Source organism: Chengkuizengella axinellae, assembly GCF_030730905.1.
Classification (GTDB): domain Bacteria; phylum Bacillota; class Bacilli; order Paenibacillales; family KCTC-33759; genus Chengkuizengella; species Chengkuizengella axinellae.
Genome location: NZ_JAVAMP010000002.1, coordinates 692,057 through 793,481, shown reverse-complemented (window position 1 = coordinate 793,481; position 101,425 = coordinate 692,057). Strand labels below are relative to the sequence as shown.

The 101,425-nt window shown below is 33.6% G+C and carries 106 protein-coding genes (1 of these 106 only partly in view); 25 read left to right on the top strand and 81 right to left on the bottom strand.

From position 1 onward, the window contains the following. Nucleotides 1–122: 122 nt before the first annotated feature. The 5 genes from Q5Y73_RS09425 to Q5Y73_RS09405 form a co-directional block, all read right to left on the bottom strand. Nucleotides 123–749, bottom strand: coding sequence for a histidine phosphatase family protein (locus tag Q5Y73_RS09425; RefSeq protein ID WP_305991611.1), 627 nt, complete (start codon nucleotides 747–749; stop codon nucleotides 123–125). A gap of 57 nt (nucleotides 750–806) precedes the next feature. Then, on the bottom strand, nucleotides 807–1,415 hold the full coding sequence (locus Q5Y73_RS09420) for a transglutaminase-like domain-containing protein (protein WP_305991610.1): 609 nt from the start codon (nucleotides 1,413–1,415) through the stop codon (nucleotides 807–809). A gap of 148 nt (nucleotides 1,416–1,563) precedes the next feature. Continuing rightward, nucleotides 1,564–2,820 carry a DUF4309 domain-containing protein gene (locus Q5Y73_RS09415; RefSeq protein ID WP_305991609.1) on the bottom strand — a complete coding sequence of 419 codons (1,257 nt, stop codon included), beginning with the start codon at nucleotides 2,818–2,820 and terminating at the stop codon, nucleotides 1,564–1,566. Between the two features lie 562 nt (nucleotides 2,821–3,382). After that, nucleotides 3,383–4,939, bottom strand: a complete 1,557-nt coding sequence (locus tag Q5Y73_RS09410) for a copper amine oxidase N-terminal domain-containing protein (protein WP_305991608.1) — start codon at nucleotides 4,937–4,939, stop codon at nucleotides 3,383–3,385. 131 nt (nucleotides 4,940–5,070) lie between these two features. Beyond that, a complete protein-coding gene (locus Q5Y73_RS09405; RefSeq protein WP_305991607.1) occupies nucleotides 5,071–6,108 on the bottom strand; it encodes a M42 family metallopeptidase in 1,038 nt (345 codons plus the stop codon). 427 nt (nucleotides 6,109–6,535) lie between these two features. On the opposite strand from Q5Y73_RS09405, the gene Q5Y73_RS09400 reads away from it, so the two are divergent. Further along, a complete protein-coding gene (locus tag Q5Y73_RS09400) occupies nucleotides 6,536–7,258 on the top strand; it encodes an EcsC family protein (RefSeq protein WP_305991606.1) in 723 nt (240 codons plus the stop codon). Nucleotides 7,259–7,521: 263 nt separating this feature from the next. Here the strand turns inward: Q5Y73_RS09400 and ytxJ are convergent, their stop codons facing one another. The 4 genes from ytxJ to Q5Y73_RS09380 form a co-directional block, all read right to left on the bottom strand. Then, complete coding sequence (gene ytxJ, locus Q5Y73_RS09395; RefSeq protein ID WP_305991605.1) at nucleotides 7,522–7,863, bottom strand: bacillithiol system redox-active protein YtxJ; 342 nt, start codon at nucleotides 7,861–7,863, stop codon at nucleotides 7,522–7,524. A 121-nt stretch (nucleotides 7,864–7,984) separates the two neighbouring features. Next, nucleotides 7,985–8,770 (bottom strand): ABC transporter permease, encoded by a 786-nt coding sequence (locus Q5Y73_RS09390; RefSeq protein WP_305991604.1) that lies wholly within the window; start codon nucleotides 8,768–8,770, stop codon nucleotides 7,985–7,987. After that, the gene (locus Q5Y73_RS09385; RefSeq protein WP_305991603.1) at nucleotides 8,767–9,747 is read right to left on the bottom strand and encodes an ATP-binding cassette domain-containing protein; all 981 of its coding nucleotides are present in this window, start codon (nucleotides 9,745–9,747) and stop codon (nucleotides 8,767–8,769) included. The genes Q5Y73_RS09390 and Q5Y73_RS09385 overlap by 4 nt, the downstream gene beginning before the upstream one ends. A gap of 181 nt (nucleotides 9,748–9,928) precedes the next feature. Next, complete coding sequence (locus Q5Y73_RS09380; protein WP_305991602.1) at nucleotides 9,929–10,495, bottom strand: ferritin family protein; 567 nt, start codon at nucleotides 10,493–10,495, stop codon at nucleotides 9,929–9,931. A 164-nt stretch (nucleotides 10,496–10,659) separates the two neighbouring features. On the opposite strand from Q5Y73_RS09380, the gene Q5Y73_RS09375 reads away from it, so the two are divergent. Next, on the top strand, nucleotides 10,660–12,522 hold the full coding sequence (locus Q5Y73_RS09375) for a copper amine oxidase N-terminal domain-containing protein (RefSeq protein WP_305991601.1): 1,863 nt from the start codon (nucleotides 10,660–10,662) through the stop codon (nucleotides 12,520–12,522). 85 nt (nucleotides 12,523–12,607) lie between these two features. Here the strand turns inward: Q5Y73_RS09375 and Q5Y73_RS09370 are convergent, their stop codons facing one another. From Q5Y73_RS09370 to Q5Y73_RS09275, 20 genes are all read right to left on the bottom strand, one after another. Beyond that, complete coding sequence (locus Q5Y73_RS09370; protein WP_305991600.1) at nucleotides 12,608–15,088, bottom strand: MMPL family transporter; 2,481 nt, start codon at nucleotides 15,086–15,088, stop codon at nucleotides 12,608–12,610. A gap of 3 nt (nucleotides 15,089–15,091) precedes the next feature. Next, the gene (locus Q5Y73_RS09365; protein WP_305991599.1) at nucleotides 15,092–15,541 is read right to left on the bottom strand and encodes a MarR family winged helix-turn-helix transcriptional regulator; all 450 of its coding nucleotides are present in this window, start codon (nucleotides 15,539–15,541) and stop codon (nucleotides 15,092–15,094) included. A gap of 211 nt (nucleotides 15,542–15,752) precedes the next feature. Next, the gene (locus Q5Y73_RS09360; protein WP_305991598.1) at nucleotides 15,753–18,863 is read right to left on the bottom strand and encodes an MMPL family transporter; all 3,111 of its coding nucleotides are present in this window, start codon (nucleotides 18,861–18,863) and stop codon (nucleotides 15,753–15,755) included. Between the two features lie 217 nt (nucleotides 18,864–19,080). Next, nucleotides 19,081–19,272, bottom strand: a complete 192-nt coding sequence (locus tag Q5Y73_RS09355; RefSeq protein WP_305991597.1) for a CDGSH iron-sulfur domain-containing protein — start codon at nucleotides 19,270–19,272, stop codon at nucleotides 19,081–19,083. 356 nt (nucleotides 19,273–19,628) lie between these two features. Then, the gene (locus Q5Y73_RS09350; protein WP_305991596.1) at nucleotides 19,629–20,201 is read right to left on the bottom strand and encodes a TetR/AcrR family transcriptional regulator; all 573 of its coding nucleotides are present in this window, start codon (nucleotides 20,199–20,201) and stop codon (nucleotides 19,629–19,631) included. A 125-nt stretch (nucleotides 20,202–20,326) separates the two neighbouring features. Continuing rightward, a complete protein-coding gene (locus Q5Y73_RS09345) occupies nucleotides 20,327–20,860 on the bottom strand; it encodes a chromate transporter (protein WP_305991595.1) in 534 nt (177 codons plus the stop codon). Nucleotides 20,861–20,862: 2 nt separating this feature from the next. Beyond that, nucleotides 20,863–21,504 (bottom strand): chromate transporter, encoded by a 642-nt coding sequence (locus Q5Y73_RS09340; protein WP_305991594.1) that lies wholly within the window; start codon nucleotides 21,502–21,504, stop codon nucleotides 20,863–20,865. A gap of 284 nt (nucleotides 21,505–21,788) precedes the next feature. Then, nucleotides 21,789–22,829, bottom strand: a complete 1,041-nt coding sequence (locus tag Q5Y73_RS09335) for a glycoside hydrolase family 15 protein (RefSeq protein ID WP_305991593.1) — start codon at nucleotides 22,827–22,829, stop codon at nucleotides 21,789–21,791. 97 nt (nucleotides 22,830–22,926) lie between these two features. Beyond that, nucleotides 22,927–24,141: a chromate efflux transporter gene (gene chrA, locus Q5Y73_RS09330; RefSeq protein WP_371320178.1), complete on the bottom strand. Its 1,215-nt coding sequence runs from the start codon at nucleotides 24,139–24,141 to the stop codon at nucleotides 22,927–22,929. Between the two features lie 111 nt (nucleotides 24,142–24,252). Next, nucleotides 24,253–24,768 (bottom strand): dihydrofolate reductase, encoded by a 516-nt coding sequence (locus tag Q5Y73_RS09325; RefSeq protein WP_305991591.1) that lies wholly within the window; start codon nucleotides 24,766–24,768, stop codon nucleotides 24,253–24,255. A 25-nt stretch (nucleotides 24,769–24,793) separates the two neighbouring features. Continuing rightward, on the bottom strand, nucleotides 24,794–25,258 hold the full coding sequence (locus tag Q5Y73_RS09320; RefSeq protein WP_305991590.1) for a 2-thiouracil desulfurase family protein: 465 nt from the start codon (nucleotides 25,256–25,258) through the stop codon (nucleotides 24,794–24,796). Nucleotides 25,259–25,313: 55 nt separating this feature from the next. Further along, the gene (gene thyA, locus Q5Y73_RS09315) at nucleotides 25,314–26,108 is read right to left on the bottom strand and encodes a thymidylate synthase (protein ID WP_305991589.1); all 795 of its coding nucleotides are present in this window, start codon (nucleotides 26,106–26,108) and stop codon (nucleotides 25,314–25,316) included. Nucleotides 26,109–26,604: 496 nt separating this feature from the next. After that, nucleotides 26,605–27,399, bottom strand: a complete 795-nt coding sequence (locus Q5Y73_RS09310) for a hypothetical protein (protein ID WP_305991588.1) — start codon at nucleotides 27,397–27,399, stop codon at nucleotides 26,605–26,607. A 6-nt stretch (nucleotides 27,400–27,405) separates the two neighbouring features. Next, nucleotides 27,406–27,978: a PilN domain-containing protein gene (locus tag Q5Y73_RS09305; RefSeq protein ID WP_305991587.1), complete on the bottom strand. Its 573-nt coding sequence runs from the start codon at nucleotides 27,976–27,978 to the stop codon at nucleotides 27,406–27,408. Beyond that, nucleotides 27,975–28,907, bottom strand: a complete 933-nt coding sequence (gene pilM, locus Q5Y73_RS09300; protein WP_305991586.1) for a type IV pilus biogenesis protein PilM — start codon at nucleotides 28,905–28,907, stop codon at nucleotides 27,975–27,977. Before pilM ends, Q5Y73_RS09305 begins: the two co-directional genes overlap by 4 nt. Further along, on the bottom strand, nucleotides 28,877–29,638 hold the full coding sequence (locus Q5Y73_RS09295; RefSeq protein WP_305991585.1) for a prepilin peptidase: 762 nt from the start codon (nucleotides 29,636–29,638) through the stop codon (nucleotides 28,877–28,879). The genes pilM and Q5Y73_RS09295 overlap by 31 nt, the downstream gene beginning before the upstream one ends. A 20-nt stretch (nucleotides 29,639–29,658) precedes the next feature. Further along, on the bottom strand, nucleotides 29,659–30,099 hold the full coding sequence (locus tag Q5Y73_RS09290; RefSeq protein WP_305991584.1) for a pilus assembly FimT family protein: 441 nt from the start codon (nucleotides 30,097–30,099) through the stop codon (nucleotides 29,659–29,661). A 34-nt stretch (nucleotides 30,100–30,133) separates the two neighbouring features. Next, complete coding sequence (locus Q5Y73_RS09285) at nucleotides 30,134–31,342, bottom strand: type II secretion system F family protein (RefSeq protein ID WP_305991583.1); 1,209 nt, start codon at nucleotides 31,340–31,342, stop codon at nucleotides 30,134–30,136. Continuing rightward, nucleotides 31,323–32,384 carry a type IV pilus twitching motility protein PilT gene (locus tag Q5Y73_RS09280; RefSeq protein ID WP_305991642.1) on the bottom strand — a complete coding sequence of 354 codons (1,062 nt, stop codon included), beginning with the start codon at nucleotides 32,382–32,384 and terminating at the stop codon, nucleotides 31,323–31,325. Before Q5Y73_RS09280 ends, Q5Y73_RS09285 begins: the two co-directional genes overlap by 20 nt. Before the next feature lie 42 nt (nucleotides 32,385–32,426). Further along, nucleotides 32,427–34,094, bottom strand: coding sequence for a GspE/PulE family protein (locus Q5Y73_RS09275; RefSeq protein WP_305991582.1), 1,668 nt, complete (start codon nucleotides 34,092–34,094; stop codon nucleotides 32,427–32,429). Nucleotides 34,095–34,413: 319 nt separating this feature from the next. Here Q5Y73_RS09275 and Q5Y73_RS09270 point away from each other — a divergent pair, with 319 nt between their 5' ends. Continuing rightward, a complete protein-coding gene (locus Q5Y73_RS09270) occupies nucleotides 34,414–34,833 on the top strand; it encodes a hypothetical protein (RefSeq protein ID WP_305991581.1) in 420 nt (139 codons plus the stop codon). Nucleotides 34,834–34,839: 6 nt separating this feature from the next. Next, nucleotides 34,840–35,349 (top strand): type II secretion system protein, encoded by a 510-nt coding sequence (locus tag Q5Y73_RS09265; RefSeq protein WP_305991580.1) that lies wholly within the window; start codon nucleotides 34,840–34,842, stop codon nucleotides 35,347–35,349. Between the two features lie 33 nt (nucleotides 35,350–35,382). Here the strand turns inward: Q5Y73_RS09265 and Q5Y73_RS09260 are convergent, their stop codons facing one another. Beyond that, on the bottom strand, nucleotides 35,383–36,945 hold the full coding sequence (locus Q5Y73_RS09260) for a hypothetical protein (RefSeq protein ID WP_305991579.1): 1,563 nt from the start codon (nucleotides 36,943–36,945) through the stop codon (nucleotides 35,383–35,385). A 397-nt stretch (nucleotides 36,946–37,342) separates the two neighbouring features. Here Q5Y73_RS09260 and Q5Y73_RS09255 point away from each other — a divergent pair, with 397 nt between their 5' ends. The 3 genes from Q5Y73_RS09255 to Q5Y73_RS09245 all read left to right on the top strand — a co-directional run bounded on the left by Q5Y73_RS09255 (nucleotide 37,343) and on the right by Q5Y73_RS09245 (nucleotide 39,778). Continuing rightward, nucleotides 37,343–38,182: an SDR family oxidoreductase gene (locus Q5Y73_RS09255; protein ID WP_305991578.1), complete on the top strand. Its 840-nt coding sequence runs from the start codon at nucleotides 37,343–37,345 to the stop codon at nucleotides 38,180–38,182. A gap of 109 nt (nucleotides 38,183–38,291) precedes the next feature. Further along, nucleotides 38,292–39,059, top strand: a complete 768-nt coding sequence (locus Q5Y73_RS09250; RefSeq protein ID WP_305991577.1) for a class I SAM-dependent methyltransferase — start codon at nucleotides 38,292–38,294, stop codon at nucleotides 39,057–39,059. A gap of 116 nt (nucleotides 39,060–39,175) precedes the next feature. Beyond that, nucleotides 39,176–39,778 carry a hypothetical protein gene (locus Q5Y73_RS09245; RefSeq protein ID WP_305991576.1) on the top strand — a complete coding sequence of 201 codons (603 nt, stop codon included), beginning with the start codon at nucleotides 39,176–39,178 and terminating at the stop codon, nucleotides 39,776–39,778. A 323-nt stretch (nucleotides 39,779–40,101) separates the two neighbouring features. Here Q5Y73_RS09245 and Q5Y73_RS09240 read toward each other — a convergent pair whose 3' ends face one another. Continuing rightward, the gene (locus tag Q5Y73_RS09240; RefSeq protein WP_305991575.1) at nucleotides 40,102–40,668 is read right to left on the bottom strand and encodes a histidine phosphatase family protein; all 567 of its coding nucleotides are present in this window, start codon (nucleotides 40,666–40,668) and stop codon (nucleotides 40,102–40,104) included. Between the two features lie 23 nt (nucleotides 40,669–40,691). Next, nucleotides 40,692–41,255: an O-methyltransferase gene (locus Q5Y73_RS09235; RefSeq protein WP_305991574.1), complete on the bottom strand. Its 564-nt coding sequence runs from the start codon at nucleotides 41,253–41,255 to the stop codon at nucleotides 40,692–40,694. A 435-nt stretch (nucleotides 41,256–41,690) separates the two neighbouring features. On the opposite strand from Q5Y73_RS09235, the gene Q5Y73_RS09230 reads away from it, so the two are divergent. Next, nucleotides 41,691–43,799, top strand: a complete 2,109-nt coding sequence (locus Q5Y73_RS09230; RefSeq protein WP_305991573.1) for a neutral/alkaline ceramidase — start codon at nucleotides 41,691–41,693, stop codon at nucleotides 43,797–43,799. Nucleotides 43,800–43,863: 64 nt separating this feature from the next. Here the strand turns inward: Q5Y73_RS09230 and Q5Y73_RS09225 are convergent, their stop codons facing one another. The 8 genes from Q5Y73_RS09225 to Q5Y73_RS24820 form a co-directional block, all read right to left on the bottom strand. After that, complete coding sequence (locus Q5Y73_RS09225; protein WP_305991572.1) at nucleotides 43,864–44,676, bottom strand: AAC(3) family N-acetyltransferase; 813 nt, start codon at nucleotides 44,674–44,676, stop codon at nucleotides 43,864–43,866. A 39-nt stretch (nucleotides 44,677–44,715) separates the two neighbouring features. After that, a complete protein-coding gene (locus Q5Y73_RS09220; protein ID WP_305991571.1) occupies nucleotides 44,716–44,991 on the bottom strand; it encodes a hypothetical protein in 276 nt (91 codons plus the stop codon). A gap of 11 nt (nucleotides 44,992–45,002) precedes the next feature. After that, nucleotides 45,003–45,698 carry a LiaF transmembrane domain-containing protein gene (locus Q5Y73_RS09215; RefSeq protein ID WP_305991570.1) on the bottom strand — a complete coding sequence of 232 codons (696 nt, stop codon included), beginning with the start codon at nucleotides 45,696–45,698 and terminating at the stop codon, nucleotides 45,003–45,005. Between the two features lie 161 nt (nucleotides 45,699–45,859). Continuing rightward, entirely contained in the window at nucleotides 45,860–46,057 is a 198-nt protein-coding gene (locus Q5Y73_RS09210) for a YxzE family protein (protein ID WP_305991569.1), read from the bottom strand. Between the two features lie 51 nt (nucleotides 46,058–46,108). Then, entirely contained in the window at nucleotides 46,109–46,891 is a 783-nt protein-coding gene (locus Q5Y73_RS09205) for an SDR family oxidoreductase (RefSeq protein WP_305991568.1), read from the bottom strand. Between the two features lie 82 nt (nucleotides 46,892–46,973). Next, entirely contained in the window at nucleotides 46,974–48,146 is a 1,173-nt protein-coding gene (locus tag Q5Y73_RS09200) for an aminotransferase class I/II-fold pyridoxal phosphate-dependent enzyme (protein ID WP_305991567.1), read from the bottom strand. 17 nt (nucleotides 48,147–48,163) lie between these two features. Then, on the bottom strand, nucleotides 48,164–48,811 hold the full coding sequence (locus Q5Y73_RS09195; RefSeq protein ID WP_305991566.1) for a type 2 periplasmic-binding domain-containing protein: 648 nt from the start codon (nucleotides 48,809–48,811) through the stop codon (nucleotides 48,164–48,166). Between the two features lie 520 nt (nucleotides 48,812–49,331). Continuing rightward, on the bottom strand, nucleotides 49,332–49,415 hold the full coding sequence (locus Q5Y73_RS24820) for a putative holin-like toxin (protein WP_371320182.1): 84 nt from the start codon (nucleotides 49,413–49,415) through the stop codon (nucleotides 49,332–49,334). A gap of 332 nt (nucleotides 49,416–49,747) precedes the next feature. On the opposite strand from Q5Y73_RS24820, the gene Q5Y73_RS09190 reads away from it, so the two are divergent. The 3 genes from Q5Y73_RS09190 (at nucleotide 49,748) to putP (ending at nucleotide 54,214) form a co-directional block, all read left to right on the top strand. Then, nucleotides 49,748–50,665: a proline dehydrogenase family protein gene (locus Q5Y73_RS09190; protein ID WP_305991565.1), complete on the top strand. Its 918-nt coding sequence runs from the start codon at nucleotides 49,748–49,750 to the stop codon at nucleotides 50,663–50,665. A 75-nt stretch (nucleotides 50,666–50,740) separates the two neighbouring features. Continuing rightward, nucleotides 50,741–52,288 carry an L-glutamate gamma-semialdehyde dehydrogenase gene (gene pruA / locus Q5Y73_RS09185; RefSeq protein ID WP_305991641.1) on the top strand — a complete coding sequence of 516 codons (1,548 nt, stop codon included), beginning with the start codon at nucleotides 50,741–50,743 and terminating at the stop codon, nucleotides 52,286–52,288. Nucleotides 52,289–52,702: 414 nt separating this feature from the next. Then, nucleotides 52,703–54,214, top strand: coding sequence for a sodium/proline symporter PutP (putP, locus tag Q5Y73_RS09180; RefSeq protein ID WP_371320177.1), 1,512 nt, complete (start codon nucleotides 52,703–52,705; stop codon nucleotides 54,212–54,214). A 71-nt stretch (nucleotides 54,215–54,285) separates the two neighbouring features. Here putP and Q5Y73_RS09175 read toward each other — a convergent pair whose 3' ends face one another. Then, on the bottom strand, nucleotides 54,286–54,471 hold the full coding sequence (locus tag Q5Y73_RS09175) for an immune inhibitor A domain-containing protein (protein WP_305991564.1): 186 nt from the start codon (nucleotides 54,469–54,471) through the stop codon (nucleotides 54,286–54,288). A gap of 184 nt (nucleotides 54,472–54,655) precedes the next feature. Here Q5Y73_RS09175 and Q5Y73_RS09170 point away from each other — a divergent pair, with 184 nt between their 5' ends. Beyond that, nucleotides 54,656–55,906 (top strand): PucR family transcriptional regulator, encoded by a 1,251-nt coding sequence (locus Q5Y73_RS09170; RefSeq protein ID WP_305991563.1) that lies wholly within the window; start codon nucleotides 54,656–54,658, stop codon nucleotides 55,904–55,906. Between the two features lie 305 nt (nucleotides 55,907–56,211). Then, nucleotides 56,212–56,388: a hypothetical protein gene (locus Q5Y73_RS09165; RefSeq protein WP_305991562.1), complete on the top strand. Its 177-nt coding sequence runs from the start codon at nucleotides 56,212–56,214 to the stop codon at nucleotides 56,386–56,388. A gap of 192 nt (nucleotides 56,389–56,580) precedes the next feature. On the opposite strand, the gene Q5Y73_RS24815 is transcribed toward Q5Y73_RS09165, so the two are convergent. From Q5Y73_RS24815 to Q5Y73_RS09095, 15 genes are all read right to left on the bottom strand, one after another. Next, nucleotides 56,581–56,820, bottom strand: coding sequence for a transporter suffix domain-containing protein (locus tag Q5Y73_RS24815; protein ID WP_371320176.1), 240 nt, complete (start codon nucleotides 56,818–56,820; stop codon nucleotides 56,581–56,583). Beyond that, nucleotides 56,807–57,682 carry an aminoglycoside phosphotransferase family protein gene (locus Q5Y73_RS09160; RefSeq protein WP_305991561.1) on the bottom strand — a complete coding sequence of 292 codons (876 nt, stop codon included), beginning with the start codon at nucleotides 57,680–57,682 and terminating at the stop codon, nucleotides 56,807–56,809. Before Q5Y73_RS09160 ends, Q5Y73_RS24815 begins: the two co-directional genes overlap by 14 nt. Before the next feature lie 6 nt (nucleotides 57,683–57,688). After that, complete coding sequence (locus Q5Y73_RS09155; protein WP_305991560.1) at nucleotides 57,689–58,684, bottom strand: phosphotransferase enzyme family protein; 996 nt, start codon at nucleotides 58,682–58,684, stop codon at nucleotides 57,689–57,691. 58 nt (nucleotides 58,685–58,742) lie between these two features. Beyond that, nucleotides 58,743–59,291: a GNAT family N-acetyltransferase gene (locus tag Q5Y73_RS09150; protein WP_305991559.1), complete on the bottom strand. Its 549-nt coding sequence runs from the start codon at nucleotides 59,289–59,291 to the stop codon at nucleotides 58,743–58,745. 38 nt (nucleotides 59,292–59,329) lie between these two features. Beyond that, a complete protein-coding gene (locus Q5Y73_RS09145; RefSeq protein WP_305991558.1) occupies nucleotides 59,330–59,878 on the bottom strand; it encodes a hypothetical protein in 549 nt (182 codons plus the stop codon). A gap of 21 nt (nucleotides 59,879–59,899) precedes the next feature. Beyond that, nucleotides 59,900–60,103: a hypothetical protein gene (locus tag Q5Y73_RS09140; RefSeq protein WP_305991557.1), complete on the bottom strand. Its 204-nt coding sequence runs from the start codon at nucleotides 60,101–60,103 to the stop codon at nucleotides 59,900–59,902. Continuing rightward, a complete protein-coding gene (locus Q5Y73_RS09135) occupies nucleotides 60,082–60,504 on the bottom strand; it encodes a hypothetical protein (RefSeq protein ID WP_305991556.1) in 423 nt (140 codons plus the stop codon). Before Q5Y73_RS09135 ends, Q5Y73_RS09140 begins: the two co-directional genes overlap by 22 nt. Before the next feature lie 29 nt (nucleotides 60,505–60,533). Next, nucleotides 60,534–60,989 (bottom strand): GNAT family N-acetyltransferase, encoded by a 456-nt coding sequence (locus tag Q5Y73_RS09130; protein WP_305991555.1) that lies wholly within the window; start codon nucleotides 60,987–60,989, stop codon nucleotides 60,534–60,536. 55 nt (nucleotides 60,990–61,044) lie between these two features. Then, nucleotides 61,045–61,383, bottom strand: coding sequence for a DUF4181 domain-containing protein (locus tag Q5Y73_RS09125; RefSeq protein ID WP_305991554.1), 339 nt, complete (start codon nucleotides 61,381–61,383; stop codon nucleotides 61,045–61,047). Between the two features lie 85 nt (nucleotides 61,384–61,468). After that, the gene (locus Q5Y73_RS09120) at nucleotides 61,469–62,323 is read right to left on the bottom strand and encodes a YybI family spore inner coat protein (RefSeq protein ID WP_305991553.1); all 855 of its coding nucleotides are present in this window, start codon (nucleotides 62,321–62,323) and stop codon (nucleotides 61,469–61,471) included. Nucleotides 62,324–62,373: 50 nt separating this feature from the next. Continuing rightward, nucleotides 62,374–63,093: an AAA family ATPase gene (locus Q5Y73_RS09115; RefSeq protein WP_305991552.1), complete on the bottom strand. Its 720-nt coding sequence runs from the start codon at nucleotides 63,091–63,093 to the stop codon at nucleotides 62,374–62,376. 77 nt (nucleotides 63,094–63,170) lie between these two features. Further along, on the bottom strand, nucleotides 63,171–63,623 hold the full coding sequence (locus tag Q5Y73_RS09110; RefSeq protein ID WP_305991551.1) for a hypothetical protein: 453 nt from the start codon (nucleotides 63,621–63,623) through the stop codon (nucleotides 63,171–63,173). Nucleotides 63,624–63,648: 25 nt separating this feature from the next. Then, nucleotides 63,649–64,275 (bottom strand): class I SAM-dependent methyltransferase, encoded by a 627-nt coding sequence (locus Q5Y73_RS09105; RefSeq protein ID WP_305991550.1) that lies wholly within the window; start codon nucleotides 64,273–64,275, stop codon nucleotides 63,649–63,651. A gap of 407 nt (nucleotides 64,276–64,682) precedes the next feature. Then, nucleotides 64,683–65,810: a C45 family autoproteolytic acyltransferase/hydrolase gene (locus tag Q5Y73_RS09100; protein WP_305991549.1), complete on the bottom strand. Its 1,128-nt coding sequence runs from the start codon at nucleotides 65,808–65,810 to the stop codon at nucleotides 64,683–64,685. Nucleotides 65,811–66,061: 251 nt separating this feature from the next. Further along, the gene (locus Q5Y73_RS09095; protein ID WP_305991548.1) at nucleotides 66,062–66,577 is read right to left on the bottom strand and encodes a hypothetical protein; all 516 of its coding nucleotides are present in this window, start codon (nucleotides 66,575–66,577) and stop codon (nucleotides 66,062–66,064) included. Nucleotides 66,578–66,876: 299 nt separating this feature from the next. Between Q5Y73_RS09095 and Q5Y73_RS09090 the strand changes: the two genes are divergently transcribed. Both Q5Y73_RS09090 and Q5Y73_RS09085 read left to right on the top strand, forming a co-directional pair. Continuing rightward, the gene (locus Q5Y73_RS09090; RefSeq protein WP_305991547.1) at nucleotides 66,877–67,812 is read left to right on the top strand and encodes a helix-turn-helix transcriptional regulator; all 936 of its coding nucleotides are present in this window, start codon (nucleotides 66,877–66,879) and stop codon (nucleotides 67,810–67,812) included. 24 nt (nucleotides 67,813–67,836) lie between these two features. Continuing rightward, the gene (locus Q5Y73_RS09085; RefSeq protein ID WP_305991546.1) at nucleotides 67,837–68,256 is read left to right on the top strand and encodes a VOC family protein; all 420 of its coding nucleotides are present in this window, start codon (nucleotides 67,837–67,839) and stop codon (nucleotides 68,254–68,256) included. A 165-nt stretch (nucleotides 68,257–68,421) separates the two neighbouring features. On the opposite strand, the gene Q5Y73_RS09080 is transcribed toward Q5Y73_RS09085, so the two are convergent. The 3 genes from Q5Y73_RS09080 to Q5Y73_RS09070 all read right to left on the bottom strand — a co-directional run bounded on the left by Q5Y73_RS09080 (nucleotide 68,422) and on the right by Q5Y73_RS09070 (nucleotide 71,637). Next, nucleotides 68,422–69,159: a hypothetical protein gene (locus Q5Y73_RS09080; protein ID WP_305991545.1), complete on the bottom strand. Its 738-nt coding sequence runs from the start codon at nucleotides 69,157–69,159 to the stop codon at nucleotides 68,422–68,424. A 168-nt stretch (nucleotides 69,160–69,327) separates the two neighbouring features. Continuing rightward, nucleotides 69,328–70,293, bottom strand: a complete 966-nt coding sequence (locus tag Q5Y73_RS09075) for a serine hydrolase domain-containing protein (RefSeq protein ID WP_305991544.1) — start codon at nucleotides 70,291–70,293, stop codon at nucleotides 69,328–69,330. 30 nt (nucleotides 70,294–70,323) lie between these two features. Next, nucleotides 70,324–71,637 carry a hypothetical protein gene (locus tag Q5Y73_RS09070; RefSeq protein WP_305991543.1) on the bottom strand — a complete coding sequence of 438 codons (1,314 nt, stop codon included), beginning with the start codon at nucleotides 71,635–71,637 and terminating at the stop codon, nucleotides 70,324–70,326. Between the two features lie 246 nt (nucleotides 71,638–71,883). Here Q5Y73_RS09070 and Q5Y73_RS09065 point away from each other — a divergent pair, with 246 nt between their 5' ends. From Q5Y73_RS09065 to Q5Y73_RS09055, 3 genes are all read left to right on the top strand, one after another. Further along, nucleotides 71,884–72,261, top strand: a complete 378-nt coding sequence (locus Q5Y73_RS09065; protein WP_305991542.1) for a nuclear transport factor 2 family protein — start codon at nucleotides 71,884–71,886, stop codon at nucleotides 72,259–72,261. Nucleotides 72,262–72,496: 235 nt separating this feature from the next. Then, complete coding sequence (locus Q5Y73_RS09060; RefSeq protein WP_305991541.1) at nucleotides 72,497–72,751, top strand: DUF2533 family protein; 255 nt, start codon at nucleotides 72,497–72,499, stop codon at nucleotides 72,749–72,751. Nucleotides 72,752–72,903: 152 nt separating this feature from the next. Further along, the gene (locus tag Q5Y73_RS09055; RefSeq protein WP_305991540.1) at nucleotides 72,904–73,854 is read left to right on the top strand and encodes an AraC family transcriptional regulator; all 951 of its coding nucleotides are present in this window, start codon (nucleotides 72,904–72,906) and stop codon (nucleotides 73,852–73,854) included. 93 nt (nucleotides 73,855–73,947) lie between these two features. Here the strand turns inward: Q5Y73_RS09055 and Q5Y73_RS09050 are convergent, their stop codons facing one another. Next, on the bottom strand, nucleotides 73,948–75,309 hold the full coding sequence (locus Q5Y73_RS09050) for an aspartate aminotransferase family protein (protein WP_371320175.1): 1,362 nt from the start codon (nucleotides 75,307–75,309) through the stop codon (nucleotides 73,948–73,950). A 20-nt stretch (nucleotides 75,310–75,329) separates the two neighbouring features. Further along, nucleotides 75,330–76,796, bottom strand: coding sequence for a CoA-acylating methylmalonate-semialdehyde dehydrogenase (locus Q5Y73_RS09045; RefSeq protein ID WP_305991538.1), 1,467 nt, complete (start codon nucleotides 76,794–76,796; stop codon nucleotides 75,330–75,332). A 214-nt stretch (nucleotides 76,797–77,010) separates the two neighbouring features. Here Q5Y73_RS09045 and Q5Y73_RS09040 point away from each other — a divergent pair, with 214 nt between their 5' ends. Further along, nucleotides 77,011–77,745, top strand: a complete 735-nt coding sequence (locus tag Q5Y73_RS09040) for a GNAT family N-acetyltransferase (RefSeq protein ID WP_305991537.1) — start codon at nucleotides 77,011–77,013, stop codon at nucleotides 77,743–77,745. A gap of 14 nt (nucleotides 77,746–77,759) precedes the next feature. Here Q5Y73_RS09040 and Q5Y73_RS09035 read toward each other — a convergent pair whose 3' ends face one another. Further along, nucleotides 77,760–78,989 (bottom strand): PucR family transcriptional regulator, encoded by a 1,230-nt coding sequence (locus tag Q5Y73_RS09035; protein WP_305991536.1) that lies wholly within the window; start codon nucleotides 78,987–78,989, stop codon nucleotides 77,760–77,762. A gap of 116 nt (nucleotides 78,990–79,105) precedes the next feature. On the opposite strand from Q5Y73_RS09035, the gene Q5Y73_RS09030 reads away from it, so the two are divergent. The 4 genes from Q5Y73_RS09030 (at nucleotide 79,106) to Q5Y73_RS09015 (ending at nucleotide 83,029) form a co-directional block, all read left to right on the top strand. Continuing rightward, on the top strand, nucleotides 79,106–80,014 hold the full coding sequence (locus Q5Y73_RS09030) for a DoxX-like family protein (protein WP_305991535.1): 909 nt from the start codon (nucleotides 79,106–79,108) through the stop codon (nucleotides 80,012–80,014). Nucleotides 80,015–80,016: 2 nt separating this feature from the next. Next, on the top strand, nucleotides 80,017–80,628 hold the full coding sequence (locus Q5Y73_RS09025; protein ID WP_305991534.1) for a DUF4166 domain-containing protein: 612 nt from the start codon (nucleotides 80,017–80,019) through the stop codon (nucleotides 80,626–80,628). After that, nucleotides 80,594–82,168: a YndJ family protein gene (locus tag Q5Y73_RS09020; RefSeq protein WP_305991533.1), complete on the top strand. Its 1,575-nt coding sequence runs from the start codon at nucleotides 80,594–80,596 to the stop codon at nucleotides 82,166–82,168. The genes Q5Y73_RS09025 and Q5Y73_RS09020 overlap by 35 nt, the downstream gene beginning before the upstream one ends. A 174-nt stretch (nucleotides 82,169–82,342) precedes the next feature. Then, nucleotides 82,343–83,029, top strand: a complete 687-nt coding sequence (locus Q5Y73_RS09015) for a DUF4309 domain-containing protein (protein ID WP_305991532.1) — start codon at nucleotides 82,343–82,345, stop codon at nucleotides 83,027–83,029. Nucleotides 83,030–83,471: 442 nt separating this feature from the next. On the opposite strand, the gene Q5Y73_RS09010 is transcribed toward Q5Y73_RS09015, so the two are convergent. The 10 genes from Q5Y73_RS09010 to Q5Y73_RS08965 all read right to left on the bottom strand — a co-directional run bounded on the left by Q5Y73_RS09010 (nucleotide 83,472) and on the right by Q5Y73_RS08965 (nucleotide 93,274). Beyond that, the gene (locus Q5Y73_RS09010) at nucleotides 83,472–83,969 is read right to left on the bottom strand and encodes an S-layer homology domain-containing protein (protein ID WP_305991531.1); all 498 of its coding nucleotides are present in this window, start codon (nucleotides 83,967–83,969) and stop codon (nucleotides 83,472–83,474) included. 33 nt (nucleotides 83,970–84,002) lie between these two features. Further along, nucleotides 84,003–84,290 carry a GNAT family N-acetyltransferase gene (locus Q5Y73_RS09005; protein ID WP_305991530.1) on the bottom strand — a complete coding sequence of 96 codons (288 nt, stop codon included), beginning with the start codon at nucleotides 84,288–84,290 and terminating at the stop codon, nucleotides 84,003–84,005. Beyond that, on the bottom strand, nucleotides 84,287–85,138 hold the full coding sequence (locus Q5Y73_RS09000) for a phosphotransferase (RefSeq protein ID WP_305991529.1): 852 nt from the start codon (nucleotides 85,136–85,138) through the stop codon (nucleotides 84,287–84,289). Before Q5Y73_RS09000 ends, Q5Y73_RS09005 begins: the two co-directional genes overlap by 4 nt. A 44-nt stretch (nucleotides 85,139–85,182) precedes the next feature. Then, a complete protein-coding gene (locus Q5Y73_RS08995) occupies nucleotides 85,183–86,055 on the bottom strand; it encodes an aminoglycoside phosphotransferase family protein (RefSeq protein WP_305991528.1) in 873 nt (290 codons plus the stop codon). Between the two features lie 316 nt (nucleotides 86,056–86,371). Then, the gene (locus Q5Y73_RS08990; RefSeq protein WP_305991527.1) at nucleotides 86,372–86,611 is read right to left on the bottom strand and encodes a hypothetical protein; all 240 of its coding nucleotides are present in this window, start codon (nucleotides 86,609–86,611) and stop codon (nucleotides 86,372–86,374) included. 50 nt (nucleotides 86,612–86,661) lie between these two features. Further along, nucleotides 86,662–88,158 carry an NCS1 family transporter gene (locus Q5Y73_RS08985; RefSeq protein WP_305991526.1) on the bottom strand — a complete coding sequence of 499 codons (1,497 nt, stop codon included), beginning with the start codon at nucleotides 88,156–88,158 and terminating at the stop codon, nucleotides 86,662–86,664. A 56-nt stretch (nucleotides 88,159–88,214) separates the two neighbouring features. Then, nucleotides 88,215–89,630 carry a dihydropyrimidinase gene (gene hydA / locus Q5Y73_RS08980; protein WP_305991525.1) on the bottom strand — a complete coding sequence of 472 codons (1,416 nt, stop codon included), beginning with the start codon at nucleotides 89,628–89,630 and terminating at the stop codon, nucleotides 88,215–88,217. A gap of 56 nt (nucleotides 89,631–89,686) precedes the next feature. Then, complete coding sequence (preA, locus tag Q5Y73_RS08975) at nucleotides 89,687–90,952, bottom strand: NAD-dependent dihydropyrimidine dehydrogenase subunit PreA (protein ID WP_305991524.1); 1,266 nt, start codon at nucleotides 90,950–90,952, stop codon at nucleotides 89,687–89,689. After that, nucleotides 90,945–92,318, bottom strand: coding sequence for an NAD(P)-dependent oxidoreductase (locus Q5Y73_RS08970; RefSeq protein ID WP_305991523.1), 1,374 nt, complete (start codon nucleotides 92,316–92,318; stop codon nucleotides 90,945–90,947). Before Q5Y73_RS08970 ends, preA begins: the two co-directional genes overlap by 8 nt. A gap of 65 nt (nucleotides 92,319–92,383) precedes the next feature. After that, complete coding sequence (locus tag Q5Y73_RS08965; protein ID WP_305991522.1) at nucleotides 92,384–93,274, bottom strand: nitrilase-related carbon-nitrogen hydrolase; 891 nt, start codon at nucleotides 93,272–93,274, stop codon at nucleotides 92,384–92,386. 524 nt (nucleotides 93,275–93,798) lie between these two features. On the opposite strand from Q5Y73_RS08965, the gene Q5Y73_RS08960 reads away from it, so the two are divergent. After that, a complete protein-coding gene (locus Q5Y73_RS08960; protein ID WP_305991521.1) occupies nucleotides 93,799–94,599 on the top strand; it encodes a class I SAM-dependent methyltransferase in 801 nt (266 codons plus the stop codon). 218 nt (nucleotides 94,600–94,817) lie between these two features. Here the strand turns inward: Q5Y73_RS08960 and Q5Y73_RS08955 are convergent, their stop codons facing one another. Continuing rightward, nucleotides 94,818–94,943: a hypothetical protein gene (locus Q5Y73_RS08955; RefSeq protein ID WP_305991520.1), complete on the bottom strand. Its 126-nt coding sequence runs from the start codon at nucleotides 94,941–94,943 to the stop codon at nucleotides 94,818–94,820. A 200-nt stretch (nucleotides 94,944–95,143) separates the two neighbouring features. Between Q5Y73_RS08955 and Q5Y73_RS08950 the strand changes: the two genes are divergently transcribed. Continuing rightward, complete coding sequence (locus tag Q5Y73_RS08950; protein WP_305991519.1) at nucleotides 95,144–95,854, top strand: metallophosphoesterase family protein; 711 nt, start codon at nucleotides 95,144–95,146, stop codon at nucleotides 95,852–95,854. Nucleotides 95,855–95,980: 126 nt separating this feature from the next. Here Q5Y73_RS08950 and Q5Y73_RS08945 read toward each other — a convergent pair whose 3' ends face one another. The 8 genes from Q5Y73_RS08945 to Q5Y73_RS08910 all read right to left on the bottom strand — a co-directional run. Continuing rightward, complete coding sequence (locus Q5Y73_RS08945; RefSeq protein WP_305991518.1) at nucleotides 95,981–97,825, bottom strand: glycoside hydrolase family 3 protein; 1,845 nt, start codon at nucleotides 97,823–97,825, stop codon at nucleotides 95,981–95,983. 129 nt (nucleotides 97,826–97,954) lie between these two features. Continuing rightward, the gene (locus Q5Y73_RS08940; RefSeq protein ID WP_305991517.1) at nucleotides 97,955–98,128 is read right to left on the bottom strand and encodes a hypothetical protein; all 174 of its coding nucleotides are present in this window, start codon (nucleotides 98,126–98,128) and stop codon (nucleotides 97,955–97,957) included. A 27-nt stretch (nucleotides 98,129–98,155) separates the two neighbouring features. Next, nucleotides 98,156–98,404: a hypothetical protein gene (locus Q5Y73_RS08935; RefSeq protein WP_305991516.1), complete on the bottom strand. Its 249-nt coding sequence runs from the start codon at nucleotides 98,402–98,404 to the stop codon at nucleotides 98,156–98,158. A gap of 30 nt (nucleotides 98,405–98,434) precedes the next feature. Next, entirely contained in the window at nucleotides 98,435–99,115 is a 681-nt protein-coding gene (locus tag Q5Y73_RS08930; protein ID WP_305991515.1) for a hypothetical protein, read from the bottom strand. A gap of 116 nt (nucleotides 99,116–99,231) precedes the next feature. Then, nucleotides 99,232–99,816, bottom strand: a complete 585-nt coding sequence (locus Q5Y73_RS08925; protein ID WP_305991514.1) for a GNAT family N-acetyltransferase — start codon at nucleotides 99,814–99,816, stop codon at nucleotides 99,232–99,234. A 60-nt stretch (nucleotides 99,817–99,876) separates the two neighbouring features. Then, the gene (locus Q5Y73_RS08920) at nucleotides 99,877–100,515 is read right to left on the bottom strand and encodes a uridine kinase family protein (protein WP_305991513.1); all 639 of its coding nucleotides are present in this window, start codon (nucleotides 100,513–100,515) and stop codon (nucleotides 99,877–99,879) included. Then, complete coding sequence (locus Q5Y73_RS08915; RefSeq protein ID WP_305991512.1) at nucleotides 100,512–101,276, bottom strand: hypothetical protein; 765 nt, start codon at nucleotides 101,274–101,276, stop codon at nucleotides 100,512–100,514. Before Q5Y73_RS08915 ends, Q5Y73_RS08920 begins: the two co-directional genes overlap by 4 nt. Before the next feature lie 91 nt (nucleotides 101,277–101,367). Then, a protein-coding gene (locus Q5Y73_RS08910; RefSeq protein WP_305991511.1) for an NUDIX domain-containing protein crosses the window boundary here: on the bottom strand, nucleotides 101,368–101,425 show its end. The gene runs 371 nt beyond the window's last position; 58 of the gene's 429 nt are visible here — the last part of the coding sequence; the start codon falls outside the window, past its right edge — the gene reads right to left on this strand; its stop codon occupies nucleotides 101,368–101,370.

Below are 101,425 nucleotides of genomic sequence, written 5' to 3'. Positions count from 1 at the left end.
GTCATTTGATCATTCATATTATATTCATAAGAGTAGTCTACATTTCTAACTATATTAGTATGGATAAGGATATTCCATTCAAGAAATCACTAATTTGCTATTAGCAAATCAACAAATTATTATCAATCTAGCTCCTTATAATGAGAAGTATCTGCATACAAACGAATAGAAGCCTCGTCTTGCTCATCAAGTTCAACTAAACTTAGACTAGTCTGATAAATATGTGGTGAATCCCAAAAATCTGCCAACTTCCTCTTTTCAAAGTAAGACATAATCGTTTTTAATGTAAGACCATGCGTTACGATTAAAATAGTTTGCCCTCTATGCTTAGAAAGAATATCTTTTAAATAAGGGATTACTCTATCATGCAAATCATGAAAAGACTCTCCTTCAAAAGATTCATATAAATGAGGAGTTTTCCAAAAAGCATTATGTTGTTCTGGATATTTTTGTTCCAAATCGCTAATGATCTGACCTTCCCATAATCCCATGTTGATTTCTCTTAATATATCTGATGGGATGATTTCAATGTCTCTTTTATTTTTTACAAGTTCAGCCGTTTTTCTCGTTCTACCACTTGAACTAGCATAAATGACATCAATATCTGTATCGCTTAATGATTGGCCTAACCATTGTGCTTGTTGAATACCTAATGGAGTTAAGGGTGAATCCTTATGTCCCTGCATTCTTTTCTCTAAATTCCACTCTGTTTGACCGTGTCTAGTGATATATAATGTTGTGGTTGTCAAATGATTTCCTCCTAATTGCAGCACTTCTTTGTGTGAGATTGATATAAATCTATCATATCACAATTCGTTGGGAAGGTTATGAAGATACATGTTTATACAATTTGTATTTTCTTTTAATGTTTTAATCGTTTTTTCATTCGGTTTAGAAAAAATAACAGGATAATCAATTTCTCCATAATATTCTCTTACTGGGAATGCCAGTTTTTCTTCATTCAATGAAAATTGAGCATTAACTCCTTCCTTATTTCCCCTCGCATCCAAACGAATCCATCTATCAATAGATCGGATATACACTGCATTCAAACCGTGAATACAGTATCCTGTATCAGGTGTTGATCCAATCGTTAATTTCTGATAACAAAATCCAGTTGGAATTCCTTTACTTCTAAGTAATGCAGCTAACAAGTTTGATTTTGCGTAACAGATTCCTTCTCTATGTTCCAAAACCTCAGTTGCTTTATTTGTTATCCGAGTACTATGAATATCCCAAGAATGAGAAATTACATCACGAACAAATTCAAATGCTATATGAATAATTTCAATTTTATTTGATTTATTGGCAAATAATTCTTGTGCTTTATCTTGAATTAGAGGATGGTTGTAATCTACTTCCTCTAGCTCTAATAAATATTCTTCTACAACATTAGTTTCGCAGATTAATTTCATCTAATCCCTCCACAAAATGAATTAATAGAAAGATTATAAAACGTTTTGTATATTTATACAATAAATATGTGTTTTTAAGAAGCATGGTCATTTCATTGTTTATGCTTTTGTATGATATTGAAATAGTATATGTTCTCTACAACCAGCCTCAAATCTCGTTATAAAACATAAACCATACATTACCAGATTCTTTTTCATAAATAAAAGATACTTCATAATCCCCTAAAATATAGCTCGCTCTTTGAGCGTTATCATAATCATCGAAGTAATCCTTTTTAGGTTCTCCTAACAATTTTTTTATTTCAGCCATATTTGTAGATACATTGTTCACAGAAACGGCCCATACATCTCCAGTTTCTGAGTTATAGTGAAAAGCACATTTCGCTATCGACGAATATGATATAAATGGTCCTTCCCTATAAGTTAATGTTATGGCTGGTTCTCCCCACTTATTTACAATATCTTTCTTTGCAGATCCGATTCCAAATTCAAACCCTGGTAATAAACCATATGAAGCAAATACCTTAAAATCACTTGTTATTTCATATTTATTACTTAGTTGTTGCGGATGGATATAATCTTGTGGAATGGAAAAAGCAGGGTTTTTAATCCACATATTAAAGTATGTTCTTCCAACATCCCAATCCTTGCCCCCTATAATAAACATATTCGTGTTCACTAAAATCTCTTTTTCAGCATCAAGCTCCCAGGTAAGAAACCCCCATTCTATAGTCGCATTTGAATACTCAACAGTTTGAAATTTAGACGGTGCTAAGTTTTTAATACTATTTCCAAATAAGACAAAATCATTTTCAAGATTGATATTTTTGATTTGTTTTAATTCATTATTTTTCAAGAAATAATAATGAGCTGATTGAATGACTGACCCTTCACATTGGGAAATAACTAGTAAATTTGGTTTCCCATCTACAATATATATATCATCCCTACTCATATTTAACGTCATTTCTCCTAAATCTAGAACTCTCCCTTCTTTTTCACTTACTTTTGCCCAAGCTAACTCATAATTACCAGCATATACTTCATCATTTTCTTGAGCACATGCCCAAGTCTCTCTTTGTTGAATTTTCTTTTCAGATGTTGGGTATAAAAGAACTTGATATTCCTCTGAGTTATCCTCAATTATAAAATTGTATTTAGATATCTCTCTAAATTCATCCATGTCAACAGTTTCAAATTGAGTTTTAATTTGGTCGTTATTTTCATCTAATTTTACTAAATCTTGTTCATTATTTATCTCATTGTTAAATAATTCAAACCCTCCTAATGTTTCATAATTTAATTGGAGATCTTCGCAATTACATCCAACATATACCCATTCTTCACTTTCTTTTGTAGAGAGGGAGTCTGCTGAATTACGTTGTGATACTGTGAAAGCATTCATAATTTTTAGCCCTCCATACCTTAATGTTCCTGTTATCTCCCATTGTTTTATGTTTGTATCTGGATTGTCTTTGACAAGCTCGACTTTATCAACGTCGAAACCTTCCCATGCATTTTGTTTAAAGGCATCTTCAATGTCTTCTTTTATTCCTTCAATTGCAACCTTAATCGCTTTTTTTTCTTCTAAGTTTCATATAAATTGAACCAATAATATTGCAACAATAACCACTACAATATAACCAATTAGCGAAATAAAGAAGACAATTTGTTTTGTTTTGTGTTTTACCAATTCTACCATTCCTTATCATTTATTAATTTGTTCATTCTCTTTTTAGTTCCTCTAAACCTTACTTTAACTGTCTTGCAACTACTAATATAACTTCTTCGTTATCTCAATTAATCCTTGCATATACTTCAAATATAAATTGTATGCAGTAAAAAATTAAAAAAATAGCTGCCCTTTAAAAGGACAGCTCTGAGACACTACATTGTTTATATTTTGAGAAAAAATAAATGGGAACTGGCATTAGCCAATTCCCATTTATAATTAAACTCTAATTCTTTTAATATTCTTTTGTAATAACAATACGTTTCATCTCTTCATCAAAATAAATAAGTGCATCTAAATTCTTCACAACAAATCGCAATGGGAAGTGAGCTTCTCCTTCAATAACAACCGGAGTGTTACTCATTTGAACTGTTTCACCATCAACTATTGCTTCATTACTATCCAAAGTAATTAAGATTTCTTTTTCAGTCATAATGTCAACGATTGAAATTTGATTCTCTGCTACCCATTCTGTCGTAACATCTAACTCACTTAATAAATAACCTTCAGAAGCGTAAGTCACTCCATCAACCATAATTGGAAAATCATAGTAAGATACATATTCAATATCTTCATGAGGATACACATAAAAACGATTAGTAGTTAACTCAAAGTGATCTAATAATTCATACAAAGTAGATTCTCTATCCATTTCCTTAAAGAAAATAGCAGGGGAAACATTATCTACATCAGTTAAGTCGATAACTTCAGTTGTATCAATAGTTGCTGCTTTGACATTTCCATCAATGTTCCAAACATCGGATTCACCATATAATTTGAATCCTTGTATAGCTCCCATATCCTCCATATCAGGTTGGATCACTAATTCCATTGTTTGTTTACGGATATTTAAATCTTCATCTACGTATATATCAGTTACTAAATAATTGTTTTCACTAAAGATCTCATTCATAACTGGATCATTGATAAATTCTTCTAACATCACTTCTAAGTCAGCTATATATGGTTTTACATTTGTCATTAAAAATGTGAAAGCATATTCCACTGATAAGTCTTTATTCTCTAGATAAGATAGAATCATTTGTGATGATGGATCCTCTAAAACTTCTTCAGGCATGGATGCAATAATAAGTGGCACATATATATCATATAAGTCACTTATAAATTGTTTTAATTCTTCTTCATCTTCAAACATATTTTGAACTGCTTCAACAAATAAAGGAATTAGTTCACTACCATCAATTTTCACATGGATTTGATTTAATTCCATTTTCTTTCCATTCACTTTTTCTTCAACAGACTCAACTTCAATCGTTGATGGATTAGGTGTATTTTCAATGATAAACTTACTAATTAACTTAACAAGATCGATACCTGCTTGCTCAAATTCTTCTAAATTGATATCTAAATCTTCAGGCATATCTTGGTCCATGTATGAGTTTATATTAATGGGTTTGTTTAATCCTTCTACTAAAATGGTAACGTCTTGTTGACTCACCATCATCTCAAAAGGAATTTTATCTATAAAAGGTAATTGTAATGCACCTTTCATAGATTGAGTATATAAGTCTTCTGATTTGATCTCATCCATAGTAATTGTGGCATTCTGTAAATACTTTAGTAAATCTTTTTCTTCTTTCGTTTGCTCTACTTCTTCATCTACAATAAATTCGATAGAATATTCTGCATCACTTTCATATGTAGTTAGTTCATATTGAGATAAGAGTGCTTTGTTTATGTCTACTCCTCCAACAGATTGGCAACCAGCTAGCACAATGCTCATTAGCAAAATAAATGCTATTGAAGATGAAAAGACCTTATTTCTTTTCACAGTTAATCCTCTCCCTTAAATAATATCTAATAAATCAGTCATAATAGTTAAACGAAAGTTAAATAAAAAAGTTTCATTTTATTTTTTTAAAAATTATGATAGATAGATATGAGTATTGCTTATAATTTTAATTATTTGAAAATATAGGATGCAATTAATGCTCCTGTATTAATGACTGCCTTCATATGAGTGCGCTCCATCGTATGTGAAGCATGAACACCAGGACCAATTAATGCTGCTCGAATATCATTCCCACCCCTTAAAGCAGCTGAGGCATCAGAACCATATTGAGGGTAAATATCTACTACAAAATCTATTTCCTCTTCCTTTGCCAACTCTATTAACCTACTGGTCATATCATAGTCATATGGGCCAGAGGAATCTTTGGCACAAATGGATACATCTAATTCTGAGCAAGATAAATCATCGCCAATAGCACCCATATCAATGGCAATAAATTCATCTATATTTTCTGGGATATATGCTGCTCCATGTCCTACTTCCTCATATGTAGTAATGAAGATTTTTATAGTTTTTGACGGTTTAAGATTTTCTCTACTTATTAACTCCATTAATCCAAACAAAGCAGCTACACTAGCCTTATCATCCAAATGTCTGGATTTTACGAATCCATTTTCAAACAATTTAGGTCTTGCATCAAAAGAGATAAAATCACCAACACTTATACCCAACTCTTCTACATCTGATTTTGAATGTACAATCTCATCAATTCGCACTTCCATATTTTGTTCATCACGTTTCATATCTCTTGCATCTTTGTAAACATGTACGGAAGGATGAATAGTTAGAATCGTTCCTTCATAAATGCGACCGTCTCGAGTGTGGATTTTACAGTATTCACCTTCAATAGCATTCAACATGTATCCACCTACAAGTGTAAGTTTTAGAGTCCCTTTCCCCGTGATTGAACGAACCATTGCTCCTAAAGTATCAACATGGGCAGATAAACCAATTGCTTGTTCTGAAGCACCTTGAATGGTGATTAAACCATTACCTTTATTTGTTTTTTCAAATGAAAATCCAAGTTTAAGCACTTCTTTCTCTACTTCTCTCATAATATCATGACAAAATCCACTCGGACTAGGAGTCGATAATAACTTCATTAATGTTTCTTCAACATATTTTTGATTTAGCTTTGTTTTATACATACAATCACCACTTCTCACCTTATTTAAATTACATTATCTATATTGAAATATGACTTAAAAAAACCGAACTGTCAACTATAATATTCACCCATATATTCGCATGATTATACATCTCACATAATATAAAATTATTACATTTTTAAGAGATTAGTAATTTTATTTTTTTATAATGATAGTAACCTTAATCGGTTTAAAAAGTCTAAATCAACTTAGTGAATACAAAGAGTATGTCATACTGATGGTATATTTTATCTAATCATGTCTGTTGAAAAATGGTTATAGCTGAATCACCTAGCCTCTTAATCAAAGAAAGCTCAATTCTATGTTTTTTATTATTTTAGAAAATAATGGTACAATAACATCGTAATTAGAGGATCAATATCTCCGAATTGAATTTACTTATATCATAAGGTAGGTTAATGCTTAAATGAATTATGAAGATCGAATAAAGGTTGAGATTCAAGAATGGATATTTCAACTTCAAAAGAACCCTGGAATATTAGAAAGAAGTTCAAGAGGTTTATCTAAAAAAATCAATGAAAAAATCCCTAAAAAAGTTCATGACACGATTACAGCTTCAATTAAGGGAATGACTCAATCCATTATTTTTGGTGTTGATATCACTCCTAAAGGAAAAGTACAAGTATCTGAAGTGCCTTTACTAATCAAGGATCAAAAAGCTAAGGAATGGATTGAAAAATATAAAAAAATCGGTGCAGTTGAAGGAGCTGGAACTGGTGCTGGCGGAATCTTATTAGGGCTTGTTGATTTCCCTGCGCTACTATCGATTAAAATGAAGCTATTGTTTGAACTCGCTCATATATATGGATATAACACGAAATATTTTCATGAGAGATTGTATATTTTAAATATTTTCCAGTTGGCATTCTCTGGTTATAACCATCGCCTGAAAATTTTAAACAACTTACGTAACTGGGAATCCACTGCCAAAACCTTAAATGACCCTAACAATATTGATTGGGAAAAATTTCAACAGGAATATCGCGATTCGTTGGACTTTCGAAAAATGCTGCAAATGCTGCCAGGCATAGGTGCAGTAGTTGGGGCTTGGGCTAATTTTAAACTCATTCAAGAGCTTGGTGATACAGCTATGAATAGTTATCGGATGAGAATTTTAAACGGTGGCTAGTGAATTCATCGATTTTTTACAAAATCCCCTTATTTCATTGTAATCATTTCAAAATACAAAAATAGAGGAAAATATGTCCCTTATTCATATGAATTTCTTGAAAATAAGAAAATTTTATAGAAATAAGACTATTATTTTCCTCTATATTAATCTAGAACTCGTAATATTTTAAGATAATCCTATTCTCCTCTCAAATCAGGATGATTTGATGCATTTTGACCTGATCAAGTAAGGACTAATGTCAAAATTGTATTGCTTATTTGTTAATCTAGTACAGCCTTCATATGTTCTTGTGTAATGGACCAGTGCGAAGCATTCCAATAAGGTTCTTTATTTTTCACGTAAATCACTTGTGGCGATTCATGTTTTACATTTAAATCTTCTGCAATTTGATTGGACACAGGTCTTGATTCTATGACCTTCACCATTAAATATTCGACCTCTTGATTGGGTTCAGTTTTTATGTATTTTTCGAACTCATTTAATCCATTGGAACTAACTGGGCACGTTGTACTATGCTTTAAGATGACAAATGGATTCTCTCTTGAACCTTTAAGATGACTTTTCCATTCTTCGATCGTACTGATTTCTTTCCAATTTATCATGATTGCACCTCATTTAAAAATTAATTTTAATAATAGAATTCATGTTATGAACAACACCAAACTTATCATAACATATTCACTTTCAAGTTAAAATCAGGTCACAACCTTGAATCATATTTTCTTAGTCACGATTAACAGCTCTTTTAGCACTTAAAGAGGCAAAAGTAATTGTAATTGAACAAATAATGATGATCACTATTGCTGCATATATCAATGGTTGCGCTTCCCATCCATTTATTAAAACAGAACGCATTCCATCGAAGACGTATGTTGTTGGGTTTATTTTTGATACAAACTTCAACCAATCCGCTTCTATAAGCTCATATGGTACAAATGTTGTACTTAAAAACACTAATGGAAAAAACACAAAGGTTCCAGCTTGAGATGCTTGAGCATCTTTGGTCCGCAATGCAAAACCTACAGAATATCCTGCAAAAGCCAAACCGAACCCCGCTGCTAATAAAATTACAACAACTGCTCCTCCAAAACCAGCAGCAATGTCCAATCCCATCCATAATCCTACTAGTAATATTAAAACAGTTTGGATAAACAGCTGAATCATACCAGCTATTATGGGACCCAACACTATAGCCACTCTAGATGTAGGGGTAAGCAGCAATCTGGAAAAATAGCCATTTTCTAAATCTCGTACTAAAGATTGCCCAGCTCCCCCAGAACCTCCAATAGCACCACTTACAATAGATACAGGTAAAATAAACGCAAGATAACTTGCTCCTTCAAATGCAGGAATGTTAGAAATCCCGCTTAAACCAGCCTGATATACGAGTAAGAAAAATAAACTGATCATAATATTAGGAATGAAGATAAACGGATTTCGAAAAATAGCGATTGTGCTTCGCTTCGTCATTAAATAGGTGTCAATGATAAAATTGGAGCGTTGATTCATGGTGAAACCACTCCTTCCTGCTTAATCACTGCTTTTTCTTCTAAATGTTCGCCAGTTACCTGTAAAAATACATCATCAAGCGTTGGAGGTGCTAAGTTAAGGCTAATTGGCGGGATTCCTTCTTTGTCTAATTTTCTTACCATATCAGGAAGCAAATACGCCCCGTTATCAACATATAACGTTAGTTCTCCATTGGTTAATCTATAATCTTTTGTCCATGATGATAATACTTCCTTGGCCTTTTCAGCATCTTCATTTTGTTGAAAGGATAAATCGATAACATCCATTCCTACTGTTTTTTTCAACTGTTGTGAGGATCCTGAAGCAACGATTTTCCCTTTATTAATGATAGATATTCGATCTGCTAATTGATCTGCTTCTTCTAAATATTGTGTTGTTAAAAAGATCGTTGTTCCGAATTCACGATTCAATGTGCGGATTTCATCCCAAATTGCATTACGGTTATATGGGTCTAATCCAGTTGTAGGCTCATCTAAAAACAATATTTTTGGTCGATGAACGAGACAAAGTGACAAATCCAACCTTCTTCTCATCCCTCCAGAATACTTACCTACTTTTCGATCTCCATCTTCAGCCAAGTGAATTAAATCCAACAATTCTTGTGCTCGGTTCTTTGCATCATGTTTAGAAAAACCAAACAATCTGGCCTGCATTTCCAGCAACTCTCTTCCTGTTAAAGAAGGATCTATTCCTGTTTCTTGTAGAGCTACACCAATTTCTCTACGAATAGAAATCGGATCTTTTCCCACATCAAAACCTGATACAGTGACACTCCCAGATGTCGGATTCAATAATGTTGTTAGCACTTGTATCGTTGTGGATTTCCCAGCCCCATTGGGCCCTAAAAATGCAAAAAATTCCCCATCCTCCACCTCAAAAGAAATGCCTTGAACCGCCTTTACATCCCCTTTGAATGTTTTCACTAAATCTTCAACAACGATTGCTTGATTTGACAAACGTATACCTCCTCAAAGTGATATCTTTTGAAATTTTTCCATTTAATATCATTTTAGAGTAATCTCCCCTTAATTCATACTATCTATTTGTAAATTTATTCATTATTATTCAGATAAAAAAACACTGAATTACATCATTAAGACTAATTCAGTGTTTGAAGAAATTAATTTATGAAGTTCTTTATAACGTTTGAAGCAAAAATCCAAATTTCAATGCATGTTCAATTTCGTCAGTATAACCTAGCAAAAAAGCATCTCTAATGGTTTGATTCTGAGTAAATAGATATGCATCTCGATAATTTTCATATGCTTCTAATTCATCTCTGTACGCCATTTCAAGCCCTTCTTTATAACTTTCGAACTGAACAGGTTCTATTGAATATTGTGGCCTTTGACCTGTAAGTGCAGTAAATAGATTAGTAAATTTCTTTAAATGTTTTTTTTCATCCTCAAGTGCATGCTGAATGTCTGCTTTGTGCCTTCGATCAGGTGCTTCTTGAACTAACCTAGTATAAAAATCAATAGCTGTTGCTTCACCAATAATGGCCTCATATATAGCGGTAGATACTTCCTTCCATAATCCCTCCATAGGAATTTGCACAGTTTCATCAACTCTTGCAAAGGTCTTGTGCGTGTTTATAAATGGATTTGATCTAGCTATCTGATGTACATAGTCTTCTTGTTTGGGATATAGGAAAGGATTATTCTGCGCTCTTCGAAATTGATTTTGTACATTTTTAATATACATCAACATTCCCCCTTCTATTTTATAAGTTGATGTATTTTATTCAACCTAAAATAAATAGTGTTGGATTAAAATTTAAAATTTACTTTTAGTGTAAAAAAGGAAATGAACATTTCATAAAGAATACTTTTTAAATGATTAAATAATGAGGAAGGTGTTAAATTACAGTGTTGAATAAAAGTTTAATTCATTTGTTCCTTATTTCAATTTTAATTATTTCATGTTTTCCCCTATCTATACTAGCCAATAATGAAGATATTAAAGTAATAATCAATGGAGAACTCCAAAGCTATGAACAGCCACCTGTTATGATTCATAATACAACTATGGTGCCATTAAGAGGGATTTTTGAATCATTAGAGGCTGAAGTGAAATGGGATAGTGAGCAAAGAAGTATCACTGCAACAAGAAACAACATAAAAATAATACTCCCAATTGGTTCTATCATTGCTGCTATTAATGATCGTGCTTATGAATTAGAACAGCCTGCTGCAATTATAAACGGAAACACAATGGTACCTATAAGATTTGTGAGTGAAGCGTTAGGTGCTAAGGTCGTTTGGGATCAGGCTACAAAAACAGTAATTATTGAAAACAATTCAAATGAGGAAACAACCCATGTATTAAATCAACAACCAAATCCAGAACTTCAAACTGAAGGAACGGATACTTTAAATGAGTTAAATGAAAATGATCAAGAAATGAAACTAATAAGTATTGGGAAAAGAGATGTATCTAGCAAATATGCCTCTGGAAAGTCAATCAAAAATATAAATTATTTCGAATTAACAATAGGTGAAGGCTCACCCATTCATATATATGTTACTGACGATTATATTAAACAATATGGGGAAGGTTATGCATACAGTGAAGTAGGAGACATGATACTTTCCATTGCAAAACACAAAGAATATAAACCGTATCTAGATCCAACAACTTCATTTCATTTGTTTTTCTACACAAACAATTCTAATACACCACTACCTCAAAGTTATCAAGCAGCTGCAGGCACTTGGGGAGATGACGGATATCTAGAATTGATTATCAATGGCTCTAATATGCCTTATGATTTCAGAACCTCTTTGCAGCATGAATTATATCATTACTTTGATAAGTTATCCGAATTAGACAGTAATAAAAGTAAAAATATATATAAAAATTATTGGGGAAATGATTATCGTTTCTGGTTGTTAGAGGGGGCTGCAGAATACAGTTCTTACTTCTTTTATGATTATCCGAAGAACACCTTTAATGGGCTTTCAAAGGATATTGTAAAAAACACAAAAGAAGCAGTGTTAAACTATGCAAAACAACAAGGTGGAAATCATGAAAAGCTGATGTTTGATTATGAATTAAACTCCTTTGATGATATCAAAAAAGCAAGTAATAACAATTATGGAATTACTTTATCTTTCTTTTGGTATTTAGTCGAACAATACAATTATGAAACGATATATGATTATGTAGGATATATCTCTACCAACTTTAATGCTAACGTACCCATCACTCAATCCGAAAAAGATGAAACCGCTATCCTCTTCTTCGGCTCAACAGAAGAAGAAATTTTAAAAGATTGGTTAGTCTACTTTGACGATTTTGGTGGTTTTAATAAATATGAGGAAACAACGACAGGGACTGCAAACTATATTCTTTATAAAAATGACCCTTTATTAAGTAATGATGTACGTGATATGATGAATAACAATCTTCAAAATGGATTTAATTTTATGGTTAATATTGAAGAATGGATCGACAGCAGAGATCATACACAATCTCAGCCATTTAGAGATCAATCGACAGATACATTTAAACTGTCTGCTGATGGATATGAAGATATATTAGTAGAGAGAACTGGTGCTTTCTATACTCATTATTTAACAAATGGAGAAAAATTGCATGCATTTCAATTTTTTGTACCCGAGCATGAGGCAAGTAAAATGGTGGAAGGTGTTGAATATACTTTGATACCTATTAATAATCATCCTACCTATCAATGGGTCATACCAGAGGATATTAAAATCGTTAAATAAAACATGCCCCCTATTTTCACTAATTCAGTGGTATAGGGGGCATTTCATTTTATCATTTATGAACACATCAACCTATTACGAAGCTCTAATTCATTTTTTTAAATGGCCACCAATTTGCCTTGCCAAATAATTTAACCATTACTGGGACAAAAAATGGCAGAAACAGTACGGCATACAATATTAATCCAGTGACAACCACTGTAGCAATTTGTGTTAAAGAAAGCACACCTGAAGGATACATGGCTGCAAATGTACCTGCTAAAATAATAACGGCTGATATAATCACGGTCCCCATATTTTTCATAGCTAATAATATAGCTTCGGCAGCAGGCTTCTCTTTATACTCATTAAATCGATCCATCAAAAAGATACTATAATCAACACCTAAAGCCATCAACATAACAAATCCAAAAAACGGAATCGCCCAGCTTAAACCTGGATAACCCAACATATCTACAAAAATAACTTCTGTAAACGCCATGGAAGTAAAGTAGCATATGATAAGTGAAACAACTAAATAAATAGGCATTACAATAGAGCGCAGCAAAATAATTAAAATAAGTGATATTCCAATTAACATAATGAACATGGTTCTATTGTAATCTTCATCCGAAATCTCTTTTAAATCTTTATAAATACCAGTTACTCCGCTTACTCCAAAACGATCCTTTTCAAAAGAAGTGCCTTTAATCGTGCTTGATACAATCATTTCTATTTCTTCTATTGAATCTAGTGAATTCACTGAATAAGGATTATCTTTTAAAATAACTTCAATGACTGCAGTAGTTCGGTCATTTTTAAGATAAGTATCTAAAACTTGTTGAAATTCTGTTTGATCTATAACTTCCTGTGGAATGAAAAAACCTGAATCCTCTGTTTTCATATCAGATAACTTAGCTACATATTCCTGAGTCAACGTCATCCCCTCAGAAATCTGGGTTATACCACCTGCACTAGCATTCAATCCCTCTTGCAGTATATTTAACTGTGTCACTATTTGTTCAAATGCTGGATTAACTCCATCTGGACCAACTGCAACTTGTGATAATCCTGCTTCCATTGCAGGAAGTTGTTCAATAATTTGTGTCAATCCAAATTGAATATCGTTTAATCCATCGCTGCTTGCCTCTAATCCTTCATTCACACTTTCTAATTGAGTAGTGATATAAAAGTCTGGAATTAATTCTCCTAATGGTCTAGTTGCACTTCTCACTTTCTCTACATTTTCGTGTTTAGCAACCTCTCGACTTATATTTTCAATCAGAGATAATGATTCACTATTGTCTAATGCCTCATGATGTTCAATGACAATTTTCGAAGGCATCGTTTCCCCTGGACCAAAGCTTTTTGATACAATATTAAAACCTTTAACTGAATCATAACTATCGCCAATCTCATCTAATGAGTTATATGAAAGGTCTTGATCATAAAACGCATATAACGGAACAACCACAACAAGAATTAATAACATCGCAATCATAGGACGACTTAAAGAAAATTTCCCAATCGCCTCCCACAGCTTGCTTTGTTTATGTTCTAGTTTCCCTTTGACTGGCCAAAACAGCTTCTTCCCTAATACTGCCATGAAAAATGGAACAATTGTTAATAAAGCTAAAATTAAAACAACAATCCCTATAGCAACAGCAGAAGCCGACTGATAAAGCTCAAAAGTAGACAAACCAATAGAAGAAAATCCAATCAATACTGCTAATGCACTAAAAAAGACGGTTTTTCCAGCTGTTTTATATGTAGTTATAATAGCACTTGTTACATCTTCACCGTTCTTGGACATTTCTTCTTTAAAACGACTCAACAATAAAATACAATAATCTGTTCCTATTCCAAATAAAATAGCAACTAAAAAGATTTGTGTAAAGTTAGAAAGCGGAAAATCTACTCCATCAACCAAAAATGCAACAATAGATTGAGACACAAGATAAGTAATCCCTACGGTTACTAATGGAATAATTGGAGCCACTAAAGATCTGAACACGAGGAATAATATAATTAATATAAAAGCTACGGTTATGATTTCTGTTTTTCTTAGACCTTCTTGGGAGCTAATAATCACATCTTCATCAATAAATTCTGCCCCTGTTAAATAATGCTCTACCGCAATATGATCTATTTCAGATAATAAATCATCTCTTACATCTGAAACCTCTCTCCCATTTAAATCCACAGCTAGTGAAGAAATGATCGTTTTATTGTCTTTTGAGATAAGTTCTTCTGATAATTCTGGTTGATTCATATGTGAAATGAAATCAGTAATTCCTAATTCACCTTTATTAGCTTCTATACTATCGATCGCTTTTTCTATTTCCTGTTCATCAGTTACTGTGATGCCTTCTGGATTATGAAAGACTAATGCAATAGATAAACTGAAGTCATTATCACTATCGCCTAGAATCTCATCAGCTATGGATGATGAATACCCATCAGGCACTGATATCTGTCCCTTTTCTCGTACAAGCTCTTCCATGTTAGGTGCTGTAAATAGTAAAGATACAATAAGAGCAATCCAAATCAATAAAATAAACCATCTACCTTTAATTATTGTTCTCATTTGTTAATTCCTTTCTTTATGATTTAATACTTTGGCTATCTTTTCATACATTCGAATAAACTCTTCAATTTCTTTTTCCTCAAAATGATGTAAAAATGAACCAATAAATTGATGAACTCTTTCCTGCCCTTTTTGCAGTACGATTTCACCTTGTTCAGTGATTTTAATTAAAATAACCCTACGATCCTTATTACTCGCAATTCTTTCGGCATATCCTTTAGTGACGAGTCGATCGACCATCGCTGTAATTGCGCTTCGATTCACATCGCATAAATCAGCCAATTCTGAAGCTGGACAAGGCCCAAATAATTTTAAAAACCGTAGTGTAGTAAATTGATCCTTTGTTAATTCAATTTCCAACTGATTTTCCATCATCGTGTTGATTTTTTTTGAAGCAATCATATATACTTCTTCATATCTTTCGATTAAGGAGTCCAATTTATTTTTGTCCATTACACCAACCCATTTCCATCTCTCTATTTGATTCATACAGTGAACTATTTATCACATGAACTATATTATAGACTTCCCTTTATTTCCTGTCAATCACTTTTATTTCTTAAATATTCCAATTTAAAATTCCGTTTATGATTGAACAGCAAAAAAAACACCTATTCATGCAGGTGTTCAATCATTTTCAACCTATCCTCGTGGCTTCTCACTTTTATTTTTGAAAAGGCCACCAATTTGCTTTTCCAAACAACTTAACCATAACTGGGACAAAAAATGGGAGAAAAAGAATAGTGTATAACGTTAAACCAGTAACGACAACAGTCGCTATTTGAACAAGAGATAACACTCCAGATGGATACATTGCAGCAAAGGTTCCTATAAGAATAATTGCTGCAGAAATAATGACAGAACCCATATTTTTCATTGCTAATAAAATCGCTTCATTCGGTTCTTGATCTCGATATTCATTAAAACGATCCATCAAAAAGATACTGTAATCAACTCCTAATGCCATCAGCATTACAAATCCGAAAAATGGAATGGCCCAGTTAATTCCAGCATAACCCAACATATTTGCAAATATTAATTCTGCAAATGCCATCGAAGTAAAATAACACAGAATAAGAGACACAACCAAATAGATTGGCATTACGATCGAACGGAGTAAAAGAATTAAGATGATTAAGATTCCAATCAACATAATCATCATTGTCCTCATATAATCTTCGTCTGAAACTTTTTTTAAATCTGCGTTCACAGCTGATACCCCATTAATTCCATATCGGGCTGTTTCTAATTCCGTACCTTGCAAAGAATCAGCAACAATATTACCTATTTCTTCAATTGAGTTCATAGCATTTGCAGAATAGGGATTGTCCTTTAAAATGACTTCAAAAACTGCAGTAGTGCGATCGTTTTTTAAATACGTATCAAATATTTGTTGAAATTCAGGGTCATCTATTACTTCTGGAGGCAAATAAAATCCCGTATTTTCCTTATTGGATTCTGAAGAGAGCTGACTTAAATAATCTTGAGCCAAACCCAATCCTTCAGATATTTCAGTCAAACCATCTACACTGGCAGACATTCCTTCTTCTAAAGTATCCAACTGTTTCAGCATTTGGACAAATCCACTTTTCAATTCACCCTGTCCACTCTCAATTTGTGAAGCTCCTTCCTGTATAGTAGGAATTTGTTGAATGATTTGCTGCTGACCATCTGCGGCTGCTTCAAACCCTACTTGTAAACCTTCAACACCTTCGCCAATTTGTATTAATCCACTATGAAGTGCTTGTTGACCTACATTGATTTCTTCAAAACCACTATTTGCGCTAACGATACCATTTTTCACATTCAGTAATTCTGAATTTAGAGTCTGCAACCCTTGAGCCATCTCTGTTATTCCTTGTTGAACCTGTGAAACAGTTCCTTGAATAGTTAGATAATCAGCATCTGTTGCCAGCTGTGGAAATCTTTGTGTTAAATTCACAAATGGAGTGTTTAAAGCTGATAATGCAGTTTGTATATCATTCAATGAGTTTTCTATCTCCATATATGAATCATACATTTGCCCTAAACCTAATTCTACAGAAGAATAACCAGATATTAGTTCCTCACTAGCTGTTATCAAAGTTTCCAAGTTCTGATTTACACTATCAAATCCGGCTTTTAATTCTTCTGAACTAGCAGACCCCGATCTTAAACCTTCATCAATTTTAGTTAAACCAATACTCAGCTCTCCTATCCCCTGATTCAACTCCTTTGTTCCTAATATTAAATCATCAACCCCTGATGAGGCTTGTTCAAGATCTGGTTTGGAATCAATCAGTCCTTTACTGGCTTCAGAGAGACCATCTCTAATCTCAACAATTCCTTCATTTCCTTCTTGCAGCCCCTCATCAATTGCTTCAACTTGAGAAGCTACATAAAATTCTTCAATCTCCTCACCTAAAGGTCTAGTTGCACTTCTTACTTTATCCACACTGTCCAGCTTAGATATATCGTGGCTTATTTCTTCTATTAAATTCAAATACTTCACCTTGTCAAGCTTCTCGTTATGCTCAATTACCACTTTTGCAGGCATGGATTCACCAGGACCAAAACTATCTGCTATGATGTTGAATCCTTTTACAGAATCATAACCTTCACCGATCTCTTCCAATGAATTAAATGAGAGATCTCCATCATAGGAAAGATATAATGGAACAACTACAATTAAGACAAGACCTATCGCCAAAATCGGCCGTGTTAATGAAAAATTCCCTAACGCCTCCCATAACTTGCTTTCACGATGTTCAATTTCACCTCTTACTGGCCAAAACAGCTTTTTACCTAAGACAGCCATGAAAAATGGAACAACCGTCAATAACGCCAACATTAGAAAAAGAATTCCGATGGCAACGGCTGAAGCTGATTGGTACAATTTAAAAGTAGAAAAGCCAATGGATGAAAAACCGATTAAAACGGCCAAAGCACTAAATACAACAGTCTTTCCTGCTGTCTGATAAGTAATGAAAATTGCATTTTGAACATCATCATTTTTAGATAACTCTTCTTTAAATCGACTTAACAGCAAGATACAATAATCTGTTCCAATCCCAAACAAAATCGCTACTAAAAATATTTGCGTAAAGTTAGAAAAAGGAAAATCAAACCAATCCACCAAAAAACCAACTATTGTCTGACTGACTAAAAATGTCATGCCAACAGTAACAAGGGGGATGATTGGAGCAATAACGGATCTAAATACTAAAAATAAAATAAGCAATATAAAAATGACAGTAATCACTTCTGTTTTTCTTAATCCTTCTTCTGAGCTTATGATGACATCTTCATTTATAAATGATGAACCTGTAAAATAATGATCCACAGTGATAGAACTAGCTGCAGCTAATAACTCTTCTCTGATTTCAGAAATCTCTCTGTTTTTTCGTTCAATTGACATAGAAGTTATCACTGTTTTTTTGTCTTCAGAAATTAACTCATCCGTCAATTCTGGATCGTTCACATGGGAGATAAGATCTATAATTCCTAAAGTAGAACTGTTTTCTTCAAAATAATCTATCACCTCCTCAATTTGTCTCATCTCTTCATCATCTAACCCATTCGGATTATGAAAAACCAGTACACTGGAAATACTGTTTTCGACTTCGTTGTTATTTAATATTTCTTCTGCTATTTTGGATGGATAACCTTCAGGAACATTGATCTGTCCCTTTTCACGTACTAACTCCCCCATGTTGGGTGCATTCATAAGCAATATAATAATTGCAGTAATCCACAACAAGAAAAATAACCATTTACCTTTAATTATTAAATTCATTAGCTGATTCCTTTCAATGTCTAAAGTTAATTCATAAATTTGTTGTTCAACATGGTCAATATTAATAGTTTATTGTGTGTAAATTTTGTCAATTTTATTAAATAAAAACTCTCCTTAGAACACTAAATGAAATTTTACATAAAAAAACTAGGAGGAAATTCCCTCCTAGTCTATGTACATTGGTCCTTATTGAGCTCATGTTGCATTGTATTTATTATTATTTTGCTCTTGGTGCATTTTCGAATTTACCAGCGTGAGCTCCGTTACAAAATGGGGCATTTGCTGTCAAACCGCATCTACAAAGTGCTCCTTTTTGTTGAAACGTATTGCCTTCTGCATCTACAACCTCAATAGTACCCTCTACTAACAATGGTCCATTGTCCAATACTTTCACTTTTACATCAGCCATGTTCATTCCTCCTTTTCACTTTAAATTTACACTATATATAATTATCTTGATGTCGAGATAATTATATAACACTAACTAAATTTCGTCTACTTACTTTTTTAAAATCCAGTCCATTTTTCTTACTTTTTCTATTATTATATGCACCTATGTTTTATTATGAATGGTTTTTAATTTAATATTCATATTGTGGTATAAAGTTTCTCATCTGAGATTGGGTTTTCTTATAGTGGTAACGAAAAAAGGCTGCCCTATAGGAATAAACAACTCCCTCTATAGGACAACCCACTTTTCCAGCGACTTGACCAACCATTCATCTAGTCAATAATCATTGTTTAAACACTCCTCTCGGAGCCCATTTATTTCTTTAAACCTTCTACTAAGTATAGTTGAAATAACTTTGAGATCTCTTCATTTGATAAAGGTTTGTGCCTTTTTTCCCAATCGGATATAAAAGCTACATATAACTTTAAACAAACAAAGGCAGTGATTTCAGGGTCACAAGGTTTTATTTCTCCACGTTCCACAGCAAGCTCTACTTGTTCTTTAATGAAAGCCTGCATCACATTTTCCATTTTTTTCATTGCTTCTTTCGCAGCGGGTGTTCCCATTTCTCTAATTTCAAAAGATAGTTTGATGGTCAACTCATGTGACCTGCGAAAATCTAACATATTATATAAAACTGTATGTAGGTTGTCAAAAAACGAAACATCTTTCTTAATGGATTGTCTAGCAACGATGCTCATTTCATCAATCAATTGTGTTAAGATCTCATTAAATAATTCCTCTTTGTTTGTAAATAAAGTATAAATCGTTCCTTTTGCTACACCAGCAATCTTGGCGATTTGATCCATGGTTGTAGCTTTATATCCAAACACTGAAAAAGATTTGCTTGCAGCGTCTAAAATCTGATTCTTTTTTTCTGTACTCACTCCATCACCGCCTATGAACAAATAAATGACTATTTTTTAATTTCGGTCATTTTTACTTTAGTCAACTTTACTATGATTTTTAATGAAAAGCAAGCATTATATGAAATAAAACTAGGTTTTAAGTATCATCCATAATAGGCCATTCCAACTAATCCTGATAATATAATAATCAATAGTGGATGTTTTTGTTTACGTATTAATAGATAGAGTGCCATCACAAAAATAAATAAGTTTACAACGAAATCTAATGTAAAACTTGAAAAGAAAGTTGTATTCTTCGCCATAATCATAGCGGCAAATAAAATTAAAGCAGTGATCACAGGTCTAAGACCATAAAATACATATTTTACAATCTCATGATGAAATATTTTATATAACAAAGAAGATATCAGAATCATGATCATTAATGAAGGCATTAACATCCCTAATGTTGCAACAATCGCACCTTTTAAATTCGCTACATGATAACCTATATAAGTAGCCGTATTAATCGCAATTGGACCTGGAGACATACCTGCTACTGCAATCGCGTCCATAAACTCAGATTTAGTCATCCACTTGTTCACTGAAACCTCATGTTCGATTACAGGAATCATGGCGTACCCTCCACCAAACGAGACAAATCCTATGATCATAAATGTCCAAAACAATTCCCACATCGTTAAATCCCGTCTCCCATGTAATAATCTGTATACTTATATTTTTCTTTTGATTTCTGATCGATGGTTGCATTTTTCATAAATCCTAATTGATCCTTAACTTTCATAATCACTATACCTGTAAGCCCTCCTCCAATAATGACAAACATCGGATGTATGTTTAAAAACAACAATACAAATAAAGTACCCGTCAACATTAGAAAAGTACTTTTATCATATATAGAGGTTCTCGCCATTTTATATCCTGCATAACAAACTAAAGCAATAATTGCAATTTGAATTCCCTGAAATGCAGCATTCACTTTTTCATTATCATTAAAGCTGGCAAAAAACAAACCTAACAGAAAAATAATTAAAAATGTGGGCAGCGTCATCCCAACTACAGCTGCTAATGCTCCTCTGACTCCATATAATCTATATCCTATAAAAGTTGCAGCATTGATTCCGATTCCGCCAGGAGCAGATCCAGAAATTGATAATACATCGCTCATCTCGGCTTCATCCAACCATTTTCTTTTGCTCACAATTTCTCTTTCAATCGCTGGGATCATAGCATAACCACCACCAAAGGTGATCGGACTTATTTTAAGAAATGATATCAAAATATGGATTAATAGTTTAGCACCTTTCTGATTTTGCTGCATATGCTTGTCCCCTTAAATTCTCATTGACTATCATTATACATTTAAACGTATATAAATGTGAAGGATTATACGGAACAAAAACGCTAACACTGCATTTTGTTAAGAAGTTGATCGGATCAATACTACGTCAAGAACATGTCCATTATCGCATGATTTGAACAAAAACGCTTATCGGAGTTTCTCGAAGATGTCGTCAAATACTTCGTTAACGTGAGTTTTTAATAAACATTGAATTAATAATTTCTTATGTTATAAAAAAAACTGCTCATGATAAACATGAACAGTTATTTCATTAATGCCTCTTTAGCCAAAATATACATTGCGCAGCTCCATCCTAATGGAGTATTCGGATTAGGTTTTCGAGTTCCTGAGTAGAACAATTCTGGAATCACTCCAGGTTCAATCATGATCTCTTCTGTTTTTTCTAAATATTCCATTGCTTTCTCTATATTCCCCAGTTCAAGATGGCATAATGACAACCATGGTAATCCAAAACACCATTCGGCCTCTGTTCCTTTATAAAAGTGTCGTGGTTTTTCACGACCGTGTGTCTCTTCTAGGGTACTATAGTAACTATCTCCTGCATATCTGATGACACCGCTTTCACGCAGCAATGATTTTTCAACTCTAGATACGATCTCCTCACCCATGATCCCATTTAAGATGCGATATGGGTAAATTAAACTTAATTGAGCCAAGTCAACTGATTTATCCTTGCTTTCTCGAGGAAAAAGATCAAACAACGATTTAAAACCATTTTCTAATAGGGTCGACGGTACTTCCACTGTTTTTTCAATCGATTTCAAACCAGCTATACAAGCACCTACAGAAGAAGCATGAACTTCACGCCATTCTTCCCACATCCCATTATCCGGATCATGCCAATACTCTACATTTTCCAAATAATATACTAATTTTTGTAAGATATCCAAGTCTTTTTGATCTCGAATCATCGTTTTATCATGACGTATACCTAAACCTATTCCAAATAAAAAGGCTCCAATCATGTCATGCTGAACGTGTCCCCATGCCTCATCATGAATTTCTTTTACCTCATCAGCACTGTAACGAGCATGAATATACTCCCAAACCCATTTTGGTTTATTTTCTAATAAAATATCTATTTTCCATTCGTACTCTCTAAACAAATCCAACATACGGTAATACGTTTTTTCATACAATTCATTGTTTTTATTTGCGAAAGGGAGTGAGATATACACATTATCGCGAATCCATACATATTTATAAAAATTGGACGGACTCGCGATATACATACCGTGAGGCTTTCGAAGTTGTTCCAATACCTGATAACTTTCTTTCAACATCACGGATTCCTCCTCATTAAAAAGGCTAATACATACTATGCATTCCAAAAGAGAAGGTGCTTGAATCCCATATTTCGAGTCATATGTCACGGTTTCATTAAATCAACCAACCTATGATACTTCCTCCGATTGCAGAAACGACAACAACCATCCAAGGGGGTAGCTTCCATAACATCAATAGACTAAATGTTATGATGACCAATACAAAATCATACATATTATTTACAGAACTAGTCCAGACAGGATCATATAAAGCAGCCAATAAAATCCCTACAACTGCCGCATTAATGCCCATTAAAGCTGATTGAAAATGCTTTTTTTGTCGGATTACATTCCAAAATGGCATTGTTCCTATAACTAATAAAAAGGAGGGCAAAAATATGGCGATCACAGCAACAAGGGCAACAATGACAGCATGAGTGCCTGTATCCATCACTGCACCTAAATAAGCTGAAAAAGTAAATAGTGGACCGGGTACAGCTTGCGTAGCTCCATATCCAGCAATAAATTGGTCATTCGTCACCCAACCTGGGTTCACAACTTCACTCTCCAGTAAAGGTAGTACAACATGCCCACCACCAAATACTAGAGAACCTACACGATAAAAGCTGTCAAACAACGATAATAGAAAGGTTGGATAAACAACAGTTAATATTGGTAGTAGGACTAGTAAAGCTGCAAAAATCACTAGTGAGGTAACCGCTGTAAATCTGCGAATAGGTATTTTTATATTTGTTGTTTGGGTTTGTACAGATTTAGATAAAAAGAACCACCCAAATATACCAGCCAAGATAATGATCATGACTTGAGTAAAAACATAAGAAAACAGTAGAGCAAATATAGTGGCAACAATTGCAATCGTACCTCTTGTTCGATCTGGTGCATGAGCTTTCATCATTCCCCACACCGCTTGGGCTACTATAGCCACTGCGACCAGTTTCAAACCATGCAGCCACCCTTGATTCGCAATATCAAATCCTCCAACAGCATATGCAAACACAATCAACGCAATAACAGACGGCATTGTAAATCCGATCCATGCCGCGATAGAGCCCAAAACACCTGCACGCAGCAAACCGATCCCAATCCCTACCTGACTGCTTGCAGGACCAGGGAGAAACTGACATAATGCAACTAAATCAACGTAGGTTTTTTCATCTAACCATTTAAGACGTTTTACATAAGCCTCACGAAAATACCCTAAATGGGCTATAGGACCTCCAAATGAAGTCAATCCTAGCTTAAAAGCAGTCCAGAACACTTCGAATATGGATCCTTGTTCTTGATTATTCATTTCTTTTACAGACATCATCTTCCTCCAGCTTCTTTTAAAATTTGTTAACTTCTTATTTGAGCTGTTATTTCATCGGTCATCTAACTTTCAGCGGGAGATATAAAACTCCCACTGAAAGCAAGATTCTCTTTATTGTTTCCGCTCGTAAGTTATAAAATAATAGATATATGGATTTTTTTCATCAGTGACTCCCTGCACCTTACTTGTCTGCTTCCATATCGATTCATTAATTTCTGGAAAATAGGTATCTCCTTGTCCAAAATCATGATCGATTTCGGTTACATACAGTTTATTGACATATGGCAGCAGTAGCTTGTATATTTCAGTGCCTCCTATCACAAAATTTTCTTCATCATTACATTCATTAATCGCACCCTCTATGGTGTGAACAACAACACAGTCTTCTGCTTTGAAATCTTTATTTTGAGTAATAATGATATTTTTGCGCTTTGGAAGAGGTTTGCTCCCGAAAGATTCAAAGGTTTTTCGTCCCATAACAATAGGGTGATGCATCGTCGTTTTTTTGAAATAAGCCATGTCGGCTGGTAACCTCCAAGGAAGTTTATTCTCTTTTCCGATTAATCTATTTTGATCCATAGCAAAAATAATGGAAAGATTTTTATGTAAAGTTTGATTCGTTTGCATCATATTAAACTCCCTTCGTTGTAATTTAAAAGTTCAACTTTTGAGCTTTATAGTCTTCTTCAGAGATGACTTTAAAGCCATGTTTTTTTAATAATGCGGTTGTTACACCTAAACCTATTACTTTTGTACCATTAAACTCTCCATTGTATATGTAACAGCTTCCGCAGGATGGACTATTTTCTTTTAAAATCACGTACTCCGCCTTGATGCTTTGGGCCATCTCTAGTGTTTTTTCAGCTCCATTTATATATAAATCAGTAACATCCTTCCCTGATTTATCAATCACTTTCGCTGTACCATTGATCACATCGAGTCCATTCCCACCTACTATCTCTGCTGGCTGACGTGGAGTTGAAAAACCGCCGAGCAATTCAGGACAAGCTAAAGCTGCTTTTCCTTCCTCAGCTAATGTTTGAATAGATGAGTCCAATTTGTGGGTTGCATTATATCGACATTCGTCACCAGCTAAACATGCACTAACTAGAATCATAGGAATCACCGTTTTCTATTAGGATAGGTATACAATTCTTAAAGATATGCTGAAGTTAAATCGCCACTTCTCCTTTAATATGTGGATGTGGATCATAATTGGTAATTTCAAAATCCTCAAACTTATAATCAAAAATGGACGATGGTTTACGTTTTATGATAAGCTGAGGCAATTCTCTAGGTTCACGAGTAAGCTGTAGTTTCGCTTGTTCCAAATGATTTGAGTATAAGTGTACATCTCCACCAGTAAATACTAATTCTCCAACCTCTAGATCACATTGCTGTGCAACCATGTAGGTTAATAAAGCATAACTTGTAATGTTAAAAGGTAAACCTAAAAATGTATCCACGGATCTTTGCTGCCACATGAGAGAGAGCTTTCCATCAGCAACATAAAATTGAAAAGCATAATGACAAGGAGGCAGCTTCATGTTCTCAATCTCACCAACATTCCAAGCATTTACTAATAAACGCCTAGAATCAGGGTTATGTTTAATTTGATCTACGACCTGTTTAATTTGATCTACAAACGTCCCGTCCTTCTTCTCCCAACTTCTCCATTGAGAGCCGTAAACAGGTCCTAAATCTCCGTTTTCATCCGCCCATTCATCCCAAATAGAGACTCCATTTTCCTTTAAGTATTCAATATTCGTTTCTCCTTTTAAAAACCATAACAATTCATGAATAATAGAACGTGTATGCAGTTTTTTGGTTGTTAATAAGGGAAAACCAGCTTGAAGATCGAAACGTAATTGTCTTCCAAATACTGAGATGGTGCCAGTTCCAGTACGATCTTCTTTTCGTACACCATTTTCCAAAATATCTTCTAGTAGATCTAAATATTGACGCATGATATGTACCCTCCGAAATTTATTTTACCTTATTCATTTTCGTTGATATTGGATAAAAAATCAATAGATGGGGAGAAAGCAAGTCACTATTGTTCCTCGACTAAAAACAATCACTTCCATGTGATTAACGTCGACATCAAAACTTCCTGTTTTGTAAAGTCCTTCTCAATAGTGACTTGTTACTTGCTCAAAGTATAAAAAAGATGCATGGGAAGCATGATTGCCCGTATGATGGGGGATGAGGACGGATTCATGTAGGAAAAGGGAGTGGTGAAGTTAAAGTTGATATTAAGCTGAAAAATGTTCGTGAAATGAAAGCTTGGATTGTTCCAACAGGAACTCAGCAATGGAAGAACAGAAAATTAATATATCACGAGCAAGGAGAAAGAGATATATGGCGATTTTCGTGGAGTTATAACGCTAATGATTCAGTACATAATCATATTGTTATTCATTACACTGATACTAAGGGTGCTGAATATAAAGAACTTAAATATTATGAAGAAGATACTTCATCTTGCTTTGGTAAGTAATAAGCTGATAAATTCACAAAAAAGTTTGTATCCCTTTGGTTTGGAGCTATAAATGATTCATAATTATCACCTTGTACTGAATTTAGTGTAGACACAATATCTGCATCCAATTGCCCTAATAATTCATCCACACTTGTGGTTTCTAAATTCAAATCATTTTGCTCAGTGATTACTTTCTCCCCGTTTAATTGATATTCGATAGATCGAACTAAATAAAATCGATCGTCATTTTGTATTTTTTCTAGGAATTCTATAAATTGAAAATAAGTACCGGATAGTTGCAATGAAATATCAATTTCATGTAATTCTGGAATAACATCTTGAATTTCCAATTGCTCTTCTTGCTCTAGTTCATTATCTTGTTTTAATAATAAATCCAAGTAATTTATTTCTTCATCTGTCGAATCATTGAGTTCAAACTTTCCATCATTAAAACTGATGCTCGATATGCTTACACCAGTTAAAGCTTCAAGAGATTCTAATGTTTTTATCATCTGATCTGTTCGATCTACATTTGGTAATTGATCCTCTGGATTTTTAACATCTTCTTGATCTCCTTCAGACAACTCGCTTTTAGAACTCTCTACAGCCATTACGGTTTGTTCTAAAACCCTTTGAACATTTGTTTTCTCTTCGACTTTTTGATCAAGCAATTCCATATTTTTTTGAAAATAGAAAAAATAATACGTTGCAAGGATGACATAAAAAACAGTGATCCCGATGATCCACTTCGTTTTATTTTTATATAGTTTCTTCATCGGTTATCACTCCTCTTTTTTCAATTCAATGACATAACGAATCGAGTAGTATTTATTTTCGATGCCTGATTCTAATTGGTCTTCATCTTTAGAAAAACCTTCTTTATTTATGACTTGTAAATCAGCTTCATGAACAAAAGGTAGTTTTCTTAAATTCACCAAATAATCCGCTGCATCGGATAAGCTTTTCAATTCTGTAATCATAGAAAGCTCTGAAGGTAAACTAAAATAAACACTAGTCACTTTACCATCCACTGGTAATGAAGTATTGATGTTAAGCAATATATTAGGAACATCTAATCGAATATATTCTAACACTTCTAATATATCTTTTATATCAATCTCTTGTTCAGCTATTTTGATTTCGTTTAATTCATTTAGAACATTGTTTAACTGTTTTTGTTCTGATAATATCTTTTCAACATCAATTTCTTCTTGCGCTATTTTTTGCTGTACTATTAAATTTTGATACACCAATAGTGAAATTAATAAAAACCATGCAATGATGAAGAAGATAATCAACAAAGGAATGAGGTTTCTTTCTCTATCTTTTTTGGGTAATAGATTAATATCAATCATTTGCGAACCATCCCTTTTAAAGCCAAACCATACGGAATTGTGAAATCAACTTTATCTAATATTAAACTTTCAGACAAATCAATTTTCCCTATTGAAATCCCATCAAAAAATTCGTTTAAGTACTTGATAAGTTGATCTTTATTAGGGTATGCTCCAAGTAAAAGAATATCTGTAATTTGTTCAGCCCCTTCATGAATATGATTTTCAAAAAACTGAACCATTCGATAAATTTCGGATTGAATTTCCCCCCACTTCCATTCATGATCAGGATCTTCATCTATATTTTTAAATAAATCTAGTATGGAAACCTCTCTAGTAAACTCTGGTACTCCATGGTGAAATAATAAAATTTCTACATTTTCATTTGTTAAATAAACTAGTAGTAAATTCTGTGGAATGTCCTTAATGATATGATTTGTTACACGGTATAGGGATAAGGAGGACAAATCCACCGTCTTTATTTTTAAACCTGCTTTTTGAAATAACATAACATATGATTCTACAAGAGATGATGGAGCAGCTACCACCAATACTTGATTTTGATCTTCTTTTTTCTGATCTAAAATAACATAATCATAAATTGGATTTTCAAATGGCAGTTGAATTGAGGTTTCAATTTCTAACTGTATCATTTGTTTTAACATCTTCCCTTTAGCAGGTGGCATCTCAACGCTACGGATATAGGCTTTAGTAGAAGGAATACATATATGAATTGATTTACCAGTTAATTTCTCTTGTTTAATCCATGGTTTTATTTTTGCTAGCAATATATCAAAATTTTGGATCTCATCGTCAAAAATCAAACCCTCTTCAATCGGTAAGAAACCCGTTTTCACTATTTTTTTCGCTTTTAACTGAACATATCGAATTCCCGTAGAAGTAATGGTTAATCCTATGTTCACAGATGTAATAGGAAGGAACGATACCATTGTAATATTTCATCTCCATATCCATACGTAATGAGTGTGCCTAAAGCTAAATAGGGTCCAAAAGGAATAGGTTGTTTTCTCTGTACTTTTTTAAACAAAATTAAAGATATTCCTACTAAACTACCAATTACACTAGCTATAAATAAAGCAAATAATATTTGTTGATATCCAAGGACAAATCCATAAATTGCAAATAATTTCACATCTCCCATTCCCATTCCACCTCTACTTACAATAGCTAATAGAAGCAATATTCCCCCACCTACAAAAAAACCGACAACATAATGCCATATAGGTAAAGAAGGAAATAAAAATCTAGTTATGATGAAAAAAGGAAGGAAAAATAACAAAACATTATTCGGGATGATCATATATTTTAAATCAGAAACAGTAATAATAACAGACAAACAAACGACTAATAAGCCAATTATAAGTTCTCCTTTATAACCAGTGATAGCAAATACCCAAACAAACAAAACTCCAGTACACAATTCACCAGTCATATATATAGGAGAAACTTTTTCACCACAATACCTGCATTTCCCTCTATTAAATAGATAACTAAATACAGGGATTAAATCCCAAACCCCCAGTCGATGTTGACATTGGGGGCAGTGAGAAGGTGGATTTATAATTGATTGTTTGTTAGGGACTCGTAATCCGACTACATTAAAAAACGAGCCGAATACGAGACCTAGGATAAAAAGATAGATGTAGATAAGGATTGTCATATATTTCTCCAGATTAAATATTAAAGTCCTAACTCAGAAAACTCATATTCGACAGGATCACTTACACCAGTAATTACTAACACTACGCTGTTTCCATCAGTGTTTGTACTAGCATCACGTTCTCCGAAATCAACTTTTGATGTGGCTTCAATTTGTCCACCAGTTACAGGATCAACTAAATCTCCCGCCTCAAAGTATCTTACATCATCAGCTGTAGAAATAAGAGTGGATAATTCAATTTCTTGTTCTGGTAAGTTATGTATAGTACTATGAATTCTAGCTGACTCATAAATCTGAATTGCTATTGCTTCCCTAGCTTGCTCCTTAGTATCATTAATTATGCCATTAATAGATGGTACTGCAATTGCAGCAATAATTCCTAACACTACAATAACTGCTAATAACTCAATTAAAGTTAACCCTTTTTCTTGTTTGAACATGTTTTTCATTTTTTTTATCATTTTTAACACTCCTAAAAAATAATTTTTATATTATTTATCCTAAATTAGAATAAATAGATAACATCGGGATTAATATAGCGGCTATAATTGTGCCTACTACACCGGTTAACATTAAAATTAACAACGGTTCTAATAAAGACTTCAATCTGTCTACTAGATTTTCTACATCTTTTTCATAGAATTCAGCCACTTTTCCTAACATTTCATCTAATGTACCTGTTTCTTCTCCTATTGCAATCATCTGTGTTACTAAGGGTGGGAACACCCAGGATTTTTTTAAGGGCTCTGATAATGGTAAACCTTTTCGTAATGAATCTTTGGATTCATTCAAAACGTTGCCTATCACTTTGTTATCTACCACTCTCTCAACAATAGTAAGGGATTGCAATACAGGAACTGAACTAGCGTACAATGATGATAATGTCCTAGACATTTGTGCAATCATCGATTTCTGATTCAGCATTCCAAACACAGGCATTTTTAACTTTACATAATCCAATATATAACTTCCAAGTTTAGATCTCTTAAATAATTGAAATCCTACCACTATCACAATAATACCTATCAACCAAAAATACCATTGTGCTTGCATACTATCACTAGTAGAAATTACTAGTTTAGTGATCAGAGGTAATTCAGTTCCTAGATCTTCAAATACACCTACAAATCTTGGAACGACAAAATTCATCAGATAAATGATAACAATAACCGAGATCAAACCCACGATCATTGGATACATCATAGCGGACTTCACTTTTTCTTTTGTATAATGTGCTTTTTCAAAATAAGTAGCTAACCGATCTAATGTATCCTCCATATTCCCTGATTCTTCCCCAGCACGAATCATATTAATAAAAATCGGTGGGAAGATTTGTTTATACTCAGATGCTGAATGAGAAAAAGAGTTCCCTTTTAACATAGATGCTGAAACAGATGTTAATGCTTTTTTTAACGGTTTGCTTTCTGTTTGTTCAGCCAAAACTCGAATGGACTCTACAATGGAAACCCCTGCTCGTGTTAGCGCAGAAAGCTGTCTGCAGAATATGATAAAATGTTTATTTTTCACTGGATTTCCAAAGTAAATTTCTGTTGACCATAGTGTTGGGTTATATTCTTTTAAAGAATAAACAATCCATTTTTGTTTTTTCAGCTCTGTCATCGCTGTTGTTTTGTCAGGTGCGTTTATTTGTCCTTTATGTTTTTTGCCCTGTAGATCTTTACATTTATAAGTGTATTGAGGCATCCTGTCCTGTTCCCTCCGAGAGGTATGTTTTAGCTGTTTTTTCATCTATTTGATTTTTTCTAAGTAGTTCCTTCAGACTCATTTCCATCGTATGCATGCCTAACATGGCGTTAGTTTGCATAATACTTTTCAGTTGATGCACTTTTTCATTACGAATCAGGTTTGCAACTGCATGGGTATTCATTAATACCTCCGTTGCACAAATTCTTCCTTGCCCCGATTTATTGGTTAATAGTCGTTGGGACACTACCCCTTCTAACACTAGAGAAAGTTGAATTCGAATTTGTGCTTGCTGAGAGCCAGGGAATGAATCAACAATACGATCTATCGTTTGCATTGCATCGATGGTATGTAAGGTAGCTAAAACAAGATGTCCAGTTTCAGCTGCTGTAATGGCTGTACTAATCGTTTCAGGATCTCTCATTTCACCAACTAAAAGAACATCGGGATCTTGTCTTAGAGCTGCTCGTAATCCAGTTGTAAAATTCATCGTATCCGAACCAATTTCTCGTTGGTCAATAATGCTTTTCCCATGTGAGTGCAGGTATTCAATCGGGTCCTCTAACGTAATGATATGTTTACGTTCGTTCTGATTAATATAATTAATCATTGCCGCTAGAGTGGTTGATTTACCACTACCAGTTGGTCCTGTCACTAACACTAGACCATGATTTTTTTTAGATAGATCTGATAATACTAAAGGTAGATCTAACTCCTCAAGTGACGGAATTGTAGTCGGAACAATTCTTGCTGCAATACTTACTGAATTCCTCTGTCGATATACATTCACTCTAAACCGGGATATTCCAGGTACACTGATAGAAAAATCAACCTCACCATTTTGTTCAAAAGATACGTATAGAGTTTTTGTTAAAATGGATTTGGCAAAAGCTTCTGTTTGTGATGGTTCAAGCAAAGATGTATCCAGCGGTTTTAGCACCCCGTTTACACGCATAATTGGTGGTGATCTAACCGACAAGTGAAGATCAGACGCGCCTGATTCAAAAGCATTTTTTAATAATACTTCAAATTCTCTTTTAATATCCTCACTCATCTTAATACTCCTTTCTTTAATAGAAGTAGGTCAATCCATAGAAACTTCCTTTATGACTTCCTGTAAAGTAGTGAACCCTTGGTTTACTTTTTGCAATCCATCTTCAAAAATAGATACAAACCCATTCTCTGATGCCCAGTTTTCAAATTGTTCAGATGTTGCATTTTCCAAAATTAAGGTTCTCATGCGATGATCAATCCACAAAATTTCGTGAATCCCGATTCTACCTCGATATCCACTTCGATTACATACACCGCAGCCTTTTCCCTTATAAAGAACATTGAGCGCTAAACCATGCTTTGATAAAAAAATGCTTTCCTGTTCACTAGGCTCATATGCAACTTTACAGTGTTGACAAATTTGTCTTACTAGTCGCTGTGAAACGATACCGATTAAAGAAGAAGATATCAAATAAGGTTCTACGCCCATTTCTCTTAAACGAGTAATTGTACTAATCGCACTATTTGTATGTATTGTTGAAAAAACCAAATGTCCAGTAAGTGAAGCACGAATGGAGATATCTATAGTTTCAATGTCTCTAATTTCTCCTACCATCACAATGTTTGGATCTTGTCTTAGAATAGAACGTAACCCTTTGCTAAAGGATAAACCAGTTTGTGAACTCACTTGGACTTGGTTTATTCCTTCTAATTGGTATTCGACTGGATCCTCAATTGTAATGATGTTAGTTTCATCATGATTTAAATGTTGCAATGCTGAGTACAACGTTGTTGTTTTTCCACTTCCAGTAGGACCTGTGACTAAAACCATCCCATGTGGACGATCTAACATTTCTCTAAAAATCTTTAGATTATTTTCATTCAAATTTAAATTATTTATTTCCTTCACACTATGGCTTAAATCTAAAATCCGAAGTACAACTTTTTCACCATGTATAGTTGGTAATGTAGCTACTCTAATATCTATCTTTTTAAAATCCAGATTGATCATTATTCGACCATCTTGAGGATGCCTTCGTTCAGCGATGTTTAAATTCGCCATAATTTTTAATCTTGCTATCAAAATGCCTTGTACACTTTTAGGTAAGATTCTTTCAGTTCGTAATGCACCATCAATTCGATAACGAATCAAAATACGGTTTTCCATGGGATCAACATGGATATCACTAACACGAAGCTGAACGGCCTGCTCTAACATTTCATTTACTAATCTAACAACAGGCGAGTCTTTATCTGTAATTTCACTTTCATCAATCTCTTCCGTATCATTCTTCACGTCGTTGATAACTTGATTCATAGATTCATGTAAACCATATAAACTTGCAATCGCACTTTGTAATTCATCCTTAGTAATTAACGCAGGCTCAATTATAAAACCCGTTAGCAAACTCAGATCCTCAATTGCGAAAAAATCCAACGGATCAACCATGGCTACTAGAAGTTTTTTTCCACTTTTTCGAATTGGAATGACTTGATATTTCTTTGCAATTTGCTCAGATATGATATTTACTAATTTCATGTCAATTTCATATGTAGCTAGAGTAATGTGAGGAATACCTAACTGGAATTCTAATGCTTGGATCAACTGCTGTTCAGTAATAATTCCTTTTTGTATTAATAAATCTCCCAGTTTAAGGTTAGAATTTTTTTGATCACTGAGTGTTTGAGTAAGCTGATCACTCGTGATCAATCCTGAATCTACCAACAAATCTCCAAGCCTTTTTTTAGTAACTGCCATAAACGCTTCTACTCCCTGATCAATGTTAGTGCACACTTTATTATATTAGGTATCCTAAATAAATCAACTAGAAAAATATAACTTGAATGATATTCAATATTATGGGTATTATTTACTAATCTTGACGAAAAATAGGGAATAAAGTCCTATTTGGATTAGTATATCATAAATTAGCAATTTTGTGGCCTTAAGTTACAATAAATGTTACATTTTTTTTATCTAGTTAGATTTTAGATAGATTCTTGCTTGTTTTTCTTATATTATAGTAGTTAGCGATTCGATTACAATAAAGTTAGTTTTAGAGGAATGAGGCTAAATTATGAATTTCAAAATGTGGTTCAAGAAATTTACTAGTAGTCAAAATGGCCTAAGTATAATTGAAATCATTGGGTCTATAGCCATAATCTCCATCGTTCTTGTCACCTTTGCAACCATGTCTCAAATCTACCTTAAAACAGACATCAAGCAGGATCATAAAACAGATGCTCTTCAAGTTGCTGAGAAGATATTAAATGAATTAAGAAATAACAATGATTTTGAAACAAATGGTGAATTTGAAATGAATAAAACTGAGTATTCTTATAAAATTAATATAGACTCTATAGATTTAAGAAACATTGGTGAAGGTTATAAATTAAATTTGACTGGAAGTGATTCCTCAACTGAAGTGACAATGTTTACATTTCTTTACAATAACAGTACCCAGATTGCAACTGTGAATGTTTCTTGGGAGGAATAACAGATTATGAAATGGATCAAAAAAAATGAAGGTTTTACATTAGTTGAATTGCTAGCTGGAATCGTTCTAATTTCTGTCATTGCTACTTTAGGCATCATGTTATTTTACTCTAGTCATTTATTTTGGGAAAATTCCATCGAAAAATATTCCAACGATGCTAATGCTGAACTAACAATGACTACCATTTCTAAATATGTCACTGACTCTATAGATATTTTTACCAAAAACAATAATCTATATACAGAGGAAGTGCGAGTAAAAACAGGTGAAGGCTCAGGGAATTATCATTATAAATCATTTAAATTTGAGAATGGATACCTGATTCTATATGAATTGAATATTTCTGATGAAGCATTTCATTCAGATGATTTGTCAGACACAGTTTATACTTCCGAAATGTTATTAGCTGATAAAGTGGAAGATTTTCAAGTGTCTAAGTCAGGAAACTTAATAGACTTTACAGTTGAATTTGAACATGTAATAAAAAATACTTCTATAAAGTTATTTGAATTTTAATACAAAAGATAAAAAAAGCCCAAGGGGCTTTTTTTAGTTAATTCTTTCAAAAAAGATCGTTTCTCGATTTGATAGATCAGGATCCCAAAATGTATTCCAATAACCTCTTTCGATTCTATTTTCATTAATATTGTCATTATTATTTTTATCAATCACAATATAGTATTGAATTAACGAAATTGGCTGATCTATTGTAACACCATCAACACTAATTGGTGGGAGTGTATATTCCTCTTCAAACCTACTCTTCTCATCATTATAGGTCAAATCCAACGGATCTTGCCTAGGTAAAATGCTCTCAATATACACTCTATTATACTTTGTAAGATTGTTATCATCTGGAACATACCATATTATAGCTTCTTTTTTATCTTCACTAAGCTCAACCCCATGAACAGGAATATCGATTGATTGAGTATTGTAAATTTTATCAATACCAATTCGTTCAAATTTGAATTGATAATCTAATCGATTAATAGGCTCTTCTAAAGGTATAGTAGCATCATATTTACCTGTATTATCATTGTAATCTAAAGTTACTGAGCTATTGTTATCACCGGGTATATCAGAAAGAAATTTAACATATTTAAAATTTGGATCACTTTCATTAATAAATTCATCAGGAGTAAACCAAACATAGATTTCATTACTACTATTAAACGATACACCAAATGGTGTAATCCAGAAAGACTCCTGCTGTTTTCCATCGTGAAATTGTTCTATCGTCTGTGTGACGATCTTATATTGAATAATCCCTAAATTACCTTCGCTAGTAGTAATTGTATGATTTGTATCTACATCACTACATTCTATACTTGTATTTATATAGCAATAAACTGAATTGTTTGTACCTATAGGTGCTTCTTCTGTACGGTTATCATGGTCATCAGTAATATAATGATATTCAACAAATCTATAATTGTCCGTTGCTACATCAAACCAGAATTCTGTTTGCTTTAGAAATTTCGCATTATTGTCTTCACCAAGAATGTATTTCAAACCTATATTCTCATTCTCTTCAACATCATCATTTACATCATCTGGTATATTCGGTTCTTCATTTCCTCCTCCAGTATCCCCGCCATTGTCTCCACCTGTGTCTCCTCCATTATCTCCTCCACTGCTTCCACTACTTATTTTATAAGTAATGGTCTTCTCTTGTTTTGCTGCTCCACTTCCAATACTTGTTGAAACTGAAACTTCATAGTAGGTTTCAAGAGAATCACCTGACCCTGTTTCTACTTTCTCAATATCCATTATATATTTTGCCAATGTACCATCAGACAATAAGATATCTATTCCACCTTGTCCCGTGTATCCATGATATCTAAGGTCTTCTCGTCCACTATTTTCATCAAATTCATATAATTCTTCTACAATAACTAAATCATCTTTGACATCTTCTATATATTCTAAAAAAGACTCCATCCCACTAACTGTTGATAAAGTTATAAGCTTTAAATCCTCATTTTTGTCATCTATGGACTTTGACGATAAGATCATATCAAATAAGATAGGTGTAATAAGCATTAAAAAAGCTGAAATAATTAGAACGTATATAATAACAGCACCTTGTTCATTTTTAAAATCATTCATATCTTATACCACCATCTCAATTCCATTAAAGTAAAAAATACATCATTTCTATTACTTTATACCTAAATATTCTAGTAGAATTGTACCTTAAAAGAACATTGTTTACAATGTTGTAAAAGGCACATTTTTTTGATTAATCTCCGCATGAGTCCAATCCATTCAATGATCTGCTGAATAATATATAATAGATAAAAATAATAATAATACACCCTTTCTTAAACTCAGATCACTGTAAAAAATCAAATTAAGTCTCACTATTGATTGGAGAAATAAATGTCAGAGGATACTAATCTACTCCTTTTAATGCATATAATATAGTGCTGTTGAGCTCCCGTATGATATCCTTAGAATATCAAGGGAGTTTTTTTTGCTTCCTTAGGATGAAGAGGTGAACTTAGTGAATGTTAAACAAGCGATTGTAACAGGTGCTTCCAGTGGATTTGGTTTATTGACTGTATTGGAACTTGCTAAATCAGGTTATCATGTTATTGCCACTATGCGGAATTTAGAAAAAGCAGAGGTTTTACAAAATGAATTAATCAAACATCACTTGCGAGATAAAGTGGATTTTTTACAATTAGATGTGACATCCCAGGAAGATATAGTACAATTTCAAAATAAATTAGAGCACTATCGTCATATCCAGCTCCTTGTTAATAATGCTGGGTTTGCTCAAGGCGGTTTTGCTGAGGATGTAACGATTGAACAATATAGAGCGCAATTTGAAACCAATGTTTTAGGCGTTATCTCTATATCCCAAGCTGTCATTCCTTTCATGAAAAAACAAAAATCAGGACGCATCATTAATCTAAGCAGTGTTTCTGGATTAATAGGGTTCCCTGCATTGTCAGCATATGTGGCATCCAAACATGCCATTGAAGGTTTTTGTGAATCTCTTCGGTTGGAATTAAAACCTTTCGGCATCGATGTGATTTTAATAGAACCCGGATCATATGCTACGAATATTTGGAGCAGCAGCTTAACTGATGCTGAAACTTTATTACACAACTCCTCATACAAACCGTTCATGGAAAAAATACAAACCAGGCTTACAAATGAGGAAAAAAACTTAGGAAATCCAACAGATGTAGCTAAGCTCATCACTTTTGCTGCAAATACTCCACACCCTAAGCTTCGTTATGCTGTTGGAAAAGGTGTGAAATTAAATCATTTTGTAAAAAGTATCCTGCCGTGGCGACTGTGGGAGAAAATCGTTTTAAAAACGTTATATAAATAAACGAATCCATCGTAATAGATTTTACCTATCATCTTTATAGTTTTTATATCTTTCTCTTATCACTCTTTTTCATGTTAAACTAACATAAATTGAAAGGGATGGATTTACAATGCAATCTATAAATGAGTGGGATTCCAATCTATATGACGATAAACATCATTTTGTTTCACAATTTGGCAACGGTGTTCTTAAGCTTTTAAACGCAAAAAAAGAGGAAAAGATTCTTGATTTAGGCTGTGGCACAGGAGATCTTACTTATGAAATTTCAAAGTCCGGAGCAGAAGTCAAAGGAATGGATTTATCAGAATCTATGATTCATAAAGCGAGAGAAAAATATCCAGACCTGAAATTCTCAGTGGACAATGCTGCAACTTTTCAAACCAACGAATGTTATGATGTTGTTTTCTCAAATGCTGCTCTACATTGGATTAAAAATGCTCCGAATGTTGTTAGTGCTATATCTCAGTCCTTAACATCAGGTGGACGTTTTGTAGCAGAATTTGGTGGCAAGGGAAATGTTGGACAGATCATGAAGACGATAAAAACAGTATTGAATCAGAGGTACGGAATAAATGCGGAGAAACTAGACCCTTTTTACTTTCCCAGTATAGGTGAATATACAAGTTTGCTTGAGGCCCATGGTTTTAGAGTTACTTATTGTATTCATTTTGAACGTCCAACCCCTTTAGAAGATGGCGAGCGAGGTTTGGTACATTGGCTGGACATATTTTCAGATGATTTTTTTCAGCACTTTACACCATCAGAAAAACAGGATGCTTACGTTGAAATCGTGGATATATTAAAGCCTAAATTATTTAAAAACCATTCTTGGATTGCAGATTATAAACGGATTCGAGTCATGGCAATTAAAGAATAAACCAGTAATATGACTTCTTGACCTCATTGATGTGCCAAAATTTATCCCCACAAAACAACATTTTCATGTAAAATATACATATATTTACCATACATTCATTAAGGTGGTGGTTTTCAATGAGGTTTAGAACTATAAAGATGATCATATTATTCCTCTTTATAATGGGCATATTTCTTATTCATTCAGATTCCACTCCACTCAAAGAACTTGAAATAGACGAAGAAACAAAAAAATTGCTAGATGTATCGTATGAAAAAAGTATTTTAACAGCTGTGTTTAAGAAACTTGAGAATGCACAACCGTTAGAAACTCAACATCTAGATAACGGAAATGGAACCTTCAGAATTGATATTTATGATAAAGAACTATTCAGGGAATTTGTGAAGGATAACATCTCCATTACAGAATTAAGCAAGTTTAGTTCTGTGAATGAGAATAATGAACCTGCTGTTATATATACAGGCTATGATGCAAATGATACTTTAATTTATGTAAGCCTCTTAGAGTCTGGAGAAGTGGCTAAAGCCTTAACACGTTACGATGAAAACATCATTTATGAAAATTGGGACAATACTAGTTTCTCAGCTTATGAAAGGAATAATACTTCAAAAGTAAACATTGACTTGGGTCCAATAGAAATTATTGCTATCATGGTATTTACTTCATTGGTTGGATTATTAATTCTAGTAAACACCAAGTTTTTCAAGGAACGATTGTAACTTCTTGAAATTCCCATTTTTTAATCTTAAATAAAAGAAATCCAAACAAAGAACAATTCCTACAAACATAAATGGTACACTTAAGACACTTAGCCATGGTAACAATGGTAAATTTCTACTTTTCATATATAACTCTATTAAACTAATAGCGAACATAATAAATCCTGCAAAAAAAGAAAACACTCCAACCCCTAACCTCTTTTGTGGTATTTCTATTTTCTTAGAATCTAATGGATTTCTAGTTTTGTAAAAGCTAGTGATAATCAAAAAAACAAGAAAAACACAATATAATGATGGGTGTAGTAGTATTTTCACTCAGCTTTTCAAATTGTTTTTCTCCTCCAAAGATGGTTAACGTATATCAGCTTCTCACCTTCAAAAGTTAATTTGTATATATCAGGCATATCAAGCTCTTTCCAAAAGTGATAGTCATATTTGCTATCAAAATATTTCATAATTAAAACCATAATATTGCCATGTGTTCCTACCACAATGTTCTTCCCATGATATATATCTAATACCTTTTTAGTTACAGAAACTCCTCTTTCTTGCGCGATGTAATTGGACTCCCCACCTTCCCAAGAAAAGTGTTCATCCTCCCATACTTTTTTGATTGCATTGTTGAAATCATCTACAGGCACTTTTGACAACAAACGTTCCTTGTAATCTTCTTCCATCATAATGGTTTGATCGAAATGTTGAGCTATTCCCTCCACAGTCTGGATGGCTCTCTTATAAGGACTTGAGATAACAACATCAATATTTACACTTTTTAAAGTTTCAGTTACTACTTTAGCATCAAGAAACCCACGTTCTGATAAAGGTCTGTTTAATTCATCCGGAGTATAAGTTGAATGTGCATGCCTTACAAAGTATATGTTCGTTTTCATTGCTGTTTATCACCTGTTCTTCATTATTTTTTCACTGCTATGATCAAACCTGTTGACCAATCAAGCGGGGTTATTTGCAAATCATCTCGTTTACTTAAGTATTCTTTTAGGTGGTCTACTTTAGGTCCATGTTCTTCAGGCCAATTCTCTGCAGGGGTTAAATCATCTATTAGATAAATACCGCCTTTTTTTAACATCCCCAGCGTTTCTTCTAGATCATAAAATTTTCCTGGCCATGAGTCTGCAAAGATCAACTCAAACTTCTTATCTTTATTGTTTTTAATGAAATCACTGCCATCCATCGTAACAAAAGTTACTCTTTCATCTTTTCCTAAGTGTTGTTTAGCAATTTGATGAGCTTCTTTGTCCATTTCAATAGAAATTAAATTTGAATTTGTGTCCATTCCTTCTAGTATCCAGCTTGTAGAAACCCCGACCCCTGTTCCAATTTCTAAAATATTACTTTCTGGTTTAGAAGCTGCAAGTGTCCTTAAAATAGAGCCTGTTTCTAAATCACAAGACATTGAAAAGTGTAACTTTTTTGCTTCATCTAATAATGTTTGAACAATAAGTGGTTGTTTGAACATTTATATCTCTCCTTTGAGTTTTTTCATTTTTATGGAATGATTAAAAATGATTTCATAAAGTCTCGAATAAGAAATCCGCTTCTTGTAATAACATCCTTTGTCTAAAAGCTCACACCCATATCTTCCATCTCCACACCCTAGATCTAGTATTTTAAGATCGTTAACTTCTCTCACTAAATCCTGAAAAATAGGTTTTTCAATCGTATCGTTTGCGTTTTCATACAACCCCTCCAACATATGAATACAATCTTAACTATTTTACAATAATTCTCTAAAAAGTATAGAAAAATTTCATATTTACTTTAATCTACGGAACCACTCATAGAATTTTATTGTAATAATTTACATTTTCGTAAATATTTTATTAGTAGTTGTCTATACATTTAATAATTACATAAAAACTTAAGTGAATATGAAAATTGAAGGAGGATTTAAATGAAAATGTATTATTCTCACAAAAAAGCTACCATTGGTTTACTTGCACTGTTATTTTTATTTTCTTACGTACTTTCACCAAATGATGTAAGCGTTTACGCAGAGGGAGATTTTGATTATTACATTGGCACAGGGATATACGACATAACAGGACCTCCAGCTGAAGTAGTGATGATGGGATATGCCAATTCTTCCATGATGACTGAAGGACTGCATTTCAGATTAAAATCTAGAGCATTCATTATGAAGGAGAAGGATTCTGACAATAGCCTTGTATTTGTCAGTGCTGATACAGGCATGATTTTTCATTCCATCACTCAAGGAGTAATTCAAAAATTAGAAGATAACGGATATGGAGATTTGTATAATTACAATAATGTGATGTTAAGTGCTACACATAATCACAGCGGTCCAGGTGGATATTCGCATGAAGGGTTATATAATGTTAGCAGTTATGGTTTTCACGAAGAAAATTATGAAGTTATTGTAGATGGCATTTATGAATCCATTGTCAGAGCACATGAAAATTTAGAACCAGGTTATATTGAGATCAATCAAGGACAAGTGGATGGAACAAGTTCCAATCGTTCAAAGGAAGCATATAACAATAACCCAGAGGCTGAGCGAAATCAATACGATGATAACGTAGATAAAACAATGACCCTTTTAAATTTTAAAAATAGTGAGGGAGATTTGTTAGGTGTCATCAATTGGTTTGCCGTACATGGTGTTTCTATGGGTCAAGACAATGATCTCATCTCTGGTGAGAACAAAGGATACGCTTCCTATCTATATGAAAAAGAAATGGAAACCGATTATCATGCCGAGAAAACATTTGTTGCTGCTTTTTCTCAGTCAAATCTTGGGGATGTTACCCCAAATATTTTTGGTGATGGGGATGGGTATGGTGATAATGATTTTGAAAGCACTCAGGAATCTGGTAGGATTCAGTTTGAAGCTGCGATTCATTTAAGTGAAACTGCAAATGAAAGATTAAAGGGTCCACTCAGCTCCAAACATCAGTTTAAAGATTTTTCTAATATAGAAATAGATGGACAATATACAGATGGAGAAACTCAAAGAACATACCCTTCTGCACTAGGATATTCATTTGCAGCAGGTACCGAAGATGGTAGACCTGGGTTACCTGTATTTGAAGAAGGAATGACGCAAGCTGAATATTCTTTAGAGGATCATCATAATATTGTAAAATTTGTACAGGATCTCATGGTCATCGTTCCCCAAATCGGAGAAATGAGTGGATCGTTATACCCAGAGTTATGGGAGCAGCACTTTCCTAAACCCGTACTATTTGCCCCATCACAAGTAGAACCCGACCCTTGGACACCACAAATCATTCCACAGCAAATCTTTCAACTTGGTCAGCTTTCTGTTATAGCAGTTCCAGCTGAATTTACAACAATGGCCGGAAGAAGATTAGGAGATTTAGTCATAACGAACATGGCAGACCAATTTAATGATGACAACTATGCGGTCATAGCAGGGTTATCCAACTCTTATTCAAGTTATGTTTCAACACCAGAGGAATATGATATGCAGCATTATGAAGGTGCATCCACACAATTTGGAAGATGGACATTATCTGCTTACTTGCAAGAATTTGATAAACTGTCTAATGCCATCATTCTTGATGAGGAAATAGATCCAGGGCCAACGCCAAAGGATCTTACAGATGAACAAGTCTATTTTTTACCTGGAATTGTATTTGATGCTCCACCAGCCTTTAGAGATTTTGGTGATATAAAGGATGATGTAAATTCCAATTACAAAGCTAGTGATATAGTAAAAGTCACTTTTTGGTCTGGTCATCCTAACAATAACTTTAGAAACGATTCGACCTATTTGGAGGTTCAACAGTTAATAGATGGTGAATGGAAAGTGATTGCAGATGATCATGATTGGGAAACTAAGTTTTACTGGGATCGTGAGTCTACTTTGCTTGGAACTTCATCCTCTACTATTGAATGGGAAGTACCTGAAGATGCAGACAGTGGGACTTATCGAATTGTTCATTATGGGGCTTACCAAAAAATTACGGGCAAAGTCTTTGAATATACAGGGAAATCTTCAGAATTCACTGTAGAATAAATGAATGTCTTTAAATTTTAACATATTGAAGGCTGACGTTTCTTAAAACGTCAGCCTTGCATTTTTATCCCTTTTCATTTCGTTTTGCCAACCACTTCTCAGCAAAATCTACACATTCCTTTTGCTTAAATAATTTTGCGTTGGCTTGCCCAATTTCACCTACATTTACATGATGATCTTTCTCAAAATCTATCCCGATATCATTAAAACAATCTGAATCCATATCAATATGACTGAAGGTTTTCCATCCTCTTTGATCATTTTCTATGATTGGAGCACCTTGAGTTTCTCTTGCTAATATTGGCACTCTGTTTTCTGATAAATGAAAGGAAGTATTATTCTCATAATCAACACCAAGTAATAATACATCCCCGTTCAAGTCGTAAACTCTTGCTAATGGAGACTTTTCACCTAACCCATCATTTAACGAATGTTCTTTTGTAATATTCTCAGCATTTTTCCCCCAAGCAGCAAATGAATACATAGGGTGATAACTGCGTACTACATTCGGAAATGTACGAAAAGCTTCTACGATTTTGCCCATATACCATGTTGGTGTGATCTGTGGATCAAATGCGGGCATGGTATCTCTAATTACAGCCCACCATTCTTTAGGTACAGGAGGGTTTTCCCAATATGATGGATCTGAAAGGTTTGGTGAATGTGTCGGCATAATAATAGTTCCATTTTCTGTTACTACATCCATCAAGGCTTGAACTACTGCAACAGGTCCACCACTAACCCAACCGATAGAACTTAAAGAAGAGTGAACGATGACTGTCATGCCATCTTTCAAACCTAGTTTAATGAAATCTTCCTTTATGGTTAATATTGTATTGATTTGACTTGATTTATTGATTACGTTCAATTCACTCATTGTAATACCTCCAAAACTCATCTTTTACTTTAAATATAATTACAAGTGAAGGCTTGCGATTGCTAATATGATTGCTATGATAAATGGAACTATAATAACAGCAGTACCTACCCAAATAAAACCAACAACATAACGAACAATCGTTATGTTGTTGCCAAATAAAATACAATGAATTAATTGAGAAATAACGGATGCAAACACACCGATGTACAACAAATGTATCGTTTCCCAATCTATCTTAACATAGATCCCAAGAAGAAATACTAATATACTCAATGAAACAACAGTAAGTTCTATGTAAATCGATTTCCTCATAATGAATAACACTAGTTTTTAATATCCAAGCCGCCAAAAACAATAACGCAATTCAGAATTAATGTTGGTGCTTCAGGGTTAGTGGTGGATCTATCCAATGTTCGATTGCTCCAATCACCAAATATAGGTACTCCTTTAAATTCAACGTTCCAGTTTTCTGGTATATATATATCAGCCCCTCCAAATGCAACTACCACATCAATGGTTACTTCTTTTTTACTTGTTATGTTGGCTTCTCTTAAGTTCAGATTTGTATCACCAAAAGCAACCACTATACTCCCACCATTAAAATCTTGAGATACATTCTTCAAGTCAGTTCCTGAGAATGCGGTAACCTTATTAATAGAATCTTTCGTATCCAGATTAGGTGAAGACCAATGCTTCTTATATGATTTATCCCCTTTTGAAAACATAATCCAAAGACCTAAAAGTATTAGTAGTACTGGCCAAAATGAAACATATTCAAATATATTAAACATATCTGATATTTTTAATTGAAGTAAAACACCAACCGAAATCACAATGATCGCTCCAATTTTTGATGAAGACTTATTGATTAAGTTAAATAAACCAGATATAACGATAATCATAGGCCAGTAATTTCGAATTAAATCACCTAGGTTGAACTCTATTATTTCTGTACTATGAAGTAATAAAAATACGCCTACTAGAATAACTACTAATCCAAATAAATGTTTCCCATTCATACTCATTCCCACCTTTTTTGTATATTTTAGCTATTTTATAATGATAATCTAAGATCCATTATCAACCATTTTATGCTAAAAAGAATATGGTGTATACCCATAACATTCCAAAAATATAAAAATAAATTAGAAAACGAGAGAAAATAAAAAAGAAGAAGGAATTAATCTCCTCCTCCACCTCCGCCATCGCTGCCTCCACCATCACTTCCTCCTGAATCACTATCATTGTGACTTCCAAAAAAACCGGTGCTAGAATGATCTGAGCGACGAGACTTCTTATTTGTATTACCTGTCACAATATTAAACAAAATAAATCCAACGATCGCGATCACTACAATCAAAATAAATCCTTCTGCCATATAAATCACCTCTAAAAACATTCATTTATTTATCATATGATGTATGAATGATTATATACTTTTTAATGCTCCCCCATCCACAGATATTTGCTGACCTGTTATATAAGAACCAGATTCAGAAACTAAATGCATTACTAATGAAGCCACTTCTTCTGATGTTCCTACTCTTTTTGAAGGAATTTGTTCCGTAACTATACGCTCCGCTTCCTCCACCCCCATGTTTCCATCAGTCATCAATCGATGGATATAATGATGATATCGATCCGTTTTAATAAAACCCGGATTAACACAATTCACCGTGATTCCTTTAGGTGCCAATTGAATGGATATGTTTTTGCTAGCATTGATAATCGCTGCATTAATCAAGCTATTTGTAAACATATTCTTCCCGGGTTCCTTCCAGAGGTTGCCTACTAAATTAATGATTCTTCCATAATTGTTTTTTTCCATCCATTCATAGGATTGTTTCATGCAATCAATATAAGTAATTGCTTTTTGAGTGAAGGTTTCAATCATTTTGTCATTTTGACTGTTTAAAAACTCATCAGGTGATCCGCCTGGAACATTGTTAATTAGTATGTCTAAACGATCATATTTTTTTACTACTGTTCTAAATACATGATTTCTATTATCTTGATTACTTATATCAACAGGGATACACATATTCAATTTAGAATTGTTTATTTCATTTACTGTCTCTAATACTTGCTCAAGTTTTTCTTTTCTTCTAGCAATTAAAATAAGATGATACCCATTTTCCGCTAAAGCAATTGCAATGGACTTGCCGATCCCTTGGCTAGCTCCTATGACTAACGCTACTCTATCATTTTTCATTCAAAAACAACTCCTATAAAAAAAATGAGTTACCTTCAACAATTAAAAGGTAACTATATTTGTTCAATTCTCAGCACGACCTCTACAGTTCAAATCGCAAATCTAGCTTCTCTAATCTTTCAATGAATTGTTCTAATCTTTTGATATCCGCTACCATGGAAATTCTTATAAATGGATTCCCTTTATCTCCAAATATCGCACCGGGGGTAACAGCTACATGTGCTTTTTCTAATAAGTGGGATGTAAAAGAAATTGAATCATAACCATGAGGAACAGGTGCCCAAACATAAAATGTTCCTTTAGGTTTCTCTATATTCCAGCCTAGTCTTTTTTTGCATTCTTTCACAAAATATGAAGCTCTTGTTTCATACAATTGATTTAAACTTGAGACACAGGTTTGATCTCCTTGTAAAGCAGCTGCAGCTGCTTTTTGAACCCCTCCAAATACGCTTACAAAAACATGATCCTGAAAAGAATGAATAGCTTGAATCATCTGCTCATTGCCAACTGCAAATGCAATCCGCCAACCAGCCATATTATATGTTTTTGATAATGTATATAATTCTATTCCAACCTTTTTTGCATTTTTTGATTGTAGAAAACTTACTGGTTTATGGCCATTAAAACCAAAAGCGGCATATGCAAAATCATGTATAATACCCACATTATTCTTCTCTGCAAAATTGACGGTCTCATTAAAAAATTGAGTGTTAGCCGTTGCTCCTGTTGGATTGTTAGGATAATTTAAAAACATTGCCTTTGCTACTTCTGCGGCATCAAATGAAGAATAGGTAGGTAAATAATTATTTTGCACATCTAAGTTAAAATGATATGGAATTGCATTAGACATTAATATGTCTGGAATATATTCTGGATAGCCAGGATTAGGTGTTAATACAACATCATTCTCATTTAAAAAAGCTTGACATATTACATAAATCGCTGTTTTTCCTCCATTAAAAATCGCAATCTCTTTCTCTGGATCTACTTCTACATCATATTCTTTTTTGTAAAAGTCACAAATCGCTGTTTTTAAAAATGAATACCCTCTAAACGGAGGATATCTATGGAATGTTGAAACACCCACAGCTTGTTTTATTTCCTCAACGATATGAGGTGGTGTTGGCATATCAGGGTTGCCCTGACTTAAATTAATCACATCCAACCCCATATTTTTCATTTGATTTATTTTATCAAAAATAGCCGAGAACTCTTGTTTCGGGAGTATGCGAACCTTTTCAGATGGGGATATCATAACTATTGTACCTCCCCCTATAACTCAACTTTTTTAGATTTTTGGAGAAATAAATTATTTACCACAATTGTATGTAATGTTAGTCCAATCATAATCAAAGTTACGATGCCGATAATAACGGAAGGGGTTATAAAGTTTATCAAAGTAGAACCTATAGAAATACTTAATCCAATAAGCGCTTCTGAAACAGCAAATATCCTACCTTGCATTTCATTGGCTGCGTTTTCTTGTACTTTCACTTTTGCAATTACTTCGCCATATTTAACTAGATTAATAGGAGCAGGATGTGTAACAACCGTTTCATTATCGAGGGAATCATAATGAAAATGATAATCGGGCCTAACTGCTAATCCGTACATAGGGGTATCACATCTAAATAGTTGAAACAAATCAATTTCAGGCCTCATATAAAAATTCTTAATCCCGTCATATGCATGAGGAACAATGACGTAATCTAGCGTTCTATCCACTAGTTTTGTCAAACTTTCTTCAAACGTATCAGAAAGAACAATGTCGCTTTTATAACCTTGATTAGCCAAATAATTGTTTGAGAATGCTATTGCTGCATACTCACTACTAGTTCCTTCTGGTCCGAGAGTACCTACACTGATGACTTTTGTTTTTAAAGTTAACGCCTGAATTGTAATGTTTTTAATAGTTACCAATCCTATCACCATTTTTTATTTTTTTTATTACCAACCTTTTGATACAATTCCTTTCTTTGAATGCATAAATTGGAAAATATTCACCTTTAAAATCATAAATTTTTCCAATGGTTTTGTCAACATAAAGAATATTATACATTTATTAACTCTGTGTTGTTTTTATGTAAAATAATAAAGATTATACCAATGGTAGATTGGAAATATTTAATAAAGTTAAAAAAGAAGGAGATACATAATCTCCTCCCCCTCTAACTCTATATATTTTGTCAGAATAATCGCCACTACTGCTATTAGTCTAATGACATCGTTATGATAAAGTACACCTTTTTCAATAATGATTTCTCATTTCCTCAATGAAAGTTAGATGAATCGTGATAAAATAGTATCAGATGATGAATGTATGAATAAACTAATTAAAGACCGCAGATGTGCCAGCATCCACGGTCCTACAATGATTGCCTCAGGGTGATCGGATACAGTATAAATGGCCTCCCATCTTATAGTCTGGGTATTTGGGAGGTTATTTTTTTTTGAGGTATGTCAATAAAGTTAGAATAAGCATACTGAACATGATCATCAAAACCAATGCATCATTTATTTCCATGGCAACACCTCCTTTCTTAAGGAGATGGCCAATCACCAGTGAGTGCTCTATTCCATTGCTTACATATTATACCACATTTTATTGAGGCGAACGCTTGTTTTATGTGTATTTAACTATGTTTTCTTAAAGAAAACATCATAATCTTTCTTCTTTTATTTCCACTTCATATTTATCTGTTGTGTATAACACACAACAGACATGCGATATTCTTGTATTCCCTACACATTGTTAAGGAAATCAGGCAAATCATATAATAAAGTTATAGTTCCTGATCATTTTTATGAGCAGCATCACAACATCATCTGTACGATTCTTGTAAGGAGGTTAATATTGTGGAAGCGCTATCTAGAAACTTTTTCTTATACTTATCTAAAAATAAATCATTAAACAAAATGGCAAAACGATATGGGTTAAAATTCGGTGCTTCGAAAGTGGTTGGGGGAATAGATTTTGATCGTACAGTTTCAGTTATTAAAAACTTAAATAACAGAGGTCTTTGCACTACTGTAGACCATCTTGGTGAATTTGTTAATTCTGTTGATGAAACACGTGAAAGAACAGCACAGGAAATTCATACAATCCAAACCATAGCTAAAGAAAAATTAGATGCACAGACTTCAGTAAAACTCACATCTCTAGGTCTAGACATCGATCATCATTTGGTTTTTGAGAATATGAGAAACATATTAACAGAAGCTCAAAAGCATGGTGTCTTTGTTACCATTGATATGGAGGATGAGGTGAGATGTCAAGGAACATTAGACATTTTCAAAGGATTAAAGACTGAATTTGATAATGTGGGAACCGTTATCCAATCGTATTTGTATCGATCAAGAGATGATATCAATGATCTAAAAAAACTATTGCCTAACTTACGTCTTGTAAAAGGTGCGTATAAAGAATCTGCTGATGTGGCATATCCAGATAAAAAAGACGTGGATGACAATCTTAAACAAATGATAAAAGACCATCTCACGAATGGAAATTATACAGCGGTAGCAAGTCATGATGATCAAATCATTAACTTTACCAAACAATTTGCTGAAGAAAATAATATCAGCCGTGATTTATTTGAATTTCAAATGTTATACGGTATGAGAACACAAACACAACTAGATCTTGTTAAACAAGGATATAAAATGCGGGTGTATGTGCCTTACGGGAACGATTGGTATGGTTACTTTATGAGAAGACTTGCAGAAAGACCTGCTAACGTAGCATTCGTAGCAAAAGGAATGTTTAGAAGCTAATTCTTGTGATCTAGTTTTCGAAAAGAGTTTAAATGTTTAAACTAAATAAATAATGCCCATAAAAGGAGAAAAATGATTATGAGACCATATAAACATGAACCATTCTTAGATTTTTCTTTAGAAAAAAACAATCAAGAAATGAAAGCTGCATTGCAGCAAGTTGAGGAAGAATTCGGCAATGACTATGAGCTTATCATAAATGGTGAACGAATTAAAACGGAAAGCAAAATTGTTTCCTACAATCCAGCAAATAAAGAAGAAATCATAGGTACAGTTTCTAAAGCAAACAAAGAACTCGCAGGGGAAGCTATTATTGCAGCAGAAGCAGCGTTTAAAACTTGGAAAACGTGGAAACCTGAAGCACGCGCTGATATATTATTCCGTGCTGCTGCGATCATCCGCAGAAGAAAAGCTGAATTCTCTGCACTACTAATTAAAGAATCTGGTAAGCCATGGAATGAAGCTGATGCGGATACAGCAGAAGCGATTGACTTCTTGGAATATTATGCTCGAGAAATGATCAGATTAAAAGATGGAACACCTGTATTAAGCCGTGATGGTGAATACAATAAATACGTTTATACACCTATGGGTGTTACAGTCGTTATTTCTCCTTGGAACTTCCCATTTGCAATTATGGCAGGAACTACTGTTGCTCCTGTCGTAACCGGAAATACAGTTGTACTTAAACCAGCAAGTACTACACCTGTAGTTGCTTATAAATTCATTGAAGTTTTAGAGGAAGCAGGTCTTCCTAAAGGTGTAGTTAATTTCTGTCCAGGTAGTGGTGCGGAAGTTGGAGACTATTTAGTTGACCATCCAAAAACAAGCTTAATTACTTTTACAGGTTCTCGTGAAGTAGGTACTCGCATTTTTGATCGAGCATCAAAATTGAATCCTGGTCAAATTTGGCTAAAAAGAACGATCATTGAAATGGGTGGTAAAGATACTGTAGTAGTAGATAAGAATGCTGACTTGGAAGTGGCTGCAGAATCTATATTCAGATCTGCTTTTGGATTCTCTGGTCAAAAATGCTCTGCTGGCTCTCGTGCAGTAATTCACCAAGATGTATATGATGAAGTATTAAACCGTGTAATTGAAATTGCAAAAGATAAAGTAGTTGGAGATCCAACAGATTATAACACATATATGGGACCGGTTATTGATCAAGCTTCCTTTGATAAAATTATGTCCTATATCCAAATTGGAAAAGAAGAAGGTCGTGTTGTATTTGGCGGTAATGGAGATCCTTCTAAAGGGTACTTTATCGAACCAACGATTATTGCTGATGTTGATCCTGAAGCAAGAATCATGCAAGAGGAAATTTTCGGACCTGTTGTTGCATTTGCTAAAGCAAAAGATTTTGAAGAAGCGATTGATATTGCAAATAATACAGAATATGGTTTAACAGGTGCATTAATTTCAAATGATCGTGAGCACATCGAATATGCTAAACAAAACTTCTATGTAGGAAACTTATACTTTAACCGTACTTGTACTGGTGCTATTGTTGGTTACCAACCATTTGGCGGATTCAATATGTCAGGTACTGATTCCAAAGCAGGTGGACCTGATTATCTAATTCAACATATGCTGCCTAAGACAATCAGCGAAACACTTTAGTAAACCCAAAAAAGTGAAGCTAAAAGTTTCAATGCTTAATCCTATTACTTTTTCGGGACTCGGAACAACAAATACCCCAAAAAGTGAGAACTCCTTTAGAGTCCCAGTTCTTGGATGAACTGGTATCGGAGTGGTCACATGGAAGTGGCTGATTACAATCGACCATTTATATAGATCAATTACTAGCTACCTTGAAGGTTAATATAAAATCCTTCAAGGTAGCTTTTTCATTTTTTGTTCTATCATAAGGGTAGGACTATTTTTCATACAATATATTGAAAGCGACTACACCTTAGGAGGTGAATCTAGTGGACTATGGCTTAACTGCTGCAACATGGTTTTGGCTGCTCGTTCCAATGCCATTGCTTGTAATTCTTAGTGTGATTTCTTATTTGAAAGAAAGGAGACATTAATATGATTAGTAGTGCAACATTAACAACATTTATCATTTACTTAATAGGAATGTTAATTATTGGCTGGTCAGCTTACAAAAAAACAACTGACCTATCTGATTATGTATTAGGTGGAAGAAGGTTAGGCGGAGGTGTTGCTGCTTTAAGTGCCGGTGCCTCAGATATGAGTGGTTGGTTGTTATTAGGATTACCTGGGTATGCCTATGCAGCTGGAATGCAAGCAACTTGGATCTGTGTTGGTTTAGCTATAGGAGCATACTTAAATTGGCAATTTGTTGCAAAAAGACTTCGCGTTTATACAGAAGTAGCCAACGATTCAATTACCATTCCTGATTTTTTTGAAAATCGCTTCAATGATTCCTCAAAACTTCTGCGTATCATTTCTGCTTTTGTGATTTTATTGTTCTTTACTTTCTATACTTCATCTGGTCTTGTTGGAGGGGCTCTATTATTTGAGAACACCTTTGGCTTAGAATATCAACTTGCACTTTGGATTGGAGCCGCAGTAATCATTTCATATACTTTATTGGGCGGTTTTCTTGCCGTCAGTTGGACAGATTTTTTCCAAGGAATTTTAATGTTTTTGGCGCTAGCTGTTGTTCCTGTTGTTATGATATTAGAAATGGGCGGATGGAATGAAACCGTACAAAGAATTGGAGAACTTGATGCAGAGAAGTTAGATGTTTTTAGTGGAATTGGTTTCCTAGGTATAATTTCATTGATGGCCTGGGGATTAGGTTATTTTGGCCAACCACATATTCTAGCAAGATTCATGTCAGTGAAAAATCATAGAGAAATTCCTAAAGCAAGATTCATAGGGATGTCATGGATGGTCGTCTCTTTATTTGGTGCCATTTTTACAGGTTTTGTAGGTATAGCCTATTTTACTGGCACCCCACTTGTAGATTCCGAAACCGTTTTTATTGAAGCAGCAAATGTACTATTTCACCCCGTTGTTTCTGGATTTTTACTTGCCGCAATTTTATCTGCAATAATGAGTACGATCGATTCTCAGTTGCTTGTATCCTCGAGTGCTATTGCTGAGGATTTTTACAAAGTATTAATACGACCTTCCGCTTCCTCCAAAGAACTTATATGGGTCGGTAGAATTTCTGTACTGATCATCGCGCTAATAGCCATATTCCTTGCCTTTGACCCAGAAAGCTCCGTGTTAGACCTTGTTAGTTATGCATGGGCAGGTTTTGGTGCTGCCTTCGGTCCCATCATTATACTCTCACTATTCTGGAAAAGAATGACTCGAAATGGAGCTCTAAGTGGTATGATTGTGGGTGCAGCTACAGTTGTAATATGGAAAATGTTATCAACCCCTAAATTAAATGATGCAGGTGTTGTTATTCAAGAAGCAACTATTCCTTTTGACTTATATGAAATTGTTCCTGGTTTTATATTCGGTTTTTTTGCAATTGTGATCGTTAGTTTAATTGGAAAAGCTCCTGATAGCAGTATTGCGAGCAATTTTAACAAAATGGAAAAGATGCTTCGTTCAAAATAGTGTTTTGCTCTTAGGAAAAAAACAAAAAATCTCTTAAGACAATGTCTCAAGAGATTTTTTTCATTTATTAATTAATCACAATAAATTAAGATTTTAGCCGCCGTACGATCTTCACTCTCACTGATGACTCTTATTTTCAGACCAATTTCTGGTACATTTCGCCCTGCATCAGTCATATCGTCATTTACGTAAGACATATTATCATCAAATTGTGGATTGATTCTCGTGTTGTTATGAACAATCATCAAATTGATCAATTAATCTATCTGGTTCACATAAGTTTCCATCTAAATCCAACACATAACGATCTTATTGATATTTAAATAATAGAACGAAAAATAATAACATTAGCTTGACAATTACTATACTTTTCATGATGATAAATGTATAAATGCTTGAATGAAGTATTTCTGATGAACTATATGAAAAAGGAGCGGAGTTATGGAATTAAATCCATTGAGCGATGCTATGAAAATAAAAGATCTTGATGATATTACAGAATATATTAGTTCAGTTATAAAAAAACCGCTCATCATTGAAAATAAAAATTTTGAATTAATTTCCTACAGTTCTAAATACGCATATCACTTTGATACATCACAGCAAAAAACCATTTTATCAAAAAAATGCCCTCTATTTATAATAGATCGCCTAAAAAAGGATGGGATCTTCAGACAATTAGAAAAATATCCTGATCCTATTCGAATTAATCCAATTGAAGAACTTGGACTATATCAGCGTATTGTGGTAAGCGCAAAACATCAGAATCAAATTCTTGGATACATTTGGGTACAAGAAACAGACATGATTTTAAATGAAGAGGAACTGCTCTTCTTAAAAGATATATCAAACCATGTTGGTGCTTTATTATATAAACGTTTTGAAGATAAAAACTCTAATCAAAACACAAAAGAGAAAATCATGTTTGAAATGTTAAATCAAGATTACAATGAGGAAGAAATATTAAAATTCACTAAAACCTCAGATATATCTTTGCCGACTAGATTTACAGTAGTAGTTTTTTCAGCTCATGACAGAGAAGAATTAGAAGAAATGAAACCTATCCTAAATAAAGAGTTTCTTAAAGCTAAACCTGAAGTCGTTGTATTAAATGAAAACAATCAAATCATTGCTATCATTGGAACTGAAAAAGAACAATCTTATTATACTTATGACAAAGCTAGAATGCTGATACGCAATGTAAGAGATTTATTAAGTGAAGATTATAGAAAAAAGCTATTAATTGGCATGGGAAATGAATATACATACTTAGGACAGTTAAGAAAGAGTTATGTAGAGGCGTTAGAGGTGATTCAATCTACAGAGTTTGTAGATCGAAACGATCATGAAGTACCTATTGAAAATAAGGATTTAGGAATATACCGTTACATTTCTACAATTCATGAGAGAAATATTCAAGAACGGTATGAAAATGATATGATTTCAACGTTACAAAAGTATGATGAGAAAAACAATACAAGTCTAATACGAACTTTAGAAATTTATTTGAAAAATAACTGCAAATTAAAAAAGACAGCTGAAGCACTTTTTATTCACCCTAATACGATGAACTATAGATTAAAACAGATTATTGAATTAACATCCATTGATTTTGATAATTTTTATATAAAATGTCAGTTGTACATTGATCTATTACTACTTAAGAAGAATAAACCCAAGATCAATTCGTGAAACTTCTCAAGCTAATAACTCGGAATATTCAAAATTATATACAAAAGTCAATTCAGAATGTCTATGATTTAATACAAATTGTAATCTGTACTCATCGAGTTTCCTGAATATAGTTAAACAGAGATATATTTAAATAATAAGGAGATTTAAGGGTCTTATTTGAATCAACTATTGAAAATATAATAAAATAGGCTACAACTTCAATACAAATTTCGAAATAAGACCCTTGTATTCCTCTATTTTCATTAAACATTGGAAAAGTAATAAGGAACAAAATCTTTGATAAATCAATCTGGATTATAAAGATGTCTTTCCGTTTGATCTGTGAGATCACATATTTTCAAAAACAGCTATACCATCTGTATTCTCTTTTTCCCATACTGTCTCAACAGCCTTTAGTGCAGCCTCTTGCTGTTCAAATTGGAATGGCAGTGCTGGGATTCTTTTTCGTTCAGCCTGGTGACGAGCTGCTAGTAGTCTAGCTGCATCTAATAAAAATCCATTTTAAAATTGAATGAATTCCAATTCAAGTCTCTCCTTTATAGATACACGAATCAAGTAACTGTGTTATTTTAATTATATACGCAACTGAATTATCATTCTATGTATGCATTGTTTATTAAAGGAAATTTACATAGTATTATTTTCAATCCTTAACCTTCACATATTTCACTCTAAGCATCTGTATTAAAAAATGACCTATACTTCTTTACTACTTCACTACCCAATATCAATCCCCCAACCCAAAATGACACTTCACCAACAATGATGAGGCCACCTGTTACTGCTGCTTTAAACCCTGTGGTTATATTTACAAAAGGAACGATAAAAATCAGCCCGTAAAAAAAAATGAAAGAAAAATCAGAATAAAACCTATTTTTTTCAATATCATCCCTTTGATTATTTCTGTTCAAAGTAAGATGGTTTTGACATCCAATCAGTATAATCAATGGGACCTTTTACTTGCAATAATCTATAAAAATAGCGATATACTTCTCGATATGGAGATAGATCAGGAAAACTTAATACAGATTCATAACCCTTTTTAAAAGCAGCTGCCGCATTTAAATCAAAGCTGCATTCTAAAGAAATCAGATCCAGTTCTCTAGGGGCAATTACATATGCCTCAGTATCTACAATAGCTGTAATTTGCTGACCATTTGACAATAACTGCCTTGAATCCATATCAACCATGATATATGATGCATATTTAGGTGACGGTAGTTGTTTTAAGATTTCAAGCATTGTTTTAAATTCTAGTTTAATTTGTTTCTCATTTTTGTAGTGTTTCTCAACTATAACTTGTATTATTTCAATTAAACGTTTATGGAATTGGTCAACAGGATATCTGAAAGTCCCTATAACATTCCCACATTCTTTAAACTTTTTACTGTGTATTTTTGCTAAGGATTCCCCAAATCTCTCTAACATTAATGAAGGCTGGTTTGGAAATTGAAAGGAACTCCCATTCATTCTCTCTACAACAACCACTTGAAAACCATCTACCATTCCTTTACGTAATACCTGTGGTATTGGTATCGAACTTAAACTTTCAATTTCTTTGTTTATAAACTCTAAATCGAATGTATTGTTAATATAAGTTCCATATAATTGTCTGCAAGCATCTAGAAAAGGGACTTCAATCTCATCGTTCACTCCTGAAGCTCTTACAACCACTTCTTCATCCAAGGTTTTAACTAACCAAACATGACTGGCATGACCTCCTAAGTCAACCTGAGATAAAATAGGTTTATTAAATAATGAATCCAGATGCAAGTCACTTCAATTCCTTTCCATTACTAATTTTTGAAAGTCTATATCAAGATGTGGAATATTATCTTCGATCAAAGATTTTCTGTTTTTCATAAATTCCTTCTCCCAACCATACAAATCGTCTTCCTCTATCTCTTTGAGTAAAGTATAAAATTCAATTTCTTTATATTTCAAGAAAAGGTTGAGGTTTTTAAACCAGAATAGATCCAAGTGATTTTCTTGTTCATATCCATATAAAAAATGTTCCAAAAACTCTTTGGCAATAGATTCTTTATCTTTTTCAATCCAAGGCAGCCATACTGAATAAAAAAGGATAATTGCAATATCATAAATGAACCATTTATATACACTATCGTCAAAATCGAAAACCTTTATTTCATTTTTGTTTATAAAGAAATTGCCATAATGAAGATCTGCATGTATTAATCCAAATGAATCTTTGTCTCGGGGAAGTTCTTTTAACTGATCGAGTACTTCTTTAAAATTAAGCAATACTTCTTCAGATTCTTGCAGGGTCTCTATTGTTTCTTGAATATATTCACTATCATACCATTGTGGTCTTTGAACTTGCTGAGTGGGTTGATAATGTTTTGATAAATAATGCATCTTCCCTAGCGTTTGACCTAATTTCTGAACAACATCAAAATTCCACTCTTTTTCTGTAAGATGTCCTCCCTCTGCTTTCTCAAATGTGGTGACATACAAGATTTTATCTGCATTTTTTATTATTTCTACTAATTTTCCATTTGTAAAAGCTACTGACCTTGCTATTGATACACCATGATTGTGTAGATAGTTGATCCAATCTAACTCTGCACATATCATTTCCATAGAACGATGTGAAGAATCTGTTAATCTGATGATAAAATCCCTCTTTTTATCATTTAATTCATAGACAGTATTCTCAAACCCTCCTATTTTTTTAATGTTTGTGATTGGAATATGATATAACATTGACAACTTGTCCAATATTATATCTTTATTTGAATCTTTCATCTTATTCATTCCCATTTTGTCTTCCCGCCTATCGTTATGTTAGTTCACAAAAAACACACCTTATTTGTCATTTCTTTTGATTATGTATCCATTCTTTTTTACTTAAAAGCATTTGAATTTGATCCCACCACTCACCAGTACTAGACTTGTACAATTTTGGATTTACATCTATTTGTTGGAAACCTACTTTCTCATAACACTTTATTGCACCCTTATTGATATGAAAAACATTAAGTTTCAATCTATTTAATTCAAATTGTTCAAATCCAAGTCTAACTAGATGTTTAAGTGCTGCTTGTCCTATACCTTTGCCTCTGAATTTATTATCAATGATAAATCTACCAATGACAGCTTCTTTCTTTGCTTCATCAAATCTTGCCAATTGAATTGAACCTATAAAACGTCCTAACTCAGTATCTTTAATTTTATATACATAAGCATTACCTTCTTTAGTGTTTATTCCTCGGTTATAATGCTCTTCCATTTGCTCAACAGATAATGGATATTTATAAGTCAATCCTGCCCATTGAACCAAAAAATCAGAATCATATTCGTTTACAATATCAACTATTTTTGAAAAATCTAATTCATTAATCAATTCTAAAGTGATTTTCATGATATTTCCTCCAAATGCTTGGTTTTGACTATATCATTTTAATTTAATATATTATTTTCATATTTTGTTAGAGGTTTATGATCCCATATTTGTACCTCAATGTATCTTTCAGGTCCTTTTGCACCATCCTCATTCCATTCTTGTGGCAATCCATATATTTCAATGATTTCTTCAATTTCTTCTAATGTATAAATCATCTTACGATAAGACTTATCATCATCAAATCTCATAGTTGGAAACAAGTCACCGTAAGTAAAGCTAATTGTTTTTGGTTCAAATTCATTTACATTTATTTTTATTTCTTCTCCACTTACATACCAAGTTTTAATCCAAGGACATGCTCCCAATGTCATATAATGTGGGGATTTATTAACAGGTTTACCCCCTTTTTTTATAAATAGTCTTCTTGCTAATGCTTCTAATTCAAAACGAATTTGTATGTAATTTTCAGATCTATTACTCGCAAAAAGTGTACCTTCTTTTCTAATAAGATTTTGTATTTGTTCAGCTTCTTGCATGTTCAGATCAGACAAGCTTTTAAATGGTCCTTGAGATTTTTCATAATAATGATATAAATACATTTCCATATCAAGACCTCTCTCAAATTTTCAATTTATGCTTTTTATCAATTCATATTTATATTCATGCAATTCCATTTCAATATTGATGTCAAAATATATTTTCCTATACATGATTGTTCCATCTTCCTTTTCTTCCAAAGGCATGAAATAGTAGTCGGGTGTTCCCTGCTTAATCATGATTTCATGATCTTTTTCAACATCATATAAAATCAAATCAATTGTGGTGACCAAATAAATTCTGCTATTAGATCGTTTACACCTTCTATTATTTTATGGACATTCTCTTCATTGTTCCATAAGTACATTTGCCCATTCTCATTATTTCCTTTTACAAAAGCAAGATTTAGTTTGTCAGGGGACCAAGTCATTTTAAAAATATCTACTTTTATAGAATCAAGTTGATCTAAAGAATCAAAATCTTCTTTTTTAATCCATTGTAATTCATGTTGTAATTTAGAAATTTTCTTATCTGATTCTTCAAGGTCAAGTTTCAATTGTTCATTTTCTTCAATAAGACGATTATTCATTTGAGTCAATTCATTCATTTCTTTAGAATAATCTACTTCTTTAATACAACCTGTAAGAAAAGCAATCACCATAAGCATGATCATAATCTTTAATTTTAACTTCATTAACCTTCCTACCTTTATAAATATAGAGATTAAATATTCTCTAATCTTTTTGACATCATAATCATCTTAGGACTTACATAATAACCATTTTTCTTGTAAAACGCCTCCGCCTGTCCAACTCTAGCTGTCAACAGATATATACGATTTATATTATTTTTATTACAATGAATTTCTAATGAGGCTAATAATTTTGCACCAATTCCTTTACCTTGCAGTGGTTGTTTCACGCACATTTCATTCAAATAAAAATGATATTGATCTAACCATTTTTGAGTGTATCCCAAAATAAAACCAACTATATTATTTTCTCTATCATATATTCCAATACCCCAAAAACGTTGATGAAAAAACAGATCAGATAAACGTTCCCTCGCATCTTCCTCTTTCCATCCATCATTCCATGGTTCACCATTAAACACATTAATATATAATTTTGTGCTTTCATTAAGATTTTTCTCAGACAATCGTTTCAATTTATGTTCCATAACTTTTTCTCCTGTCTAGCAAATGTCATTTATTTTATTTAGATGCTATCTTTTGTCATATCCAAGCAAAAAGAGAACCCAGACCTACTAGCAGAAAACCAAGAGAACAGACATACTCTTTGGAGTTTTTTAAATATTTCCATTCCATAAATGTCTGATATCCCAACACTATCCCATACATAATGAAGATAGACCATTTATATACTAGTTCATGAGATGGAATCATAATCAAAACAATAAGAGCAACAAAAACAATAAAAGAAATGACTACTCTTCCTAGAAGATAGTCGTCCTGAACATTTGGTATTTCAGTTAATTTTTCTCTGTCTGTATCAAAAAGCAACCATTTCAACAAGTGATAAAACAACATATAAAACAGTAATAGGAATTCCATTAAACCCCACCTCATTAAATACTCCAATAGGTCATATCCAAATTCTATTCTCCGAGCTAATTTATTATTAATCTCTATTTACATGTTATTCATCCACCAAATGAGTTGTATACGTTGCTCGAACGACTACCCACTCAGAATCCTCATATTTCCATACTGATTCCAATGTTGAAAGTAGTTCAGCAGGAATACCACCAATGAACTGTGAAGTTTTTAAATCCATCACTCCATCAAACTCAAAATCGTACACTTGAACATCAAAAAAACCATAGGTTTCAGCTGTCGCATTACTGTATAATAGTTTTCCAGCTGAGTTATACCAACCTTTTTCTATATATTCCTCTTTTCTTGCACTTAAATCTAGTGTTATCGTTTTATTTAATTTTGATGAAATCAAGTTCGCTTTAAAACCATCGATATACTCACCCTCAAAATCAATTCCCCTATTTTCTTCCATACCAAAAATAACAACAGGTTTCCTTTCTTTAAAACTTGAAATAAAAGCACGGGGTCCAGACTTAGTGCCGCCCGTTCCTACAATTAACAACACTTCTTTTACTTGATCTCCTGTAAAATCATATAAATCTATTTTAGAAATATAACCTGAAAAGCCATTTGGATAATATTCATCAGTAGAAGTGATGGTTAAATAAGAATCTGTCTGTCCATCTTTTACAAAAATATTAACGTCATAAGAATAAAGAGAATCAGGAGTATCTTTACTACCTGCAAGAATAACATCATCGAGAATCCCATCACCAGTAACATCATCATAAACATAATCCATAATCATTGTAGATTCATTTGTATTTAGCCCATCAACATGAAACGGTTCTCCCATCATGAATTTAGAATCAAACTCATCAGAATTTAAGGAAATTATAAATCCGAATATGAATACTGGTATTAGGGATCCAAACACAACTGATTTCTTTTTCAACATTTAAACCTCCGTCATATTTCTTTCTTTTCAAATTCCATTCTCTTTCCTTAATCTATCAGCTCTCTAAGAATTTTCTTTCGGTTTTCCAAAAACCTTCTAGAAATTTGATAATGACTTGTATCTTCATACTTGATTTGTTTAATAGGAAATTCATCAAAATTGAAGATTTCTGCATTTGGATAACCCATTAAAATGGGTGAGTGTGTTGCGATAATTAACTGAGCATGTTTCTGTAATTCATGGATGATACTTAAAAATGCTAGCTGTCTTGCTGGGGACAGAGCTGCTTCTGGTTCATCTAAAAGATATATGCCCGATTGTCCAAATCTATTTTTGAATAAAGATAAAAACGATTCGCCATGTGATTGTTCGTGAAGGGACTTTCCTCCGTATGCATGATATATGCCTGGGTCTTCCTTAGCTAATTCATCAATGTGGGAAGCAAAATGATAAAATGATTCAGCACGAAGGAAAAAACCTCTGTTCATTTTGGGCATCCATGACAGTCGAATATAATCCCCTAACTTTGCTTCTGAAGAATCTAATTCATACGCATTATTTCTACTGCCACCTGCGGTATTAAATTCACATTGATACGCAATGGCTTCAAGCAATGTAGATTTCCCAGAACCATTTTCCCCTACAAAAAAAGTGACGTTTTTCGTTAAATGTAGTGTATCTAGTGCTTTTATAGTTGAAATGTTAAATGGATATTGGTTCTGATGTTTTATTTTTTCATTTAATTTTATAATTTCTTTTAAATACATTGAAATGTCCTTTCTAAGTTAGTGTTTTATCAAGAAAGAGAATCTTGATATCATCAGGCGTTTTGGATTCAATTTTATTATAATAATGGGTAAAAACCTACTGCATATCTAGATTTAGGATCAATTACTACTGTATAAGAACCCAACCATGAATCAAACTTCGTAGTTAATGTCACTTTTACAGCACTTTTTCCTTCAGATTTCATTTTCATTAACTTCTTTTCAGCTATTTGATCCACTTGAATGTCCACCTTATTACCTATTTTAATTTTTTTATATTTGGGGTGTATTAATGAACTTTGATCTAATTGAATCAATTCCACCTCTGCCTCATGAGGTTCTATTATTACATATTCTTTTTCACTAGCATCAAGAGTAGACCATGCTATTTGTCTAAACTCATTCATCATTTGATCTGTTAGTATTATATCTTCATACTGATCATTTTGGACATAAAAATACACTCTTATTAAACCAAAAATTAGAATAATTAAACTGATTGAAAAAATATATTTTCTTCTTAATTCCATAAGACCTAACCTTCTCTTTTAAATTCTATTTCTTTACAAAAATATACCTTAAATAATACTTTCGTATATCCCCGCTACTATAATATAATGTATCTTCCACTATACCTGTCTCTATTATATGACCCTCTTTAAAATGATGTTTTAAATCTTCTTCTGTAAAATAATGAACTATTTTTCCTGGTTTACTTTCAAAAGTATTCTCTTCTACTTGATTCCCTTTTCCAAAGTCATCTTCTAATTCGGAAAAGCAAGTGAAAAAGAGATAACCATTTTCCTTGAGTTGATTAAAACATTTATCAATTAGAAGCTTTCTTTCTTCTGCTAAAAACAAATGAATGACATCATAACAATATATGGCGTCATACAATTCAAATGAAAATGGCATTTCAAATACTGAACCGTGATAGAAATGCGTTTTCTTATCCCACTCCTTAGCAATATGAATCGCTTCTTCTGAAATTTCTATTGCGTCTACTTCAAAATCAGAGGCAGAGAAGAGTTTAGTATTTCTCCCATAACCTCCGCCTGGAACTAATATTTTTCTCGCTTCATATTGTTCAAACAATTGTTTGGCTATTTCAGCTGTTTTACTAGGCTGATCTCCCCAAATCATACCTTCATTTTTAAATCTTTTAGTCCAATAAGCCTTCAATTGAATTCTCCTATCCTTTATACACATTTATAGAACTAGTTATTTAATAGTAAATTCCCCATAAAGGTTCTAAGGAATTTAAACTATTTAAGATTCATTTTGATTATTGAAATTCTTTCTAGTAATCTTCTAACCAGATTTTTTCAATCCATGCCTTGTCACCATTCTTCTTAATTTCTTTCATCGCTCTTTCAGGAGTAAACTGACTCATCCATAAAACTCAATAGTTTACTACATTGTTTGAAATCGTTGACAGTTCATCTTCAAGCTCTCTAGAATCAAATAAATTAACTTCCCCATAATCTATGTAATGATAATCATGTCTTCCTCTATTTTCAGGTTTATAATGAAATTTATGAATTGATTTTTTGTTTAAATTTGATGGAAGAATTCTAAATGGTCATATATTACATTTCTCTCCAAAATTGTTCTGGACTATCGATAATGACATCTTCATACGAACAAACAATTTCCTTCATTCCTACCGGCTCATCAAAATCAACAGCATACCATGGATTCATATCTGGCGGGCCAAGACTTACCTTCAATTTCTTTTCCGTAATATCAAATATCATACTTCTAAGCGTACCCATTCCACTAGAATAAAAGTGGCAGCATGGACCAAAAGGATATTTTGTTGTAAGTAAGTGTTTAATCTTATCATGATCAAGGTTTGGTGATTCCCGTAACAGTGTATTCCAGACGGCAGAATAACGAATTTCAGAATTCCATAAATGATATTCATCGAATTCTTTCATTTCGTGACTTACATAATGGTTGGTTGAGACGATTAGGTCTCCAACTGGTTTCCGCACATTTATTTTTTTCTTCTGTTCGGAAAAGCTGGCAATTTCGAAGATGGCAACATGATTAGAGGTATCTGCTACCAAAATATTCGCATTCGTGCATAATGGTATTTCTTCAAGCAGACATTGAGCCTCATATACATTTTTGCAGCGGTCTAAAATGGCTCGAATGGCAATCCAAAACTCACAACCGAATCCCTCCAGAGGTTTTAAATACGCGGTACTTGACATAGAAACTACGAGTCCATATTCATTCATACCATCCATTCGACCTGCATTTTGTAACGAGAACCCCATATGTTTGGGTTTTCCTTTTACACGAGTTATACACAAACTTCTCTCGTCCCTTACAAAATACTCATAACTCCTACCCACATAAAAATGTCCATTACTTGTATTTGAAGGAAGGACAGCAAATTGACAGCAATTCGGTGAGTCATGGAACGAGTTTACGTAGCATAAGATTTTTTCTGCTTCTATATTTACTTCATCAGCAAACCCCTGTATTTCATCTGTAAAACCAGGGCATATTCTATCAATCATCATCATCCTTTTATGAGCCTCTGCAGCAGGAAGATAATCCCTCCCTTCCATTGGAGTGGTATAGTAGGAAATATCCTCTGAATAATATTCCTTAAATGTAATCGCCCGTTGCTTACCTACCTCATAGTGAGTTCCTTCTGTGACATGAATATCAAAAATCATCGGTTCTTTTTGAATATTATCCAATAAAATCCACCTCACTTTCTGATAATAGTTCAAATTATGTATATCTCATCATTATAACTATCTCTTAGGTTGTTTTCTTCATATGTCATCATTTTGTTATTGTTTTCTATTTACTTCCATCTACTCTTAAATTCTATTACGTGATAATGGAGAGAAAGTTGCGATAATTTGAAGTGATTAACGCCAAAAAAGGAGCCATCCCAAGGCTCCTTTCTAATATTCAAATTGGATTTTACAATGCTTAGTTAATACTACTTTAATGATTCAATTACTTTAGGAACAGAGCCACCTAACAATATTACCTCTGAGCTACCTTCCTCAAAAAGTACCATATAATAATTTTCTTTGGTGGTGGATAAGATCTCTTTTATTTTCATACCTCTTGTTTTATAAAACCCCGTAATCTCTTCTGCGTCAGAAGGCCATACCATTGAATTTGTAACTTCATAGACGTTATTTGTGTTAACTGATCTACTTTGCAACTCTGATTCAGAAAGTAGTTTACTTTCACTTTCCTGCGAAGTAGAATCTAATGGAGCATTGCCTAATTTAATCTCTCCCTGATTATAGATTCCTTGTAGAAGTTTAATCACTTCTGAAAATGCTAAAAATAACACACCAGAAACACCAAAACCCAACATCACATCTATTCCTATCAATATTCCAAACTCAATTGTTATAGCAATCCAAAGAATAAATCCGAAACTAAAACATAAATAACCTATGATTTTCAAAATATCAGCAATAAAATTTTTTTGACTAGTCAACTTCATTCACCTTTCTGTTTAGCAATTATCTTCCGCTGTTTATATTGATGAGTTCCTCGAACATGCATTTTGAAACATGTTTAATCACACACAAATTATGGTAAACTCTAATAAGTCCCATTATAACACTTTATATTATAAGAATTGATAGTATTTTGTTGTATTTATAAACAAGAAGAAATCAGTCCAATATACTAGAATACATTTTTCAAAAAAAATTAACTATTAATTATAATTAGTGACAAACATAATGTCACCAATACAATGTTATTATGTTTACAGAATTAGGAGGTGAGACGTTGAAAAGGACCGATAGAATTATGGCAATTCTCATCGCACTTCAGCAAAGACCAGAAACTGCACAGTCATTAGCAGACAAATTTGAAGTTTCGAAAAGAACAATTTTACGTGATGTGCAATCCCTTTCTGAGATGGGTATTCCAATATACTCGATGACAGGTCCAAATGGAGGATTTCGTTTAATGGAGGGTTATCAATTATCCCCTCTTCAGTTTGACTCCAAAGAAGCTTTAACCATACTGTTCGCTTTACAAGCCATGACAAGAATACCTGACACCCCTTTTAACCAAGAGAGATGGACAGTCATTGATAAGATCAAAGCTATACTGCCTGATGAGACTTTACAACAAGTTGACCCATTACTTAACCATGTAGAGGTAGAAATTCCGAGCCGAAACTATACGACCCCATATTTAACGTCATTATTAGAATACACAACAGAATCTAGATGGTTAAACATTTTATACCGTTCAAAAAACCATACTCGGTGGCTGCAGATCTTTCCTAGACGTGTTTATACCGCACATGGTTTTTGGTATTGTGAAGCCTATTCTGAAATACATCAAGAAGACAGAACCTTTAGAGTTGATCGTTTTGGTGAAATTGAAGTCATTCAATCAACTAGTCTTAACCCACCTGATTTAGTAGATGATTTAAAAAGAACAAAAAATACTGAACCACCTACACGAGTTATCGTAAAACTAAATTATAAAGGTGCATTAATGACTGAACAAGACCCTCATATTGGACATCTTGTTAAAAATATTACTGAAGATGAATGGGAAGTTGATTATATGTGCCCTGCTTCAGAATGGGACTATTCTGTTCATTTTTTTTACTCACTTGGTTTAAATGCAGAGGTTGTGGAACCTCCAAAAATGAAACAAGAAATTTTTCAGCTTGCAAGTAAAATGTGTGATCGATATCAAAAATAAATGAATCCAAGGAGTTAATTCAATATGAAATTAAAAAAATTTACAACAAATTTTATTGTAGAAGATGTAAGTAATTCCATCGTGTACTATAGAGATATCTTAGGGTTTCAACTTGAAATGGTAGTAGATGACAAGCAAAAAACTACAAATGAAATAAATACGGATCAAAAATACGTTTTTGCGATCATGAGTAGAGATGGCATACAAATCATGTTACAAACACCCGATAGTATCGCTGAGGATGTACCTGCTTTTAAAGAAAGTTCGGCTGGAGTGTCAGCATGTTTTTATTTAGAAGTAGAAGGAGTGTCAGCGTATTATGAAGAGGTACGTGAGAAAGTAGAAATCGTAAGAGAATTATATACGACTTGGTACGGCATGCAGGAATTTCACATTAGAGATTGTAATGGAAACTTTATAGGTTTTGGTGAAAGAACGGAGTAAGTAATCTCCTTTAATACAAGACAAGCTTAAACATCGAGAAGCCATATGGGGACTGCCCAAGCTGACTTAGAAATATATCACGTATAGAGGAAAGAATCCAATGAAAAAGGTGAAACCTATTTAGGTCTCACCTTTGTTCTAATCTATATTTAACGGATCCCAATCTTACTGATTCACTGGGCTACTTCCATATATTTCAATCCACCATTTTTCTTCTTCAATTAACCAATTTGGATCATAAGGTAGATCTCTTGATTCCTCTTTAAGTTTTAAGGTCGCATTAATAGCTAGAACCTCATCCTTTATTTCATCCGGTGTTTTATTTTCTGATTCTAGACCATAGTATTCAGCATAGTACAAATATTTGCTTTCATCGGGTGATTCCAGTTTTTTCAAATCACTTTTATCATACAATTGCCCAAAAGTTTTACCTTCAGTATCAATATTTTTACTTTCTATTTCATTATACATCATTACCCATGGATCTGTTCGGATGATTGAAGCTTCTTTTCTTTTAAGCTCTTGTATCTCTTCATTTGAAACCGCTACGTTGTCCAATTCAAATAAGGGTTCAAATAGATCTTCATTTGAATATTTATTAAAGATTTCATGATCTACAACAATGGATTTCCCTGTTGAACTAGTTAATGTTATTGAACTATTTTCATTATAATCAATACTAAACCCACCATAGAACTCACCAAAAGTTAAATCTTTATATTGAATCTCGCTAAAATCTGAAAGTGTTCTTGCTTTTAAGATTGAATTTTGTGATATCTCAACTGATTTAGAATTTGTTCTGTCATTAGCAGCAAACGTATCATAACTTAGCGCGGTTAATCCCCCTCCAAGTAATAGTGCTGATAATGACACTGTTGCGATGACTTTTTTTGTGTTCTTCATTTTTATTCTCTCCATTCTTTTTTAGGTTATCTGCTAACAATTCATTTTTCTAAAATTTTGATATTGCTTTTGCCAGCAATGATGTTCACTCAATTAGTAAAACGAACTGTGTTTTAAAAAAGTTTTATAAAGAAATGAAAAATGAAGGATTGTACAATTTTATGTTATTCAACAATAACTGAATGACTTGATTATAAATTTTTCAATATATTCAAGAGGTTTTAAAGAATCATTATACATATCACTAGTAAACACTACTACTGCATTTGCATGAGGAATAATACAAATGTATTGACCTCCATGACCGAGTGCGAAGAAGAAACGATTGTCAGCTGATAAATGACTGTTATCTGACTCTATGTTTTTGACCCACCAATGATATGAATAATGACCAATAAAATCATAGGTAAGGTATTTTGGCTCTGTTGATCTTTTTATCCATTGTTCTGGAATAAGTTGTTTGGCATTCCACATCCCTTTTTGTAAGTACAACTGACCAAATTTAGCCATATCATATGGAGTTAACCGCAATCCATCAGCACCATGGTTAATCCCTTTATTGTCTTCAAACCAATGATACTTCATTTCAAGAGGATCAAACAAATATTTTTCAGCAAAAATAGATACTTTTAACCCCGTTGCTATTTGCAAAATCGCTGTAAGAAGATGAGAGCAACCCGAATTGTAGTTCATTTTTATACCAGGTTCATCAATGAGAGGTCTATCAATTACAAACTTCACAATATCATTGCTGTAGACCATAGGAGCAAAAGAATCCCACTCACCAAACTCTGGCCAGTCGAAACCAGCTGTCATTGTTAATAAATGTTCAATTGTAATCTCTTTTTTCCGCTTATCTGTTTGTTTATTTATGATTTTAGGAAAATAATGTTCTAGTGTTTCATCTAAACTTGAAATATAACCTTCTTGTATAGCTATCCCAATTAATGCTGACACAATACTTTTGGTACATGAATTGACTTTTTGTAGATTGTCTCTAACTTTCCTATTTTTATGATATTCATATATCATTGATCCATCTTTTATCATCACACAACTTTTTATTTTCACTTTTTTAATAGCCTTATTTAAATCTTGAATGAAAGATTCATCTATATGATATTGTATGCTCATCTATATCCTCCTATCTTTAGAAATACACCATTATTTAAAATACATAAACCCTCCACCAACGGATAAAAAAGAAGTGATCGCATCTAAATGTTGATTATAATTAATGATTCTTCTTTGACCCCATGTAGATACCACAATCCATTTATCCTCATTTTTGTTCCAATATTTTGTGATCGTCATCCAATGCCATTGATATGGGTATCCTGTTATTTTAGGTATAGATAAATTCAGAGTTGCAATTGGGGAATTCAAATTGAGCCCTTCCTTTATATATTCTGCCGTACTTTCAACTGTAAAAGAAGCCTCTCTCCAAACCGCATGCAATGAAACCCCACGATCTGAAGCATACTGCTCCACATTTGCCACGAATTCTGAAACACTTACTGCTCCATATGTTCTTGGAGCAATATACTCATAAAGAACATCCATATGTTTCATGAATTCGTGATAATTTGAAGTTTCATCAGCATAAAGTTCCCCATATTGAGTTGGGTTTGTTATTATGGATAAATAATATGTTAGATTTGCAGCTGCTACAGGTCCACAGCCTCGTATACTTTTTATAGACTTTCCTTCATCTTTCCACCAAGTTTGATTTCCACCATAACTATATACATTGTTATTGTATATTGGTACAAAAGATCTTGAATTTCGTTCGGTTGACAACATCACCTCATCGATTTCATGATCTGAAGTTTCATTTCCATGTCTATCTAAAATATTGTTGATTCGTTTCTTGTTATCATCTTTTCTAATATGTTTATATAGATTTTCAAGACCAATCTCAGCATGATAATGATGAATATCATCTGTTATTTCATCATCAAGTCCTAAATGATATGAAATGTCAAAATATTTCTGAGGAATACCTTGATCATTTATTAACTGGATCACATAACTCGTTGAAGGTAAATACACTAACTGAGTGGATAAATTGGAAGATTTACTTAAGTAAAACATGAATGACTTTATTTCCTTTACAATGTTTTCTTTGATAAATACCTCGTAACAATCATATCCATCTTCAATCGCTCCAACAACGATGTAACCAATCTCTCCTTCTTCCACTAAAGGAACCATATAAGCAAAATGGTTGTTTTGAAAATCATATAAAGGAATGAAATCAGATGAAGCTTCGATCTCTTTACCTTTTGTTTGCATATCTTCTTTTAGGTAATGATGAATATGATGATGTGCTAGAGTCAAAATATCTTTTTCACATAACAATACAGCATCTTTTAATAATTGAACTTTCTCTAGACTACCTGATTTCCTCTTTTGATGTTGAAGATAAGTGATCAATAAAAACAGTAGAAAATTTGATTCTGTCTTTTTCTGTCCCATCTAAGCTTCACCTCTTTTCAATTTATTACTATATTGATTACACGTCGTTTGACACACTTTCCTTAGAAATAAATTATAACATCTTGTGGCTTATTTCAATATTACTTAATGGTTGAATGAATTCATTAACACTAGTTAACTCAATTCAATTTTATAGGATGTTTTAATTTGTTAAATCACAACGGAAGGATTTCCCAGAATTAATAGAGAAATATATTTTTATAAAGCTCAACAAGGAGGATTATAATGGAAGAAATCAAAGAAATTATTGATGATTATTTCCGTACATGGAATGATGCGTTTGTTAGTCAAAGTGAAGAAGGTATTCGAGCTTATATGTCAAAAAGTTTTATTGGACATTGGGCACATTCAGATCTTGATATCCCTATGCAATACCGATATGATTACAACATTCAAAATGTTTTAGAGCAGTATGGCAATGCAAAAAAAAGCTTTGAACCTAGTGCCATAACCGAACGAAAAGATGGAAAACAATTGATTGTTGTAGGTAGAGAAACAAATATGATCAATGAAAAACCATACAGAGCACAATGTATGCTAATATGGCAAAAAGAAGATAATGAATGGAAACTGCTTAGAGAGTACATTGAGTTGGAGAGATAAGATTCAAATCATATTTCGCCCATTAAAGAAGAATATTTCCTTTTAAAATTTCCTACTGCATTGTATTATATGTTAAGAATGGTATGATATTTCGTTTATTCGTCAATAAAAATCATATGAATTTGAATTCGAAAAACTAATTTGTCGACTCCTCACGATTCACATCGAATTCCGCGCTCGCCCGGGAAATATTATAGAGGAAATAAAAAGACATCTTGATGAAAGGACAGAGGGTATGGATACAAGAGAAGCTTTAACTGCACATACGAATAAATTACATAAACATCTAGTACAGTTCCAGAAGTTGGATTCACTGCGAGAGCAAGCCATTGATGAAGCTGTTCTATTATGTAAAGAGGGAAAACCCTACTCTACTGAAAAAATTAATCATTGGACAAATAAAATCAACGAGCATGCTAAACAGGGAATATCTCCTACTAGAGTGGTTGTCAGTGAAGAGATGATAAAAGAGTATGTAAACAAAAAATAATAAGTAAAATGATAAAATGACCTTGTTAAGAATTCAATTCTTTCGGGGTCATTTTTCATTTGTTTTTTATTTTTAGCAAGATTAGAAAAGCGATTCATTTTAGTAAATGATAGAATAATTTAGTGAGCATTTGCAAAATGGAGGTTTGAATAATGGATCGTAATAAAAGTCCTTTAGTACATCAAGAATATATTTCACGAATTAACTTAGTTCAAGATTATATTGAAAAAAATATAAATACTGTAATTACTTTAGATGATCTATCCACAATTTCAGGGTTCTCGAAATATCATTTCCATAGAATATTTGGGAGCATCATGAACGAAACACTTTATCATTACATCAATAGACTGAAACTTGAAAAAGCAGCAAGCTATTTGCTCCATGCGCCCCATAAAACAATTACAGATATTGCTTTAGATTTATGTTTTGCAAATTCGGCGATGTTCGCCCGCTCATTTAAAAAGCGTTATGGAATGAGTGCAACAGAATACAGATTAACTTATAGCAAGAAAAGACAAACGGAAAGCAAGAATAGAAAAGTCCCGAATGTGCCTGCAGGATACAATAAAGATGATAAAACAAATGATTGGAGGCACAACAAAATGAAAATGGAATGTAAAGTAGACGTTGTTGATTGTGAAGAAATGACTGTAATTTATTTACGCCATGTAGGGGCCTATTCAGAATTTGGAAAAGTATTTCAGAATATGCTTGGTAGACTAATTACTTGGGCTTCAGCAAAAGGTATCGTAAATCATGGAGGAATCAAACTTTTAACGATCTATCATGACAACCATGAAATAACAAATGAGGATAGGTTGAGAACAAGTGTATGTATGGCTGTTCCAAAAGATACAACCGTAGATGGTGAATTTGGTAAAATGTCTATTCCTGCAGGGAAATATGCAATTGGTCATTTCTCGATAAATAATGGTGAGCAACATGGACATGCGTGGAGGTATTTATATGGTGAGTGGTTGCCTAATAGTGGATATCAGCCTGATGATGGAGCAAGTTTTGAAAAGTATTTAAATGATCCAAACACACATCCAGAAAAGAAACATTTAATTGATATTTATCTACCAGTTAAACCGTTGTAACTAGATCATTATAGAGATCTGACTAAAAGAATAGAAAAGGAGCCTTGCCTTTGATAGACGGGGCTCCCCCTCCATTATGAAAATTTTAAAAATTCAATCACCTGATGTTATTTCTTGAAAAGCCTCTACTAAAGTTTTGATAAGAAACTCTATGTCTTCTTTTTCAATCGTAAGAGGTGGAGACAAAGTAATCACATTATTATAACCCGCAACAGTGGTACCATTTTTCCCTATAATTAATCCGTTCTTCTTGCAAATACTTATTACTTCATTTACTAATCCAACTTCTAATGGTTCTTTAGTTTCTTTATCTGACACTAATTCAATCCCAATTAACAATCCTTTACCTCTAACGTCCCCCACAAATGGATGCTCTCGCAACAAACCTTGAAGGTCACTTAATAATCTATTGCCAACCTCTTTAGATCGCTCAAACAGATTTTCTTTTTCCATAATTTCAAGATTTTTTAGTGCAAGTGCACAGGCCGCTGGGTTTCCTCCAAACGTATTTACATGCCGAAAATAATCATATTCCTCTGAACCCATAAAAGCTTCATATATTTCTCTTTTCACAGCAGTTGCTGATAATGGTAAGTATGCGCTGGTTATCCCTTTAGCCATCGTGATCATATCTGGCTTCACACCGTAATTCATATAACCAAATGTTTCACCGGTTCTTCCAAATCCACATATAACTTCATCTACGATCAAAAGTGCGCCATGCTTCTCGCACACTTCACTTACACCCTTCATGTAATCTTGATGCGGAATGAGTACACCTCCACCTGTTATGATTGGTTCCATGATGACTCCAGCAACAGTATCACTTAACTCCCATGTCATTGCATGATCTACCGCTTTTACTGAATTCAATTGAACTGGTTTGTCAGCTTCTTCTTTCATCCGATACATATCAGGTGGAGCAACATGGACAAACCCTGCTGCTAATGGTTCGTATTTATATTTCCGCTGAGCTTGACCTGTTGCTGCAAGTGAAGCAGCTGTATTACCATGATAAGCACGATATCTTGAGATAAATTTATAACGAGCGTGCTCTCCATTTTGTTGATGATATTGTCGAGCAATTTTAAACGCGACTTCGTTTGCTTCTGAACCGCTGTTGGAGAAAAAAATAACATATTCCTCTCCTAACATTTCATTTAGTTTTTCTGCTAGCTTTATAGCAGGTTTATGACTTTGAGTTAATGGATAATAAGCCAATTGATTAAGCTGATCATAAGCCGCTTCAGCTAACTCCTGTCTACCATAACCCACATTAACACACCATAACCCTGCCATAGCATCCAAGTACTTTTTTCCAGTATGATCCGTAATCCAAACCCCTTTAGCTTTTTCGATTACCATTGTGGCATCAGGATTATAAGGTTTCATAGAATGCCAAACGTATTGTTTATCCATTTTTTCAATTTCTGACTCTTGATTCCTTTGACCCAAAACAATCCCCCATTTCATGATTAAAAATCAAACCTTGAAGTAATCATTTTTTTACGAGTATAAAAATTGACTCCGTCCTTCCCATTGACATGAAGATCACCATAAAATGAATCCTTCCAGCCTGAAAAAGGGAAAAATGCCATCGTAGCTGGTACGCCAACATTAATGCCAAGCATCCCAGCATCCGCTTCTTCACGAAATTGACGAATAGCTCTTGCATCCTTTGTGTAGATGGTTGCTCCATTTCCATATTTTGATTTTCTTATAAACGATAATGCTTCATCTAAATTGTCCGCTCTTAACACACTTAATACTGGAGCAAAAATTTCTTCTTTGGCAATCGTCATATCTGGTTTTACATGATCAAATATTGTTGCGCCTAAGAAATTCCCTTCTTTCATCTCCTGCATTTCTTTTCTTCCATCACGAAGCAGCATAGCACCTTCTTCTAAACCTTTTTTAATATAATTTAGTACTTTTTCGCGATGAGATCTACGAATCACTGGTGTCAGCAAAACCTCATCATCCATGCCATTTCCAATGATTAACTCATCTGCCTTCTTCTTTAGAGATTCCACAAACCTTTCATTCTCTCCTATAACTACTACAGCACTACATGCCATGCAGCGCTGCCCTGCACTTCCAAATGTAGATGATAAAATGTGCTGAACAGCTCTATTTATATCTGCATCGGGCATAACCGTATGATGATTCTTTGCTCCAGAAAGTGCCTGTACTCTTTTTCCTTGAGAGGCCGCTTTTTCATATACATATTTGGCTACAGGTTGTGAACCAACAAACGAAATCGCTTTTATATCTTCATGCATCAGTAAACCATTTACTACATGACGTGTACCATGAACAATATTTAATACGCCTTCCGGTGCTCCTGCTTCTGTAAATAATTCCACAATTCGATTTGCTAATAGAGGAGTTCTTTCCGAAGGTTTTAAAACAAATGTATTTCCACAAACAATAGCTAACGGGAACATCCAAAGAGGAACCATCATCGGAAAGTTAAAAGGGGTGATCCCTCCAATTACTCCTAACGGATATTTGAACATTTCTGAATCCATTTCTTCGGCAATCCCTGATAAACTCTCCCCCATCATATGTGTAGGTGCTCCCGATGCAAATTCTACACATTCAATCCCACGCTGTACTTCTCCATAAGCTTCTTTGTATGATTTTCCGTTTTCTTGAACAATAAGTTTGGCTAGTATTTCATGATTTTCACTTAATAGATGATGATATTTAAATAAAATACGTGCACGTTTTGGTACGGGGGTGTTTTTCCATGACGTAAATGCTTGTTTTGCAGCTAGAACTGCTTGATTTACATCTTCTTTAGTAGATACCGGAACATTTGCTATCACATTTCCTGTTGCAGGGTTTTCAACAGCTAAACGTTCATTTGATTGTGATGCTACCCATTTGCCATTTATATAATTTTTGAGCAGTACTGTTTCATCTTTCATTATTTCCATATGCAGACTACCTCCTATTTCAAACTCCAAAATAAAAACAAAATAACTTTACTTTCATTATCTCTAATCTAGGAAAACCTTTCATTAGACATAGTGTAAAATAGATAGGCTTTTTAATGTGACAATGATAAAAAACATTTTCGATTCAAAAAAGATTGAATAAATATTATTTTTTAATTATAATTATACAAATATTAAATAGGAGTGAACTTCAATGAATCACTATTTTATAGAGGAATTATCTTTGAACCAGTGGCCAGCTCTGCAAACTATGTACTATGATGGATGGACTTTACGCTTTACGAATGGATATACAAAACGTGCAAATTGTATTCACACTCTCCAACACTCTACTTACGATTTGAATCTTAAAATTAAACAATGTGAACATATTTATTCAACCAAAAAGTTAAATACAATCTTTAAAATCACACCTTTTTCAAAGCCACATCTTTTAGATGAGAGATTAGAAGAGCAAGGTTACTCCTTGATTGACCCAACAAGTATTCAGACATTAGATCTAAATACAATAAAAGAACCTACCATTGATCATGTTGAAATTATGGAAGAGTTAAGTAATATTTGGATTGATCCATTTTGTAAAATGAATAAAGTTGTAGAAAAGCATAAAACTACTATGAAGCAAATGTTATCCAATATAGTGACCAAAAAGTGCTTTATTTCTTTATATGATGAAAATCAAATCGTAGCTTGTGGATTAGGGGTGATTGAAAGAGATTACATAGGGTTATATGATATCATTACAGAGCCTAAATTTAGAAATCAAGGATTTGGTGAACAGTTAATATTAAATTTATTGCATTGGGGAAAGGAGCATGGTGCAAAATACAGTTATTTGGCCGTTGTATTAAGTAATAAACCTGCGTTGAAGTTATATTCTAAAATTGGATATAAGGAAGTATATCAGTATTGGTATAGAGTGAAATAAATGAAAGTATGTGATTATTTGGTACTATCTTCAGAACTTTGCAAATATTCAAATGCCAAGATCATAAATTCTATGGCTAACCTTGTATCATGATTCAAAAAATGATCCCCTATCAACTCTTTTAATTTATTCATTCTGTGATATAAAGTTTGTCTTACTATAAATAAACGTTTAGCCGTATCTTGTTTTGAACCATTGCATGCCAAATAAATTTTTAGCGTTTCTAATAATTTACCATTGTATTTCTTGTCGTAATCTATAATAGGCTTTAAATATTCTTGTGCCGTTGTTTGAAGATTACTATATTTATGAAGAATTAGTATGAAACGATAAATATGTAGGTCATCATAAAAATAGCTCTGTATATCATTCGTTAATCTCGATTTTATTCTCACAGCATCCATAGCGGTTTGATAACTTTCGTTCATTGTTGATAGCTTCTTCATAAACTTTCCTACACCGATCGTAGGTTTAAATGTATTCGAATTTTTGATATATTCAGTTTTACTTAAGCAATAAATAGAAGCTTCCACTCTACTTTTCCAGTCCTTTTCATTGCGAATATTAACCAATAGGAAGATCATAGCGTTTCTTTCTTCTATTGCATACAGCTTAAATCCATGCTGCTCAAAAGCGCTTCTGCATATCATTATAAAATAACGATGATCACTGTTTGAATTTGCATAACTTTGAAATCTATATATACAAACTACACCACCTTGTAGTTTAAAATGCGAAGTCTGTTCAACCAAATATTCATGAATTTCTTGTTCACTATGACTGCCTTCTAACCACTCTCTCAACCATCTATTTTCCTCTGCTTTTCTTTTCTCCTCCAAATAGTGTTGATTAACTAGTAAAAAGTGAATGTCTTGTGTAATTTTAACAAAAGGAACTTCTTCTAAAAAAAGAATGATAGGAAAATGATGTTCATTAGCGATTTCAATCACTTTCTGAGGAATGACTGAAGTATAAGTGCCTAATTCAATGCATAAACCTGATGTCTCTGCTTCTATTAATTGTTGTATAAAAGAAACAAAGAGGGCTTCATTTTCTTGCCAACCTAAACCTGTAGACAATATTAATTCTTGTCCATTTAATAGCTTCCGTATATTGGTCACTTCAACTACATGGACCCATGTTACAACTCTATTCAATCCTTTATGTCCTGCAGCAATGCTTGTCTTGTTAAAGTACTTTCGTTTTAAAATATCTATAATTTTTAGTTGGAAATGATCTTCCATAGAAACATCCCCCGTATTCTCATTTCTATAGTTTAGAATATTCCAATTCAAGAAGGATCATGACTAGAGATACCATTCAATCTAAATATGATACAATGAATGATGAGGTGAAAAGTTTGAAAAAAAAGTTAATTTATGTTGAACTTCCAATCCATTCGTCTATTGAAAACGTATGGGAATTCACACAGACACCTGAATTACATGAACAATGGGATTTACGTTTCTCTTCTATTACATACACAGAAAAAGAACAGGAAACACAAACCTTTCTATATAAAACTAATATTGGTTTAGGGGTTTCGATTACTGGCTGGGGTAAGTCAGTTAGCAATGTCCAAGAGAAAGACGGTTCAAGAATCTCCTCCCTTCATTTTGGAACCGCTCAGAAAATCTCTCTAATCAAAGAGGGAAAAGGGTATTGGAAATATGAACCAATCTCCGGAACTACTCGTTTTCTTACACAATACGATTATGAAGTCCGCTTTGGCTGGTTTGGATTATGGTTTGATAAATTTCTTTTTCGCCCTGCAATAGGATGGGCAACTGCATTAAGCTTTGATGTGTTGAAACGATGGATCGAAAAAGGACTTTCTCCTAAAGTTCAATATGCACAGTTTTTCATATATTGGTTACTATCCTATACATTTTCATTTATTTGGATATATCAAGGACTCGTACCTAAACTAATAGCAAAACATCCTGAAGAAATAGCTATGCTTCGTTCTGTTTCGCCAATTACGTTCATTAATGAAGCATTAGCCATTCAAATGATTGGTTTACTTGAAATTACATTTGGAGGGTTGTGGCTTGTTTTTAGACGGAAAAAAATACTACTAATATTACAGTGTTTTTTACTACCAGTACTCTTATTACTAGCGATTTGGGCAAGTCCTTCTGTTCTTATTCATCCATTCTCACCAGTAAGTTTAACGATTGTATTACTCATACTATCTGGCATTGCTTTCATTGTTGGGAATGATGTACCTACAGCAAAATCATGTATCCGCTCAAGAAAGGATCGCTGAACATGAATATTTATCAACAGCTGCTTGGACAAGACTTTCAACTTATGCACCCTATGCTTCAAAAACGCTATCTTTTTGCAGATAATGAACCGTTTGAGGCAACGGGTGTCATGGAGAACATTCATTCTAAAAAGTGGCTTTCCATATTTCTTCGTTTAAGCACAAAATGGAAATTTTTATTTCCAGAACATGGAGGGAATATTCCATTTTCAATTCGGAACAGTGTTCAATCAGGTACAAATAATGCACAGGAAATCCATTGGCAAAGGAGTTTCTATTTCCCTAAGGTGACAAGACATTTTAATGCACTTATGTCGATAGATCCTGACAAAAAGGTTGTGAAGGATTATTTAGGGGAGCCTCATCTTTTTTATTCGGATTTAAACTTTCAAGTTGCACAAGATGGTCGTCTTTTTATTCACTCTGGTCGCCAGAAACTAGTTGTGGGTAAATTAGAGATTCCTCTTCCAAGATGGATGGAAGGGCGTGTAGAAGTCGAAGAAGGGTATGATGATTTTAGAAATGTTTATACCATTCAAGTTTCAATCACTAATTCTATTATAGGCAGGCTGATTGCATATGAAGGATATTTTAAATCAAAAACATCTTCCTAAACATTTGATAGCAGGAGGTTTTTTATTATTATTTGTTTTTCTTTTTAGTAATCAACCTTGGTATTTTCATTTGTTAACTTTAGCACAAATTTTATACGTACCATGGATGATGCATACTCTGCTTCCAGACCGTTCTAAGTCATCGTATTTGTTTACAGTGGTTATGATGATATCTGTATTGACTGTTACAATCAATTCTATCTATATCATTGACATCTTGGGTGCATCGATTTATTTACTTTATACTTTCTATGTTGCGTATTGTGGAATCAATAGATTTCTATCAAGAGGATTTACACATTGGGAAGAAATCGCGATCGATGTTGGGATGATGTATTTAAGTATTGGAGGGTTATGGTTTTTTGCATCTGTTGCTGGTATTGATACAGGGTTTACAGCAATTATTACTTGGCTTACTGCCATTCATTTTCATTACGCAGCATTTTTACTTACAGTTTCTATTGGATTATTCGGACGATTTAATAAACTACCTAGAACCCTTTTTCCACTTATGCTTATTATGCCAATGATGCAAGCGATAGGTATTACATATTTTCCTTGGTTAGAGCTTTTATCTGTAACACTATATGTTGGTGGTTTATATATCATTTTATGGCATACCTTTAAATTGAAATTTGCTAGTCAATTGCAAAAGGCAGCCTTGATCATATCATTTGGTACAGTTTGTTTGACTATTATACTCTCTTTACTCTATGTAGTTGGGAATGTATTCGGATTTTGGAACATTAGCATTCAGTTCATGCTGCAAACCCATGGTTTGGGCAATGGGATTGTTTTTGGTTTTTTCACAGTACTTAGCTGGCATTTCTTCACACCCGACTCTTTGCATAAACCAAAATCCTTTCCAATCAGTAAAATTAGAGGTAGGTGGCATCAGCCTCAGCTTGTCGAATTTGAGAAGGGTTTGGTAGATGATATGTTTTTTTATGGTGTATCAGCCTCATGCCCACAAACGATTATTGATTTTTATGAACAGACTGAACAATTTAATCTATACGCTAAAGTTCAGTGGAGGCGATGGTTTCTTCCATTTGCTTATTCCTTTAAACTCGTTAGTTATTTTATACAACAGTTAAATTTACCGTTACTAAAACACACAGTAAAAATGGAAGGAAACATTATCAAAGTCTCAGAACATGAAGACGGACGCGTTAAACCTCGTGCTTGGATTCGAAAAATAAACAATCGAGTTGTTTTTAAGGCAATCTATTCAATGCATAAAAAAAAAGAAATCCCTTATATGAATATAGCCCTTCCATTGCCATTTTCAACAATGGTTGGCATACTTAGTGTTAAAGAAGAGAATCAAACACTGCACTTGTCCTCCATTGGAAATGTTGGGTCAGATGTAGGTATTTATTTAGCCATTGGGAATTATCTGATGAAGCTACCTTTACAGGAACATTTTATTGTTCGAGAATCGAAGGTTGGTCATCTAGAAGCTGATCATAAAATGTGGATATTTGGGCTTCCTTTCATGTATATCCATTATAAAATAGTAAATATAAATCAAGAATGATATGGAAAGTTACATAAACTATTGTTGTTATTTTATGACTAAAAAAGGATGTATGAGATTAATCAAGTTTCACATCGTATATTTTAGCTTTTTTTCCTTTTTTTTCAATTCATTCGTTCTACCTATGTTACAATACATGGAGTGTGTTTATGCAACTAAAAGGAGGCATTATTAATGAGTATGTATAAGTTCTCTATTCTTTCACTCATATTATGTTTAAGTCTATTGTTAGCTGCATGCAGTAATGTAGACAATAATTTATCCAAACCAAGCACTGATCAAAAAGAATCTGAAAGTTTAATTACGGATGACACTGCAGAAACTACTACAGAAGAAGCGGAAAACTTGAACACTAGTGATAACATTGCAGAATCTCATGTTGAAGAAACAGAAAATCCTAGCAATACCGCTGCAGAAGAGCCACACACAGATGAAACTTTTGAATTTTCTGATCTTAGCTGTAATTTAATTGTTGATACAAATCTATTAAAAGATGCAAGTTCAGGCAAATTACCAGGAGTTGATGTATCAAGAGGGATGTCTATTCAAGAAATAGAACAGAAATATGGTGAACCAGATAAAATAGGCAATGATATTAGTAGTGGGAGTTTATATTATCATTATAATGGGTGTACGTTTTATTTTGATCCAGAAGATAAGGTAAGAACAATGACAGTAAAGTTTAAAATGACACCAACTCAATTCAAAGAATTAATCGGAGAAGAGCCCTATTCTGAAGGGATAAGTCCAATAAATGACAATTACGGTCTTTATTATCAATTAGAAAATGACTATAGATTTTATATTCATTTTCCTACAGAGGAAAGTGATAAAGGACTACTTCTATACAAAATAAATTAACTTATCAAATAAGGCGCTTCTCATAAAGAGAATGCGCCTTAGTCTGTTGTAAAAACTCATTTATCTTTGACTAGTTTTATTTTCCTTCGAAAATGAATAATGACGTAAACTAGACAGGTTACGATGAAGATACTAATGATATTATCTAATACACATAATGAGGATGTTAAACCAAAAGAAGCTATGTTTTGATTTAACTTACTTATAGATTGTCTATAATCTGAAGCATGATGTAATGTCAAAAATAAACCAAATAAAATCTAAGCAATTACGTACACAGCATGCAACCCTTACATAACAAAAAATCATACCTGAGACAATTAATATCAAAACTTAGATGGTAGTGGAACAATCTTATCATTTATGATATAAAGGGCGTATACTAAATCACCGAAAGTTGCTGAGACTGTATAATCTTCTCTTTCAGTCATTAACTCTAGATCTAATGCTGATGCAACAATGGTTGTGCATAAGAAGACACATTTCCACTAACTGAAGAAGTCATATTTTGTTCAAGATGGATTCCAGTTAACACCTCGTGTGTTCTTACCATTATAATAGCAAAGTCTTGAAGAGTAATATTATATTTGGGTTGGAAAGTCCCATCCCCAATACCATTGATGATTTTATGTTTAACTAGGGCCTCCACAGAATAATAAAAAAACCAATTAACAGGAACATCTGTAAAAGTTTGAATGCTTTCATCATAATTTGTGTGTATATTTAAAGCATATGCAAGATGCCAAGCAACCCATCTACGCTCTACACTTTTATCTAAGCTCTCAAGATCGAAATGTAGGTCATTATAAAGAATATCTTGTTCTACTAATTCATCATACATCTCTTCCACAGTTATTTTATTATTGTTGTATGCAAATGCGTTTGAAGAAAAAACAATGAATATTGATATACTTAACAATATAAATATTAATTTATTCATTTTCTTTACTCCTTGACACTAAGTTTTTCCTAATTACAATAATTTCCTAAAATAAGAAGCTGATTCCACATAATCTAGAGCTTTATAAAAAGGTACAGCCCTTCTTGTAGCTAAAGCAACTAGTTTGGACTCTCTTGTTTCTGACCATTCTTCGACACTGTTCATTAATTTAGCCCCAATTCCTTTATTTCGATAACTTTCCTCTACCATTATTTCCTCTACCCATGATACTCTTCCATTGGCGTAAAAAGTATAATGATCAAAACCTAAACAGTATCCTACTATTTTTCCATCATCTTCTGCAATTTCATAGTTTTTCAATTGCCTGCTTCCAAGTTCCTTCTAATCTCTTGAATCAATAACTGTTTCTCATCCTCTGAAATGGCATCAGCAGATAATTTCCGTGCTGCCATTGGCGTAATCCATGGGACAACTTCATCATATGTAATTCCAGTTAAGCCGGTATATTCCTCCATAAATGTTTGAATCATAGTTTCTCTAATTGAATCAAAATAATCTAAAACTTGTTTTGGGAGATCAGGCGGCAATATGGCATATCTAATCATAATGATATATTCAGCTAAATCTGCCTCAGGGTTTCCAATCGATGCATTCATCCAATCTATCATAATTGACTTGCCATCGTTTCTAATCAAAATGTTGCCTGGGTTAGGATCACCATGACATAACAATTTCTTCGAAGGTAAAGAATCTAGTATGGATATAACATCCTCTTTCTCTTTCAAGGTTAAATAATCAGTACTATGTATTGAATATTTTATACTCTCTTTTTGAGATGATGGCAGTGTAACATCTGATATCTTATGTATCTCACTTAACAAACGTGCAGTAATTTGAGTAATCTCTTCACTAAAACCTATTTGATTATTTATATCATTCATCGCCTGACCTAAAAAACGCTCCATCAAAGAAATTCCATAAATACGTTCAAATACAATCCCCGGCCGTCCATCAAACTCCTTAAACTCAAAGGGTTGAGCAACAGGAAGATTATTATCCCATGCAATTCGATTATTAGTATATTCTCTATTCATTGCTTCGAAGTTTGTATTTGCTTTTGCTAATTTGATTAATTTTTGGCTACCTTCCCATTCAAAAACTTCAGAACATCCACCTTCACCGATTTTTTTACCAAGTTTAATTGTCATACAATACTCCTTCCATTCATGTAATTTTAATAGATTCAATGTAATTACATAGATTTATTAGTCAACTCTCTTGTTTCTAAATCTTTTCTTATTACTTCAACTAGTAACTTCTTCTCCTCCTCTAAAAGGGCATCTGCAGTATATAATTTCCTTGCTGCCATTGGCGTCAGCCAAGGAATAATTTCATCATATGTTATTCCTGTTAAATTGGTATACTCCTCCATAAATATTTGAATTAATTCTTCTCTTATTGAATAAAAATATTCAGAGACTTGGCTTGGTATTTCAGGAGGCAAAATGGCGTATTTAATCATAACGATAAATTCAGCTACATCTGCTTCAGGGTTTCCAATGGAAGCATTCATCCAATCAATGACAACAGCCTTGCCATCATCTCCTATTAAAAAATTATCTGGATTAGGATCGCCATGACATAACAACTGTTTAGTTGGTAGAGAATCTAATATAGATATTACATTCTCTTTCTCCTCCTTAGTCAAATATTGCACACTATTAATTAGGTATTTTAGGTCTTCTCTATGTGACGCAGGGAGATTGATATTTGAATTATTGTGTATCTCGCCCAAAGTACGAGCAATTAATGGAATATCCCCTCCATTCAAATCTACTTTTTGATTAATATCGACCATCAAATGTCCTAGAAACCGTTCCAACAATGGTTTCCCATATATTCGTTCATATACTATTCCTGGTCGTCCATTGATCTCTAACAACTCAAATGGTCGAGCAACTGGAAGTTTATGATCCCAAGCCATTTTATTATTTATAAATTCCCTATTCATTGTTTCAAAGTCTATATTTTCTTTCGCTAATTTAATTACTTTGTGACTACCTTCCCATTCAAATACTTCAGAGCAGCTACCTTCACTAATTTTATTTCCAAGCTTACTAGACATTTCATAACTCCTTTCGTGTAAGTAATTTGATTAAATGTAATGTAGAGTTTTGCACCTTACCCTTGATAACTTTTTCATCAGCAACAGTGATCATGTTAGTGAATAATCAAATTTTGGTTATAAAACTTCAAACATACTCAATTTCTTCTCTATATAATTCTACTTTTTGTATGATTTTTCCTTCTAAAGTTGATTTCACCTTAGTGAAATTTGAATAAAAAGTATTTTTCCATGAAAAGAGTTCACTAAAAAGGATAGATGAGACTTTATTAAGTGCTCTAATCTATCCTTTTTAGAACGATTTTAAAGTAAATCTTTATACTTCTTTTAATTCTTTTTTCTGAAATAATATGGTTGAAAAATACTTCCTTGCATCTGCATTTGTTATCAATAGTGTTTCCTTAATCTCAAGCTCACTGCTTTCATCTATACCGTCTAGTTCAAACTCCAAGTGAGAGCCACTCAAATCTTCATGGATATTTTTGATTTTATATCCTTTTTGGAGTAATGAGTCTATTTTTTCTTTTTCATCTAGATATTTTTGATAGGATGACATATGGTATACATCTCCCCTCTTTTTAATTCATTTACCTACACACAATTTTTCTATATTTCTACTTTCGTATCTGATGATAATGAAGGAACAAGCGGTGCTTCTTGTGTGGAAACAACATCCTCAGCATCTATATCCCAATCCCTGCCTACTGTAATACCTAAATACTTCTCATCACTTGGATCATCAATTTCACTTTGTTTGTACTTCTTAAACCACCAATATTTTGCTAGAAAATAATAACAAGCTCCACCTACTACAAATCCAACTACAAAGGAATAAGTGGATAACAAGTAAGCCATTCCCCCACCTACAATCCATGAGATGAACCCAGCTAGGTTAAATCCATTCATATATTTGAATTGTCCATCATCCTTATATAATTCATGTACATTCACTCTTCTTTTCCTTAGAACATAATAGTCAACAAACAAGATTCCTACGATAGCGGATAAAATACCACCAACGATAAGCAGTGCAGGAATAATAATTTGGAATAAATACCAGGGCTGAACAATGGAACCGATAATACCTGCTGCTACCACCCCTGCCCAAAATGGAACTTTAGGACCTCCAATATTAGAAAATATAGTTGCGGCTGGAATTAAATTCGCTGAAACATTCGTAGACCATTGTGCCAACACGATCATAAGTAAAAGTACACCTAAGATAATCCCGCCAGCAGCTTCTTGTAGTGCAACCACAGGATCATAGTTTTTTACAGCAATATAGGAAACACCACCGATTATAATCATGAAGGTTTGTGTGAGGGTGAGAGCAAATATATTCCCTGCAATAGAAGACTTATTTCTTTTAAACCAGTTTCTCTCATGTTTTGGTGCTTTAATAAATCGGGAGATAGAAGGCATGTCAGCAGCTAGTGTAGCCCAGAATCCCATATTACTCATAATGACAACAATAAAAGCTGTGAAGAAAGCACCGCCAGTTACAGGATTTTCAATCCAAGACCAAACTTCTCTTCCCTCTGCTAACGCTTTATCAGATAATGTAGAGTACATCCATGCGGAAATAATAATGATGATAGGAGCAGCTAGATCAGCAAATCTTTCTACTGCTTTAATACCTAGAGAGGTGTTGATGACTTGAACAGTTCCAAAGATTAGAAAACAAACAAACCAATTATCATATCCGAATAATACAAAAAGGATGCCGTTCATTGCAGTTGAGCCAAAGTAAGTATTAATCCCAAACCAACAAGAAGCCGCAAAACCACGAATGAGTGATGGGATGTGAGTTCCAATCGTCCCAAACGGTGCTCTCATGTACACTGGAAATGAAAGTCCATGCTCTATACCAATATCACCTATGATTGTCATGAATGCTCCTATGGCCACCGTTCCTATTATCGTAGCAAGTACAACCCATCCGAGTGAAAGACTTTGAACACCCGTACCTCCAATAGCAAAGGCAGCTAACACTACAGCCATTCCAACCCAAATAAAAGCAAACCCAGCACTTCCAATTGTTTTCTTAGCATGAGGTATAGGCAGTAAATCTTTGGACTTTAAATAACTTTCCTTTTTTTCCATTTTAACAACCATCCCCTTCTACTCGTGAGTATATATACCCACTATTTTTCAATCATTTATTCATCCTCCTGCATTGCATTTTGTATGCGATTATACTTCGCTCGTTTTAAATACTTTCCTGTTCCAAGCTTCCCAACAAACTTCTTATCTTTGATCACAAATTCTCCTCTAGAAAGCACAGTTACAGTTTCACCAGTCACTTTCATTCCTTCGAATGCATTATAATCTACGGCCATATGATGCGTTTCAGCAGAAATAACCCGTTCTTTATTAGGATTAAAAATCACGATATCTGCATCAGAACCTACTGCTATGGTTCCTTTTTGCGGAAATAAACCAAACAACTTCGCATTTCTAGTAGACATAATATCCACAAATTGATTCAATGAGATTCTATCTTTTTTTACACCTTCAGAAAATAAAATGCTCACTCTATCTTCAATCGTTGGACCCCCATTTGGAATTTTTGTAAAATCACCTTTTCCAAGATCTTTTTGACCATTAAAATCAAATGAGCATTGATCTGAACCTAAGGTTTGAAGTTGACCATTTTTCAGAGCACTCCAAAGTGCATCTTGGTGTTTTATCTCTCTTAATGGAGGAGACCAAACATATTTTGCACCTTCAAAATCAGGCTTTTCAAGGTCAGTGATATCCAATACTAGGTATTGAGGGCAAGTTTCCCCCCAAATATCAACCCCATTATTTCGAGCTTCTGTAATTTTATCTACTGCATTTGCACACGAAACGTGAACAACATATAATTGAGAATCTGCCAACCCTGTTAAAAGAGCAGCTCTTCCTGTAGCTTCCCCCTCAACCTCAGGTGGTCTAGTTAATGCATGATAAACAGGTTCAGTGTGACCATCAGCGAGCGCTTTTTTTGTTAAATAATCAATCACGTCCCCGTTTTCAGCATGAACCATAACTAATGCTCCTAATTCTTTTGCAGTAATTAGAGTACGAAACAACGTTTCATCGTCGGCTTGCAGCACGTTTTTATAAGCCATGAATACCTTAAATGATGTAATCCCCTCTTCTTCTATCACCGCTGGCAATTCGCTTAATACCTTCTCGTTAATTTCCCCAATCATAAGATGAAACCCATAATCAATCACTGCTTTGTCCTTAGACTTTGCATGCCATGTTTCAATTGCATTTTCGATGGGCTCCCCTTTGGTGGTTAAGCAGAAATCAATGACAGTTGTCGTACCACCGAAAGCCGCAGCGATTGTACCTGTTTCAAAATCATCCCTACTTACCGTACCTCCAAATGGCATTTCCAAATGTGTATGGGGATCAATGCCTCCTGGAAACACAAGATGACCTGCTGCGTCCACTACTTCAGCTTCAGCTCCATTTAATTGAATCTGCTGTGCAATGGAAGAAATAATGCCATTTTCGATCAGAATATCTGCTTTATATGTATCTGTGGCTGTTACAACGGTTCCGTTTTTTATCACTTTTTTCATCAACATTCCACCTCACAAATTTCATATAAATATTTTTAAAAATAGTAAAAACTAAATTATCGTTTAATTCCTTCAAGTAGTGCTTGACGGTCATTCCATGTCATGGACTGCTGTTCATTATCAATTTCGACCATATCAATAGCCCCATCCACTGGACAAACAATGGAACATAAATTACATCCAACACAATCTTCTTCACGTACCTCCAAGTATTTGACCCCATTAACATCTGTCAGCATCTCTATACACTGATGTGAAGTATCTTCGCAGGCAATATGGCACTTATTACAGTTGATACAAACATCATTGTTGATTCTAGCTACAATCTTATAATTAAGATCAAGATTTCCCCAATCAGAATATTTGGGTACGGATTTACCAATCAAGTCTGTTACAGAAGAGATTCCTTTTGCATCTAAATAGTTTGATAATCCATCAATCATGTCTTCAACTATACTGAAGCCATGATGCATAGCTGCAGTGCAAATTTGTACTCCTGTTGCTCCCATCAACATAAATTCCGCTGCATCTTGCCAATTCGATATGCCACCTATACCAGAAATCGGTATGTTCACCTGTTCGTTTCTAGCACATTCAGCTACCATATTCAATGCTATTGGCTTAACTGCAGGTCCACAGTAACCTCCATGTGCACCTTTGCCCCTTACGTGAGGGATTGTATTCCAAGAATCAAGATCAACACCAATCAAACTATTCATTGTATTGATTAAGCTAATCGCATCTGCTCCCCCTTGGGTAGCTGCTTCAGCAATGGCCGTAATATCGGTAATGTTAGGTGTTAATTTTACAATCACAGGTGTCTGTGCCACTTCTTTCACCCAAAAGGTTTGTTTTTCTAGAAGTTCAGGCACTTGACCTGAGGCTGAGCCCATTCCACGCTCTGCCATTCCATGTGGACAGCCAAAATTCAACTCCAATCCATCTACTCCAACGTCTTCTACCCTTTTCACAATCTCATGCCATTTCTCTTGTTTTGGTTCAACCATAATAGATACTACAATCGCATGATTAGGAAATCTCTTTTTCGTTTCATATATTTCTTTTAAATTTTCTTCTATCGGACGATCTGTTATGAGTTCAATGTTGTTGAAACCCGCTACTCTTTGTCCGTTAAAATGTGTTGCTGCAAATCTGGAAGAAACGTTCAATATAGGGTCTCCTAGCGTTTTCCAAACCGCACCTCCCCATCCTGCTTCAAATGCTCTTTGCACTTGATACCCTGAGTTCGTTGGAGGAGCAGATGCCAACCAAAATGGATTGGGTGAAGTTATTCCAGCTAAGTTGATCTGTAAATCAGCCATGTTTCATAACCTCCTCTGAACTTTGTTGATGAATAGCATAGGCTACTTCTTTCCCTTGTTGAGCCGCTGTAACGACCATGGCTTCCCCTTGACCTTTCGCAAACATAACATCACCGCATGCAAATATTTTTGGATTTGAAGTTTGGAACGTTTGTGAATCCACTTTCACAACTCCTTCACTGTGGACCAACTTAAATGTTTCGATCAAAGGTGTATGCCTTTCTTGACCAATGGCCCTGATGACTGCATCAATTTCTAAAAAAAATTCTGAGTTTTGGATTGGCTTTGGACGCCTTCTACCATCTTGATCTGGCTCTCCAAGCATCATTTTTATACATTCAATCCCTATTACATTTCCTTCCTCATCTCCAATGATTCTTTGAGGAGCTGTTAACCACCTAAATTCAACACCATCCTGTTTAGCAAAATCATATTCAAAATCATAAGCTGTCATTTCTTCCCTTGTTCGTCTATATAGAATTTTCACGTTTTCTGCACCTAGTCGCACGGAGCAGGTTGCTCCATCAATAGCGGTATTTCCTGCACCAATTACAACCACCTTTTTTCCTACCAAAGAATTCGAAACCGAGCCCGTTTTTGTTTCCTTTACGAACTCAATAGCATCAAACACTCCGTTTAATTCTTCTCCTTCAATCCCCAGGTTTGGAACATTAGACATTCCCACCGCCAAAACAATGCGATCATAAGTGCTTAACAATTGTTCAGCTGAAATATCTTTCCCAACCTTTGTATTAGTTTGAATTTGAACATCTAATGATCTCACTTGTTCAACTTCCCAATCTGATATGTTCTGTGGTAAACGAAATGATACGATGCCATATTTATTCAATCCACCTGCATGTTCCTCTGCTTCAAAAATCGTCACCTCGTATCCCATTCGAGCCAACTCTCTAGCAGTTGATAATCCAGCAGGCCCTGCACCAACAATGGCTACCTTGATTTCTTTCTTTTCACCTTTTTTGAACAATACTTGCTCATTTTGAATAGCCCAGTCCGTTGCATATCTCTGCAACTGTCCAATCATAATTGGATTTGTGGAATGATTTAATACACATGCACCTTCACATAGCTCTGATGTAGGGCAAACTCTAGCGCAGCTAGCTCCAATCGGATTTGCGTCCATGATCGTTTTGGCTGATCCTAGTAAGTTTTCACTAGCCATTTTTTTAATAAACTTTGGTATGTCTATACTAGTAGGGCAAGCTGTAATACAAGGCGCATCATAACAATATAAACAGCGATTTGCTTCTTCCATTGCTTCACGATGGCTTAAAGCTGGTATTACTTCTTTGAAATTTAGATCTAAATCTCGTAGAGAGACCGTTGAAGATTTTGAGTTACCCAATAACGCAACCCCCTTTACCTATTAAATATTGTGTTGACATACTTTGTGAATGTATTTCTTATGCCTTATGGCAATAACGCTGTCATGTCTCCATAAGTTTCTGGTCTTCGATCTCTATAAAACTGCCACGTATCTCGTACTTCCCGAATCATTTTTTTGTCCATTTCACCTATAATAATTTCATCTGTATCTCTAGTTCCAATTGCAACAAACTCGCCTCTTGGATTTGCTAAATAAGATTGACCATAAAAATCTCCCATATTCCATGGTGCTTCAACACCAACACGGTTAATAGCTCCTACATAGTACCCATTTGCTACAGCATGTGCAGGCTGTTCTAGCTTCCACAGATATTCTGACAGTCCTGCAACCGTCGCAGATGGGTTAAATATGATTTCAGCACCATTCAATCCCAATAATCTAGCACCTTCAGGAAAGTGACGGTCATAACAAATATATACGCCGATTTTTGCAAAGGCTGTATCAAACACCGGATAACCTAAATTTCCCGGTTTAAAATAGTATTTCTCCCAAAATCCGCATCCTTCATTTCCAACGCCAACATGAGGAATATGTTGTTTGCGATATTTACCCAAATAAGTTCCATCGGCATCAATGACTGCTGCTGTATTATAGTACGTTGCAATTCCTTCTCTTTCATATATAGGCAACACAATGACAACCTCTAATTCTTTCGCTAAAGCTTGGAACAACTTGGTTGTTGGACCATTCGGAATTTCTTCCGCTGAATCATACCATTTGGGACTTTGCTCGGCACAGAAATAAGGACCGTAAAAAATCTCTTGCAAACAAATAATCTGAGCTCCTTTTTCTTTTGCTTCCCTAACTAATTTCAAATGTTTTTCTATGGCTTTTTCCTTATGCAATTCAATTTTTTCATCTCCATGAACTTCGTGTTTTGCTTGAATCAATCCAATCTGAACTTTATCACTCATCTCATATCCTCCTTTATTTCAGGGACTAGCTATTACTAATAGTTTATGTTTTATATAAAAAATAGAACTATAAAACGAAAGGAAAACGCTTACATTATTTGTTTTTATCTTGACTTATTTGTTAGATTTCTCAAACCATGTTTCGGAATAGTAGCTTGTTGAAGACTTTGAAGCATATTTCTATTGTACTTAAAGAACTAATGCTGTTCACTATACATAGTGTTACATGGTATGAACTGTTCTTTTTTCATATTGTTAAATTTACAAAATAGTGTTCTATATATTATTTTATAGGTTGACCTAATCCCAGTCCCTCTAAATTCATCCGTTTAAGATGAGCATAATGAACAATTACGAGCTGAGTTTCAACATTCAAAAAAAGACTAATTTGGGAGCAAAATAAATGAAAAACATTGTAAATTTGAGAGTTTGAAATTGTTAGTTAATAGTGAATAATATATGAAGAAGATTGTAAATCAAATTAGAAAATCAAATAATTAACAACATGAATGAGGATGAAAAGAATGATTAACTTAAATGACGAGAAAAAGGCAACTAAAGATGTAAATGAAGACATATGGAATGAAGAAACATACTACGCATGGGTCAAAAGGTTTGGAGAACCTCATGACGCAGTTCAAAAAATAATGAAAAACCCTGCTAAATTACTTTCTGTTCTCTATCCGAAATTTGGAAATGTGGAAAATAAAAAGATTATGAATCTAATGGGTTCAAATGGAAGTAAAGCTGTAGCCTTAGCCTTAATGGGGGCAAAAGTCACTGTGGCTGATTTTTCTGAAGGAAACAAACGTTATGCGATGGAATTAGCTAAAGAAGCTAATGTAAATATAGAGTATATTTTGAGTGATGTGCTTAAAATATCCGAGAAGCAGCTTTCAGAAAATTATGATATCGTGTTTGCGGAGATGGGCATCCTGCATTATTTTATAGATCTGAAACCTTTTATGGAAATAGTGAATACATTATTGGGGAATCATGGTCTATTTATTATCAGAGACTTTCATCCAGTTTCTACAAAATTAATCACTTCTAGAGGAACTACTTCTAAAATCCGTAAACATAAAGTGACAGGAGATTACTTTGATACATCAATTGAAGAAAAAGAGGTTTCTTACACAAAATATCTAAATGATGAAGAACCTAAAAAGGTATTGCATCGATATTGGAATATTGGAGAAATAGTCACTGCGATTTCTAATGCGGGATTAGTAGTAAAAAGCTTAGATGAGGAACCTAATTTATCTAGCGAAGTTTTTGACAAGGGTATTCCTAAAACCTTTACTTTAGTTGCAGAAAAGCTATAGGAATTTCATCATCTTTAACTGAAGGAAAAATCTAAAAACAATAATCATGAACCCAAGAACCTCCTGAATCGCTATTCAAGTGATTTTTGAGAGGTTCTTTTTCGAGTTCTCGCCTTTTCCTCAATGTAATATATAACCAAAGCTAATATTGTGAAAATAACAAATCCAGTTAAAATTATACCCATATTATTTTCCCCACCTGTATATTTGTGTTTTCTTTAACCATCCCAAACTACAAATGGATAAGCCCATGATGTAGCTAACGAAAGATTTGATAATAAAAAGAATTCATGAAAGAAAATAATAGTATAAACTTTAATATTAGTTTCATGTTCATTTTTCATCATTCCCCCTATCGGCATATCAATTGGTAATTTGTTACTTTTTAGTTTAACATGGAATACGATAGTCCAAATCATAGGTATATATATTCAACTTTTAAAATATTATAAAATTACAATAAAGAGAATTTCCCTTTCAGTTGAAGGTCTTATATCTCCTACTGAAAGCGGACAAATATATTATTCTAAGCTTAGGTGATGAAATGAAAAGAATTCTAGCCATTAGTGATATACATGGATGTTATGATGAATTCAATAAACTACTAGATGTTGTTAGATATGATTCCAAAAATGATAGATTAATTCTACTGGGTGATTATACTGATAGAGGCGATCAATCTAAAGAAGTCATAGAAATGCTCATACAATTAAATCAAAATGAGCATGTGATTTGTTTAAGAGGGAATCATGATCAGATGTTATTAGACTGGTTATTGTTAGATGATCCAAAAAAACGTGATCATTATTTTCGCTGTGGCGGGGAATATACGGTCAAAAGTTACTGCCATTGGTTTGATCAAAATCATTCATATGATGACGCAAAAGAATACATATTGAAAAATTATGATGAACACATAAAATTTTTATCCTCCCTACCTTTGTATTACGAAACTGAAACTCACATTTTTGTTCATGCTGGAGTAAGTCCTGATAGTGAAAATGACAATTGGAAAGAACAACCAATGGATACATATATATGGCTAAGAGATGAGTTTTTTAATAATGCATTGAAGCTCGATAAAACCGTTGTTTTTGGTCACACCCCATTAATAGATATCCATGGAAGTCATGAGATATGGTTTGCAGATCGTAAAATTGGAATTGATGGGAGCTGTTGTTTTGGTTTACAACTTAATTGCTTAGAAATAGCCGAGGATGGGTATAAAACCTATTCTGTGTCAAAACAGAAGTGATATATACTTAAATAAGTAATGCACATCATGGAAAAATAATGATATTTCTTAATGCAAAAAGCGATACCAGCAAGGCATCGCTTTGAGATAAATTAACGCTCTGTTCTATTGAGCACACCAGTTGGTTTAATAAGTCAACCCAAAACCAAGTGGAAATAACGGATTATAATTCTCATCACCAATGTTAATAGGAATTTGCTCTTCTAAACGTGGCCAGCTCATTGGTAGCTTTCCAGTAAAATTTAAGTCTCCAAATAATACATCAGCAACTCCATTCCCTTCAGTTCCAGGAAGCCAAGCTGCAACAAATGCATCCGAACTCTCTATTTGCTCTGTAACTATCATTGGTCGACCAGATACCAGAACTACAACTGTAGGTACTCCAGTTTCTTTTGTTTTTTCCAATAGTTCAATGTCTTTTTGTTCTAATCCTAAAAAGTCCGGACGGTCACCCAGACCTTCTGTGTATGGAGTTTCACCTATTACTATAATGGCAGCATCATAACTTGAATCTATTCCTCTTCCCGTTTGCTCAAAAGTTACACTTGTATCTGGAGAAACAGCTTGCTGAATCCCTTCTAAAATCGTAGTACCTGGTGTTATATCTCCGCTCTCACCCTGCCAACTTATTGTCCATCCACCAGATTGATTTCCTATGTCATTTGCATTGTCTCCTGCTACGAAAAGCTTCTTTATATCTTTAGACAATGGAAGAGTATTGTGCTCATTTTTTAATAAAACCAAAGATTGCTGAACGGCTTTCCTTGCAACTTCTCGATGTTCCTTTGATCCTATAGATGAAGTGTAACTTTGGTCTGGATATGGTTTTTCAAATAATCCTAACTCATACTTCTTAGTCAAAATACGTCTTACTGCATCATCAATTCGTGCTAATGATACTCTTTCCTCATCCACTTCTTCATAAAGTGTTTCCATAAAAAATGTATAGTCATCTGGGACCATAACCATATCCACTCCAGCATTAATTGCACTTCTAACCGCCTCTGAATAATTTTCAGAAATCTGATTAACTCCTGCCCAATCTGATACAACAAACCCTGTAAAGCCTAATTCATCTTTTAAAACATCTGTGATTAAATATTTGTGTCCATGTAGTTTATCTCCATTCCAGCTGCTAAACGAAACCATGATAGATCCCACGCCTTTATCAATGGCATCCTCAAATGGACTAATATGTTTTGTTCTTAATTGCTCTTCCGAAATGACAGCATCTCCTTGATCCGTACCATTCAGAGTTGCTCCATCCCCTACCCAGTGTTTTGCTGTTGCTAATATAGAAGTAGGTTCATTTAAATTATCACCTTGGTATCCTTCGATGATTGTAGTAAAACTTCGAACAATCTCAGGATCTTCACTGAAGCTTTCATATGTTCTCCCCCACCTTTCATTTTCAGCAACACAAACACACGGTGAGAACGTCCAATGAATACCAGTACCCACTACTTCTTTCGCTGTGATTTCACCTATATCTTTCACAAGCTGAGGATTTCTTGTGGCTCCTAAACCAATATTATGTGGAAAAATGGTTGCACCATAAACGTTATTATTACCATGTACTGCATCAATTCCATATATGACCGGTATAGATAATCTTGTATCTAATGCAGCAGATTGAAACTCATGAATCATCTTGACCCATGCTTCAGGTATGTTAGGTTCCGGTGCTGAACCTCCACCACTAAGAATAGATCCAATATTACGTTTCGTAATCTCTTTTTCATTTTTTAAAAATTGACGATCTACTTGTGTCATCTGCCCTATTTTCTCTTCCAATGTCATTTGAGACAATAAATTCTCTACTCTTTCGTCAATTGCTATATCTGGATTCATATAAATTGATTTATCCACTTCTTTAAGATCTCCATTTGATTCATCGACACATCCTATCAGGGCAACAACTACTAAGGCTATAATTATGATTAACATCAGCCTTTTAAATTGAATTGACATGTTTCTAACCCCCATTCTCCATGATTTACAATGATTATACTTCAATAAAATTCAAAAAGATGGAAAATAGAGGGATTCACTAAAAATTAACAAGATTTCTGAAAAATATTATAACTTTGATCGATCCTCTTATGAAGAGAAAGAAGCATTTAATGACCGAAATAATACAGCAGGAGAGTTCGCTCCCCCCTCAATCTCCCTAACATTAGCAACCAAATATAGTGCATCTTTAGCCCCTTGGGTAACAGTGGATAAATTAGGAGTCTCATGACCTTCAAACTGAATGGGTTCAGAGTTAGCCAAGATGACCCCGCTTATTTTTGCAGATATTTAAGATGTTAACTCAATACTGTTTTCTCCCAATCCATCTAACAATTGATATTCTAAGTTATAAGAAAATGAAACATCTTTGTCCATCGATTCATTGATTATAAAATTACTTTCAAAAAATCCATCTATCTTAAACAAGTTATGCTTATAACAGCAAGGGATTTCTAATTTTAACAGCACTCTCTCTTCACCTGATTCAGGCAATAATATAATAGGTTCATCGGTTTGAGTAAAAAATATAGCTGACATGTTTTACCTCCTTTCAAGATTATGTTGGCTTCATCTGCATGTTGTTTTTGGAAAAGCAACAGCATTCATCGAATGAAACCTTATAAACGGAATGAAAACTTCTCCTTCTATCTGTTTCAAATTGGCAACTAAATATAAAGTATTGTTAGTCAAGCTTTCAGCAACGATGGTTAAATTCGGCATGGTATTACTTTCAAAATCAATTTTAAACTGTTCAGAAAAAGAAGCTGTTCCACTTATCGTTTCAGCTAGTAAAGGAGTTAACTCTTTTGCGTTCTCTCCTATTCCATCAAATAATTGATAATCAACATCTACAATAAATAGGACTGCTTCATCCGGATTTGTATTATCTTCTATAAAGAAGCTCAATTCAAAGAAAGCATCAATTTTGAATAAATTGATATTAAAACAATTGGGTATTGTTAAAGTCAATAATGTGACTCTTTCCCCATTTAAAGTACTAGACAATACAGGTGTTACTTCAAGATCATTACTAAATACTTGGTAATTGATATCTACTTTACATGGTTCATTTTCTAGTAACAGCGAATGTGATTTTATTTGGAGAATTTGAAGTTCGAAAAAGGTATCTATTTTATCGATTTGATTCTTATACCCTCTTGGTACTTCCAACTCAAGTGCCACCATAAACTCCTCATTTGCAGGAATTTCAATCCTCTCATTGCTTTGAGTAAAAAACAAGTTTGACATATACAAAAAAACACCTCCTTATGATAGAGATGTTATATACTATGAAATATTAATTGATTGGGTATGGATTCTTGTGCCATTATTGATAAACTTCTTGATAGATAAGGAAGAAATCATTAATTCAATAAAAAACCTAATAACTTCTCTTTTACGTTCACCCACTCATTATCCAAAATACTATATACATTAGAATCACGAATGTATCCATCATGTAAGATCATCTCTTGACGGAAACTTCCTTCAAACTTTGCACCAATTTTTTGAATTGCGAGATTGGACCTATCGTTTCTGGTATCAGTACGAAACTGTACACGAACAAGGTTCAGGTCTTCAAATCCATATTTCAACAATAAGTATTTACATTCCGTGTTTATCCTTGTTCGCCATACTTTAGGATTTAACCAAGTACCACCTATTTCCAGGTTTCTATTATGTAATGAAATATCTAAATAACTGCTACTCCCAACAATTTCATTTGTATTTTTGTCAAAAATCACGAAAGGATACCTAAAACCCTGCTCTTTTGACTCCATCCATTTGTTCATTACTTTTTCCATATGTTCTATCTTGCTTATTGTTGACGGGCTATATGTCCATATTTCCCTATGATTACTTGCCATAAACAATTCATTTAGATGTTCATAAGACGCTGGTATTAACCTTACTCGTTTTCCTTCAAGTATAATTTGGGTCTCTAACAAGGCTCTTCACTCCCTTTCATTCATCTTGTTTGCAAGTTTTCATATCTCAATTGTTACAGCTTATTTTAACCTTTTTATGTCTATAGCTCTAACCTCTAAATCTTGGATATTAGAGTTTTCTCCTATTCCGTCAATTACTAAATCAGCTTTATCTGTAGGGTTTTGACTCTTGATGTAAAGCTCTTCTGCTGGCATCCATAAATCTTCCCACAAGTGTCGTTTCTCTTCACCATCTCGTTCAATCCCTCTAGATAACCTTAGATCTTTTGGAGTTTCGATCCATATTTTAAAATCATAGTAGGTTTCTAGTTCTTTTATTAAAGAATAACACCCTTCAATGACAACCAATTCACCACAGGGCACTTTATTCCATTCAGCTAAATTATCTTCATTCCAATCATACCTTTGATATTCGGTATTTTGATTTTGACTTAATGGAATTAAGACTTGCTTTTTCACTCTAGTAATATCCCAATTTCCTCCGATATCACTTTCTTTTACAGATTCTCTTTGTAAAGAAGTTTTATAGAAATCATCCATATGTATTACAGTTACTTTCTCAGGATTTACTTTTTTGAACGATTGTGCTAGTGTACTTTTCCCAGCTCCCCCACAACCATCAATCCCAATTAAAATTGTTTTACTTCCTTCTATTGTACTCATTAGTTTATTGTAAATATCTTTAATTAATAGATTCATATACTAGCTCCTTCTTTTAGTGGTGGGAATCCAGCACGACTCCATAACCATAACGGAGTGTGAACATCAATAGGTGATAACTCGCTACCAACCAAAGCTTTTTCCCAAGCATTTGCTACACTTTGACGGTTTTCCACTGTACCCTCAAGTACTTCTGAAGAACACAAACCTAATTTTACAGTGGCTTTTAAAATATGTGTATCAGGAGCTATAGTAATTAAATTTCTTGATTTCCAACGAACTCCTGCATAACTCTCAAGTACATACAACCAATAGTTAAATATTTTGGGTCCAGAAAGATAAGGAAACTCCGGTTTTCGTATATTTTGCATAATCTCTTTTAATAGAGCTATATCAAAATCTACTGCTTTAATAAGTCCTAAGACGTTCTGATTTGGAGAGGATTTAGCAATACCTTGAGCAACACGCTGCCAAATTTCTGGATGACGATTAGGTTGCAAACCTACTCGATGAAGAAGTAATGATTCACGTAAATCATCCAAATTACTTTCAGCTACAGCACCTAGATTAAAAATCCATTTCGTATCATTATCCTGATATGCTTGTACAACTGACTCCCATAATTTGTAGGAGTTTCTTTGATAATTTAAAGCCATCCCCAATGTCAAAACATCCAATAAGTCTTCTTTCGAAACAACATCAATTAGAACGTCTTCAGGCATAAGTTTTCCTCCAAGAAGCCCATCAGTATGCATTTTAATCAATAATTTTATATTTGCAAAAAATGACTCGTTGATCATTATTATCCCCCATGTCACTATCCATGATTGAATTTTCCCTACAATATCCTCTAATATCCTCTAAACTAAATCGTTCAAAAATAAAAATTCTTCAATCTACATTAACATTAGAGAGTATTTTATCTTTACACATATTCACTTGTTCTATC

Excerpts from the sequence above, each read along its gene's own strand:
- Q5Y73_RS09335 (WP_305991593.1), bottom strand. The coding sequence starts at position 22,829 with ATGTTGAAAGAAAGTTATCAGGTATTGGAACAACTTCGAAAGCCTCAC.
- Q5Y73_RS09165 (WP_305991562.1), top strand. The coding sequence starts at position 56,212 with ATGTCTTTCCGTTTGATCTGTGAGATCACATATTTTCAAAAACAGCTA.
- Q5Y73_RS08930 (WP_305991515.1), bottom strand. The coding sequence starts at position 99,115 with ATGTCAAACTTGTTTTTTACTCAAAGCAATGAGAGGATTGAAATTCCT.
- Q5Y73_RS09360 (WP_305991598.1), bottom strand. The coding sequence starts at position 18,863 with ATGAATTTAATAATTAAAGGTAAATGGTTATTTTTCTTGTTGTGGATT.
- Q5Y73_RS09235 (WP_305991574.1), bottom strand. The coding sequence starts at position 41,255 with ATGTTCAAACAACCACTTATTGTTCAAACATTATTAGATGAAGCAAAA.
- Q5Y73_RS09170 (WP_305991563.1), top strand. The coding sequence starts at position 54,656 with ATGGAATTAAATCCATTGAGCGATGCTATGAAAATAAAAGATCTTGAT.
- Q5Y73_RS09080 (WP_305991545.1), bottom strand. The coding sequence starts at position 69,159 with ATGAAGAACACAAAAAAAGTCATCGCAACAGTGTCATTATCAGCACTA.
- Q5Y73_RS09205 (WP_305991568.1), bottom strand. The coding sequence starts at position 46,891 with ATGAAAAATGATAGAGTAGCGTTAGTCATAGGAGCTAGCCAAGGGATC.
- Q5Y73_RS09125 (WP_305991554.1), bottom strand. The coding sequence starts at position 61,383 with ATGGAATTCCTATTACTGTTTTATATGTTGTTTTATCACTTGTTGAAA.
- Q5Y73_RS09060 (WP_305991541.1), top strand. The coding sequence starts at position 72,497 with ATGGATACAAGAGAAGCTTTAACTGCACATACGAATAAATTACATAAA.
- Q5Y73_RS09200 (WP_305991567.1), bottom strand. The coding sequence starts at position 48,146 with ATGATATCCCCATCTGAAAAGGTTCGCATACTCCCGAAACAAGAGTTC.
- Q5Y73_RS08995 (WP_305991528.1), bottom strand. The coding sequence starts at position 86,055 with ATGTCTAGTAAGCTTGGAAATAAAATTAGTGAAGGTAGCTGCTCTGAA.
- Q5Y73_RS09210 (WP_305991569.1), bottom strand. The coding sequence starts at position 46,057 with ATGGCAGAAGGATTTATTTTGATTGTAGTGATCGCGATCGTTGGATTT.
- Q5Y73_RS09055 (WP_305991540.1), top strand. The coding sequence starts at position 72,904 with ATGGATCGTAATAAAAGTCCTTTAGTACATCAAGAATATATTTCACGA.
- Q5Y73_RS09150 (WP_305991559.1), bottom strand. The coding sequence starts at position 59,291 with ATGAAAATCACTTTAGAATTGATTAATGAATTAGATTTTTCAAAAATA.
- Q5Y73_RS09225 (WP_305991572.1), bottom strand. The coding sequence starts at position 44,676 with ATGAGTGAATTGAACGTAATCAATAAATCAAGTCAAATCAATACAATA.
- Q5Y73_RS24820 (WP_371320182.1), bottom strand. The coding sequence starts at position 49,415 with ATGGAAATAAATGATGCATTGGTTTTGATGATCATGTTCAGTATGCTT.
- Q5Y73_RS09015 (WP_305991532.1), top strand. The coding sequence starts at position 82,343 with ATGAGTATGTATAAGTTCTCTATTCTTTCACTCATATTATGTTTAAGT.
- Q5Y73_RS09130 (WP_305991555.1), bottom strand. The coding sequence starts at position 60,989 with ATGGAACATAAATTGAAACGATTGTCTGAGAAAAATCTTAATGAAAGC.
- Q5Y73_RS09250 (WP_305991577.1), top strand. The coding sequence starts at position 38,292 with ATGCAATCTATAAATGAGTGGGATTCCAATCTATATGACGATAAACAT.
- chrA (WP_371320178.1), bottom strand. The coding sequence starts at position 24,141 with ATGATGTCTGTAAAAGAAATGAATAATCAAGAACAAGGATCCATATTC.
- Q5Y73_RS09415 (WP_305991609.1), bottom strand. The coding sequence starts at position 2,820 with ATGAATGCTTTCACAGTATCACAACGTAATTCAGCAGACTCCCTCTCT.
- Q5Y73_RS09085 (WP_305991546.1), top strand. The coding sequence starts at position 67,837 with ATGAAATTAAAAAAATTTACAACAAATTTTATTGTAGAAGATGTAAGT.
- Q5Y73_RS08990 (WP_305991527.1), bottom strand. The coding sequence starts at position 86,611 with ATGTCATCCTATCAAAAATATCTAGATGAAAAAGAAAAAATAGACTCA.
- Q5Y73_RS08920 (WP_305991513.1), bottom strand. The coding sequence starts at position 100,515 with ATGAATCTATTAATTAAAGATATTTACAATAAACTAATGAGTACAATA.
- Q5Y73_RS09325 (WP_305991591.1), bottom strand. The coding sequence starts at position 24,768 with ATGCAAACGAATCAAACTTTACATAAAAATCTTTCCATTATTTTTGCT.
- Q5Y73_RS08935 (WP_305991516.1), bottom strand. The coding sequence starts at position 98,404 with ATGTCAGCTATATTTTTTACTCAAACCGATGAACCTATTATATTATTG.
- Q5Y73_RS09155 (WP_305991560.1), bottom strand. The coding sequence starts at position 58,684 with ATGAATAAGATGAAAGATTCAAATAAAGATATAATATTGGACAAGTTG.
- Q5Y73_RS09000 (WP_305991529.1), bottom strand. The coding sequence starts at position 85,138 with ATGACAATTAAACTTGGTAAAAAAATCGGTGAAGGTGGATGTTCTGAA.
- Q5Y73_RS09230 (WP_305991573.1), top strand. The coding sequence starts at position 41,691 with ATGAAAATGTATTATTCTCACAAAAAAGCTACCATTGGTTTACTTGCA.
- Q5Y73_RS09365 (WP_305991599.1), bottom strand. The coding sequence starts at position 15,541 with ATGGACAAAAATAAATTGGACTCCTTAATCGAAAGATATGAAGAAGTA.
- Q5Y73_RS09265 (WP_305991580.1), top strand. The coding sequence starts at position 34,840 with ATGAAATGGATCAAAAAAAATGAAGGTTTTACATTAGTTGAATTGCTA.
- Q5Y73_RS09135 (WP_305991556.1), bottom strand. The coding sequence starts at position 60,504 with ATGAAGTTAAAATTAAAGATTATGATCATGCTTATGGTGATTGCTTTT.
- pilM (WP_305991586.1), bottom strand. The coding sequence starts at position 28,907 with ATGGTATCGTTCCTTCCTATTACATCTGTGAACATAGGATTAACCATT.
- Q5Y73_RS08955 (WP_305991520.1), bottom strand. The coding sequence starts at position 94,943 with ATGAAAAATGAACATGAAACTAATATTAAAGTTTATACTATTATTTTC.
- putP (WP_371320177.1), top strand. The coding sequence starts at position 52,703 with ATGATTAGTAGTGCAACATTAACAACATTTATCATTTACTTAATAGGA.
- Q5Y73_RS09110 (WP_305991551.1), bottom strand. The coding sequence starts at position 63,623 with ATGGAATTAAGAAGAAAATATATTTTTTCAATCAGTTTAATTATTCTA.
- Q5Y73_RS09070 (WP_305991543.1), bottom strand. The coding sequence starts at position 71,637 with ATGGGACAGAAAAAGACAGAATCAAATTTTCTACTGTTTTTATTGATC.
- Q5Y73_RS09035 (WP_305991536.1), bottom strand. The coding sequence starts at position 78,989 with ATGGAAGATCATTTCCAACTAAAAATTATAGATATTTTAAAACGAAAG.
- Q5Y73_RS09010 (WP_305991531.1), bottom strand. The coding sequence starts at position 83,969 with ATGAATAAATTAATATTTATATTGTTAAGTATATCAATATTCATTGTT.
- Q5Y73_RS09285 (WP_305991583.1), bottom strand. The coding sequence starts at position 31,342 with ATGCCTCAATACACTTATAAATGTAAAGATCTACAGGGCAAAAAACAT.
- Q5Y73_RS08950 (WP_305991519.1), top strand. The coding sequence starts at position 95,144 with ATGAAAAGAATTCTAGCCATTAGTGATATACATGGATGTTATGATGAA.
- Q5Y73_RS09020 (WP_305991533.1), top strand. The coding sequence starts at position 80,594 with ATGAAGGATATTTTAAATCAAAAACATCTTCCTAAACATTTGATAGCA.
- Q5Y73_RS09345 (WP_305991595.1), bottom strand. The coding sequence starts at position 20,860 with ATGTGGGAATTGTTTTGGACATTTATGATCATAGGATTTGTCTCGTTT.
- Q5Y73_RS09340 (WP_305991594.1), bottom strand. The coding sequence starts at position 21,504 with ATGCAGCAAAATCAGAAAGGTGCTAAACTATTAATCCATATTTTGATA.
- Q5Y73_RS09390 (WP_305991604.1), bottom strand. The coding sequence starts at position 8,770 with ATGAATCAACGCTCCAATTTTATCATTGACACCTATTTAATGACGAAG.
- Q5Y73_RS09310 (WP_305991588.1), bottom strand. The coding sequence starts at position 27,399 with ATGAAGAAACTATATAAAAATAAAACGAAGTGGATCATCGGGATCACT.
- Q5Y73_RS09245 (WP_305991576.1), top strand. The coding sequence starts at position 39,176 with ATGAGGTTTAGAACTATAAAGATGATCATATTATTCCTCTTTATAATG.
- Q5Y73_RS09420 (WP_305991610.1), bottom strand. The coding sequence starts at position 1,415 with ATGAAATTAATCTGCGAAACTAATGTTGTAGAAGAATATTTATTAGAG.
- Q5Y73_RS08915 (WP_305991512.1), bottom strand. The coding sequence starts at position 101,276 with ATGATCAACGAGTCATTTTTTGCAAATATAAAATTATTGATTAAAATG.
- Q5Y73_RS09065 (WP_305991542.1), top strand. The coding sequence starts at position 71,884 with ATGGAAGAAATCAAAGAAATTATTGATGATTATTTCCGTACATGGAAT.
- Q5Y73_RS09305 (WP_305991587.1), bottom strand. The coding sequence starts at position 27,978 with ATGATTGATATTAATCTATTACCCAAAAAAGATAGAGAAAGAAACCTC.
- Q5Y73_RS09145 (WP_305991558.1), bottom strand. The coding sequence starts at position 59,878 with ATGGAAATGTATTTATATCATTATTATGAAAAATCTCAAGGACCATTT.
- Q5Y73_RS09260 (WP_305991579.1), bottom strand. The coding sequence starts at position 36,945 with ATGAATGATTTTAAAAATGAACAAGGTGCTGTTATTATATACGTTCTA.
- preA (WP_305991524.1), bottom strand. The coding sequence starts at position 90,952 with ATGGCTGATTTACAGATCAACTTAGCTGGAATAACTTCACCCAATCCA.
- Q5Y73_RS09400 (WP_305991606.1), top strand. The coding sequence starts at position 6,536 with ATGAATTATGAAGATCGAATAAAGGTTGAGATTCAAGAATGGATATTT.
- Q5Y73_RS09025 (WP_305991534.1), top strand. The coding sequence starts at position 80,017 with ATGAATATTTATCAACAGCTGCTTGGACAAGACTTTCAACTTATGCAC.
- Q5Y73_RS09370 (WP_305991600.1), bottom strand. The coding sequence starts at position 15,088 with ATGAGAACAATAATTAAAGGTAGATGGTTTATTTTATTGATTTGGATT.
- Q5Y73_RS08985 (WP_305991526.1), bottom strand. The coding sequence starts at position 88,158 with ATGGAAAAAAAGGAAAGTTATTTAAAGTCCAAAGATTTACTGCCTATA.
- Q5Y73_RS09270 (WP_305991581.1), top strand. The coding sequence starts at position 34,414 with ATGAATTTCAAAATGTGGTTCAAGAAATTTACTAGTAGTCAAAATGGC.
- Q5Y73_RS09215 (WP_305991570.1), bottom strand. The coding sequence starts at position 45,698 with ATGAATGGGAAACATTTATTTGGATTAGTAGTTATTCTAGTAGGCGTA.
- Q5Y73_RS09220 (WP_305991571.1), bottom strand. The coding sequence starts at position 44,991 with ATGAGGAAATCGATTTACATAGAACTTACTGTTGTTTCATTGAGTATA.
- Q5Y73_RS08945 (WP_305991518.1), bottom strand. The coding sequence starts at position 97,825 with ATGTCAATTCAATTTAAAAGGCTGATGTTAATCATAATTATAGCCTTA.
- Q5Y73_RS08960 (WP_305991521.1), top strand. The coding sequence starts at position 93,799 with ATGATTAACTTAAATGACGAGAAAAAGGCAACTAAAGATGTAAATGAA.
- hydA (WP_305991525.1), bottom strand. The coding sequence starts at position 89,630 with ATGAAAAAAGTGATAAAAAACGGAACCGTTGTAACAGCCACAGATACA.
- Q5Y73_RS09355 (WP_305991597.1), bottom strand. The coding sequence starts at position 19,272 with ATGGCTGATGTAAAAGTGAAAGTATTGGACAATGGACCATTGTTAGTA.
- thyA (WP_305991589.1), bottom strand. The coding sequence starts at position 26,108 with ATGCGTCAATATTTAGATCTACTAGAAGATATTTTGGAAAATGGTGTA.
- Q5Y73_RS08965 (WP_305991522.1), bottom strand. The coding sequence starts at position 93,274 with ATGAGTGATAAAGTTCAGATTGGATTGATTCAAGCAAAACACGAAGTT.
- Q5Y73_RS09405 (WP_305991607.1), bottom strand. The coding sequence starts at position 6,108 with ATGTATAAAACAAAGCTAAATCAAAAATATGTTGAAGAAACATTAATG.
- Q5Y73_RS09240 (WP_305991575.1), bottom strand. The coding sequence starts at position 40,668 with ATGAAAACGAACATATACTTTGTAAGGCATGCACATTCAACTTATACT.
- Q5Y73_RS09380 (WP_305991602.1), bottom strand. The coding sequence starts at position 10,495 with ATGTATATTAAAAATGTACAAAATCAATTTCGAAGAGCGCAGAATAAT.
- Q5Y73_RS09275 (WP_305991582.1), bottom strand. The coding sequence starts at position 34,094 with ATGGCAGTTACTAAAAAAAGGCTTGGAGATTTGTTGGTAGATTCAGGA.
- ytxJ (WP_305991605.1), bottom strand. The coding sequence starts at position 7,863 with ATGATAAATTGGAAAGAAATCAGTACGATCGAAGAATGGAAAAGTCAT.
- Q5Y73_RS09040 (WP_305991537.1), top strand. The coding sequence starts at position 77,011 with ATGAATCACTATTTTATAGAGGAATTATCTTTGAACCAGTGGCCAGCT.
- Q5Y73_RS09075 (WP_305991544.1), bottom strand. The coding sequence starts at position 70,293 with ATGAGCATACAATATCATATAGATGAATCTTTCATTCAAGATTTAAAT.
- Q5Y73_RS09290 (WP_305991584.1), bottom strand. The coding sequence starts at position 30,099 with ATGATAAAAAAAATGAAAAACATGTTCAAACAAGAAAAAGGGTTAACT.
- Q5Y73_RS09115 (WP_305991552.1), bottom strand. The coding sequence starts at position 63,093 with ATGTATTTAAAAGAAATTATAAAATTAAATGAAAAAATAAAACATCAG.
- Q5Y73_RS09320 (WP_305991590.1), bottom strand. The coding sequence starts at position 25,258 with ATGATTCTAGTTAGTGCATGTTTAGCTGGTGACGAATGTCGATATAAT.
- Q5Y73_RS09295 (WP_305991585.1), bottom strand. The coding sequence starts at position 29,638 with ATGACAATCCTTATCTACATCTATCTTTTTATCCTAGGTCTCGTATTC.
- Q5Y73_RS09045 (WP_305991538.1), bottom strand. The coding sequence starts at position 76,796 with ATGGAAATAATGAAAGATGAAACAGTACTGCTCAAAAATTATATAAAT.